This is a genomic window from Pseudomonas sp. B21-010, from assembly GCF_024749325.1.
Lineage (GTDB): Bacteria > Pseudomonadota > Gammaproteobacteria > Pseudomonadales > Pseudomonadaceae > Aquipseudomonas > Aquipseudomonas kilonensis.
Genome location: NZ_CP087198.1, coordinates 5,547,009 through 5,660,064 on the forward strand (window position 1 = coordinate 5,547,009; position 113,056 = coordinate 5,660,064).

A 113,056-nucleotide genomic window follows, 5' to 3' on the forward strand; every position below is an offset into this window, starting at 1 on the left:
AATCGCGCCCATCAACGCCGTGTTGCCACGTTTGTCCTGGGCACAGGCATCGGCACCCGCGGCCAGCAGCCGCTCCACCGCGGGGCCGTGGCCGTGATAAGCCGCCAAAATCAGCGCGGTGTAGCCCTTTTCATCCTGGGTATTGAGCGAATAACCGGCCTCGATAAAAGTCTCGAGCATCGGCACATCGCCGCGGCGAGCGGCGTCGAAGTAATAGTTTTGCAACTGCTCTTGTACGGCGGCCGGTTCAGTGGGTATTGGCTGATCGGCCAGTACGCTCATTGACCAGGTCGCAAGCATCGATAAAAGAAATCTGCGCATCATGACGTCTCCTCTGGCAGATGACTGTGGGGGCATGGTTGTGGGAGCAAGGCTTGCCCGCGATGCAGACAACTCGGTCTGGTTTCAGACCCCAGCACCTGTTTCGCGAGCAAGCTTTGCTCCCACAGGTCATGCACCTGCCTGGCTGTGGATCAGTCAGTCAGTTTTTCCGCCAGGGCCTTGACCCGGGCCAAGTCACCTTTGGCGACACGAGCCACGCCAGTGCCGTACTCAGGGTCAGCCTTGTAGAGGAACGACAGGATGATGTGCTTGCTCTCGTCATCGGTGGTCGCCAAAGAGCCGCCGAAGCTGTCGATCAGGTCATCACGCTCTTTCTTGCTGAACGAACGATACAAATCACCGGCCTGCTTGAAGTTCTGCTCACGCTGGATCTTCGCTTGCTGGGTGCTGCCGCTCAGCGCGGTCTGGCTGTAGCGTGCTGCTTGTGGTTCTTCACGCGGCGTCAGGCGGCTCGGCTGATAATTCACTCCGGTGCTGGTGCTGCCAGGGTTCATCGCGCCGTCCTGGTTACCGTTGTTCACCGCCACCTTGGGGGCGTTGATCGGCAGTTGCAGGGCATTGGCACCCAGGCGATACATCTGCGTGTCAGCGTAGGAAAATACTCGTCCCTGGAGCAAACGATCTTCGGAAGGTTCGATACCCGGTACAAGATTGGCCGGCGCCATGGCCACCTGCTCGGTTTCCTGGAAGACATTCGCCGGATTGCGGTTCAAGACCATTTGCCCGACTTTGCGCTCAGGCACACCCGGCCAGATCTTGGTCGCGTCCAGTGGGTCGAAGTCAAACTTGGCAAGGTCCTCTGGATTGAGCACCTGGACGTACAAGTCCCACTTCGGGAAGTCGCCCTTATTAATATGATTCACCAGATCATTTGTCATATGGCTGTAATCTTGACCCTGAACTTTCACAACTTCTTTCGGATCGAGATTTTTCAGGCCCTGCAAACTTTTCCAATGAAATTTCACGTAGTGAACTTCACCCTTGGTGTTAACCAGTTTGTAGGCATGTACACCGTTACCGTCCATCTCGCGGTAACTGGCCGGCGTCCCGGAGTTGGAATACAACTCGGTCAGGGTGCGGGTCGATTCTGGAACATGGGAGAAGAAATCGAAGCGGCGTGAGTCATCGTCCAGGTTGGTCCGAGGGTCGGGTTTGAAGGCGTGGACCATGTCCGGAAACTTGATGGCATCGCGGATGAAGAAGGTCGGGAAGTTGTTACCCACCAAGTCCCAATTACCGTCGGCAGTGTAGAACTTCGTGGCGAAACCACGGGGGTCGCGCAGGGTCTCCGGCGAATGATTGCCATGCACCACGGCAGAAAAGCGCACGAACACTGGCGTGACCTGGCCTGCGGCAAAAACCTTGGCCTTGGTCAGGTCGCTGAGATCGTCGGAAACCGTGAAGGTACCGTGGGCGCCGGTCCCTCGGGCATGCACCACGCGCTCAGGGATGCGCTCACGGTCAAAGCGCTGGAGCTTCTGGATCAACTGCACGTCTTGCAGCAAGGTCGGGCCGTTGGGGCCTGCCGTTTGCGAGTTCTGGTTGTCGCCGACAGCCGCACCGTTGTCCCGGGTCAGGGTGGCCGCGTTGACAGACAAGGACAAAAGGCTCGCGGTCAGCACAAAAAAAGCGCGGCGATGGGAATAAGCCCCGTGGCCAAGGGAAGTGTTCATAGGCGTGTTCCTCTGATGTTATAGAGCGCATCCATGTGCGCCATCCAGAGGCTAGTGCTCGATAAAGGAAAACCTAAATAGAAATGCCGTACCGCGTCGATAGAAAAAACGTTGTGGGGTGCCAGGCTGAAACCGCGTATCACGCGCGATTGATGGCACTTTGAAAACTTTTCACCCAGGACCAGGTCGATAATTGAAGCTTTGTAAGCAGGCGTTTCGAGCAAGACTCGTTGGGCTGACTTACACTGCCACTCATCTTTAATCTGTCACAAGGAATAACTCATGGGCGTGCTAAGCGAGTTCAAGGCCTTCGCGGTCAAAGGCAATGTCGTCGACATGGCCGTCGGGATCATCATCGGTGCCGCTTTCGGCAAAATCGTTTCGTCATTCGTTGGCGACGTGGTCATGCCTCCCATCGGCCTGCTGATTGGTGGAGTGGACTTCAGTGACCTGGCCATCACCCTCAAGGCCGCCCAGGGTGATGCGCCTGCCGTTATGCTGGCCTACGGTAAATTCATCCAAAGCACCATCGACTTCATCATCGTGGCGTTCGCCATTTTCATGGGCGTCCAGGCGATCAACCGCCTCAAGCGCGAAGAAGCCGTGGCCCCCAGCGCGCCTCCTGTTCCGACCAAGGAAGAACTGCTGCTCACCGAAATTCGCGACCTGCTCAAGGCCCAGAACGAGCGGCCCTGAACCTCCCTCCATCGATAGAACCTGTGGCGAGGGAGCAAGCTCGCGCTGGGTTTTGTAGGAGCTAGCGAAGCCTGCGATCTTTTGATCTTTCGCTTGAGACTCAAGTGTCTGGGGAAAGATCGCAGCCTCGTTGCACTCGACAGCTCCTACACAGCTCCTACATGCGTGGGTTTCCTACCAGTAGTTTTCCACCGCCACCTGCCCCGGCCGACGGGTCAGGCTCAACTGCAGCCCCCTGGTCTTGAGCAGTTTGCGCGTGTCATCGATCATTTGCGGGTTGCCGCACAGCATCACTCGCGAATGCTCCGGCGCCAGCGCTACGCCGGCCGCCCGCTCCAGTTCGCCATTTTCGATCAGCGTGGTGATCCGCCCATTGAGCGCCCCCGGATGCTGCTCACGGGTGACGGTCGCAATGAAACGAAACTTATGAGCGTACTCGGCCAGGTAGTCGCGCTGGGACAGTTCCTTGATCAACGCCTGATACGCCAGCTCCTGCGCCTCGCGCACGCTGTACACCAGGATGATTCGCTCGAATTTTTCCCAGACCTCAAAATCCTGGAGGATAGAAAGGAACGGCGCCACACCCGTCCCGGTAGACAGCAGCCACAAATCCCGACCATCGACAAAGCGATCCAGCGTCAAGTAGCCGAAAGCCTGGCGATCCACCAACAGTTCGTCACCCGGCTGCAGGCGGCTGAGCTCACTGGTGAACTCGCCATCGGGAACCACGATGGAAAAGAATTCGAGGAACTCGTCGAACGGCGACGACACCATGGAGTACGCCCGCCAGACAGTGGTCCCATCCGCCTTGACGACGCCCAGCCGGGCGAACTGTCCCGCCCGAAAGCGAAAGCCGCGATCCCGGGTCGTGCGCAACGTAAACAGATGAGGCGTCAACGGCTGGACATCGAGCAGGGTTTGGCGGGTGAACTTCTCTGCGCTGTCGGTCATGAGCCACTCCTATGGGACAAGACATACAGTGTCCCGCAAAGTGAACCTTTTCACCACCGACGGGCAAGTAATAGCATTTTAGTTGCACTCGCCCCATCTAAAACTTTTACCAAAACTGTACAAAGTTAGAACACTGCAAAAGAAATCAATCTGCAGAACTAATACATTACAATTCTGTAAGCTAGTTAAAAAAAATCTCACTACAAGTTAGGAAAAGTCCTACAATAAAAATTCGCATCAGGGATTGGATCCGCATGGACGAATCAAACCCAGGAGAAAGCGATGGACAGGTGGAAGGACTTGTTGCTGAGGAAGTTATCCTGTGAAAAAGACCTGCAGACGGCCTATCGTCTAGTAGTGAATTTCTTTAACAATCAAGGATTTGACTATTGTGCATTTTCAGCCTACTTAGGCAGCCCCAACAATCACACCAGTAAGGTGAACCTGAATAATTACCCTTATGGATGGGAGCGGCTTTATGAACAAAATGGTTATGCATCGAACGACCCAATAGTAGCACACTGCAATCAATCACCACTTCCGATCATGTGGAATGAGAATGTTTTCGTTCAGGCCCCTAAGTTATGGCGAGAACTTAATCGACAAGGACTCAAGTACGGCTGGACCCAGGCCGTTCATGACGAACAAGGGGCACAGTCCAGCCTGTTCAGCCTTGCACGAACCCATTGTCCCATTGATATCGAGGAGCATTATGGCAATCTCGGCTACGCCATCTTCGCCAGTCAAAAGCTGCATGCGCTTGCCAGCAAAAAACTGGCGGACGCCACCGCAGTCCAGCCAAAATGTCACTTGTCCCCCAGAGAGATCGAAGTATTGAGGTGGTCTGCCGAAGGCAAGACGGCCTCGGAAGTGGGCAGGATCCTTTGTCTTTCCGAACGGACCGTGAATTTCCATGTGTGCAGTTGCATGCGAAAACTGAACGTCAGCAATAAGATTTCAGCGGTGGCTAAAGCCGCCCAGATCCATGTGATCTGACCCGTGGCACGACACTGTCGAGCTGAAAAACCCACGAGTAATGTGCGACAAAAAAACGTACCATTTACGGTTCCACTTGGATGATGCCGCTTCTTGCACGCGACGCCGTTCATTCAGGAGGTCCCGCACAGACACCTATCTCCAGGCAGCGGGACACTCGTTGATCTCCAGAGTCCCCAGCCATGCCCCTGCTCGATAGCCCCTTCGCTCAACTCGACCTGATCCGCCAACCCGAACAGCAGAACGAACCGCTGCAAGCCTTCGATGCGGCCGACGAATACCTGCTCGCGCACCTGGCCGAACAACAGCCGAGCGCGCAGACTCGGGTCCTGGTGCTCAATGACGGCTTCGGCGCCCTGGCGGCCAGCCTGGCGGGCAACGTCCTGGTGACCAGCAGCGGTGACTCCTTCCTTGCTTTGCAGGCGCTGGAGAAAAACCTGGTGCGCAACGGCCGCCCCTTCGATGCGGTGCCAACGCTACCTGCCAGCGAGTCACTGACCGGCCCGTTCGATCGCGTCCTGATCAAAGTACCGAAAACCCTGGCCTTGCTGGAGGAACAGCTGATTCGCCTGCAAGGCCAACTCGCGCCAGGCGCCCAAGTGATTGCCGGGGCCATGATCAAGCACCTGCCCCGGGCCGCTGGCGATTTGCTGGAGCGGTATATCGGCCCGGTGCAGGCCTCCCTGGCGGTGAAAAAAGCACGGCTGTTGATCGCTACGCCACAACCCGGCTCTTCACAAGGCAGTGCGCCGATCATATCGCCCTACCCCACGCGTTACTGGCTGGACGAGCCGAAGATCGAGCTGCTCAACCACGCCAATGTGTTCTGCCGCGAAGGCCTGGACATCGGCACCCGCGCGTTCCTGCCACATCTGCCGAAAAACCTCGGGACGGCCCGGGTCGCGGACCTGGGGTGCGGCAACGGCGTGCTGGCCATCGCCAGCGCCCTGCAAAACCCCGAGGCCCACTACACCCTGGTGGACGAGTCGTATATGGCCGTGCAATCGGCCGCCGATAATTGGCGTGCAGCCCTGGGCGAACGCGAAGTGACCCTGCGGGCCGATGATGGCCTGGCCGGACAAGAGGCACAGTCACTGGACGTGGTGCTGTGCAATCCGCCCTTCCACCAGCAGCAAGTGGTGGGCGATTTCCTCGCCTGGCGGATGTTCCAGCAGGCTCGCGAAGCGCTGGTGGTGGGCGGCGCGCTGTACATCGTCGGCAACCGGCACCTGGGGTACCACAGCAAACTGGCGCGGTTGTTCCGCGGTGTCGAGCAAGTGGCCGCCACGCCGAAATTCGTGATCCTCAAAGCCCGCAAATAAATCGTCTGTGGGAGCAAAGCTGGCTCGCGATGCAAGCACCTCGGCTCCTGCGAGCCTGCATTGTCCTCATCGCGAGCAAGCTCGCTCCCACAGGGCGATCAGTGAGTCGTCAGCCCCGCGGCATTCATGAACATCCGCATCAGGCTGGCGACGATGAACAGCGCCAGCACACTACCGGTCCAGATCGTCACCAGCCAGCCGAGTCGCAGCCAGAGCGGCTTGCGTTCGGCGGCCTCGATGTCTTTCAAGTCAGGTTTGCCCATGCTCGACGCCCTCAATGGTAGCCGTCGTCGTGGGTCACCTTGCCGCGGAACACGTAGTAGCTCCAGAAGGTGTACACCAGGATCAACGGAATGATGAACAGCGTGCCTACCAGCATGAAACCCTGGCTCTGGGGCGGTGACGAGGCGTCCCAGATCGAGATGGACGGCGGCACAATGTTCGGCCACAGGCTGATGCCCAAGCCGCTGTAGCCGAGGAAGATCAGCACCAGGGTCAGGATGAAGGGCGTGTAATTGGCGTTGCGCGCCACGGCGCGGAACAATCCGTACATGGTCACCAGCACCAGGATCGGCACCGGCAGGAACCAGAACAGGTTCGGCAAGGTGAACCAGCGGGCCGCGATGTCCGCATGGGCCAGCGGGGTCCAGATGCTGACGATGCCGATCACCGCCAGCACCACGAACGCCAGCGGGCGGGCCAGGTCATGCATCTGCTCTTGCAACTTGCCCTCGGTCTTCATGATCAGCCAGGTGCAGCCGAGCAGCGCGTAGGCGGCGATCAACGCCAGGCCACAGAACATCGTGAATGGCGTGAACCAGTCCAGGGAGCCGCCGGCGAACTGGCGATTGACCACCTCGAAGCCGTCGATGAACGCCCCTAGCGCCACACCCTGGAAGAAGGTGGCCGTCAGCGAGCCACCGATGAATGCCTTGTCCCAGAGGTGACGCTTCTCAGCCTTGGCCTTGAAGCGGAATTCGAAGGCCACGCCGCGGAAGATCAGGCCGATGAGCATCAGGATCAACGGCAGGTACAGCGCCGAGAGCACCACCGAATAAGCCAGTGGAAACGCTCCGAACAGCCCGGCACCGCCCAGCACCAGCCAGGTTTCGTTACCGTCCCAGACCGGTGCCACGGTGTTCATCATCACGTCGCGGTCGCGCTCGCCCTTGACGAAGGGGAAGAGAATGCCGATCCCCAGGTCGAAGCCGTCCATGATCACGTACATCATGATGCCGAAGATGATGACCACGGCCCAGATCAGCGGAAGATCAATACCCATGACTCAATTCCCCTTGTTCGAGCGGTCGTTGTGGTCCACATCGTCGCCGTCATCGGCGGCCGACAATGGCCGCGCCGGCGTACGTTTCTGGCCCGGGCCACCGTCGCTCGGCTCGGTTTCGTGGGCCTCCGGCCCCTTGCGCACCAGGCGCATCATGTAGCTCAGGCCCGCACCGAACAGCGCGAAATACACCACGACGAACAGCACCAGGGTGATGCTCATCTGAGCGAAGCTGTGGCCGGACGAGGCATCGGCCGTGCGCATCAAGCCATAGACCACCCACGGCTGGCGGCCGATCTCCGTGGTAAACCAGCCGGCCAGGATCGCGACCAGTCCGGACGGCCCCATCCACAGCACCATGTAGAGGAACGGCCGGGATTGATAGATCCGATCGTTGCGGCGCAGCCACAGGCTGCAAAGCCCTGTGAAAATCATCAGCAAGCCGAGGCCGACCATGACCCGGAACGACCAGAACACGATGGTCGAGTTCGGTCGGTCCTCAGGCGGGAACTCCTTGAGGGCCGGCACCTGCTTGTCCAGGCTGTGGGTCAGGATCAGGCTGCCCAGGTAAGGAATTTCCACGGCGTATCTGGTCTTCTCTGCCTTCATGTCTGGCAGACCGAACAGGATCAGCGGGGTCGGTTCATTGCCGACATTTTCCCAGTGGCCTTCGATGGCGGCGATTTTCGCCGGTTGATGCTTGAGGGTGTTCAGGCCATGGAAGTCGCCGATGACCGCCTGTATCGGCGCCACCAGCAAGGCCATCCACATCGCCATCGACAGCATCCGGCGGATGGCCGGGTTATCGCGACCGCGCAGTAAATGCCAGGCCGCCGACGAGCCGACGAAGAACGCCGTGGCGACGAACGCAGCGGTGGACATGTGCAGCAATCGATAAGGGAACGAGGGGTTGAACACCACCGCCAGCCAGTCCACCGGGATCACCCGGCCGTCGATGATTTCGTAACCCTGGGGGGTTTGCATCCAGCTGTTGGAGGACAGGATCCAGAAGGTCGAGATCAGGGTGCCGATCGCCACCATGACCGTGGAAAAGAAATGCAGCCCGCGGCCGACGCGATTCCAGCCGAACAACATCACGCCCAGGAAACCCGCCTCGAGGAAAAACGCCGTGAGCACCTCGTAGGTCAGCAACGGCCCGGTCACCGCACCGGCGAAGTCCGAGAAACGACTCCAGTTGGTCCCGAACTGATAGGCCATGACCAACCCGGACACCACCCCCATGCCGAAGTTGACGGCAAAGATCTTCGACCAGAAGTGGTACAGGTCGCGGTAGGTGTCATCGCGAGTCTTGAGCCACAAGCCTTCGAGTACCGCCAGGTAACTCGCCAGGCCAATGGTGATGGCCGGGAACAGGATGTGGAACGAGATGGTGAACGCGAACTGGATTCGGGCGAGATCGAGCGCCTCCAAACCGAACATAAGTCTTCCTCTGTCAGGTAAAACCGGCTGCGGGCGGGGCCTGCATCACTATCCCCAGGGATATGGAGTGCGATGCTTTTCAAATCGTTCTTTTTTAAAACCGTCACAACGCAGGACTCTGGCCGGGTGGCCGCCAGCCCAACGCCCTGGAAGGTGTTGATCTGGATCAAGCAATGATCAAAGAGTAGCCGCATTCTCGTCGATGAACGGCGTGGTCGTTTGTCGCGTGACAGGTTGTCTCAGTGTCGCAATAGCGCTCTAAATGCACGCAATCCCCTGTGGCGAGGGAGCTTGCTCCCGCTGGGCTGCGCAGCGGCCCCCAAGATTTTGCGGTCGCTGCGCAACCGAGCGGGAGCAAGCTCCCTCGCCACAAAAGCCCGCGTCAGCTTGAAATCGATGTCTGGCTAACTATTTTTCCAGCCATCGCAACTTCCGGTTACAGCTCGGTGATAATCTCGAAGCCTTCATCACCGGACCCGTCATAGATGCCCAGCCAAGCGCCGCTGCTGCTCCGTCACCATCGTCCCTTCATCGCCTTCTGGCTGGCCCGGATATTCACCGCCAGCGGCTTCCAGATGCTCACCGTGGCCATCGGCTGGAACCTCTATCAACTGACCGGCAACGTCCTGGACCTTGGCCTGGTGGGGTTGGTGGAATTTGCCCCGCGCGTGCTGTTCATGCTCCACACCGGGCATGTGGCCGACCGCTATGACCGGCGCAAGGTGGCGGCCATCTGCCAGTCATTGCAGGCGATGATTGCCCTGGCACTGGTGATCGGCAGCGCCACTGACAACGTCACGCGGGAGATGATCTTCATCCTCGCTTTCCTGCTGGGCGCCGCCCGCTCCTTCGAAATGCCGACCACCCAGGCGCTGCTGCCGAGCATCGTGCCGGCTGCGCTGTTTCCCCGTGCCGTGGCCGCCGCGCAATCGGCCCAGCAGTCGGCCACCATCGTCGCCCCGGCGCTCGGCGGCTTGCTCTACGCCTTCGGCAGTGTCTGGGTCTACGGGCCGACGGTGCTGCTTTACCTCATCGCCTGCGGCCTGATGCTCAACCTGCCCGCCCGGCAGACGCCGCTGAACAAAGGCAAGGCGACGCTGGATTCGTTGCTGGCCGGGATTCGTTTCATCCGCAGTCGCCCGGACATTCTCGGGGCGATCTCCCTGGACCTGTTCGCGGTGTTGCTCGGCGGCGCGACGGCGTTGCTGCCGGTGTTTGCCAAGGACATCCTGCTCACCGGCCCCTGGGGCCTGGGCCTGTTGCGCTCGGCACCGGCGGTCGGGGCCTTGCTGATGTCGCTGTGGCTGGCGCGGTTTGCCGTGGAGCGCAAGGTCGGCCGGGTGATGTTCACGGCGGTGGGCGTGTTTGGCGTCGCCACCATTGCATTCGGCCTCTCCACCTCGTTCTGGTTTTCCCTGGCGGTGCTGGTGGTGCTGGGCGCGGCGGACATGATCAGCATGGTGATCCGCGCCTCCTTCGTACAGCTGGAAACACCGGATGAAATGCGCGGTCGGGTCAGCGCGGTGAACGGGCTGTTCATCGGCGCCTCGAACCAGTTGGGCGAGTTCGAGTCCGGCCTCACCGCCCACTGGTTCGGCACCGTGCCGGCGGTGGTCATGGGCGGCGTCGGCACGCTGCTGGTCACCGGAACCTGGATCAAACTGTTCCCGACCCTGGCCAACCGTGACCGGATGCACGAACCGGTGGATGAAGCAAAAGCCTAGAGCAGCTTGTCGAGGGTGATGGGAAAGTCCCGCACCCGCTTGCCGGTGGCATGGTAAATCGCATTGGCCACCGCCGCAGCCACTCCGACGATGCCAATTTCACCCACGCCCTTGGACCCGAGCGCATTGACGATCTCGTCATGTTCCTCGACGAAAATCACCTCAATGTCGCCAATGTCGGCGTTAACCGGCAGGTGATACTCGGCCAGGTTGTGATTCATGTGGCGACCCAGGGCGTGGTCCGTCAGGGTTTCTTCGTGCAAGGCCATGCCGACGCCCCACACCACGCCACCGAGAATCTGGCTGCGGGCGGTTTTCGGGTTGACGACCCGGCCGGCGGCGATGGCGCTGACCACTCGGTTGACCTTCACCGTCCCCAGGTCTTCATCCACTCGCACTTCGACGAACACCGCCGAGTGAGTGGCCGTGGCGTAGGCCTGGCGTTTTGCATCCGGCTCGGCAGTGACCTGGGCTTGCAACGGCGTCTCGCCGCTTTTGTGCGCCAGCTCCGCTAATGCAACACTCGCTTCGCCCAGCCGTAACTGCCCCTCCATGAACGTCACTTGCTCAAGGGTCGCGCCACTGAAGGCAGGACACGCCTGGCGAGCCACGGCCAGGAGTTTTTCCTTCAGCGCTTCACAGGCCTGCTGCACAGCGGTGCCCACCGACGATACGGTGAACGAGCCGCCCTGCAGCGGCGCGGTGGGCAACGACGAATCCCCCAGGACAAACGTGACGTCCTCAAGGGAAACGCCTGACGCCTCGGCGGCGATCTGGGTCATGACCGTGTAGGTCCCGGTGCCGATGTCAGTGGTGGCGCTGCTGACGGTCAGCTTGCCATTGGTATCCAATGACGCCTGGGCGCTGGCCTTCTGCTGCATGGCCTCCCACACACCACCGGCCATGCCCCAACCCACCAGTTGCCGGCCTTCACGCATGCTGCGCGGTTCCGGGTTGCGCTTGTCCCAGCCGAAACGACGGGCACCTTGGGCATAACACTCACGCAGTTCCTTGCTGGAATACGGCTTGCCTTCGTTCTCGTTGCGTTCGGCGTAGTTGATCAACCGCAATTGGACCGGATCGATCGCCAGGGCACAGGCCAGTTCATCCATGGCGCACTCCAGGCCGATCAAGCCGAGGGCGGCACCGGGTGCGCGCATGTCCAAAGGCGTGTAGACGTCCAGTGGTACCAGTTTGTAAGTCAACTCGACGTTGTCGCAGTGATAGAGCATGCCGCTCCACTCCACCACATGCTCGGTGAAATCCTCGAAGCGCGAGGTCTGGCCGACGGCGCTGTGCGCCACGGCCAGCAAGCGACCGTTGGCCGCCGCCCCCAGTTGCACGCGCTGGAGGGTTCGCGGCCGATAGCCAAAGGTAAACATCTGCTGGCGCGTCAGGCTGACCCGCACGGAACGCTTGAGGGCCAGTGCCGCCATCACGGCCAACGGCAATTGATATTGCGGGCGCAACCCGGAACCGAAGGCGCCGCCGACAAACGCGGCAAACACTCGCACTTGCTCTTTCTCGAGCCCGAAGACTTTTTGCACATAGGCCTGACCGTTTTGCGTACCTTGGGTCTTGTCGTGGATGTGCAGGCTGCCGTCAGGCTGATACAGCACGGTGGAGGCATGTGGCTCCATGGGGTTGTGGTGTTCAATCGGCGTGCTGTAGGACACATCCACACTGAGCGCGGAGCTGGCGTACTCGCCCTGAAAATTCCCACGGGGCTTGGGTAATTCAGCCGGTGCTGGGTGGGCGTCGTTTTGCAGGGTTATCAGATCGGTCTGATGCTCCTCGGCCGCGTATTCGATGTCTATCAGCGAACCGGCATACCGGGCCAACTCAAGATTTTCCGCCACCACCAGGGCCAGGGGCTGGCCGCTGTAGAGCACCTGGTCGTTGTACAGCGGCCGGAACGGCGAGCCGTCCGCCGCATCGGCATCCTGGTAGGGTTCGTCGTAGCTGGCGATCCTCGGCCGGTTGGTGTGGTCGATGACCGCGACCACGCCAGGCAGCGCCAGGGCGCGGGAAGCATCGATGCGCAGCACGCGACCACGGGCGACCGTACCGGACACGACGCTGCCGTGCAGCAAGCCGTCCTCGGGGTATTCGCCGGCATAACGGGCCTGGCCCGTCACCTTGAGCAGGCCATCGACCCTATCGAGTGGTTGCCCTACGGATTTGCTCGGAGCGTTCATCAGGCTTGTCCTCCCTGCGGTGCGCAACCCAACGCGGCATCGCTCAAGGCGCGGATAATTGCCCGGCGCGCCAATCGGATCTTGAAGCCGTTGTGCGCCAACGGCTCGGCGTCTTGCAGCAGTGAATCGGCGGCGACGGCGAAGGCTTCGCGACTGACGGTCTGTCCGACCAGCCAGCTCTCCACGGCCCGGTCGCGCCACGGTTTGTGCGCCACGCCACCGAGGGCCAGGCGCGCCTGGCGAATCACCGACCCATCCAGTTCCAGCGCCGCCGCCACCGAGACCAGCGCAAACGCGTAGGAGGCGCGGTCCCGGACCTTCAGGTAGTGGCTATGCTCGGCAAAACCGGCGGCAGGCAACTCGATGGCGGTGATCAGCTCATCGTCGGCCAGTTGGTTATCGCGCTCCGGGGCGTCGCCGGGCAGGCGGTGGAAGTCGGCGAACTCGATGGTCCGCGCCCCGCCCCGCCCCAGGACATGGACCACCGCCTCCAGAGCGGCCAAGGCCACGCACATATCGGAGGGATGGGTGGCGACACATTGATCGCTGGCACCGAAAATCGCGTGGATCCGGTTCAAACCGTTCCGGGCCGGGCAACCGCTGCCGGGCCGGCGTTTGTTGCACGGTACGCTCGCGTCATAGAAGTAATAGCAGCGGGTGCGTTGCAGCAGGTTGCCGCCGGTGCTGGCCATGTTGCGCAGTTGCGGCGAGGCGCCCGCCAGGATGGCCTGGGCCAGCAGCGGATAGCGGCGCTCGATCCACGGGTGCCAGGCCAGGTCGGCATTGCTCACCAAGGCCCCGATCATCACTCCGCCAGACGGCGTTTCACTGAGGTCCGCCAGGGGCAACCCGGTAATGTCGATCAGGTGCTCGGGGCGGGTCAGGTTCTCTTTCATCAGGTCCAGCAGGTTGGTGCCACCGGCGATGAAGCGGGAAACCGGGCTCGACAAATCGACGGCCGCCTGCACGGTGTCGGGCTTGCTGTACTGGAAGGGATTCATTGATCACCTCCCGGTTGCCGGCAAAGCGGCAATGCCTCTTCGATGGCATCACAAATGTGGGTGTAGGCCCCGCAGCGGCACAGGTTGCCACTCATCAGTTCACTGATTTGCGCGCGGGTCTGCGCCCTGCCCTCATTGGCCAGCCCCACCGCCGAACAAATCTGCCCCGGCGTGCAGTAACCGCACTGGAACGCGTCATGGGTGATGAAAGCCTGCTGCATGGGATGCAATGCGTCATCACCGGCCAGGCCTTCGATGGTGGTCAATTCGGCACCGTCGCACATCACCGCCAGGGTCAGGCAGGCATTGATCCGCTTGCCATCGCGCAGCACCGTACAGGCGCCGCATTGGCCGTGGTCGCAGCCTTTCTTGCTGCCCACCAGGTCCAGTTGCTCACGCAGCAGGTCCAGCAACGTGGTCCAGGCCAGCACTTGCAACTCACGCACCTGGCCATTGAGTGTCAGGCGGATCGGATGACGGACGAAGGACGCCGGCGTCGCTTCGGACAGGGTCGCGCTCATGGAACACCTCACGGTTGGTCATACTCGCGGCGTTTTGGGAAACCGCCGTCATAAGGGGTACGACTTCAGGGTGAGGCGAAGCGTTCAAGGCAAATGATTGACGTTGGAAGCCAGCGCCTTCAGTGGGTTCGCTCGCATTGAAGTTGAATGCGCTGACGCCATCGCGAGCAGGCTCGCTCCCACATTGGTTCTCGGGTGCTCATAAGTCCTGCATCCACCATAAATCCCTGTGGGAGCGAGCCTGCTCGCGATAGCGGTAGGTCAGATTGCATTGAAGTTAACGGGAACAAGCTCCCTCGCCACAGGCCGGTGCCCGCTGAAGAGTGTCAGGCCAGCAACTCCGCCGCCACCACGCTCCTCACACCCTTGCCGCTGAGTTGTTCCACCAGCGTCAAGGCAAACGCCAGGGCGGCGGCCGAGCCTTGGGCGGTGATGCAGTTGCCGTCTACTACCACGGGTTGATCGACGAAGCTGCAACCGGACAGTTGCTGGCTCACCGCTGGCAGGCAGGTCATGCGTCGCTGGCGCAGGACGCCAAAGGCCTGTAGCGCCAGGGCAGGGGCTTCGGCGATGGCGGCGAAGAAACGTCCGGTGGCGGCCTGGCCCTTGATCAGTTGTTGCAGCGGCTGATGGGCCGCCAGGTGTTGGGCGCCGATGATGCCGCCCGGCAGGACGATCAGGTCGAAATCCTGCACGAGTACGTCCACCAGCATGCCGTCGGCCGTCAGGCGCGTGCCGCGGGCGCAGGTGAGCATCCGTCGCCCTTCGATGCTCGCCACCACGGTTTCGATCTGCGCTCGACGCAGCACATCGATCAGGGTGACCGTCTGCAAGTCGTCGACACCCTCGGCGACAGCTATCAGGGCTCGGGGGATCTTGGTTCCAGGAATCATGGGCGCTCTCTCCACTGGGTGATGCCTGTAGTGTAGGAGCTGCCGAAGGCAGCGATCTTTTGATAGGCGCTTGAGATTCAAGCGTCAGGGGAAAGATCGCAGCCTCGCTGCGCTCGACAGCGCCTACACAGCGTTTATGCAATTCCCACGCAGGAGGCGAGCTACTTGATGTACAGCTGGGTCGACATCCGGTTGCCCGGTGCGTTGATCGAGATGTTGCTGAAGCTGAAGGTGCCCTCTTGCTTGCCCTTCAGGTCGAAGATGTACACATAGCCGACGACTTTGGTCCGCACGGAGCAGTCGTTAAGGTTGCCGTTACTGTACGCACACACGGGCGAGCGGGTGCCGTCGACTTCAAAGCCGTCCAGGGTGACATTGGGCTGGCGGCCATAACCGACCTCCAGCACGTAGACCTTGATATTCGGGCCGCTGTGATCGCAGCGCGTCTGTGCCTGCCCCGGGACGATGTCCTCGAAGCCACAGGCCGGCGACTCGACCTTGAGCACCTTGACCTCGCTCAAGGGCGGTGCCGACGCGGCATTGGCGGCCTGGCCGGACAACCACCAGCCCAGCATGCAACCCACCGCCGCCAGCAGCTTTTTATTCATGCAATACATAGAGATCTCCCGGAACCGCGCGCAGTATGGCCCACTTGGCGCGTTGGCAAAACATCGACGACGATCGCAGCCACAACGCTACGCTGCTGGTATGATGCGCGGCTTTTTCCGACCCATAGAAAATTCCCGGGCGCCGCTGGCGACCTGTGCTTTGCTGTTGAGGTCGATACATTCACGGCGCCGGGCGCGCCACGGGGAGCAGACATGCTGGAAAGGCTGTTTCAACTCAAGGCACATAACACCAACGTGCGGACCGAGATCCTGGCGGGCGTCACGACCTTCCTGGCCATGGCCTACATTCTGTTCGTCAACCCGAGCATCCTCGGCGAAACCGGCATGGACAAGGGCGCGGTGTTCGTCGCCACCTGCCTGGCAGCGGCCATTGGCTCCACGGTCATGGGCCTGATCGCCAACTACCCGATCGCCCTCGCACCGGGCATGGGCCTGAATGCCTTCTTTACCTACACCGTGGTCCTGCACATGGGCCACACCTGGCAAGTGGCGCTGGGCGCAGTGTTCATCTCCGCCGTGCTGTTCTTCATGTTGTCGATCTTTCGCATCCGCGAATGGATCATCAACAGCATCCCGCTGCCGCTGCGCTCGGCCATTGCCGCCGGCATCGGCCTGTTCCTGGCGCTGATCGCCCTGAACAACGCCGGCATCGTGGTGAAAAACCCGGCGACCATGGTCGGCCTCGGCGACTTGAAACAACCGGCGCCGATCCTCGCCACGCTGGGCTTTGTCCTGATCGTCGCCCTCGAAGCCTTGAAAGTACGCGGCGCGGTGCTGATCGGCATCCTGGCGGTCACCATCGTTTCGATCCTGATGGGCTTCACCCCGTTCAACGGCGTTATCTCCGCGCCGCCATCCCTGGCCCCGACCTTCCTGCAACTGGACATCAAGGGCGCCCTGGACATCGGCCTGGTGAGCGTGATCTTCGCCTTCCTGTTCGTCGACCTGTTCGACAACTCCGGCACCCTGATCGGCGTCGCCAAGCGCGCCGGGCTGATGGGCAAGGACGGCCACATGCCGAAGATGGGCCGTGCGCTGATCGCCGACAGCACCGCCGCCATGGCCGGTTCGCTGCTGGGCACCTCCACCACCACCAGCTACATCGAATCGGCGGCGGGCGTCAGTGCCGGCGGCCGCACCGGCCTGACCGCCGTCGTCGTGGCGATCCTGTTCCTGCTGGCGCTGTTCTTCTCGCCACTGGCCGCCAGCGTCCCGCCCTTCGCCACCGCTCCAGCCCTGTTGTTCGTCGCCGTACTGATGACCTCGGGCCTGGCGGAAATCGACTGGGACGACATCACCGTCGCCGCGCCAGTGGTGGTGACCGCCCTGGCAATGCCGTTCACCTATTCCATTGCCAACGGCATCGCTTTCGGTTTCATCGCCTGGACCGCCATCAAACTGGCGTCTGGCCGTGGTCGTGAGCTGAACCCGGCGCTGGTCATTCTGTCGATCCTGTTCGTGATCAAGTTGGGTTGGTACAACGCATGACTTTTGATTCCCAGGCCTACGCCGCTCAGCTCCAGGACAAAGTCACCCGCTTGCGTGACCTGTTGGCGCCGTTCGATGCACCAGAACCTGCGGTGTTCGATTCGCCCCTGAAGCACTTCCGCCTGCGCGCCGAATTCCGTCTCTGGCGCGAGGCCGGCGAACGGCATTACGCAATGTTCTCCCAGGACGACAAGCGCACACCGATCCTCATTGAAGAGTTTCCCATCGCCAGCCTGCGCATCAACCAGTTGATGCCGCAACTCAAGGCCGCCTGGCAAGCCAGCGCGCCCCTGAGCCACAAGCTGTTCCAGGTGGAGTTCCTGACCACCCTGGCGGGCGATGCGATGATCACCCTGTGTTATCACCGCCCGCTGGACGAGCACTGGCACGCTGCGGCCTCGAAGCTGGCGGCAGACCTGGGCGTGAGCATCATTGGCCGCTCCAAGGGCAAACGCGAAGTGATCGGCCATGACTACGTGGTGGAGAAGCTCGAAGTGGGCGCTCGCACCTTCAGCTATCGCCAACCCGAAGGCGCCTTCACCCAGCCCAACGGCACGGTGAACCAGAAGATGCTCAACTGGGCCTATGACGCGCTGGGCGATCGTAGCGACGATCTGCTGGAGTTGTACTGCGGCAACGGCAACTTCACCCTGCCCCTGGCCACCCGCGTGCGCAAAGTGCTGGCCACCGAAATCAGCAAGACCTCGGTGAACGCCGCGCTGAGCAACCTCAGCGAAAACGCGGTGGATAACGTCACGCTGGTGCGCCTGTCCGCTGAAGAGCTGACCGAAGCCCTGAACGAAGTCCGGCCGTTCCGTCGCTTGCATGGTATTGACCTGAAAAGCTACGAGTTCGGCAGCGTCTTCGTCGACCCGCCTCGCGCCGGCATGGACCCGGATACCTGCGAGCTGACCCGGCGCTTCGACAATATCCTGTACATCTCCTGCAACCCGGACACCCTCGCCGCGAATATCGCGCAACTGAACGACACCCACCGCATCACGCGCTGCGCGTTGTTCGATCAATTTCCCTGGACCCATCACATGGAGTCCGGGGTGTTGTTGACTCGGCGGTAGGAGCTGACGAGTGCAACGAGGCTGCGATCTTTCTCCAGACACTTGAGTCTCCAAAAGATCGCAGCCTTCGGCAGCTCCTACATGGGGATAATCCCCTCCCTCCTCTCTTGGCAAAGGTCATGTTCGATCATCGAACACTTATTGGCCGACGTCGGCTGCTTTATTTGACCAAATTAACCATCTAGTACAATTTATCTCCAGCGGCTGAAATCCCGCCGACACCAACAATAAAAATGTGGAGAAATTGCGATGCCTCCGATCGTTCTGGTGCTCAACGGCCCGAACCTGAACCTGCTCGGCACCCGCGAGCCGGCAACCTACGGCCATGAAACCCTGGCTGACATCTCCGCACTGTGCGGCCGCGCCGCTGAAGAGTTCGGCCTGGCGGTGGAGTTTCGCCAGACCAACCAGGAAGGCGAGCTGCTGGACTGGATTCACGGCGCCCGCGGCCGGTGTGCCGGTATCGTCATCAACCCGGCGGCCTGGACCCACACTTCCGTGGCGATCCGCGACGCCCTGGTCGCGAGCGAAGTGCCGGTGATCGAAGTCCACCTGTCCAACGTCCACGCCCGTGAAACCTTCCGTCATCACTCCTTCGTCTCATCCGTCGCCATTGGCGTGATGTGCGGGTTTGGCAGCCATGGTTATCGCCTGGCCCTTGAACATTTCAGTCAGCGGTTGAAGGGTTGATGAGCATGTCGAATATCACTGTGCTGGCCGGCCTCATCGGCGCGGGCATCCAGGCCTCTCGCACGCCAGCGCTGCATGAGCATGAGGGCGATGCCCAAGGCATGCGTTACCTCTATCGGCTGATCGACCTCGATGCGCTGAAACTCGACAGCGGCGCCCTGGCCGATCTACTGGCGGCCGCCGAACGCATGGACTTCACCGGCCTGAACATCACTTTCCCCTGCAAGCAGGCGATCATCCCGCTGCTCGATGAGTTGTCATCCGAGGCCCGTGGTATCGGCGCGGTCAATACCGTGGTGCTCAAGGACGGCAAGCGCATCGGCCACAACACCGACTGCCTGGGGTTCGCCGAAGGTTTTCGTCGCGGCCTGGGGGATGTGGCGCGCAAGCGTGTGGTCCAGATGGGCGCCGGTGGCGCCGGCGCGGCGGTAGCCCACGCGCTGTTGATGGAAGGCGTAGAAACCCTGAGCATTTTTGACGTCGAGGTCAGCCGTGCCGAGGCGCTGGCCAACAACTTGAATCAACACTTCGGCGCTGGCCGCGCCCGCGCCGGGCATGACCTGCCCACCGCCATGGCCGAGGCCGATGGCCTGGTGAACACCACGCCCATGGGCATGGCAAAACTACCGGGCATGCCGGTGCCGGTCGAGCTGTTGCGCGGCACTTTGTGGGTCGCGGAAATCGTCTACTTCCCACTGGAAACCGAACTGCTGCGCAACGCCCGCGCGGTCGGCTGCCGCACACTGGATGGCGGCAACATGGCCGTGTTCCAGGCGGTGAAGGCGTTCGAATTGTTCAGCGGCGTGGCACCCGATGCGCAGCGGATGCTGGCGCATTTCCAAAGTATGAACCACTAAAGCCGGTGATAAATCCCTTGTGGGGAATTACTTGTGGGAGCGAGCTTGCTCGCGATGGCGGTGTGTCAGTCGCAATCGATGTTGGCTGATCGACCGCTATCGCGAGCAAGCTCGCTCCCACAAGGTTTCAGGCTTGCAGATAGCGCAACACCGACTCGCAGACCATCTGCCGATGCCGCTGCTTGACCGCTTCATCCGACAGGTCGATCTGAAAGATCTCACCGAACGTCTGGCGATTGGATACGCGGTAAAAACAGAACGAACTGATCAGCAGATGCACATCCAGCGGCTCGAGGCCGGCACGGAACACACCCTCTTCAGCGCCGCGCCGCAGGATCACGCCCAGGGAATCGAGGATGGTATTGGTCATCGCCTTGATCGCGCCTGACTGCTTCACGTACTCGGCGTTGTGGATGTTCTCGATGCAGACGATGCGCACGAAATCCACATTGCGATCGTGGTGGTCGAAGGTGAACTCCACCAGGCGCCGGATCGCGTCGACCGGGGCCAGTTCCGCCAGGTGCAGGCGGCTCTCGGTGGTGCGGATATCGCCGTAGAGTTTTTCCAGCACCTCGACGTACAACTGCTCCTTGCTGCCGAAGTAGTAGTAGATCATGCGCTTGGAGGTGTGGATGCGCTCGGCGATGGCATCGACCCGGGCACCGGCCAGGCCTTGCTGGACGAACTCGACGATGGCTTCCTGAAGAATGTTTTCCCGGGTCTTCTCCGGGTTGTTCTTGCGACTCTTGCGCGGCGCGACGACGGGTTCGTCGAGCGCTGCGGAAAGCTCTGGATTCATAGTCATTGCGGGGCTCACGGCCATCACTGCACAGGCTGGCGATTATGGGCCGCACCGTGCACTGAAGGAAGTCACGACACGGCCCATTACCGCCACGTTTACGATTTCCCTACAACTTGGCGTGTCGCAAACCACCGCTGCGGGACTTGGCCATGGCCGCCAGGCGCACCGCGACATTGGCGGCGCCATAACCGACGTAACCGTTCTTGCGCTGGATGATCTCGAAGAAAAACCGCCCTTCGAACGGCTCGGTGTAGACATGGAACAGCTCGCCACCCTGGGCATCACGGTCGTACAGCACGTTGAAATACGCCAGCTCGCTGAGAAATTCATCGTCGAAATCGAAACGCGCCGCCAGGTCGTCGTAGTAATTGAGCGGGATGTCCAGCAACGGTACGCCCGCCTCTTTGGCACGACTGACCTGGGCGAAGATGTCGTCGCAGTCGAAGGCGATGTGATGCACGCCGGAGCCGCGATAACTCGACAGCGCGTGTGAGATCGCGGTGTTGCGGTTCTCGGAAATGTTCAGCGGCAAGCGGATCGAACTGCAACGGCTGCGCAGCGCACGGCTTTTTACCAGGCCATACGGGTCGGGCAGGACCACTTCGTCATCGGCCTCGAAATCCAGCAGGCTCTTGTAGAACAGCACCCAACTGTCGAGGCTGTCGGCCGGCAGCGCCATCGCCATGTGGTCGATGCGCTTGAGCCCGGCCCCAATGACCGCACCCGGCTGCAGGTTGAAATCGGTGCCATAGACGTCGGCCTGCTGGTCCACCAGGTAAATCAAGCTACCGTCCGGTGCGCGCACCGCCGCCAGCTCCAGTTCATTGGGGCCCACCAACCCCCGATAAGGCTGGCCTTTGTAGGCAACGGCCCGCTCCAGGGCGCTGGCACTGTTTTTCACGCGCACGGCGGTGGCGCACAACGAAGGTCCGTGGGCTTCGAAAAAACTGTGGGCGAACGAGTACGGTTCGCTGTTGAGGATCAAGTTGATATCGCCCTGGCGCAGCAGGCTGACATTCTTGGAACGATGCTGGCCGGCCTTGACGAACCCCAGCCGTTCCAGCCAATGGGAGAGCTTGGCGCCGAGGTTATCGTCCACGGCGAACTCGAGGAATTCGATGCCGTCGTATTCGCTGGCCGGCGGCGTGGCGAACAGGATGTCGGCATTGCCCATGGAGGGCGCTTCTTCAGCCAGGCGCTGACGGGTTTTTTCTTCCAGGTACAGCAGCGAGCGCAGCCCGTCGGCGGCATTGGCCCGTGGCGGTGCGGCGCGGAAACCGTCGTTGAAGATTTCCAGCGACAGCGGTCCGGTGTAGCCACTCTTGATGATCGGCGCCAGGAAACCCGGCAAGTCGAACTCGCCCTGCCCCGGGAAACAACGGAAATGCCGGCTCCATTCCAGGACATCCATGGCCAGGATCGGCGCGTCGGCCATTTGCACGAAGAAGATCTTGTCGCCGGGAATCTCGGCGATCGCGCTCGGATCGCCCTTGAGGGACAAGGTATGGAAGCTGTCGAGCAACACGCCGAGGCTGGGGTGATCGGCCTGGCGCACGATGTTCCAGACCTGTTGATAAGTATTCACGTGCCGGCCCCAGGCCAGCGCTTCGTAACCGATCCGCAAGCCCCGCGCACCGGCGCATTCGGCCAGCAGGCGCAGGTCATCGATGAGAATCTGTTCGTCGCCGACGCTGTCGGCCGAGGCGTTGCTGCACACCAGCACCAGGTCAGTGCCCAGTTCCTGCATCAGGTCGAACTTGCGCTCGGCCCGCTCCAGGTTGCGCGACAGGCGATCGCGGCGGCAGCCTTCAAAGTCACGAAACGGTTGGAATAAGGTGATGGCAATGCCCAGGTCGGCGCACATCTGCCTGATTTCCCGAGGGCTGCCATCGTAGTAGAGAAGGTCGTTCTCGAAGATTTCCACCCCATCAAAACCGGCGGCGGCAATGGCTTCGAGTTTTTCCGGCAAGGTACCGCTCAAGGACACGGTGGCAATGGAACGCTGCATGACTTCGGCTCCCGGGACAGGCATCGGCTACAGAAGCTGCGCCGCTTTTGAAAATGCTTTTAAAAGAGTGAGCCGATTATTGAGCTGCCGGTTTCTTTCAGCAATTTAATATGTACCATCCGGTTAGTTTTTTGGGCGATTATCGAACAAAATGGCCATTGCCGAATTGACGATTTTTTGCTCACTGCGCACCATCGTTCCCACATTGACGCCGGCCCGACCGACCTCGATGGACAGACCCAGACCAACCATAAGAATTTCAAAAACGGGTACACGCTATGATCCCTTCCCAAAGTTCCCGCCTGGCCCCCGGCCTGGGTGTCTCCTCCAGCGGCATCGGCGACAAGATCCGCGGCGCCATGGCCGTGGGCAAGACCCGTTGGGGCATGCTCGCCCTGGTGTTTTTTGCCACGACCCTGAACTACATCGACCGCGCCGCCCTGGGCGTGATGCAGCCGATCCTGGCCAAGGAAATGAGCTGGACGGCGATGGACTACGCCAACATCAACTTCTGGTTCCAGGTCGGTTACGCCGTCGGCTTCGTGTTGCAAGGACGGCTGATCGATCGGATCGGCGTCAAGCGCGTGTTCTTCTGCGCCGTGCTGCTCTGGAGCCTGGCGACCGGCGCCCACGGCCTGGCCACCTCGGCGGTGGGCTTCATGGTCTGCCGCTTTATCCTGGGCCTGACCGAAGCTGCCAACTACCCGGCCTGCGTGAAGACTACGCGGCTGTGGTTCCCGGCCGGTGAACGGGCCGTGGCGACTGGCATTTTCAACGCCGGGACCAACGTCGGCGCGATGTTCACCCCGATGCTGCTGCCACTGATCCTGCACGTGTGGGGCTGGCAGGCGGCGTTCCTGTGCATGTCGGCATTGGGCGGGATCTGGCTGCTGTTCTGGGGCCTGAAATACTTCAACCCCGAAGACCATCCCAGCGTCAAACAGTCGGAACTGGACTACATCCAGGCCCAGGACGAACCGGACCAGGTCCGCGTGCCGTTCTCACGCATCCTGCGCATGCGCGGCACCTGGGCGTTCGCCCTGGCCTACTCGATCACCGCCCCAGTGTTCTGGTTCTACCTCTATTGGCTGCCGCCGTTCCTGAACCAGCAGTACAACCTGGGCATCAACGTGACCCAGATGGGCATCCCGCTGATCATCATCTACCTCACCGCCGACTTCGGCAGCGTGGGCGGCGGCATCCTGTCTTCGTTCCTGATCGGCCGTGGTCTCAATCCGATCAAGGCGCGACTGGTGTCCATGCTGCTGTTCGCCTGCTGCATCATCGGCGTGATTATGGCCGCCGGCGCAAGCAACCTGTGGATGGCGGTGTTCGCCATTTCCCTGGCCATCGGCGCGCACCAGGCCTGGACCGCCAACATCTGGAGCCTGGTCATGGACTACACGCCCAAGCACATGATGAGTACGGTGTTTGGCTTCGGCGGCATGTGCGCGGCCATCGGCGGGATGTTCATGACTCAACTGGTGGGCCACATCCTCACGATCACCAACAACAACTACACAGTGCTGTTCACCCTGATCCCGGCGATGTACTTCATTGCCCTGACCTGGCTGTACTTCATGGCACCGCGCAAGGTGCCTACGCTGGAAAACTGACTGTCCACAAGCTGACGGACAGCGGCTCACCTGTGGCGAGGGAGCTTGCTCCCGCTCGATTGCGCAGCAATCGCTAAAGGGCGAGGGCTGCTTCGCAACCCAGCGGGAGCAAGCTCCCTCGCCACAAGCGTCCGCGTATAGCCAGTGATTACGCCCGCCGCTGTTGCCACGCCGCCGCCAACCCACTCAAGCAGATCAAGGTGATGCCCACCACGGTGGTCAGCGTCGGCGTGTGGTTGAACAACAACCAGCCCAGCAGCCCGGCAAACACGATCTGGCAATACCCGAACGGCGCGAGCAGCGCCGGGGCGGCAAAGCGGAAGGCCTGGGTCAGCATCAGGTGCGCCGTCATCCCGCAGGCGCCCAGCGCCAGCATCATCGCACCGTGCAACAGGCTCGGCACTTGCCAGAAGAACGGCACCAGCGCGCTCATCACCAAGGTGTTGCACAGGCCGGCGAAGAAGTTGCTGGTGGTCGGGCTGTCGATCTCGCTGAGCTTGCGCGTGAGCAGTTGGTAGAAACAGAAGAACAGTGCCGAACAGAACGGCAATATCACCGCTGGGGTGAACAGATCCCCGCCCGGATGGACGATGATCAACACTCCGATAAAGCCGAAGATCACCGCGATCCATTGCCCGCGCGTCACGTGTTCGCCCAGCAATGGCACCGACAACGCGGTGACCAGCACGGGCGCGAGAAAGTTGACCGCCGTCGCCTCGGCCAGCGGGATATACAACAGCGCCGTGGTGAAGAACAGGCTGGTGCCCAGCAGGCACAGCGCCCGGGCCAGTTGCCACAAAGGACGCTTGGTCCGCAGGACCCGCAGCCCCGAGCGCGGCAGGAAAATACCCGCCATCAACAACGTGTGCACCACGTAACGTGCCCAGACCACCATGATGATCGGGTAGAAACCCGAGAGGTATTTCGACAAGGCGTCATGACTGGAGAACAGAAACGTCGCCACCAGAATAAGCAGGATGCCCTTGAAAGCCTGATTGACGCCGGAAAGCGGAGTGCTGACGGTCATGTAGGAATCCTGCGTTGCGTGATGTAGGGAGCAAGGCTTGCCTGTGGCGGATGAGACCGCATTCAGCTGAACAACTCCGAGGCCTGACTGGCTTGCGATAACTCCTCGACAAACGCCAGCAAGGTCGGTGCCAGCTCATGCAACCGCGCCCGCGTCATCCGTGCGCTGGGGCCGGCAACACTCAACACGCCGATGACCCGGCCGTCCAATGGATGACGGACCACAGCGGCAATGGCCGACGTGCCGATCGCCGAGCTTTCCTCGACACAGGCATAGCCGTGTTCGCGGGCCTGGTGCAGGTACTGGAGCAGTTCAGCCGGGCCGCGTGGAGCGTTTGGTCCGGCGTCCGCCGGCACTTGCACGGCCTGGCGCGCCACCAGCGCCAACGCCTCGGCGTCACTCATGCAAGCCAGCCAGGCATGGCCCGACGCGGTATAGGACAACGGCGTTTCACGTCCCATGTCCGGGTCGTAGCGCAAGCCGGAACGGGCCCCCTGAGATTTGGCGATCCAGGTCTGGCACTCCCCTTCGATGACACCCAGGCGCACCAGTTCACCCGTTTCCTGCGCCAGGCGATCGAGCACTGGCTGGACGATGTCGGCACCGCTTCGCGACAGATAACGAAAGCCCATGGCGACCAGGCGGGTCGACAAGTGATAACGCAGGTTCTCGGGATTCTGGCGCACATAGCCCAGGCGCATCAGTTCGGCGAGCAAACGGTGGGTAGCACTCTTGGGAATCTGCAACTGTTCGGCCAAGCCTAGCAGCGGCCAGCCGCGAGGGTCGCTGGCGAGGCTTTCCAGCACATTGAAAACCCGTTCGATTTGACTGCCGGCCATGAGCGATCCAAAGGTAAGTTCGTCGATTCTAGAATATGCAAAGTGTAATGCAAATTCTGGAACTGGCGCGCCATTCGTTCATGCCCTGATGAACCAAACCCCGCGCCGGTTGCCTGAAAGCTCAGGTATCACGCGCATCCTGACGCCCCAAAAGCTAGACTCACCGCAACGGCAGTACAGTGACACCCCGGCCAATCAGAGGAACGCCTACATGTTATGGAAAAAAGGTCGCCGCAGTGACAACGTGGTGGACGCTCGCGGTGACGGTGGGGGCGGCGGCGGAATGCGTTTCGGCGGCGGCAAGGGATTGAGCCTGACGGCCGTCCTCCTGATCGTCGGCATCGGCTGGATCACCGGCCAGGACCCGATGCAGATTCTCGGGCAACTGGCCGGGCAGATGGACCAGTCCGCCCCCGCCACCTCACAAACCCGCCAGGCGCCACCGGCCAACGATGAACAGGCCGAGTTCGTGCGCTCGATCCTCGGCGACACCGAAGACACCTGGGGCCAGGTGTTCCAGCAGGCCGGACGCCAGTACCAGCAACCCAAACTGGTGTTGTTCAGCGGCCGGGTCAACTCGGCTTGCGGCCTTGCCTCGTCGGCGACCGGTCCGTTCTATTGCCCGGCAGATCGCCAGGTCTACCTGGACATGAGTTTCTTCAAGGAAATGTCCCAACGTTTCGCTGCCGCCGGCGACTTCGCCCAGGCCTACGTCATTGCCCACGAAGTCGGCCACCATGTGCAGACGCTGCTCGGCGTGTCGGCGAAAATCCAGGAAGCGCGCCAGCAAGGCCGGCAGATGGAGGGCGATGGCGGCTTGCTGGTACGCCAGGAGTTGCAGGCCGATTGCCTGGCGGGTGTGTGGGCCAACCATGCGCAAAAACGCCTGAACTGGCTGGAGCCGGGGGACATCGAAGAGGCCTTGAACGCCGCCAATGCCATCGGCGATGACCGCTTGCAGCAACAAGGCCAGGGTCGCGTGGTGCCGGACTCCTTCACCCACGGCACGTCGGCGCAGCGCGTGCGCTGGTTCAAGACCGGGTTCGCCCAGGGCCAGGTCAGCCAGTGCGACACGTTCGCGGCGAAAAACCTGTAGATGAAGTGGGGGGCGTTGATCGGGCTGGTGCTGTGCTGCGCCGTCGCCCAGGCCGAGGAACACGGCGTCAACGTGGTCGCCCAAGGGCGACTGCAGTTCAAGGGCGGCGCCATGGCCGTCGGTGTAAGCCCACCGCCGGCGTCCATCCAGCGCGTGTTGATCATCCTCCACGGTCGGCTGCGCAATGCCGACACCTACCTGCACAGCGCCGAAAAGGCTGCCGGGCAGGCCGGACAACTGGGCACCACCCTGATCATCGCCCCGCAGTTTCTCAACGAACAGGACGTGGCGCGCCATCAATTGCCCAATGACCTCCTGCGCTGGCAAGGCAACGACTGGATGGCCGGTGGCTTATCCACAGGGCCCAACCCGGTCAGTTCCTTCCAGGTACTCGACGACATCGTCGCGCGAGTCAGTGACCGGCAGCAGTTTCCCGAAGTGAAAGAGATCGTCATCGCCGGCCATTCCGGCGGCGCCCAGGTCGTGCAGCGCTATGCCCTGCTCGCCCACGGCCAATACCGGATCAGCCCACGCTTTGTCATCGCCAACCCGTCGTCCTATGCCTACTTCGATGCGCAACGGCCCATGGCTTTCGACCCTGCCAGTTGCCCTGGCTTCAATCGTTGGAAATACGGCCTGCAGAACTTGCCAGCCTACGCGGCGGGGCAAACACCTGCGCAACTGGAAGATCACTACGCCAAGCGCGACATCGTCTATTTGCTCGGGCAGCAAGACACCGACCCGGAACATCCGGCGCTGGATAAAGGCTGTGAAGCACAAACCCAGGGACCGTATCGGTTACTGCGCGGGCATTTCTTTTTCGACTACCTGACCCGGCGTCATCCCGAGGGGTTGAACCAGCGGCTGATCGAAGTGCCCGGGGTGGGGCATAACGGGGATGGGATGTTGACTTCGCCCGAGGGGTTGAGGGTTCTGTTTGGTCAGTAAGTTTTGTCGCGAATGACAGGGACCTATCGCGAGCAAGCTCGCTCCCACAGGGGGGCTCGGTCGATTACAAAACCTGTGCTCGACACAAATCCATTGTGGGAGCGAGCTTGCTCGCGATAGCGATCGATCAGTCAACCCAGCGCTCAGGCCGAAAGCATCCGCCGCAACGCCGAACAATCCCGCGCATGCCAATCCGTCAGTTCCGGCCATGGATTGTCCGGCAGGTTCACCAGCACCGTCCGCGCCCCCGCCGCACGCCCGCAGTCCAGGTCAAAGCGGTAATCGCCCACCATCACCATCGCCTCGGGCGCCACGTTCCAGGCCTCGGCCAGCTTCAACAGGCCACCGGGGTGAGGCTTGGGCGGTGCTTCGTCGCGGCCCAGCACATCTTCCACGGCAAAACAGTCCGCCAGGCCGATGGCTTCGAGGGTGACGTGGGCCAGCTCGCGGGCGTTACGGGTGAGGATACCCAGGCGATAACCGCGCCCGGCCAGTTCGCGCACCAGCTCAACCGCCCCCGGCGCGGGCCTGGAGCCCAGCGCCAGGTCCCGTTCATGCTCCAGCAGCCAGGCATGCTTGGCCGCCGCTTCCTCGGCGGGCAACCCTGCCAGATGGGTGAGGATGTCGTCTTCGGCCGGAATCGCCAGGGCCACGCGAATCGCCGCGAAGTCATGCACGGCGATCGTCAGCGTGCCATCCATGTCGAACACCCAGTGACGAACCTCGGCCAGGCTCATGCCCAGTCCTTGCGATGACGAATCAGGCCTTCCTGGGTCACCGAGGCCACCAGTTGTCCGGCGCGGTTGAACACGCTGCCACGGGAGAACCCGCGCGAGTTACCGGCCCAGGGGCTGTCCATGGCGTAGAGCAACCAGTCATCGGCGCGCAGGTCGGCATGGAACCACAAGGCGTGGTCGAGGCTGGCGACCTGCATATCTTTGTGCCACACCGATTTACCGTGGGGCAGCAGCGAAGTGGTCAACAGGCCGAAGTCCGACGCGTAGGCCAGCAGGTATTTGTGCAAGGCCGGCGAATCCGCCAGGGCGCCATCGGCACGGAACCACACGTATTTGACCGGGTCGGCCGGTTGCGGGTTGTAAGGGTCTTTTTCGGTGACCGGGCGTACTTCGATCGGCTTGGGGCACAGCAGTTTTTCGCGCATGTGCTCGGGCAGCAGGTGCGCGCGCTGCTGGGTCAGTTCCAGCTCGGACGGCAGGTTCTCCGGCCCGACGACTTGCGGCATGCTGCTCTGGTGCTCAAAGCCCTCTTCGTCGTACTGGAACGACGCGCTGCAGGTGAAAATCGGGTTGCCCTTCTGGATCGCCGTCACCCGGCGAGTGCTGAAGCTGCCACCGTCACGCACCCGGTCCACCTGGTAGACCACCGGCAACGCAGCGTCGCCCGGACGCAGGAAGTAACCGTGCATCGAATGCACATGGCGCGCCTCTTCCACGGTCTGGCTGGCCGCCGACAACGACTGGCCCAGTACCTGGCCACCGAACAACTGGCGAAACCCCAGGTCCTGGCTACGCCCGCGAAACAGGTTCTCTTCGATCGGTTCCAGGGTCAGCAGGTCGACCAGATCTTCCAACACGTGGCTCATTCAGACTTTCCTCACACAGCGCAAAAACCGCGCAGTCTATGATAGTGGCCCAGGCCATTCTGGCGGGCATTGTAAACGTCCGTGTCGGTTAACCGTGCAGGGTCTGCAACCACTGCTCACGATTGATGCGATAGAGCACATGGTGACGCAATGGATGACCGACGGCGAGTGTCGGGTGTTCGAAGTCGTCAGCCGGGTCGTGCAGCATGCCAATGGCCTGCATGACCTTTTGCGATGGCAGGTTGTCGACGGCGGTGAACGCCACTACTTCGTCCAGCGTCAACTGGTCGAAGGCACAACGCAGGGCCGTCCACGCCGCTTCGCTGGCATACCCCAGGCCCCAGTGCTCCCGGGCCAGGCGCCAACCGATCTCGATAGCCGGTGTGAAAGGCGCATCGAACCCGACCACACCCAGCCCGGTGAAGCCAATGAAGGCGCCAGTGTCCTTGCGTTCCAGGGCCCACAAACCAAAACCATGCTCGGCGAAATGCCCCCGCACGCGACCGATCAGGGCAGCGCTTTCCAAGCGGCTCAGGCGCGCCGGGAAATAACGCATCACCTGCGGGTCTGCGCACATGGCGGCAAATTCCGGCAAGTCATCATCGCGCCACTGCCGCAAGAGCAGCCGTGCGCTTTCCAGTTCCAGTATCGGCTCCATTTTCACTCCTCTTCCATGCCCCAGAGTCTACATCGCTGGTAGGATCCGTCACTCACTCACCGCTGAAAACACTATGCCTCTGCCGCTTATCTATCACGAAGACTACAGCCCCGACTTCCCGGCGGAACACCGTTTCCCCATGGACAAGTTTCGCCTGTTGCGCGATCACCTGGTGGACAGCGGCCTGACCCGCGACGCGGACCTGCTGCGCCCGTCGCTGTGTCCGCCGGACATTCTCGCCCTGGCCCACGACCGTGCGTATATCGAACGCTACATGGGCGGTGAGTTGTCCCGTGAAGACCAACGGCGACTTGGCCTGCCCTGGAGCGAAGCCCTGGCCCGCCGCACGGTGCGTGCCGTGGGCGGCTCGCTCCTGGCCGCCGAACAAGCCCTTGAGCACGGGCTGGCCTGCCACTTGGCCGGCGGCACCCATCACGCCCACTACGACCACCCGGCCGGGTTCTGCATCTTCAACGACCTGGCGGTAATCAGTCGCTATTTCCTGGCCAGCGGCCGGGTCTCACGGGTGCTTATTTTCGACTGCGACGTGCACCAGGGCGACGGCACCGCCCGAATACTCCATGACACCCCGGACGCCGTGACAGTTTCCTTGCACTGCGAAAAGAATTTTCCTGCACGCAAGGCGCAAAGCGACTGGGACATCCCCCTGCCGATGGGCATGGAAGACGCGGCTTATTTGAAGGTGGTGGACGATGCGCTCAACTACTTGCTGCCGCTCTATCAGCCGGACCTGGTGCTGTATGACGCCGGCGTCGACGTACACAAGGATGACGCCCTCGGTTACCTGAAGCTGACCGACGAAGGCCTCGCCGCCCGGGACGAGAGTGTCATGCGCCATTGCCTGGGACGCGACATCCCGGTGGTCGGCGTGATCGGTGGCGGCTACAGCAAGGACCGCAAGGCCCTGGCCCGCCGCCACGCAATCCTGCACCACAGCGCACAAAGGGTCTGGACGTCATCAGGTTGTCACTGAAACCTGGGCTTTACCCACAATGCCTGTGGAGCGGCCTGTGGATAACCTGAGCGAAACGGCCTACAGGCTATGCTGCCTGTAGCGTACAGAGGCTTGGCTGTTTTTTGATCACTTCCTGAAAAGCGCCACCCACCCCCTGTGGGAGCGAGCTTGCTCGCGATAGCGGTGTATCAGTGACATTCATGTAGCTGACCCTGCGCTATCGCGAGCAAGCTCGCTCCCACAAAGAGTTGTGCTGGTAGAATGCCCCGCCTACCCCAGCCCCCACAGTTCAAATCATGACCTCGACCGCCAAGCCTTCCGCCCCAAACGTCGCCATCATCGGCGGCGGCCCCGCCGGCCTGATGGCGGCCGAGGTGCTAAGCCAGGCGGGCCTTCAAGTCGACCTGTACGACGGCATGCCCTCGGTGGGCCGCAAATTCCTGCTGGCCGGCGTCGGCGGCATGAACATCACCCACTCCGAAGCCTTCCCGGCCTTCCTCTCCCGCTACGGCGAACGTGCGCCGAACATTGCCCCGCTGCTGCGGGCATTCGGCGCCGAGCAATTGTGCGAATGGATTCACGGGCTGGGCATCGATACCTTTGTCGGCAGCTCCGGACGGGTATTTCCTACCGACATGAAAGCCGCGCCGCTGCTGCGCGCCTGGCTCAAGCGCCTGCGCGATGCCGGCGTGGCGATCCACACGCGCCATCGCTGGCTCGGCTGGAACCCCGATGGCAGCTTGCGCATAGCGAGTCCGGAAGGTGAGAAAACGCTACGCCCCGACGCGACACTGCTGGCCCTGGGCGGCGGCAGTTGGTCACGCCTGGGCTCCGACGGCGCCTGGATGCTGCCGCTGGAACAACGCGGCGTGGCCCTGGCGCCGTTGCAACCAAGCAACTGCGGGTTCGAGGTAGAAGCCTGGAGCGACCTGATGATCAGCAAATTCGCTGGCGCCCCGCTCAAGAACATCGCCATCGGCCTGAACGACGATGTACCGCGCCTCGGCGAATGCGTGATCACCGCCACCGGCATCGAAGGCAGCCTGATCTACGCCCTGTCGGCGCCGGTTCGCGAAGCCATCAACCAACACGGCAGCGCGACCCTCCATCTAGACCTGCTGCCCGGACGGCCTGTGGATAAAATCCTCCAGGCCCTGAACAAGCCTCGTGGTTCCCGTTCGATGGCCAAGCACTTGCACAGTCAGTTGGGGATCGACGGCGTCAAGGCTGCGCTATTGCGTGAGCTCATGCCGGCCGAGTGTTTCACTGACCTGGCGCGGCTGGCCCGGGCGATCAAGGCCTTGCCAGTCACCCTGGTGAAGACCCGCCCCTTGGACGAAGCCATCAGCAGCGCCGGTGGCGTGACCTTCGAGGCCCTGGATGAACGCCTGATGCTCAAGCAATTGCCCGGCGTTTTCTGCGCAGGGGAAATGCTCGATTGGGAAGCACCGACCGGCGGTTACCTGCTCACGGCGTGTTTTGCCAGCGGCCGCGCGGCGGGGTTGGGAATCCTGGAATTCTTGAACGGTTGAACCCGTAGGAGCTGACGAGTGAAACGAGGCTGCGATCTTTCCCCAGACACTTGAATCTCAAGCGTAAGATCAAAAGATCGCAGCCTCGCTTCGCTCGACAGCTCCTACAGTTCCCATGTGGCCTTTGATATCAAGGCTTACGCTTACGCGGCCCAGTGTTGAACACCGGCACTTTGCGCACAGGCTTGACCGAAGGTTCAACAGGCGAGGCATCGCCGCTGTCCACCCACTTGCCCAGGTTGCGCTTGCCGCCGCCACCGGAGGTTTTCGGTTTCTTCGGCTTTTTCGGTTTCTTGATCACCTGGCCGCTGGCATCGGTGTCCGGTACCCGATGTTCAGGCTCGAAGTCCTGTTCCATCTGACGAGTCAGCGCCTGGCGCGTCAGCATCTCGATGGCCGACAGCAGGTTCACTTCGTCGGCGCAGACCAGGGAAATCGCTTCCCCGGTCGAGCCCGCCCGACCGGTACGGCCGATGCGGTGGATGTAGTCCTCGGCGACGATCGGCAGGTCGAAGTTCACCACCAACGGCAAGTCTTCGATATCCAAGCCACGGGCAGCGACGTCGGTCGCCACCAGGATCTGCACTTCGCTGGCCTTGAAGCGGTCCAGTGCGCGCTGGCGGGTGGCTTGGGGTTTGTCACCGTGGATGCCGTCGGCGTTGACGCCCAGGCCCTGGAGTTTTTCCACCAACGCATCAACGCCATTGCGAGTCTTGGCAAAGACCAGCACCTGCTTCCACTTGTTCTTGCGCATCAGGTGCACGAACAATTCCGGCTTGCGCTTCTTGTCCACCGTCACCACCCATTGCTTGACGGTGTTGGCGGCGACGTTGCGCGGGCTCACTTCAATGCTCAGCGGATCGTTGAGCATCTGCCCGGCCAGCAGGCGGATGGCGTCGGAGAAGGTCGCCGAGAACAGCAGCGTCTGGCGCTTCTTCGGCAGGGCCTTGTAGATATTCGCCAGTTCCTCGGAGAAGCCCAGGTCGAGCATGCGGTCGGCTTCGTCCAGCACCAGGGTCTGCAACTGGTTGAACTTCAGCGCGTTCTGGCGGAACAAATCGAGCAGACGCCCAGGCGTGGCGACCAACAGGTCGACGCCTTTGCGCAATTTCATCATCTGCGGGTTGATGCTGACGCCGCCGTACACGGCGTAGGTGCTCAGCGGCAGGTTTTGCGCGTACTGACGCACGCTTTCATGGACCTGCTCAGCCAGCTCACGGGTTGGCACCAGGATCAGCGCCCGCACCGAGTTGGCCGCGACCTTCGGCCCTTCGGTGGTCAGCAACTGCAACAGCGGCACGGCGAAACCGGCGGTCTTGCCGGTGCCGGTCTGGGCCGCGGCCATCAGGTCACGACCGGCCAGCACCGCCGGCATGGCTTGGGCCTGCACCGGGGTCGGGGTCTGGTAGCCGAGCGTCTCAAGGGCGCGCAGCAAGGGTTCGATCAGGCCAAGGGTGGCGAAAGTCATGGAAGTACCGTAGGAAAAATCAGCGCAAGATGTGCAATGCGCGGCAGTTTACCCTAAATCAGGAAGCGGCCGGCGCAGGCTTGGGTTTGCGCCACTGCGGCAAACCGATCAACACCACGGCACTGATGATCACCAACATCGCCACACTTTCTTCAGCGCCAATGGTTTCACCCGCGAACACGATCCCCAGCAACACTGCCACGGCTGGGTTGACGTAGGCATAACTGGTGGCCGCCGCCGGGCGCACATGCTTGAGCAGGTACATGTAGGCATTGAAGGCAACGATCGAGCCGAAGCAGGTCAGGTAAGCCAAGGCAAGCCAACCTTCCAGCGGCGGCACGCTGTCCAGGTGCTCGCCGCTGGCCACACTGCCGATCAACAGCACCACACCGCCCACCAGCATTTCCACGGCACTGGCCATCGCCCCGGTTGGCAACTGCACATGTTTGCTCAGCACCGAACCGAAGGCCCAGGACGCCGCCGCGAATACCAGCAAGGTCGCACCCAACGGGCTGGACTGCAGGTTGGAGCCCAGGTTGAGCATCGCGATACCAATCAACCCCAGCACAATCCCCGCCCATTCCAGACGAGTATTACGCGCACCCCAGAAATATCCGCAGAGCAAGGTAAACAAAGGCACCGTTGCCACCGCCAGGGCCGCCACCCCGGACGCCACGCCAGTGTGCTCGGCCACACTGACCGCGCCGTTACCAAAACTGAGCAACAGTACGCCGATGATGGCCCCGGCCTTCCATTGCGCCCAGGTCGGCGCCGGTGCCCCGCGCCAGCGCAGGAAGCCATACATCAGCGAACCGGCCAGCACAAAACGAATCCCGGCCAGCAACAGCGGCGGCCAATGCTCCACACCGATGCGAATCACCAGGTAGGTCGAACCCCAGATGACATACAAGGCAAAGAAGGCAGCGATCAATGGCAGGGGGAAGCGGCGTGTGCCAGGCATGGTCAGCTCGAAGTCAGGACAATGAGAGACGCTATTCTAGAAAGGCGAAGGGCGGAAATTAAGCTACAAAACCTGTTTATCCGGGCCATACACTTTTCAAAACACGGCGTTCGGCGCTATAAGTCGCGCTTTCGAAAGCCACGTCATTTGGAAGCCTACCTGTGGATAAATACGACCGCATGCTGCTCAGCGCCCTGTTGGAAAACGGTCGTGCGTCCTACGCCGAACTGGCCCGCAAAGTGAACCTGTCAGCCCCCGCCGTGGCCGAGCGGGTCAGCAAACTGGAAGCCAGCGGCGTCATCACCGGTTATCAAGCCAAAGTCGACATGGCGAAGATCGGCCTGCCGGTGCAGTGCGTCATCGAATTGCGGATGAACCAGCATGGCAACCAGAAGACCTACGACGAACTGTGCAAGATCCCACAACTGACCGAGTGCCACCGGGTCACCGGGGACCCGTGCGTGATCATGCAAGCGGCGGTGGGCTCGATGCCGGAACTGGAAGAGCTGATCAACCGCATCGCCAAGTTCGGCTTCAGCAAGACCTCGATCGTGCTGTCCAGCGCCATTGAAAAGCGCGTGCCGTTGGGGCAGTTGGAAGGCAACGGCAAATAATTGCTCAACACAGACCAACCCTGTGGGAGCGAGCTTGCTCGCGATAGCTTTGGATCAGCCAACATTAATGTCGACTGACAGACCGCAATCGCGAGCAAGCTCGCTCCCACATTGGATCTTCAGTGAGCACAGGGTCAGTGTGTTGCCGGGATATGGTGTGGGAGCGAGCTTGCTCGCGATTGCGGTCTGTCTGACACATCACTCCCACAGTTGCTTTGTGGTGTGTTTAGAACCCGCGATGCCGCTTGAGGTGCTCATTGATCTTCGCCGCCGGCACTTTCTGCAAACTGCACAGCAGATCATGGGACAACTCCCGCAGCCCATGCTTTTGCCGCAATTGCGAAGCCAGGTGCGCGGTGAGGTTGGCGGCCATTTCGGCGTCGGCCATGGCCCGGTGAGCCTGGCCGGTATGGGGCAGGCCGGCGAAAGCGTTGAGCGTGCCGAGCTTGTGGTTCGGCGCCGCCGGCATCAGGCGTCGGGCCAGCAACAGTGAGCAGGCAAAATTCTGCAGGCGGGTGCGCTTGATTCGCCCCAGTTCGAAGTCCCAGAACTTCTGGTCGAACGCGGCGTTGTGGGCCAGCAGCGGCGTGATGCCAACGAACTCGTTGACCTCGTTCATCACTTTTTCCGCCGACGGGGCGCTGCGCAGCATGGCGTTGCTGATGCCGGTCAATTGCTCGATAAACGCAGGGATACGCACACCGGCATTCATCAGGCTCTGGTAGCGGTCGACGATCCGGCCTTGTTCGAGCATCACCACCGCGATTTCAGTGGCCCGGCAACTGCTGCTCGGGGTGATCCCGGTGGTTTCAAAGTCGATGACTGCGATGCGTTCCAAACCTTTTGAACTCCGTGAAAATCAATTCTTGAGCAACAACGCGCCTTCGATGGGCACGTAGCGGCTGGCGGCGCGGATCAGCGAGTTGGCGGTCAACCCCGGCACGCCATAGGCCACCGCTTGTACACCATGCTTCTGGATGATGCGCTCGAGCAGCATGTCGAAATCGCCGTCGCCGGAGGCCAGCACCACTTCGTCGACGTGGTCGGCGGCGTCCATGATGTCCAGCGTGATGCCCACGTCCCAGTCGCCCTTGGCCGAGCCGTCGCTGCGCTGGATGTAGGGCTTGAGCTTCACGACAAAACCCAGGTTGCGCAGGATCTGCTGGAATTGCTGCTGCTTGCTGTCACCGCGATCGATCGCGTAGGCATACGCCTCGACGATCTGCCCCTGCTTGCTGACATCAGCCCACAGCGCGGCGTAGTTGAAATGGCAACCGTAGGCTTGGCGCACGGTGTAGTAGAGGTTCTGGACATCGGCGAACACTGCAATTTTTTTCACCGCGTTTCCTCTTGGATGCACACGCACACAGGCCACCAGGGCCGAAAAGTCGCCCAGTATGCCAGCCCGAAGGATTGTTCCGCGAATAATCGGCCCGAGGCACCAAGGCGCCCCGGACGAATGGCAGGTCAGACGAAGGAGTCGTCGTCGCCGAAGAAAGAAGAATCGTCGCTGTAGTCCGCGTCGCTGAAACCGCCCTGGTCGTTGCCGTAGGCGTCGTTATCGGCCACCCTCGGCTCATCGCCCCAGCCGTTGTCTGCGGTGTCGTTGACCGGTTGCGCCGGTTCCTCCTTGATGACCTCGACGATTTCCTGCGGTTGCTGGTTGCTGTGGAACAGGCTGCTGATACCTTGGGCCAGCATCACGCCGCCGGCCACGCCGGCCGCGGTTTTCAGGGCGCCGCCCAGGAAGCTGCCCGCTGCCGGGGCCTGCTGCTGCGGTGCGCCATAATTGCCGGGCGGCGCGCCGAAGCCCTGCTGGGGCTGGGGCTGGGCATTGAAGGACGGCTGTGCCGGTTCGCGCCAGCCTCCCCCACTGGACGTCGGTGCGCTTGCCGGGCGTGAATCCCGGGCACTGCCACCAAAAATGCTCGACAGAAAGCCTGCGCCACCGCTGGGTGCCGATGGCTGGGAACGGGCCCGTTGCAGCTCGGCCTGCAACTGCTCGACTTGCTGGGTGAGTTGCTTGTTCTGTTCATCGAGGCGCTTGATCGCGGCCTCCTGCACCAGAATCGCCTGGGCCATGAAATAGCCCGCCGCTGGCTGGCTGGCCAGGTGTTCCTTGATCCGCGCCTCGGCCTGGACGTCACGCGGGGCTGAATCCTTTTCGGCCTGTTGCAGCCGTGAAAACAGTCCATCGATCAGGGTTTGTTCTTCGCTGTTCATGGCGACCTCATTAGATTGCCGGGTAGAAACCATTCCGGTCCTGAAGACCGGTGCCCACCAGTAATGGGGCTCGTCGCAAAGGTTTCAATGGTCTTTACCTGATGTTTACGTTTGCTTGTGCGGGCGCCTGATCGGTTAAAGTGTCGGACCGCTTTTGAACTGCGATACCGACTCATGAATCCGTTTGACGTGCTGCGCGACTCTTTGTATTTCTTCAAGCGCCATCTGGGCCGGATCGCCCAGCTGTGCCTGCCGCTGGTCATACTCGAGGCTTTGCTGCAACAAGGCGTGGACAGCGCCGTCGGCCCCGAGGGTTTCCCCGGCTACAGCGTGATCGTCGGGTTATTGGTGTACCCCTTGTACACCGCCGCGTTGATCCTGTTTCTCGACGCCCGCAGCCGCGGCGAAGCACCACGCACCCGTGACCTGCTCGCGACGGCCCTCACCCTGTGGCCACGCTTTGCCTTGCTGACGGCCCTCAACACGCTGTTGATCCTGGTGGGGCTGTCGTTGTACTTCCTGCCGGGCCTGTGGCTGATGGTGACCCTGGCCTTCAGTGAATACCTGTTGGTCCTCAGGGGCCTGACACCCCTGGCGGCGATGAAGGAAAGCCTGAACATGTCCCGCGGTAACTTCTGGCGGGTCCTGCTGTGCATCCTCTGTGTGATGGGCCCGCTGTGGCTGCTCAAGGGCGTCAGCGTCTCGGTGTATCCACCGCCTCAGAACCCTGTGCTCAGCCTGCTGATCGAGAGCGTCCACAGCTTCTTGCAACTGTTCACCAGCGTGGTGCTGTTCCGCATGTTCATGTTGATCGAAGCCAAGCCTGACAACCGCTGATCGCACACTGCGAAGGCCCTGGGCTTGGGCTTGAGAACCGCTCTCGGTTATGCTCGGGATCACTTTCGCGTTTCGCCCATAAGCCGAGCCATGACCCGTCTACTGCGCTACACCTTGCTGGGCCTGCTGTCGATCGTCAGCCTGGCCGCCCTGTCGATCTACGGCCTGACCTGGCGGCCGCAGCCTCGGGAAACCCTACCGGTCAGTTGCACCGCCAACGCAGCACCGCTGGTGCCCGGCCAGGCCTTGAAGGTGATGACCTGGAACGTGCAGTTCCTCGCCGGCAAACGCTACGTGTTCTGGCACGACCTGGCCCAGGGCAACGATGAAAGCCCGACCCAGGAAGACATGGCCTTCAGCCTCGACGAAGTGGCACGGGTCATCCGCGATGAGCAACCGGACGTCGTGCTGCTCCAGGAACTGGACAAGGGCGCCAAGGCCAGCGATTACCAGGACCAGCTCAAGCTGTTGCAGGAGCGGCTGGCCGACCTCTATCCGTGCGGCACCAGCGCCTTCGACTGGAAGGCCGACTTCATCCCCGACCCGCACATCTTCGGCAGCGTCGGCCGGCAACTGGCGACCCTGAGTCGCTACCGCATCGACCATGCCGAACGGGTACAACTGCCGGTGGCAGACGCCAATATCATCAGCCGTCAGTTCCAGCCAAAAAACGCCTTGTTGGTGAGCTATCTGTCGCTGAGCGGCGGCGGCCAACTGGCGGTGCTCAACACCCACCTGGAACGGGCCAGCGAGCCGGACGAAACCCTGCCCAGACAAATCACCGCCGTGGCCAAGGCCTTGGATAAATTCGAATCCGCGGGCACACCCTGGCTGATCGGCGGCGACTTCAACCTGCTGCCCCTGGGCCAGTACCGGCGCCTGCCGTCCGAGCAACGCACGCCCTACTCCGCTGACAGCCCCTTGCACCTGTTGTGGGACAAATACCCGATGATCCCCACCAACAACGAGGCCAGCGGCATCGATCGCGCACACTGGCTGACCCACTACCCGAACGACCCCGGCCTCAACGGCCCCGACCGCACCGTCGACTACCTGTTCTACAGCCCGCGCCTCAAACGAGTCGAAGCCCAGGTAAGACAGGACGACACCTTGCGCATCTCCGATCATTTGCCGGTGATTGCGCGGTTTTTGTTGCCGCCTGCGCCTTAGTACGACTCGCCGCAGAATAACTGTGGGAGCGAGCTTGCTCGCGATAGCAGTGGATCAGCCACATGACTATTGGCTGACACACCGCCATCGCGAGCAAGCTCGCTCCCACAGTGGATCTATGTCGCAATTCCAGTGCCGGTTTGGGATAACGCCCGGCCGACACGAGCAGTACGCTCTGACTGTCCTGATGGTATTGCTCTGAGGCCTTCTCAGACTGAACACCCATTTCAAGGAGAGATCCATGAGCGACACCCAGATTCGCCTGGCCGAACACAACGACGTTGAAGCGGTTGGTGTGTTGTTTGATGCGTATCGGCAGTTCTACAGAATGGATGCCGACGTGCAGCGGGCGACCGCCTATGTCAGGGCGCGAATTGAACAGGGTGAGTCCCTGGTGTTCGTTGCAGAGAACGCCGCCAAGGAGATTGTGGGGTTCTGCCAGCTCTACCCAACCTTTTGCTCGGTTTTCACGGCGCGCATCTTCACTTTGTATGATCTTTTCGTTGATTCGAACGTGCGCCAACGGGGTATAGGCAAAAAGCTGCTTATGGCCGCCGAAGCATATGCCAGGCAACAAGGGGCAGTCCGTATGGACTTGCGCACGGCCAAGACCAATCAATCCGCCCAGGCGCTCTATGAGTCTGCAGGTTGGATACGCGACGAGATGTTTTTCAGCTACAGCAAGTTTCTTGAGAAAGACTGACTCTGTGTTGAATCTGGAATCAGCTCACTTACGCGGCTTGACCCGCGCCGTCGCCTCCGCCACCAGCGGGTCGTCCGGCCAGTAATGTTTGGGATAACGCCCCTTGAGGTCTTTCTTCACCTCGGCGTAGGTGCTGCGCCAGAAGTTCGCCAGGTCCTGGGTGACCTGCACCGGCCGGCGCGCCGGTGACAGCAGGTGCAACTTGACCACCTGCCGCCCGCCAGCAATGCGCGGGGTATCGGCCAGGCCGAAGAGCTCCTGCAGGCGCACCGCCAGGATCGGCGGATGCTCGCTGTAGTCCAGGCGGATCGACGACCCCGAGGGCACGCTCAAATGGTGCGGCGCCAGTTCATCCAAGCGTTGCGGCAGGGGCCAGGGCAACAGGTTGTGAACGATGCTAGACAAGTCCAGGTTGGCAAAATGGCTGAGGCGCGAGACGCGCCCCAGATACGGCATCAACCAATGTTCGAGGCTGCCCAGCAATGCGCTATCGCTGACATCCGGCCATTCACTCTCGCCCTTGGCGTCCAGGTCCAGGCGACGCAGCAGCGCCACCCGCGCCTGCCATTGCCGCAGTTCCGGGGTCCAGGGCAATAATTCCAGGCCCTTGCGCCGCACCAGGTTCACCAGGGCCTGGCTACGGGCCGACTCATCCAGGCCGGTCAGCGGTTCGCGGCTGAGCACCAGTTCGCCAACCTTGCGCTGGCGCTCGGCGCGCAGCACGCCTTCGCGCTCGTCCCAATCCAGTTGATCTACAACACGGACTTGTTCGGCCAGCACCGAATCGAACAGCGCCGGGTCGAAATCCGTCGCCAGGTAGATCCGTTCTTCGCGCTGGCCCTGACGGCTGCCCAGGTCGGCGATCACCAGCCACGCTTGTTTCATCAGGCTGTCCGCCTCGGCAAACAGCGCCGCACGGCCATTGGCCAAACGATATTCGGCGCCGCCGGGCCGGCGTTGCTGGGCGACGCGGTCCGGGTAGGCCAGCGCCAGCAACGCGCCGAGCCAGCGCGGATGATCGGGATCGGCCACGGCTTCTTCGGCCTTGCCCCGCAGGTAACCGCGATATTGCCGGGCCAGTTGTCGCGCCCGCGGCACCCCGCCCTGGGTGCCGCGCGCTGCTCGTTCTTCGCCGGACAGCAAGGCCAAGCGACTGTGCAGATCCGCGCCGGCGCCGCGCAGAATATCGCGCTCGCCCAACAGTGCGGCGACGTTGCAGGCCATGTCCGCCAGCCCCAACGCCTGGCCGCGCAACAGCAGATGAGCGATACGCGGGTGGGCCGGCAGTTCAGCCATGGCCTGCCCGTGGCGGGTCAGTTGCTCGCCCTCCAGCGCGCCCAGGCGTTGCAGCAGGTCCTGGGCCTGGGCATATGCGGCGGTGGGCGGAATGTCGAGCCAGACCAATTGCTGCGGCGTCACGCCCCAGCGTCCCAACTGCAGGGCCAATCCGGCCAGGTCCGCCGACAGAATCTCCGCGCTGCCATAGGCGGCCAATTGTTCATGCTGGTCTTCGGACCACAATCGATAGCAGACACCAGGCTCCAGACGCCCGGCCCGACCGGCCCGCTGGGTGGCGCTGGCTCGGGAAATGCGCTGGGTGTCGAGCCGGGTCATGCCGCTGCCCGGGTCGAAACGCGGCACCCGGGCCAGTCCGGCGTCGATCACCACCCGCACGCCATTGATGGTCAGGCTGGTTTCGGCGATGTTGGTGGCCAGCACCACTTTGCGCTGGCCGGGCGGCGCGGGATCGATGGCAGCGCGCTGGGCGGCGAGGTCCAGTTCACCGTGCAGCGGACAGAGCAACACATTGCCGCCCTCGCCCAAGGCCTCGGCCAATTGCTGATGGACCCGGCGGATCTCCGCCTGCCCGGGCAAGAACACCAGGACGCTGCCGGTTTCATCGTGCAGTGCGTCCAGCACGGTCTGCACCAGCCGCGGCTCGATGAACTCGCCGGGCTGGAACGGCCGGCCCCAGCGTACCGTCACCGGGAACATGCGGCCTTCGCTGCGCAGGATCGGCGCATTGTCCAGCAACCCGGCCAGGCGCTCGCCTTCCAGGGTCGCGGACATCAGCAGGATCTTCAATGGCTGGTCTTCGCGAAACAGCTCCCGACCGTTGAGGCTCAAGGCCAGGGCCAGGTCGGCGTCGAGACTGCGCTCATGGAATTCATCGAAAATCAGCAGCCCCACGCCTTCCAGCGCCGGATCGTCCTGCAAGCGCCGGGTGAGGATGCCTTCGGTGACCACTTCAATACGGGTCTTGGGGCCGACCTTGCTATCGAGGCGAATCCGGTAGCCGACGGTTTCACCGACCTTTTCCCCCAGCTCGCTGGCCAGTCGCTCGGCCGCCGCCCGTGCCGCCAGGCGCCGGGGTTCGAGCATCAGGATGGTCTGCCGGGCCAGCCAGGGCTCGTTCAGCAAGGCCAGGGGAACACGGGTGGTTTTACCGGCACCGGGCGGCGCTTCGAGCACGGCTTCGTGGCGCGATGCCAAGGCTTGACGCAGGGCGGGTAAAACTTCATCAATCGGCAAAGAAATCATGCTGGCTCCAAAACAGAGGGCCGAGTATAACGGCGAACTGTTTAGCGTGGTCTGGACTCCAACCAGCAACGCCTTTACCTGTTCAGGAGATTGCTATGCGTATTCCCTTTCGCGTGATCGGTGGCGTCCTGGTCGCCGCCCTGCTGACTCAAATCAGCGCCTGCGGCTCGATCTTCTACCCGGACCGTCGCGGCCAGATCGACGGCAAGATCGACCCGGCGATTGCCGCGCTCGATGCCGTCGGCCTGCTGTTCTACATCATCCCCGGCCTGATCGCGTTCGCCGTGGACTTCGCCACCGGCGCCATTTACTTCGAGCCGGGCAAGAGTGTCCAGATCGAGCCAGAGAAACTCAAGCCGGCCATCAACCCCGACGGCACCGTCAATAACCAAAAATTGCAGGCGATCCTGGAACGCGAACTGGGCCGCAGCTTCCCGCTGGACGATCCTCGGCTGATCCAGCACAAGGGCAGCGCGCAACAACTGGCCGCCCTCGGCCTCAAGCCCGCCGCATGACAAGCGCTATTGAAGGAACGACCGCGCCATGACCACCAGCACCGAACACGCCCGTCTGCTGCGCCTGGCCACCCGGGCGTCAGTGGCCGTGGCGCTTATCCTGGTCGTCGCCAAGGCCCTGGCCTGGTGGCTGAGCGGCTCGGTGAGCATGCTTGCCGGCCTGACCGACTCGGCACTGGACGGCGTCACCTCGCTGCTCAATCTGCTGGCGGTGCATTACGCGCTGCGCCCCGCCGACGATGATCATCGTTACGGTCATGGCAAGGCCGAATCCCTGGCCGGCATGGCCCAGGCGCTGTTTATCGGCGGCAGTGCGGTATTGATTGCCTTGCAGGCTTTCGAGCGGCTGAAAAACCCGGTGCCGGTGGATGCCCCTTGGCTGAGCGTCGGCGTGATCGTGTTTTCCCTCGGGCTGACCCTGGCGCTGCTGGCGTTGCAGCATCGGGTCATCCGCGCCACCGGCTCCAACGCCGTGCGCGCCGACTCGCTGCACTATCGCTCCGACTTGTTGCTCAACGGCAGCATCCTGGTGGCGCTGGTGTTGGCCGGGTTTGGCTGGTATCAACTGGACGCCTGGTTCGGCCTGGGGATCGCCATTTACATTCTGTGGAGCGCCGTCCAGATCGCCCGGGAAAGCTTCGCCGTGCTGATGGATCAGGAACTGCCGCCCGACGTCAGCCAGCACATGCTGGAACTGGCCTGCGCCGTGCCCGGCGTGCTCGGTGCCCATGACTTGCGTACGCGGATCTCCGGCAACCACTGGTTCGTGCAGCTGCACTTGGAGTTGCCGGGGGAACTGACCCTGTCAGTGGCCCACGGCATCAGCGACCAGGCCGCCGATGCGATCCATGATGTCTATCCGAAGGCCGAAGTGCTGGTGCATGCCGATCCGTCGGAAGTGGTGCAGCGCGCCAGCGCTTGATGTCCGAACCCGTGGCGAGGGAGCTTGTTCCCGCTCGGTTGCGCAGCGACCGTAAAAATCCTGGGCCTGCTGCGCAGTCCAGCGGGAGCAAGCTCCCTCGCCACAAGAGCGGCATCCTGTCTCCCGCCAGAACTCAGTACGTCACCTGATACCCACGGCTACTCAAGCAACTGCCCTGGGCCTGGCGATAGGTCTGCACCACTTCCGGCGCCGGTGGGTAGCTGTAGTTGCGCGGATCGAAACCGCTCTGCTGCACGGCCCAGCGATAGCAGTCATAGCCATCCTGATTGACCTGCTCGGGCGACTGGCCGTTGGCCGGGTAGGCCACCACGTCAAAGCTGTTGCCTTGCGGTTGAGGCTGCGGGTTGGCCACGGGCGGCTCGACCACGACGTAGTCCTGGGTGCTGGCTTCGTAGATGTAATAGGCGCCGGCAGCGAGAAAGAACAGCGAGCTGCCGATCCACACTTCCCTGGCGTAATCGGGCAGGTAACGGGTACGGATGCCCCGCGGTGGCTCGACCACGATGTAACGCGGCCCTTGAGGGCGATACCAGTAGCCGCCCGAGTAGAAATAATCCTGGCCGCGATAGGGCACGCGGTAGTTGCGATCCGGGAAACGGTCGATCACATACCCCGGGCGGTATTGCGGCCCCGAGCCCCAGCCGTTGCCATGGCCGTCCGGCCGACCGGGCCAATGCTGCTCGGGACGGTTGTCGTGGCTTGGGCGTGGCCCGCCGTTTGGATAACTGTCGTTGCGACGCGGGACATCGCGGTAATACCCCGGTTGCGGTTCGCGGGTCTGGGTCACGCTGTCGGGCCGGCCCTGGATCGGCAGGTTGTTGCCGGGCTGCGGCTGAGGCTGCGGACGCCCATGGCCGTTGGGGTCTTGGGGGCCACGATCGTAGCGCTGGCCGCTGGGGTCTTGAGGCCCACGATCATAGCGCTGGCCGCCCTGGTACTGCGGCTGTGGCTTGACCTCGAACTGACGACTGTTATCGCCCCGAATGATTTCGTTGCTCTGCGGCCGCGGCTGGACCGAGTGACCCTGGCCGTTGCCGCCGCGCCCGTCCTGCCCGCGACCGCCATCGGGGCCGCCACGGTTTTGCTGATCGTCGGCCATTCCCTGCGCACTGACACTTGCCCACAACAGACCAACACCTGCCAAACGCCAGATGCGCGACTTCATGAAATTCCTCACAACGGTTCAGGGCCTGATAGTAAGACTGGAAAAGCCCAGGCCGGTTCTGCGACAGGTTAACAGCCACGGGGTTTATTTCGCAGGCAGCTGAAAGTTTTCCTCTAAGATGCCTATCGATTTCGCCGGTTGACAGGGACTTCCATTCACCCGTAGCGACTACCGGCATCTGTCGCAATGAGCCAATCAAGGGAGTGAAGGCATGTCAATTCCATCCAGACAGGGTCAGGGGCACCTCGTGCGGTACCTCGTCACGAGGATCCGCCTTGTTGGCCTGATACTGCTGCCCGTGGCCCTGTGGGGCTGCGCGCCCGCGCCGCTGGTGCATGAAGATGATAAGCGGCTGAGCCGAATGCTGTGTGAAGTGGGGGAACAACGGGTGACCCTGAGCCCACGGTTCTCCTACGACCTGCCAGGGCCATTGCGGCACACGCCATGCGGCTCTATCCAAAGCGGCTTCGACTACGACAAGCGGCGCGATATACAGTCGGCGGGCACCTCCGGCACCTTTCGCTCCGGCGAGCTCGAAGTGCTGGCTTCATCGCTTTCCATCGTCGTCGAGGGTTTACTCGACGGCAAAGAGGAAGGAACGCTTTATCCCCCCGAACAATTCCTGCAATACCAACTCGCCTTGATGGACCTTACCCCAAGCAAAGCACGTCCAGAGTTGATCGACTGGGTAACCCGACAAGGCATGCAATGCCTGCGCTTTCATAACGTATGGCACAGCCCGACGGACTCCTGGGAAGAGGTCGTCAAATACTGGTGCTGGGAAAATCAGAGCGGCCTGAGACAACCGTTCTCGGTAAGCGCGAGCCAACGCTTGCCCGAAGGCACCAAAGGCTATGACCTTGAGCAGGCCTTTATCCTGCCGTTCTTCCAGAGTCTGAAAATCAATCGCCTCCCCGAGGCCGCCCTGGCCGAGGCGGACGCAAAAATCAAGGCCGCCTGCGCCCACGTCAAATCCCGTTATGACCAGCACCTGAATTGGGGCAGCGATTACCCCGACAAGCGCCTGACCCGCCAGCGCCTGCGCTCCTGCGGTTATGACGTGCCCTAGCCGAAGCAAATTCTTGCGCCCATAAAAAAGGGAGGCCCGTCGGCCTCCCCTTGAGAATTTCGTCCGTGCGCGACGCTTATGACGTCGGCTCACCTCACGCCGTCTTCTGGACAGTGTGCAGCTCGGGGGTCTGCCAGTACCGGTGGGTACTGCGACCGCAGCCGGCCTGATTGGGCGGGCTGCACTGGACTGTTTGTCCGAGCAGTGATCTTGGTAATAAGAGTAAACCTGAGGTGCCGACAGATGATTGCTAAGATTGCGGAAATAAACATCACTTGCGCAATTTTTAACCCCGGATAGATAATCTGCCGCAATTATCAAGATAAAGGCCCGACCGATGAGCAAACTCGACCGTTACGACCTGAGCATTCTGGCGGAATTGCAGCGCGACGCGCGCATCTCCAACCAGGAACTGGCCGAACGCATCGGCCTGTCGCCCTCCCCCTGCTCACGCCGGGTCAAGCAGTTGGAAGATGACGGCTACATCACCCGCCAGGTCGCCCTGCTCGACCGCAAGCTGCTGGGCCTGAGCCTGACGGCTTATGTGCTGATCGGCATGGACCGCCACACACCCGAGCGCTTCGAGAACTTCGAAGCCGCCATCCGCAACCTGCCGCAAGTGCTGGAGTGCAGCCTGGTCACCGGCATGGACGCGGACTACCAGCTCAAGGTGGTGGTACCGGACATGGACCATTACCAGAAACTGCTGCTGGGGCACCTGACCCGGATCGATGGCGTCACCAGCGTGCGTTCGAGCTTTGTACTGAACCAGGTGCTCAACAGCACCGAACTGCCGTTGACGCATCTGCGCAGCTGAAGACGCCATTGCGAGCAGGCTCGCTCCCACAGGGGCCCGGGGCGATCCAGATGTTGCGTTTGTCCGGATCCCATGTGGGAGCGAGCTTGCTCGCGATAGCGGCGGTTCAGCTTGCATTGACGTTGGATGTGCTACCGCCATCGCGAGCAAGCTCGCTCCCACATGGGTCGATGGCGTCAGCCCAGCCGATGAATAGCTGCGACACACCGCCGCAGGCCAATCCCGCGCCCGCGCCTCATGCCTTATACTCGCCGCGCCTTTTCAACCCCGCCCACGCCGGAGTGTCCTGATGGATCCTGCTGTTTTCGAAGAGTGGATGATGACCGGCCTGGTCAGCATCCTGATCATTTTCATGGGTTTCATCGTCTGGGATCTGGCGAAGAAGTCCAAGGCCGGGCGTTTCGGCTCGTTCATCCTGTTTTTCGTGCTGGGCCTCGGCGTGGCCGCGTTCGTCATCAAGAGCGTGGTGATCGGCCTGATCGAGTCCGGGGCGTTATAAGCGCGCCGGGACTTCCTTCCACTGGCCCTGATCGAGCCCTTCGATCGTCCAGTCGCCGATCCTGACCCGCACCAGGCGCAAGGTCGGCAAGCCCACGGCGGCGGTCATGCGTCGTACCTGGCGATTGCGCCCCTCGCGTATCACCAGCTCCACCCAGCTCGTGGGCACGCTTTTACGAAAACGTACCGGCGGGTTGCGCGGCCACAGTTGCGGCTCATCCAATGAGCGCGCCTCGGCCGGCAGGGTCATGCCGTCGTTCAACTCCACGCCGTCGCGCAAACGCTGCAACTGTTCAGCGCTCGGCTCGCCCTCCACCTGCACCCAATAGGTCTTGGCCAGCTTGTGCTTGGGGTCGGCAATACGCGCCTGCAACTGCCCATCGTTGGTCAGCAACAGCAAGCCTTCGCTGTCGCGATCCAGTCGTCCGGCCGGGTAGATGCCCGGTACGTCGATAAAATCCTTGAGCGTCGCCCGCCCTTCACCGTCACTGAATTGCGTCAGCACATCGAACGGTTTGTTGAACAGAATCAGCTTCGACTCGGCCGGCGGGGCCTTGGCCACACGGCGCGGGGCGGCGGCGGGAAGCTTCGCGCCAGGGCGACGGGAAGCAGGGCGTGGAGGACGGGGCATGGTGAATACAACATTTAACGTTCGGGCCAACCATGCTAGTGGCCCGACCGTTAAATAACCACCACCCCCTTCAACAGCGCATCAGCGGAACGGCGGCTCGTCGAAGCTGCGCAGCTTGCGCGAATGCAACGAGTTGAGTTCGGTGCGCAACAGGTCCAGCGCCTCGATGCCGATCTTCAGGTGCTGGTTGACCGCGCGCTCATAGAACGCGTTGGCCGAGCCCGGCAGCTTGATTTCGCTGTGCAACGGTTTGTCCGAGACGCAAAGCAACGTGCCATAGGGCACCCGCAGACGATAGCCCTGGGCGGCGATGGTGCCGCTTTCCATGTCCACCGCCACGGCGCGAGACAGGTTGATCAGCGGACGTTCCTGGGCCCAGCGCAGCTCCCAGTTGCGGTCGTCGTAAGTCAGCACGGTGCCGGTGCGCAGGCGTTTTTTCAGCTCGTCGCCCTTCTCGCCAGTGATGTTCGCCGCGGCCTGTTGAAGTGCCATCTGCACTTCGGCCAGGGCCGGAATCGGAATGTTCGGCGGCACCACCCGGTCGAGAATGCCATCGCGGCGCATGTAGGCGTGGGCCAGCACGTAGTCGCCAATGGTCTGGGACTGCCGCAACCCGCCGCAGTGACCGATCATCAGCCAGCAATGCGGGCGCAGCACGGCCAGGTGGTCGGTGATGTTCTTGGCGTTGGACGGGCCGACACCGATGTTCACCAGGGTCACGCCATGGCCATCATTGGTCTGCAAGTGATAGGCCGGCATCTGGTAGCGGTGCCAGACCACACCGGCGGCGATGGCCGACGCTTCGCTGTGCTCCATGTTCTTGTCGATGATCACGTTGCCCGGCAGGACCATGCGTACAAAGCGCGGGTCGCTGCGCAGTTGCTCCAGGCCATGGACGATGAACTGGTCGACATAGCGGTGGTAGTTGGTCAGCAGGATCCACGGCTGTACATGGCGCCAGTCGCTGCCGGTGTAGTGCACCAGCCGGCGCAGGGAAAAATCCACCCGCGCCGCGTCGAACAGCGCCAAGGGCAGCGGGTCGGTGTTTTCCCAGTCATAGAGACCGTCGGCAATGCCGTCGGTGGCGGCCGACAGGTCGGTGCTGGGGAAAACCCGCGCCAGCACGGCGGCGGTCACGCCAGAGCCGGCCAGTTCGTCGCCCTGCTCCACCACGTACGGGTACGGGATGTTCTGCTCGCTGACGCCCACTTCCACGGTGACGGTAAAGTCGTGCATCAGCGGGACCAGCTGTTCCAGCAGGTATTTACGGAAGGCGGCGGGGTGAGTGACGGTGACACTGTAGGTGCCGGGCAACTGGACCTTGGCATAGGCACGCGTGGTTTGCGGGACTTCGCCGTGGCAGTGATAGGTCAGGCGCAAGGCCGGATAGCGAAACAACGCACGTTGCTCGGCATCCGGCTCGACGCGGTCCTTGAGATAACGCATCAGCGCCTGGTTCAACGCGGTGGTCGCACGCTCGTGCAGGGCCGCCAGACGATCCACGGCTTGTTCGGCGGTTTGAACGACAATAAACGCTTCGGTCACGATCAGCTTCCTGTGTTCTGACTTGCAGGCCTTCATCTTGCCTGCATCGCCGCCCGACGGGAACAGTGGCGTAGTGGACTCGATCGATTCCCTGTGAGTGGTGTATCAGTCACCACAGGTGCTGGATGGGCCGACGCCATCGCGAGCAGGCTCGCTCCCACCCTTGATCGCCGGGGGCCGTGGAATCTTCATTCACCGCAGAACCCCTGTGGGAGCGAGCTTGCTCGCGATGGCGGTGTATCAGTCACCACAGGTGCTGGATGGGCCGACGCCATCGCGAGCAAGCTCGCTCCCACCCTTGATCGCCGGGGGCCGCGGAATCTTCATTCATCGCAGATCCCCTGTGGGAGCGAGCTTGCTCGCGATAGCGGTGTGTCAGTCGCCACAGAGGCTCGATGGCCCGAAGCCTTCGCGAGCAAGCTCGCTCCCACAATAGATCTTCAGGGACCCAGGACTGCCATTCACCACAGGATTCGATGGGGTGTTTCTAGAAGCCGTGTGGGGTGGAGCGCGTCACGATCGCTTCGACATTCAAGCCCCTAGGCAAGGCACCGTACACCCGGCCGGCCGAACCCAGGCGACTGGCGATGAAGGCATCGCTGACCTCACTGTTCCCCGCCTCGAGCAACAGCTTGGCTTGCAGGCCCAGGGCGATGTCTTCGGTCAATTGCCGGGCGCGGTACTGGATGTCGTCGGTGTCCTTGAACGCGGCGTGCAATTGCTGGATGTGGCCAGCCAGGCGCTTGTCGCCGTGGCCGTCGCCCAATTCGCTGAACAAGACCTCCAGCACGCCGGGCTCCTTGGACAAGGCGCGCAGCACATCCAGGCATTGCACGTTGCCGGAGCCTTCCCACGTCGAGTTGACCGGCGCTTCGCGGTACAGGCGCGGCAGGATGCTGTCTTCGACGTAGCCGGCACCGCCCATGCATTCGGCAGCTTCATTGATCATCGCGGGGGCGCGCTTGCAGATCCAGTACTTGCCCACCGCCGTCACCAGCCGGGCGAACTTGGCCTCATGCTCGTCATTCAAGTGGTCCAGTGCCCGGCCCATGCGCAGGCTCAAGGCCAATGCGGATTCGCTTTCCAGCGCCAGGTCAGCCAGGACGTTTTGCATCAGCGGCTGTTCACTCAACAACTTGCCACCGACCTTGCGGTGCGCGCAGTGGTGGCTGGCCTGGGTCAGCGCCTGGCGCATCAGCGCGCTGGAGCCGACCATGCAATCGAAACGGGTCATGGCGACCATCTCGATGATCGTCGGTACGCCCCGCCCTTCTTCACCGACCATCCAGGCCAGTGCGCCACGGAACTCGACTTCGCTGGAGGCGTTGGAACAGTTGCCCAGCTTGTTCTTCAGCCGCTGGATGTAGAACTGATTGCGGGTGTCGTCGGGGCGATGGCGCGGCAGCAGGAAACACGTCAGGCCCTTGTCGGTCTGGGCCAAAGTGAGGAAGGCATCGCACATCGGCGCCGAACAGAACCATTTGTGCCCAACCAGCTCATAGGCCTGGCCGGGGCCGCTGGCGCCCACTGGATAGGCCTTGGTGGTGTTGGCCCGCACATCGGTGCCACCCTGTTTTTCGGTCATCGCCATGCCCAGGGTCACGCCGGCCTTGTGAGCCATGCCGACGTTGCGCGGGTCGTACTCGGTGGCCAGCACCTTGGGTACCCAGTGCTCGGCCAGGTCCGGCTGCAAGCGCAGCGCCGGCACGCTGGCGAAGGTCATGGTCAGGGGGCAGCCGGTGCCGGCTTCGGCCTGGCTGTGCAAATAGGTCATCGACGCCCGGGCGACATGCGCGCCGGGTTGCGGATGCGCCCAGGGCAAACTGGGCAGGCCGTGCTCGACGGCGGTGCGCATCAACTGGTGATAAGCCGGATGGAACTCCACCAGGTCGATGCGATGGCCGTAACGGTCATGGCTGGAGAACACCGGTTTATTCTGGTTGGCCAGGAAGCCCGCTTCCATCAACGGCCCGCCGGCCAGCGCCCCATACGCATCGATCCGAGCCTGTGCCCAGCCCGCCCCAAAGCGCTGCGACCACTGCTGCAGCGGCAGGTCGATGCGGTACAGGTTGGCGCCATCCAGGGACGGCGGCTGGTTGGTGACGTCGTGGGTTTCAGCGAACTGGTGCAGGTTCATGACAGCGCTCCTCGATCGGCCAGGGATTCAGTTAAGCACCGCCTCCAGGCCGAACAAAGTGTCATATCCGCCTAAATGTCGGCGCTTTCACCCTGTCTCGGGCAAAGCACCCGGCGCTGGAGCATCGCCTGCAGTGCCTCGAATTTCACGGGTTTGTTCAGGTAATCGACCGGCGCGCCCGAAGGACAGCACTCGCGCCCCACGTTCGGGCTGACCACCAGCACCGGCAGTTCCTCGCAGCCGGACAAGGTGTGGATCTGGCAGCAGAGCGACACGCCGTCCAGCGGCGGCAACTGGCAATCGAGCAGCACCGCATCAAAGCGCTCGCCGTGCAGCAGATCCAGCGCGGCGCGGCCACTGTCGGCGGTGCGCACCCGATAACCGAGCTTGAGCAACATGCCGCGCATGACCAACTGATCGATGTTGTTGTCATCGGCCAGTAGCACCGTGCAATCCTGCGGCAGGCGCGAGCCTTGGCGGCCACCGAAGGAAAACGGCGTCGGGACCGCCGCTGGCGAGGCCACGTCAAACTCCACGTCCAACTGGAAACGGCTGCCACGACCGGGTTCGGAGGTGTGGGTCAGGCGTCCACCCAGCAGTTCCACCAGTTGCCGGCAGATCGCCAGGCCCACGCCGAGGCCGCCGTATTCACGGGTCATCGAGCCGTCGAGTTGGAAGAAGCGCTGGTACAAGGTCGCTTCCCCCAGGTCGGTAAAACCGATTCCGGTGTCGATGACGGCAAAGGACAGCACCAGCCGATCAAGCGCCGTGGGCCTGCCGCTGACTCGCAGGGCCAGGCCGCCAACCCGGGTGAACTTGATGGCGTTGTCCAGCAGGCATTCCAGGCTCTGGGCCAGTTTGCCGCTGTCGCCGAGCAACCGGTCCGCCAGGCCTGGGGATACGTCGACCTTGAAATCCAGGCCCTTGGCCGCCGCATTGGCGCCGAACTGCACCTGCAGCGCATCGACCACCCCACGCAGGCTGAACGGTGCCGGATAGACCTTGAGCTTGCCGGCCTGCAACTCGGTCAGGGTGAGGATGCCGTTGACCATGCGCATCATGTCCCGCGCCGAACCGGCGGCGGTCTGTTGATACTGGGTCAGTTCCTCGTCCATCTCGACGGTTTCCATCAGCTCAAGGGAACCGATCACGCCATTCATCGGCGTGCGCAGTTCATGGGTCAAGGTGGCGAGGAATTCATCCTTGAGCTTGTTGCCGTGGGCCAGTTGCTGGTTGAGCACTTCGAGTTTCTGCCCGGCGTCCAACAGGGTCTGGGCCTGCTGTTCGCGCATGGCATTGATGCGGTCGGCCAGGGCCAGGGACAGCAGCGCCACCTCGATGGCCGAGCCGATCTGGCTGGCGTACATGGTCAGGAAGACGTTCGGCAGGTAACCGAGCACCATCAACGTATTGACGATGCCCCCCAGCAGAAACGCCGACCAGGCAATGATGAAATAACGCGCCACCCGCAGGCCACGCCACCAGGCAAACAACCCGGCGGCGAAGATCGCCACCGTGAACAGCAGCGCCAACACCGTCGCCAGGCGCAGCGCCAGGGCATAACTGGTCATCAGCGACAGGCCGACCACCACGGCGCTGTAGGCGATCAGCGCCAGCAGCAAGCGGTCCAGCCAACGGCTGTGCTGGGCGGTTTGCAGGAAGCTGCGGGCGAACTGGCTGCCAAACAGGCCCGCACAGCCGATGAAGAACGGCGTCGCGGCATTGGCCCACCAAGGGTTATCCGGCCAGAAATACTCCACGGCGGCACCGTTGACCGACAACTGGTACAGGCCGAACGAGGCAATGTAGAAGATGTAATAGAGGTAGCTGGTATCGCGCACGCTCAGGTAGATGAACAGGTTGTAGACCAGCATCCCCAGCAGCACGCCATAGATGATCCCCAGTACATACAAACGCACGGGCTGTTGTTCGAGGTAAGCGGTGCTCGACCACAGCGTCAGCGGCGCCTGGATCGAACCCTGGCTTTGCAGGCGCAGGTAGAGGGTCTGCTGTTGTTCGGGCTTGAAAGCCAGGCTGAACAGGTAGTTGTTCTGGCGGATCTCGCGGCTGGCGAACGGCAACGCATCACCGGTCTGGCGAACCAGGCGATAGCCCCCCGCCGCATCGGGCAAATACAAGTCGAGGTGGTCCAGCGGCGGGTACGCCAGCTCCAGCAGCCAGGTGCGCTGGGCGTCCGGATTGGCAGGACGGTAGTGCAGGTCGATTTTCAACCAGAAGGCTGATCGCGAGTAACCGGCGTTCAGGGTGGCTTGGTCATGGGGCTTGAAAGCACCAGCGGCAGCCTGGGCCAGGACATCGTCAATGGAGGCCGTGCCGCCCGCATCTTCGAACACCTGCAGGGCATGACCCAAGGGCAGGTTTTGGGTGAATTCATCGAATTCGAGAGCACTTGCCAAAGGAGACAAGCACAGCAACAACATCAGCAAATAGCGCATTTAAGCCCCAGCGCGGCCTGTCCGGTTGAGTCAGGAAGCCCCCCATTCCCTGAGTAGACGTAAAACCGGCATTACCTGTTATGAGTTGGATCCATCTCTAGCATAGCCGCTGATGGCCAATTTGCACCATTGAAATCTTTCCTACAGAAGGCTCTAGAACGGGCGTTTCAGAGCAAAGCCTTGAGATAGAGCTGTTGCCTTGGTCAGGTCGGCAACTGGCGGATCAATGTGGCGAGGGAGCTTGCTCCCGCTGGACCGGGCTGGCGCTCCAGTGCGCAGCGCTCCCAAAAACCGGGGCCGCTTCGCCCGAAGCGTCGGACCGGCCCAGCGGGAGCAAGCTCCCTCGCCACAAAAGCAACCGCCAATGTTGCTCATGCACCCGAAACCCGCTGAACCCGAGCACCGACAAAAGAGGTTTGGTGGTAAGCTCGCGCACCATGAATATCTACAGTTCTCGCCCCGTTGTCCTCTGTCTCTCCGGCCACGATCCCAGTGGTGGCGCCGGTTTGCAGGCAGATATCGAAGCCCTGCTTGCCCAGGGTTGTCATGCCGCCCCTGCCGTTACCGCATTGACCGTGCAAGACACCGTCAACGTCAGCGATTTCCGCGTGCTCGACCGCGAGTGGGTGCTGGCACAAGCCAATGCCGTGCTCAACGACGCCCAGGTGGCAGCGGTCAAGCTGGGGATGCTTGGCTCACTGGAAATGGTCGACACGGTGGTCGAACTGCTCCAGGCGCACCCGCACCTGCCCATGGTCTGCGACCCGGTGCTGCGCGCCGGCGGTGGCGGGCGCCTGGGCAAGGATGAGGTCGGCTACGCCATGCGCGAACGCCTGCTGCCCCTGGCAATCATTGCCACCCCCAACCTGCCTGAAGCACGCATCCTCGCCGAACTGCCCGAGGGCAGCGCCGACGAGTGCGCGGAAAAACTGCTGCCCTTCGTCAAACACCTGTTGATCACCGGTGGTCACGGCGACGAACATGAAGTCCATAATCGCCTGTACAGCCGCGACGGCGGGCGCGAAACCTTTACCTGCCAGCGTCTGCCCGGCAGTTACCACGGTTCCGGCTGCACCCTGGCCAGCGCCCTGGCCGGTCGGCTGGCCCAGGGCGAACAGCTCGCCAGCGCCGTCAAGACGGCGCTGGATTACACCTGGCGCACCTTGCGCGATGCCGAACAACTGGGCAAAGGCCAGTTCGTACCGCGTCGCCTGCCGCTGGATTTCTGCTCGTAGCACCGGAGGCCTGTGGAATGAAATTACGTGGCCTTTACGCCATCACCGATAGCCAATTGCTGGCCGGCAAGTTCCTCGCTTATGTCGAAGCGGCGCTGGAAGGTGGCGTCACCCTGCTGCAATACCGCGACAAAAGCAGCGACGAGGCCCGCCGCCTGCGGGAAGCCGAAGCACTGCGCAACCTGTGCGAGCGCTACAAGACCCAGTTGATCATCAACGACGACGCCGAGTTGGCCGCACGCCTGGGCGTCGGTGTGCACCTGGGCCAGACCGATGGCCCGTTGGCGCCAGTGCGGGCACTGCTCGGGCACAAGGCGATCGTCGGTGCCACCTGCCACGCCAGCCTGGCACTGGCCGAACAGGCCGCCAGCGAAGGTGCCACTTATGTCGCGTTCGGGCGTTTCTTCAACTCCAACACCAAGCCCGGCGCCCCCAGCGCAAACCTTGAACTGCTCGAACAGGCGCACCTCAAACTGCATATCCCGGTGTGCGCCATCGGCGGCATCACCCTGGACAACGCCGCCCCGCTGGTGGCCCACGGGGTCGACCTGCTGGCGGTGGTCCACGGCCTGTTCGGCGCCGACAGCACCAATGAAGTGACACGCCGCGCCCGCGCCTTCAATGAGCTGCTGCAGATCAAATAGTCTATTTTCCGTTTTCGAGAGCCCAACCATGTCCCGTTCCGAAACCCTGTTTGCCGATGCCCAGAAACACATCCCCGGCGGCGTGAACTCGCCTGTTCGTGCGTTCAAGAGCGTCGGCGGCACCCCGCTGTTCTTCAAGCACGCCGAAGGCGCGTACGTCACCGACGAAGACGACAAGCGCTATGTGGATTACGTCGGCTCCTGGGGCCCGATGATCCTGGGCCACAGCCATCCGGACGTGCTGGATGCGGTGCGCAAGCAACTGGTACACGGCCTGTCCTACGGCGCCCCGACCGCGATGGAAACCGAGATGGCCGACCTGGTCTGCTCGATCGTGCCGTCGATGGAAATGGTGCGCATGGTCAGCTCCGGCACCGAAGCGACCATGAGCGCGATCCGCCTGGCGCGGGGTTTCACCGGCCGCGACAGCATCATCAAGTTCGAAGGCTGCTACCACGGCCACTCCGACAGCCTGCTGGTCAAGGCTGGTTCTGGCGCACTGACCCAGGGCGTGCCGAGCTCGGCCGGCGTACCGGCAGCGTTCGCCAAACACACCCTGACCTTGCCGTTCAACGACCTCGAAGCCGTCGAGAAGATGCTCGGCGAAGTCGGCCAGGAAGTGGCGTGCATCATCGTCGAGCCAGTGGCCGGCAACATGAACTGCGTACCACCGGCACCGGGTTTCCTCGAAGGCCTGCGCAGCCTGTGCGACCAGCATGGCGTGGTGTTGATTTTCGATGAAGTGATGACCGGTTTCCGCGTCGCCCTCGGCGGCGCCCAGGCCCATTACGGCGTCACGCCGGACCTGAGCACCTTCGGCAAGATCATCGGCGGCGGCATGCCGGTGGGCTGCTTCGGCGGCAAGCGCAAGATCATGGAATGCATCGCGCCGCTGGGCCCGGTCTACCAGGCCGGCACCTTGTCGGGCAACCCACTGGCCATGGCCGCCGGCCTGACCACGCTGCGCCTGATCAGCCGCCCGGGCTTTCACGCCGAACTGACCGACTACACCACCCGCCTGCTCGACGGCTTGCAGGTTCGCGCTGACGCGGCAGGCATTCCGTTCGTGACCACCCAGGCCGGCGGCATGTTCGGCCTGTATTTCAGTGGCGCCGATGACATCGTCACCTTCGAAGACGTGATGGCCAGCGACACCGACCGCTTCAAGCGCTTCTTCCACCTGATGCTCGATGGCGGCGTGTACCTGGCCCCGAGCGCATTCGAGGCCGGCTTCACTTCCATCGCCCATGGCGAGACCGAGCTGAAGATCACCCTCGATGCGGCCGAACGGGCCTTTGCTGCGCTGAAATAAGCCTGTGGATAACTGACGCCGGCTGAAGCTGGCGTCAGTGATTGCCGACAACCTCCCGCCTTTTTCCTACGTATTTATGCCCCAAGCAGCTATTAGCATTCCCTCGCAGCAGAAAAACGAGTAAAGACTTTGTAAGGATGGCCCTGCTTATTTCATAATGCGCGCTTATTGGATCCCCCGGAGGGTCCGCGCGCCCCTCAGAGGTAAGTCGATTCCCATGAACCGCACCGGCCGCACCCTTGCCTTGGGCTGCCTGTTGCTCCTTCAGCCCCTGCTCGCGAATGCACAGGCAGGCGGTAACTCGTTGTTGATCCCGGCGCTGGGCCGTTGCACGCTCAATACCCAGCCACAAGATCTCGCACCGGCACTCGACGCCTGTCAAAAAGCGGCGGACGCAGGTGATGCACAAGCGCAATACGAGTTGGGCGAGTTCTACTACGAAGGCAAGGCTGCACCGCGCGACCTCAAAAAAGCCCTCGACTACTTCGAAAAAGCCTCACTGCAAGGCCATGCCCAGGCGCAATTCAAGCTCGGCGGCATGTTCTTCCATGGCGAAGGCGTGCCAGCCAACAACGTCCAGGCCTATATCGTCCTGAAGATGGCCGCGGTCAACGGCGCCGAAGAAGCCCTGGACACCGCCGACGAAGTCGCCGAGCAAATGCCCCGCGACGAATTGGAAGTGGCAACCCAGGTGCTGGGGCAGATCTTTCGCAAATACCTGATGGAATTGCAGAACGCCGATGGGCGTACGCCGTTTTCGCCATTACCCTGAACCATAGCCTCGCACCTGTAGGAGCTGCCGAGTGCAACGAGGCTGCGATCTTTTCCCAGACACTTGAGTCTCAAGCGAAAGTCAAGATCAAGATCAAGATCAAGATCAAGATCAAAAGATCGCAGGCTTCGCCAGCTCCTACAGGGCCCGGCGCAGCAACAACAATATTTTCTACTTCTCAGGCATCGGCATCGGAAACGGCATCACATTGCCGACCGCACCGCGGGCTTCGCTGATTTTCGGGGTGCCCAGGCGTTCGACTTCGTCGATGCGCACGATCGAATGCATCGGCACGAAGCTGCGCACCACGCCTTCGAACTGCGCCTTGAGCTTTTCCTCGCTCGGATCGACGACCACTTGCGTGCGCTCGCCAAAGACGAATTCTTCCACTTCCAGGAAACCCCACAGATCACTTTGATAGATCTGCTTGGCGTACATTTCGAACACCTGGCCCTGGTTGAGGAAAATCACCTTGTAGATTGGAGCTTCACGTTTGGTCATGGCTGGCGAAACACATCGGCGGGTAAAAATGAGGGCGCGAACTATAGCATAGCCACTGCTCGCACAGCGGTGGGAACCCAGGGACTTGTTCTCTATAATGCGCGGTTCTTTGAATCACGTGATGATCCCGTCCATGGCCAAGAAGCTTTACATCGAAACCCACGGTTGCCAGATGAACGAGTACGACAGCTCGCGCATGGTCGATCTGCTGGGTGAACACCAGGCCCTGGAAGTCACCGCACGCGCTGAAGACGCGGACGTGATCCTGCTCAACACCTGCTCGATTCGCGAACGCGCCCAGGACAGGGTGTATTCCCAGCTCGGCCGCTGGCGCGAACTGAAGTTGGCCAACCCGGAAATGGTCATCGCCGTAGGCGGTTGCGTGGCCAGCCAGGAAGGCGCGGCCATTCGTGATCGCGCACCCTACGTGGACGTGGTCTTTGGCCCGCAGACCTTGCACCGCCTGCCGGAGATGATCGATGCCGCGCGCAGCACCAAGCTGCCGCAAGTGGACGTCTCGTTCCCGGAAATCGAAAAATTCGACCACCTGCCCGAACCGCGTATCGACGGCCCGAGTGCCTATGTGTCGGTGATGGAAGGTTGCAGCAAGTACTGCACGTTCTGCGTGGTGCCCTACACCCGCGGCGAAGAAGTCAGCCGACCATTCGACGACGTGATCGCCGAAATCATCCACCTGGCGGAACACGGCGTGCGCGAAGTGACCCTGCTGGGGCAGAACGTCAACGGCTATCGCGGCCTGACCCATGACGGGCGCCTGGCGGATCTCGCCGAACTGATCCGCGTCGTGGCGGCAGTCGATGGCATCGACCGCATCCGCTACACCACGTCTCATCCGCTGGAGTTCTCCGACAGCCTGATCCAGGCCCACGCCGAAGTCCCCGAACTGGTCAAGCACCTGCACCTGCCGGTGCAATCGGGCTCCGACCGGATCCTTGCGGCCATGAAACGCAATCACACGGCGCTGGAGTACAAATCCAAGCTGCGCAAGTTGCGCGCGGCAGTGCCGGGGATCTGCATCAGCTCGGACTTTATCGTCGGCTTCCCTGGCGAAACCGAGAAAGACTTCCAGCAGACCATGAAGCTGATCGAAGACGTGGGCTTCGACTTCTCCTATTCCTTCGTCTACAGCCAGCGCCCTGGCACTCCGGCGGCCGACCTGGCGGACGACACCCCCGAAGAACTGAAAAAGGAACGGCTCAACGCCTTGCAACATCGCCTCAACCAGCAAGGTTTCGAGATCAGCCGACAAATGGTCGGCTCCGTCCAGCGGATTCTGGTGACCGATTACTCGAAAAAGGACCCGGGCGAGTTGCAAGGGCGGACCGAAAACAACCGCATCGTCAACTTCCGCTGCGACACCCCGGCCCTGATCGGCCAGTTCGCCGACGTGCACATCGACGCCGCGCAACCGCACTCCCTGCGCGGTTCGCTGATCCAGTAACCGCGATTACCTGTGGGAGCGAGCTTGCTCGCGATGGCGGCATGACAGTCAATACTCATGTTGAATGTGAGGCCCCCATCGCGGGCAAGCCTTGCTCCCACATGGGTTGTGCCAAGCCCTGTGATCCGATTCGCCTGTTTAAGAGCTTTCGCACCCAGCCTACTGGCGTTATCCTTGATTTCACCTTAATTGCCCCCGGGCGGCTAAAAACGACCTTGAACGCACCCATCGAACCACATCGCTTTATTCTCGAGCCCTTTGAGGCTCGCCGCTTCGCCAATCTGTGCGGGCAATTCGACGAGCACCTGCGCTTGATCGAACAGCGCCTGGCCATCGAGATCCGCAACCGCGGAAACCAGTTCGAACTGATCGGCGAACCCAAGCACACCACCTCCGCGGAAAACCTGCTGCGCCGTCTCTACCGGGAAACCAAGGGGAGCGAGCTGTCGCCGGATACGGTCCACCTGTTCCTGCAGGAGTCGGCTGTCGAAGAACTCGACAACCACGCCCCGTCGGAACCTGCCGTGGCCCTGCGCACGAAAAAAGGCATGATTCGCCCACGCGGCTTGAATCAGCAGCGCTACGTGAAGGAAATCCTGGGCAACGACATCAACTTCGGCATCGGCCCGGCCGGTACCGGCAAGACCTACCTGGCCGTGGCCTGCGCCGTCGATGCACTGGAACGCGAACAGGTGCGGCGCATCCTGCTGGTGCGCCCGGCGGTCGAAGCGGGTGAAAAACTCGGCTTCCTGCCCGGCGACCTGGCCCAGAAGATCGACCCGTATCTGCGCCCGCTCTATGACGCGCTGTATGAAATGCTCGGCTTCGAATACGTCGCCAAGCTGATCGAGCGCCAGGTCATCGAGGTTGCGCCGCTGGCCTACATGCGCGGTCGTACCCTGAACAACAGCTTCATCATCCTCGACGAAAGCCAGAACACCACGGTCGAGCAGATGAAAATGTTCCTGACCCGGATCGGCTTCGGCTCCACCGCCGTCATTACCGGGGACATCACCCAGGTCGACCTGCCCAAGGGCACCAAGTCCGGGCTGAACCATGTGATCCAGGTCCTCAAGGACGTGCCGGGCATCAGCTTCACGCACTTCATGCCCAAGGACGTCGTGCGCCATCCGTTGGTGCAACGCATTGTCGAAGCCTACGAGCGCTTCGAGAATCGCGCCGATGAAGACTCGGCCGAAAGCAAAGGCAATCGTCACAATGCTTGAACTCGACCTGCAAGTGGCCTGCGAACACGCCGCCCCCAACGAAGCCCAGTTCCGCCAATGGTGCGAACTGGCCCTGCGCCAGCGCAGTGCCGACTCGGAGCTGACGATCCGCCTGGTGGACGAACCCGAAGGCCGTGAACTGAACCACACCTGGCGGCAGAAAGACTACGCCACCAACGTGCTGTCGTTCCCCGCCGACGTACCCGACGAACTGCTCGACATCCCACTGCTGGGCGACCTGGTGATCTGCGTCCCGGTGGTGGAGCGTGAAGCGGCGGAACAAGACAAGACCCCTGAGGCCCACTGGGCCCATCTGGTGATTCACGGCTGCTTGCATCTACTGGGTTACGACCATATAGAAGATGACGAAGCCGAAGAAATGGAAGCACTGGAACGAACGTTGCTTGCAGAGCTGGGTCATCCCGACCCCTACGCCGGCGACGAACACTGATACATCAACCTGTAACGACAAAGGATTCAGAGTAATCGCTATGAGCGAAGATCGATCGAGCAACGGGCAGAAGTCATGGCTGGGCAAGCTCACCCAGGCTTTTGCCCATGAGCCGAAGAACCGCCAGGAGCTGCTGGAGCTGCTGCGCGACGCACACCAGAACAAACTGCTGGACAGCGAAGCGCTGGCCATCGTCGAAGGCGCCATCCAGGTCGCTGACCTGCAAGTCCGGGACATCATGGTCCCGCGCTCGCAGATGGTCAGCATCAAGGCGACCCAGACCCCTCGCGAATTTTTGCCCGCCGTGGTCGACTCCGCTCACTCGCGCTATCCGGTCGTCGGCGAGAGCCATGACGACGTCATGGGCGTGCTGCTGGCCAAGGACCTGCTGCCGCTGATCCTTCAGGAAAACGGCGACAGCTTCAACATCAAGGACCTGTTGCGCCCGGCCACCTTCGTGCCCGAGTCCAAGCGCCTGAACGTGCTGCTGCGTGAATTCCGCGCCAACCACAACCACATGGCCATCGTCATCGACGAATACGGCGGCGTGGCCGGCCTGGTCACCATCGAAGACGTGCTCGAGCAGATCGTCGGCGACATCGAGGACGAGCACGACGTCGAGGAAGACAGCTACATCAAGCCCCTGCCCAGCGGCGACTTCCTGATCAAGGCCCTGACGCCGATCGAGAACTTCAACGAGTTCTTCGACAGCCAATTCTCCGACGATGAGTTCGACACCGTCGGCGGCCTGGTGATGAGTGCTTTCGGGCATCTGCCCAAGCGCAACGAAACCACGGAAATCGGCTCCTGGCGCTTCCGCATCCTGAATGCCGACAGCCGTCGGATTCACTTGCTGCGCCTGTCGCCCATTAGCCGATAACCCCTGCGAGACCCGCTAAGGACAAAAATGCGCTGGATAACCCGCCCCGGCTGGCCCGGTAACCTGCTGGCCATGGCGGCCGGTGCGATCACCACCCTGGCCCTGGCGCCGTTCGACCTCTGGCCGCTGGCATTGCTGGCGGTCGGCTTGTTCTACGCCGGGCTACGCGAACTCTCGCCACGCCAGGCCCTGGGCCGAGGCTGGTGTTTCGGTTTTGGCCTGTTTGGTGCCGGCACCAGTTGGATCTACGTCAGTATCCACAACTTCGGCGGCGCCTCGGTGCTGCTCGCCGGGTTGTTGATGCTGCTGTTCATCGCCGCCATCGCCTGGTTCTTCGCCCTGCCCGCCTGGCTGTGGGCACGCTGGTTGCGCCGCAACGAGGCGCCGCTGGCCGATGCCCTGGCGTTCGCCGCGCTGTGGTTGGGCCAGGAAGCTTTCCGCGGCTGGTTCCTCACCGGGTTCCCCTGGCTGTATTCCGGTTACAGCCAGCTCAACGGCCCGCTGGCCGGCCTCGCGCCGCTGGGCGGGATGTGGCTGATTTCCTTCACCCTGGCCTTGACCGCCGCGCTGCTGTACAACGCGCCGCGGTTGATCCGCACCGGGCGCAAGGGCTTTATCGCCGCGGGCGTGGTGCTGCTGATCGGCCCATGGGTGGCCGGCCTGGCCCTCAAGGGCCATGCCTGGACCAGCCCCTCGGGCGACCCGCTGAGCGTCGCGGCGATCCAGGGCAACATCGAACAAAGCATGAAGTGGGACCCCGAGCAGCTCAACGCGCAGTTGGCGCTGTACCGCGACATGAGCTTTGCGTCCAAGCGCGTCGACCTGTTGATCTGGCCGGAGACCGCAGTACCGGTGCTCAAGGAATCTGCGCAGGGTTACCTGGACATGATGGGCAGCTTCGCCGCCGAGCGGCATTCGGCGTTGATTACCGGCGTACCGATTCGCCAATTGGTGCGTCACGAGAAGCGTTACTACAACGGCATCACCGTGACCGGCGAAGGTGACGGTACTTACTTGAAGCAAAAACTCGTGCCGTTCGGCGAGTACGTACCGCTACAGGACATCCTGCGCGGCCTGATCGCCTTCTTCGACCTGCCCATGTCGGACTTCGCCCGGGGCCCGGCCGACCAGCCACTGCTGCAAGCCAAGGGTTACCAGATCGCGCCGTTCATCTGCTATGAAGTGGTCTACCCGGAATTTGCCGCCAGCCTGTCAGCGCGCAGCGACCTGCTGCTGACCATCAGCAACGACACCTGGTTCGGCACTTCGATCGGCCCGCTGCAACACCTGCAAATGGCCCAGATGCGTGCCCTGGAAGCCGGCCGCTGGATGATCCGCGCCACCAACAACGGCGTGACCGGGCTGATCAACCCCTTCGGCCAGATCACCGCACAGATCCCGCAATTCGAGCGCGGCATCCTCTACGGCGAAGTGGTGCCGATGCATGACCTGACGCCTTACCTGCAATGGCGCTCGTGGCCGCTGATCATCTTGTGCGTGTTGTTGCTGGGCTGGGCGTTGATGACGGGACGGATGGCCAGGACGGTTTAAGGTTTTCGATAATCCTCGCTCCTGCTGGACTCTGTAGGAGCTGCCGAAGGCTGCGATCTTTTGATCTTGATCTTTCACTCCCGACTCAATTGTCTGGGACAAGATCGCAGCCTCGCTCCGCTCGACAGCTCCTACAGGTGCGTTCCAGCGGGATAATTTCACTTGCCGTTACAGTGCTCAACGGTAGAACAACGCATACCCCACCAGCCCCGCCGCCTCATTCATCAACTGCCCGGATTGCCAGATCGACTTGAACTCCGGCATCCAGCCGCCCAACGGCCGGGCATTGTCCTGCCCCAGGAAACCCACCGGCGCCGGTACCACTTCAAACCCCGCGCGCTCGAAACTCCAGACCGACCGCGGCATGTGCCAGGCCTGGGTGATCACCACGACCCGCTTGATGCCTTCCGGCAACAGGATCCCGGCGCTCATCTGGGCGTTTTCCCAGGTGGTGCGGCTACGTCCTTCCTGCCAGCGTACGTTGACGCCGAAATCCTCCAGCATCGAGTCGGCCATCAACTTGGCCTCGCTGGGTGGGGTGCCGTAGTGCAAGCCGCCCGTGGTCAGTACGGGCAAGCCCGACGCCTTGGCCAGTCGCGCCGCATAACGCTGGCGCTCAAGGCCAACACCGGTGGGTTGGTCGGCGCCCCAGGCCAGGTCGCCGCGCTCGCGACCAGAACCCAGCACCACGATGGCGTCGGCACGCTGGGCCAGGGTCGCCCATTCACTGCGCAGCAGCGGCGGCTCACGCTCCAATGCCTTGGCAGTCCACTGCACCACCACCGGCAGGCTCATCAACCAGAACCCGCCCAGGCCCACGGCGAAACACAGCCGGGCCAGGCGCGGCCGAGATTGGCGCCACCACCAGGCCAGCGCCAACAGCAGCAAAAGAATGCCGGGCGGCAATAAAAGTTGTTTGATGAAATAGCGAAACGGCATCGGGCATCTCCATAGATGCCCGAAGCCTAAGTGGGTTGACGCAAAGCGACAACAGATTCGAAAAAGCCTTGAACCAAAAAAGCGACACGCGTGAATCCGGCTTTACTTAAACTGCAGCGACCGGATCTTTACAGCATCCTTATCAGGCGTCCGGTCCTTGAGCCACACAACCTTGGCCGAACGGGGCGTATCGAGACGCTTGAGTACCTGGGCCCCACTGGTGGAGGTTTGATGTCCGACCTGTTCGAGGTAAGCCTCGACCAGTTCGAACTCCGCGGGGCTCAAGCCTCGCAGTTCCAGCTCTACCGGGCGTTCATCACGCAAGCGACCGGCGGTTCTTGCAGCGTCCAGGGCCACCCCGAGACGATCGATCAGTTTTTCGTACAACTCAGGTGTAGCGACTTTTCGTTGTGATTCAACCATCCCTCACCTCATTGAAGATAAGACTCACTCCCCATTGAGAAGCTTAGCTTCGCTGGGCAAACCGGCAGGGCGCCGCGACCAACGGCCCTGAACACGGGTCATCGCCGATGATCGGCAATGGCTCGGCGGTGGTTCGGCAGCAATCAGGGTTTCCCTCGGCAGAGCGCGGTCATGTATGCTACGGCGCTTCCTGTAACTCCACTTCCAGCTTGGCTGGGCATCGAAAACGCCGCATTCGGCGTCGTCTGCGTCCAGCATGGCAACGAAGAGGATTGGGCCACCCCATTCAGTACAAAAGTAGCCATGCACGAACACTACCAGCCCCGTGAAATCGAAGCCGCCGCCCAGTCGTTCTGGGACGAGCAAAAGTCCTTTGAAGTCAGCGAACAGCCAGGCAAGGAGACTTTCTACTGCCTGTCGATGTTCCCTTACCCCAGCGGCAAGCTACACATGGGGCACGTGCGCAACTACACCATCGGCGACGTGATCTCCCGCTACCAGCGCATGCAAGGCAAGAACGTCCTGCAACCCATGGGTTGGGACGCCTTCGGCATGCCGGCGGAAAACGCCGCGATGAAGAACAACGTGGCCCCCGCCAAGTGGACCTACGAAAACATCGCCTACATGAAGACCCAGCTGCGCAGCCTGGGCCTGGCGGTGGATTGGTCCCGCGAGGTCACCACCTGCAAGCCCGACTACTACCGCTGGGAACAATGGCTGTTCACCCGCCTGTTCGAAAAAGGCGTGATCTACCGCAAGAACGGCACCGTGAACTGGGACCCGGTGGACCAGACCGTACTGGCCAACGAGCAAGTGATCGACGGTCGCGGCTGGCGCTCGGGCGCGCTGATCGAAAAGCGCGAAATCCCGATGTACTACTTCAAGATCACCGCCTACGCGGATGAGCTCCTGGAGAGCCTCGACGAACTGACCGGCTGGCCCGAGCAGGTCAAGACCATGCAGCGCAACTGGATCGGCAAGTCCCGGGGCATGGAAGTGCAGTTCCCCTACGACGTCGCCTCCATTGGCGAAGCCGGCACCCTGAAAGTCTTCACCACCCGCCCGGACACCCTGATGGGCGCCACGTATGTGGCCGTGGCCGCCGAGCATCCGCTGGCCACCCTGGCGGCACAGAACAACCCTGAGCTGCAGGCGTTCATCGCCGAATGCAAGGGCGGCAGCGTCGCCGAAGCCGACGTCGCCACCCAGGAGAAGAAAGGCCTGCCAACCTCGCTGTTCGTCGAGCACCCGCTCACCGGCGAGAAACTGCCGGTGTGGGTCGCCAACTACGTGCTGATGCACTACGGCGACGGCGCTGTCATGGCAGTGCCGGCCCACGACGAGCGCGATTTCGAATTCGCCCACAAGTACAACCTGCCGGTCAAAGCCGTGGTGCGCACCAGCGCCGGCGACCAGACCCCGGAACCTTGGCAGGACGCCTATGGCGAACATGGCGAGCTGATCAACTCCGGTGAGTTCAACGGCCTGGATTTCCCTGGCGCGTTCGATGCCATCGAAGTTGCCCTGATCAAGAAGAACCTCGGTGCCTCGCGCACCCAGTTCCGCCTGCGGGACTGGGGCATCAGCCGCCAACGCTACTGGGGCTGCCCGATCCCGATCGTGCATTGCGACACCTGCGGTGACGTACCGGTGCCGGAAGATCAACTGCCCGTGGTCCTGCCGGAAGACGTCGTACCCGACGGCGCCGGTTCGCCCCTGGCGCGCATGCCCGAGTTCTATGAGTGCAGCTGCCCGAAATGCGGCGCACCGGCCAAGCGTGAAACCGACACCATGGACACCTTCGTCGAGTCGTCCTGGTACTACGCGCGCTACGCCTCGCCGCACTATCAAGGCGGCCTGGTGGAAAAATCCGCGGCTGACCACTGGTTGCCAGTGGACCAGTACATCGGCGGCATCGAACACGCCATTCTCCACCTGCTCTACGCACGCTTCTTCCACAAGCTGATGCGTGACGAAGGCCTGGTGAGCTCCAACGAGCCATTCAAGAACCTGCTGACCCAAGGCATGGTGATCGCCGAGACTTACTATCGTCGCGAAGCCAACGGTGCCTACACCTGGTTCAACCCGAGCGACGTCGAGCTCGAACGCGACAGCAAGGCCAAGGTCATCAGCGCCAAGCTGATCGCCGACGGCCTGCCGGTGGAAATCGGCGGCACCGAGAAAATGGCCAAGTCGAAGAACAACGGCGTCGACCCACAGTCGATGATCGACCAGTTCGGCGCAGACACCTGCCGCCTGTTCATGATGTTCGCCTCGCCACCTGACATGAGCGCAGAGTGGTCTGATTCGGGCGTCGAGGGTTCGCACCGTTTCCTCAAGCGCGTCTGGCGCCTGGCGCAAGCCCACGTCACCCAGGGCCTGCCGGGCAAACTGGACGTCGCCAGCCTGAACGACGAGCAGAAAGCCATTCGCCGCTCGATCCACCTGGCCATCAAGCAGGCCAGCCATGACGTCGGCCAGAACCACAAATTCAACACCGCCATCGCCCAGGTGATGACGCTGATGAACGTGCTGGAAAAAGCCGCGCAAGGCACCGAGCAGGATCGCGCACTGGTTCAAGAAGGCCTGGAAGCCGTGACGTTGCTGCTCGCGCCGATCACCCCGCACATCAGCCACGAACTGTGGAATCAACTGGGTCACGCCGATCCGGTGATTGACGCACGCTGGCCGCTGGTGGACGAAACCGCGCTGGTGCAGGACAGCCTGACCCTGGTCATCCAGGTCAACGGCAAGCTGCGCGGCCAGATCGAAATGCCGGCCGCCGCCACTCGCGAAGAAGTCGAAGCCGCTGCACGGGCGAATGAAAACGTACTGCGCTTCGTCGATGGCCTGACGATTCGCAAAGTGATCGTCGTGCCCGGCAAGCTGGTCAACATCGTCGCAAGCTAATTGGATCGGGCGCGGGCTTGAGCCTGGCGCCGAATACAACCTGCGGGGTCGCATGATCGACCCCCATAGGGTTCAAGGGGAGCAACAAGATGATCAAACGTAATCTGCTGGTAGTGGGCCTGGCGGTCCTGTTGAGCGCCTGCGGCTTCCAACTGCGCGGCACCGGCACCACCGAGCTGGCGATCAAGGAACTGGACCTCAGCGCACGGGACGCCTATGGCGACACCGTGAAACTGCTGCGCGACACCCTGGAAAACAGTGGCGTGAAAGTCTACAGCGGGGCCCCGTACAAGCTGGTACTGACCCGTGAACAGCAGAGCCAGCGCAGCCTGAGCTATGCCGGTGCTGGTCGTTCCGCCGAGTACGAACTGAACAACGTACTGAGCTATGAGATCCGCGGCCAGAACAACCTGGTACTGCTGGACGACAAGCTGCAGGTGCAGAAGGTCTACCTGCACGATGGCAACAACATTACCGGCTCCGACCAGGAGTCGAGCGAAGTGAGCGGCGAAATGCGTCGTGACCTCGTACAGCGCATGATGCTGCGCCTGCAACAGTTGAGCCCGGCCCAACTGGACCAGTTGCAACAGACCGCCGACGCCAAGGCCAAAGCCGAAGCCGATGCGCTGGAAGCGGCACGCAAGGCTGAAGCGGAAACCCCGCAACAGTCGCCGATGCAGATCCCGGCTGAATAAGCCTTGCGGGGCGCTCCGGTGCCCCGCTCGCCTTCTCTTATGAAGCTCGCTCCCGCCCAACTCGGCAAACACCTGCAAGGCGCCCTCGCGCCGGTCTACATCATCAGTGGCGATGACCCGCTGCTGTGCCAGGAAGCCGCCGACGCCATCCGCGCCGCTGCACGCCAGCAAGGCTTCGACGAACGCCAGGTCTTCGCCGCCGACGCCAGTTTCGACTGGGGCACGCTGCTGCAGGCCGGGGCGAGCATGTCGTTGTTCGCCGAAAAACGCCTGCTGGAGCTGCGTTTGCCGTCTGGCAAACCCGGTGACAAAGGCGCCGCTGCGCTGATCGAATATTGCTCACGCCCGGCCGAGGACACCGTGCTGCTCATCAGCTTGCCGAAACTCGACGGCAGCGCGCAAAAGACCAAATGGGGCAAGGCCCTGGTCGAAGGCCAGCAGACCCAGTTCGTGCAAATCTGGCCGGTGGATGTCAGCCAGTTGCCCAGCTGGATCCGCCAGCGCCTGTCCCAAGCCGGTCTCTCGGCCAGCCAGGACGCAGTGGAGCTGATTGCCGCCCGGGTCGAAGGCAACCTGCTGGCCGCTGCCCAGGAAATCGAAAAGCTCAAGCTGATGGCCGAGAGCGGGCAGATCACCGTGGAAACGGTGCAGGCTGCCGTGGCCGACAGTGCGCGCTTCGATGTCTTCGGGCTGACCGATGCGATCCTCAACGGTGAGGCCGCCCATGCCCTGCGCATGCTCGAAGGCCTGCGGGGCGAAGGCGTCGAGCCGCCGGTGATCCTCTGGGCCCTGGCCCGGGAATTGCGTCTGCTGGCCAACCTGTCGCTGCAATACAGCCAGGGCGTACCGCTGGACAAGGCCTTCAGCCAGGCCCGCCCGCCCGTCTGGGACAAACGCAAACCGCTGATGAGCAAGGCCCTGCAACGCTATTCCGCGTCGCGTTGGGCGCAATTGCTGCTCGAAGCCCAGCGCATCGATGCGCAGATCAAGGGCCAGGCCGCTGGCTCACCGTGGATGAGCCTCAGTCGCTTGTCGCTGTTGATGGCTGGGCAGCGACTCCCTTTGCCCGCTGAATAACACAGTACCTGTGGCGAGGGAGCTTGCTCCCGCTGGACTGCGTGTAGGAGCTGCCGAAGGCTGCGATCTTTTGATCCTGATCTTTCGCTTGCGACTCAACTGCCTGGGACAAGATCGCAGCCTCGCTGCGCTCGACAGCTCCTACAGTCGCAGCCCAGCGGGAGCAAGCTCCCTCGCCACAAAAGCGCTTCATCTCAGATGAAATTTCCTACGCAATGCAGGGACTGGACAACCACCCAACTCTGTCCCATGATTTGCCCCGCAAAAACCACCCCACGAGAGTACCCATCATGAGCAAAAAGCCATCCAAGCATGGCCCCAACAAGGCCAAATCCATCGTCGCCCAGCCCCTGTTCCGCAGCCGCCAGGAACGACCCGCCAAGGGCAAAGGCAGCTACCGCCGCGAAGCCTTCCAGTCTGACAACTGGGAGGCTTCTTGCTTTCTGGCCGCTTGAAACAACCGGACAAGCCCTACGCCCCTTTCGCATGTTAAGGTCAGCACCTGATTTGTATTTCTGGACCCGTGCATGCCCTTCTGTCTTTCCCATCGTTGGCCACTGCGCCAAATGATTGTTGCCGCAAGCGTTGCCCTGCTTGTCGCCTGCGCCGAAAAACCTACAGCCGCCGACGCCCAACCGCTCCAGACAGCCCCCGCCGTGACCGTTCCGGCCATCGTGCCGCCCTTGGTGCCCACCGGTGATGACCTGGCCATTGCGCCTACCCAGACCTTCGCTGAATGGCAGGCCGGGTTTCGCAAGGAAGCCCTGGCCGCCGGGATCCGCGCCGATTTGTTCGACCGTGCGTTTGTCGGCGTCAGCCCGGACATGAGCGTGATCAAGGCCGATCGCAGCCAGCCGGAATTCACCCGTCCCGTGTGGGAATACCTCGATGGCGCGCTGTCACCACTGCGGGTCAACAAAGGCAAGAGCCTGATCCAGCAGAACGCCCAGATCCTGCAAAGCATCGAGCAGCGTTATGGCGTCGATCGCGAAGCGCTGGTAGCGGTGTGGGGCATGGAGAGCAACTTCGGCCAGTTCCAGGGCAGCAAGTCGGTGATCAACTCACTGGCGACCCTGGCCTACGAAGGACGGCGCCCGGGGTTTGCCCATGCGCAACTGATCGCCGCGCTGCAAATCCTGCAACAGGGCGATATCACACCGGAAAAAATGCTCGGCTCCTGGGCCGGCGCCATGGGCCAGACCCAGTTCATTCCCACCACGTACAACACCCATGCAGTGGATTTCGACGGCGACGGTCGCCGCGACATCTGGGGCAGCTCCACCGACGCCCTGGCCTCGACCGCCCACTACCTGCAAAGCTCCGGCTGGCAGCGTGGCCAGCCGTGGGGGTTCGAGGTCGATCTCCCAGAGGGCTTCGACTACACACTGGCCGATGGCACGATCCGCAAGCCTGTTGCTGAATGGGAGCGACTGGGGGTTTCAGAATATGGTGGCCTGCCAATAACCCCGGATGATAAACAGCTGTCGGCGTCCCTGCTCCTGCCGGCCGGCCATCGCGGCCCGGCGTTCCTGATCTTCGATAACTTCCGCGCCATCCTCAAGTACAACAACTCGTCGTCCTATGCCTTGGCGGTCGGGCTGTTGTCAAAACGCTTTACCGACGGCGGGCTGGTCTACAGCCAGTGGCCCAAGGAGGACCTGCCCCTGAGCCGCAGCGAACGCATCGAGCTGCAAACCCTGCTGGGCAAGCACAACTACGACGCGGGCAACCCCGACGGCATCATCGGCGCCAACACTCGCAAGGCCATCCGCAGCGCCCAGCAATTCTTCGGCTGGCCGGCGGATGGGTATCCGACGCACCAGTTGCTGGAGGCGTTGCGTAGCCGCTGAATTGGTTTCTGGCGGCTACCGCTATCGCGAGCAGGCTCGCTCCCACATTCGATCAACCTGTGGGAGCGAGCTTGCTCGCGATGACTGAGTGACAGACGCTACACGACTAGCGACCGACCACCACATCCTGCTCCAGCACCAACCTCTTCTCCCCCGCATCCAATCCCACCAACGCCCCCATGGGCAAGGTCAGGTTCGGATCGCAGTGCCCGCTGCGCCAGCCGGACAGCACCGGGATGCGCAATGGCTCGAAGGTCTGCTTGAGCAAGCGGTTCAACGCCTCGACGTCGACCCCGGCCACATCCCCCACCAAAACGCCGCGTAGCTGGTGCAACGTGCCGGCCAACCGCAGTTGCGTCAGCAGTCGGTCGATGCGGTACAGCGGCTCGTTGACGTCTTCGATGAACAGGATCACCCCTTCGGCGTCGATCTGATAAGGCGTGCCCATGGTCGCGGCAATCATCGACAAATTGCCGCCCAGCAGACGCCCGTGGGCGATGCCTGACTCGACGGTGGTCAATGGGTAGGCGGCGGGGTGGTTCAGCGTGCTGCCGGACTTCAACTGTCCATGCAGCAGGCTGAAAAACGAGGTGACGGTTGGGGGTTCCTTGTCGCCTAGCAGATCGGCGTTGAGCAACGGCCCGTGGAAGGTCACGAAGCCTGCGTAGCGGCTGATGGCCAGGTGCAGGGCGGTGATGTCGCTGTAGCCTACGAATGGTTTGGGGTTGCGTTTCAAGAGCTCGAAATCGATACGATCGAGTAGACGGGGGGTGCCGTAGCCGCCGCGTAGGCAGATGATGGCTTTGACTTCTGGGTCGGCGAAGGCGGTGTGCAGGTCGTTGAGCCTTGTCTCGTCGCTGCCGGCCAGGTAGTCGTTCTTTTCATAGACGCCTGGGTATATTCGCAGCTCATGGCCCCGGGCGCGCATCCATTGGATGGCTTTTTCCGTGTCCAGGGGGGCGGGACCGGCGGGGGCGATCACTGCGATCAGGCCTTCTTGAGGGAGGGCTGGGACGGGGTGGTGTGGGGTTAGGGCCATGGGGTTCCCGGTTTTCTTGATCGTGTGTATATCCGTTTTTTTTGTAACGGCGGCTGGCGGTTCCGCTCTTACAGCGGGTCACTTTTGGAAAGAGCGCCAAAAGTAACCAAAAACGCTCTGCCCCACCACTCGGTGCCTCGCCTAGGCTCGGCATGCCCTCACTCCGGCATTGCTCCGTGGGCCGCCGCGAAGGGCCATCCATGGCCCAGCGCGGCTATCCCGGCATCCATGCCGGGATGCCCACTGCGCAATGCCTGCGTTCGGCCAGCGTGGTTTAACGGGGCGCCTCAGATCAAGATCAAGATCAAGATCAAGATCAAGATCAAGATCAAGATCAGAAGCAAAAGCGGTCGGGGCTGGCATTTATGTGGCTGCACCACTGCTATCGCGAGCAAGCTCGCTCCCACACTGGACCTTCAGCAACCACAAAACTCATGTAAACCGCAGATCCCCTCTGTGGGAGCGAGCCTGCTCGCGATGAGGCCGGCACATCCAACAGCTTCATCGACTGTGACACCGCCATCGCGAGCAGGCTCGCTCCCACATTGGATTTTTCGGTAGCCACAAACGCATATACACCACAGAACCCTGTGGGAGCGAGCTTGCTCGCGATGAGGCAGGCACATCCAACATCACCGCAAACTGGGACATCGCCATCGCGAGCAAGCTCGCTCCCACAGGAGAAACGCGGTCTCACCAAGAACCAGGTCGGCTCTAAGGCCGCCTCGCGGTGGACGTTGATCTGGGGCGCCCCGTTAACCACGATGGCTGAACGCAGGCATTGGTTCGTGGGCAACCCGGCATGGATGCCGGGTTAGCCGCGCTGGGCCATGGATGGCCCTTCGCGGCGGCCCACGAACCAATGCCGGAGTGAAGGCATGCCGAGCCTAGGCGAGGCACCGAGTGGTGGGGCAGAAGCGCTTTGGTTACTTTCGCGCTTTTCGAAAGTGACCCGCCGTAAGGGCGGAACCATAAGCCGCCATTACACAAATAACGGATACACACCCCACCCAAAAACTCAGGAACCCAAAAGCTCAGCCTTGACCAACTTAGCCTGCTCATCCGCATGATACGAAGACCGCACCAACGGCCCCGAAGCCACGTTCTTGAAGCCCATCTTGTACCCTTCCTCGGCAAACCAGGCAAAGGTATCCGGATGCACAAAACGCTGCACCGGCAGGTGACTACGCGAAGGCTGCAGGTACTGGCCCAAGGTCAGCATGTCGATGTCATGCTCACGCATGCGCTTCATGACCTCGATGACTTCCTCGTCAGTTTCACCCAGGCCCAGCATCAAGCCAGACTTGGTCGGAATGTGCGGCATCATCTGCTTGAAGCGTTGCAGCAAGGTCAACGACCACTGGTAATCCGAACCCGGACGCGCGGCCTTGTACAGGCGCGGCACGGTTTCCAGGTTGTGGTTGAACACATCCGGTGGCTCGGCGGCGGTGATTTCCAGGGCGATGTCCATGCGGCCACGGTAATCGGGCACCAGGGTTTCCAGCTGGACGTTCGGCGACAGCTTGCGGATCTCGCGGATGCAGTCGGCAAAGTGCTGGGCACCGCCGTCACGCAGGTCGTCACGGTCCACCGAGGTGATGACCACGTACTTGAGCTTCAGGTCGGCGATAGCGATGGCCAGGCTTTCCGGCTCGTTGGTGTCCAATGGCTTCGGACGGCCGTGGCCAACGTCACAGAATGGGCAGCGACGGGTGCAGATGTCGCCCATGATCATGAACGTGGCAGTGCCGCCGGAGAAGCACTCGCCCAGGTTCGGGCAGGAGGCTTCTTCGCAGACGCTGTGCAGCTTGTGCTTGCGCAGCAGGGCCTTGATCCGGTCGACTTCCGGGGACACCGGGATGCGCACGCGGATCCAGTCAGGCTTCTTCGGCAATTCGGTGGTCGGGATGATCTTGACCGGGATGCGTGCAACCTTCTCGGCGCCGCGCAGCTTGACGCCGGCCTCTACCTTGGCACGTGGGGCCGGACGCTCGGTGACGTCCTGCGTCGGGATAATGGTTTGCACTGCATCAGTAGTCATATCAGTCGATTCCGCCCGTGAGGGTCGTCTGCTCAGCATAGTCGAGGTGTTTGACGAGCTGCGCGCGCAGCCGGGCACTTACCTCGGCAAATTCAATCGATCCTGCATGCTCGCTCAACTGGGTCATCGCCAGTCCCGCGTAGCCACAGGGATTAATCCGTCGAAATGGCGCAAGGTCCATGTCCACGTTCAGCGCCAGGCCATGAAACGAACAGCCGTGGCGGATTCGCAATCCCAAGGAGGCGATCTTCGCCCCGTCGACATAGACGCCCGGCGCATCCGGCTTGGCCGCCGCCGTCACACCGTAGCTGGCCAGCAGCTCGATCAGGCATGTCTCCATGCGGGTGACCAGCTCGCGCACGCCAAACCCCAGCTTGCGCACATCCAGCAACAGGTAGGCGACCAGTTGGCCAGGGCCATGGTAGGTCACCTGCCCGCCCCGGTCGACCTTCACCACCGGGATATCCCCCGGCAGCAACAGGTGCTCGGCCTTGCCGGCCTGGCCCTGGGTGAACACCGGTGGGTGTTCCACCAGCCAGACTTCATCGTCGGCGGTGGTGCCGCGTTCGTTCGTGAAGCGTTGCATGGCATGCCAGACCGGCTCGTAAGCCATCGTGCCCAGCTCGCGAAAGCCCAGCGTGCCCGGCATCACAACACCATGTGCACGAAACCGGTCGCACGCAGCTCGCTGTTGATGTCGTAGAGCTGTTCCTGGCCGGTGGCAATGATGTGCAACTGGATCGTCGTGTACTTGCCGTTGGTACTCTGGCGCTCGGCCAGGGTCTTGTGGTCAACGGTGGCATGTTTTTCAAGGATCGCAATGATCCGATCCTTGAAACCCACACCGGTGTCGCCGATGACCTTGATCGGATAATCCGCGCAGGGGAATTCGATCTTTGGCGCTTTTACTTCAGAGTCTGTCATGGGGTAACGGCCTCGTAAGCCGTGGTAACGCACATGGCCCCGCTCCGGATGGGAACGAGGCCATGCAGGTCAACACTTCAATCAGTTGAACAAGCCGTAGAAGAATAGACGGATGCTATCCCACATGCGGCGGAAGATACCACCTTCCTCGACCGCGTCCAGAGCGATCAGGTCGGCGCTGTGCACCACTTTGTCGTCCAGTTTGACTTCGACTTTACCGATCACGTCGCCCTTGGCGATGGGAGCGGTCAGTTGCGGGTTCATGGTCATGCTGGCAGCGAGCTTCTTGAGCTGGCCTTTAGGCAAGGTCATGGTCAGGTCTTGGGCCAGACCGGCCTTCACTTGATTGGTGGTGCCTTTCCAGACCTGGGCCTGGGCCAGTTCGGTGCCCTTCTGGTAGAAGGTCTGGGTTTCGAAGAAGCGGAAACCGTAGGTCAGCAGCTTCTGGGTTTCAGCGGCCCGGGCCACTTCGCTGCTGGTGCCGAAGACGACGGCGATCAGGCGCATGCCTTCACGGACAGCCGAGGACACCATGCAGTAGCCGGCCTCGTCGGTGTGGCCGGTCTTCAGGCCATCGACGGTCTTGTCGCGCCACAGCAGCAGGTTGCGGTTAGGCTGCTTGATGCCGTTCCAGAAGAATTCCTTCTGGGAGTAGATGGCATAGTGCGCCGGGTCTTCGTGAATGATCGCCCGTGCCAACAGCGCCATGTCGTGAGCCGACGAGTAGTGCTCAGGGTTCGGCAGACCGGTAGGGTTCATGAAGTGGCTGTTGGTCATGCCCAGGTCGGCCACGGTTTTGTTCATCATGTCGGCGAACGCATCTTCGCTGCCGGCGATGTGCTCGGACAGGGCGACGCTGGCGTCGTTGCCGGACTGGATGATGATGCCGTGCAGCAGGTCGCTGACGGTCACTTGCGAACCGACCTTGATGAACATCCGCGAACCGCCGGTACGCCAGGCGTTTTCGCTGACGGTCACCGGATCGTTTTCACCGATCTGGCCGCGACGAATTTCCAGGGTGGCGATGTAGGCGGTCATCAGCTTGGTCAGGCTGGCCGGTGGCAGGCGCTGGTCACCGTTGTTCTCTACCAGGACCTCGCCGCTGCTGGCATCCATGAGCACAAAGGATTTGGCGGCCAATTGAGGAGGCGCAGGCATCATCTCGACCGCGAACGCGGCTGGGGAGAGAAGCAGCGGGACTAGCAGGCAAAGGCGTTTGGCAAAGGTGGTGATGTTCATCCGTCTCTCGAAATCGCTAATGGGACTGCCCGAAGGCAAAACTAAAACAGGCAACCTTCTAACGGGTCGCCGCGTATTTAAGTTGCTCACTCACAACCCTTGCCGGGCTTTTATTATTCATGGAGCCAACAACCTGACCCGCTCCAACCGCAAGCGGGCCTCAATCAATTACTCGGCGGTGACCAGGCTCGGCGAACCGAGATTGGCCAGGCGCACACTGTTCTGCACTTGCTGGACTTCACCCGGAGAACCGATTGGCCCCAGGCGCACCCGATGCAGTGTCTGCTGGTTGCGCACGATCGAGCTGATGAACACCGGAGCGCTCACCATCGAGCTGAGCTTCGACCTCAGCAGCTCGGCAGCGTCCGGGTTGGCGAACGCGCCCACTTGCAGAAACTGGCCAGACGCTGTTGCAGAAGCGTTTTTTTTTGCGTCGAGCTGAACGGGCACTACGGCCGCCGCGTGCTGCTGCGGCGGTGGCGTCCACTGCTCGACCGTACCGGTGGACGCCGTTACGGTCGGCGCGGCATTTTGCGCCACTTTCGGCTCGTTGAGCATCAAAGGCGCCGGACGGCCGCGTTGGGCCCACCATTCCTGCGGGTCGATACCTTCAACCTTGACCCGCGCGGTGCCGATTTCAGCGTAACCAAGTTTTTTCGCCGCCGCATACGACAAGTCGATGATGCGGTCGGAATAGAACGGCCCACGGTCATTGACCCGCAGGATCACGCTCTTGTTGTTGTCCAGGTTGGTCACCCGCACATAGCTGGGCAGCGGCAAGGTCTTGTGGGCCGCGCTCATGCCATACAGGTCATACACTTCGCCGTTGGCGGTGTTCTGGCCGTGGAACTTGGTGCCATACCAGGACGCCGTGCCCGAGGCCACGTAGCGCTTGGAGTCGGACAGCGGGAAATAGGTCTTGCCCAGCACCGTGTACGGGTTGGCCTTGTAGGGGCCAGTGTGCAGGGTCGGCGTGGCGTCGGGAATGCGCGAGACATCCACGTCCCACCACGGCGCGCCGTCCTTGTGGGCCCGGTTGATGTCCAGGCCGGGCGTCGCGCGCACGGCGGTGGAGTTTTTCTGGGCCGGCGCGCGGCTGGTCGAACAACTGACGACCAACAGCGACAGCGCGGCCAACGCCACGAGCTTGAGGGGCTTGGCTTTCAGGGGTAGATAGGTAGGCAATGCCCGCATTATTTGACGCCCCGTGCTTTGACCAGCTCTTCAGACAGTTGATATACGGCCATGGCGTACATCACGCTGCGGTTATAACGCGTAATCGCGTAGAAATTCTTCAGGCCCATCCAATATTCGGGGCCTTGTTCGCCTTCCAGGCGTATCGCGGTGACCGGCATGTCGTCACGCAGCGCATCATGACTCGACCAGCCCAACGCCCGCAACTCCCCGACGGTTTTCGTCGGCTCGATGCCCTCGGTCAGGCCCTCGTCCACCTGCTCGCCACGCACGTCGGCCCGGCTGACCACCGGCTGGCCGGCTTCCCAGCCGTGGCGCTTGAAATAGCTGGCAACACTGCCGATGGCATCGGTCGGGTTGGTCCAGATATTGATGTGGCCGTCGTCGTCGAAGTCCACCGCGTAAGCGCGAAAACTGCTGGGCATGAATTGCGGCAAGCCCATGGCCCCGGCATAGGAACCCTTGAGGGTCAGCGGGTCGACCTGCTCTTCGCGGGCCAGCAGCAGGAACTCGCGCAGCTCCTTGCGGAAGAATTCGGCGCGCGGCGGGTAGTCGAAGCCCAGGGTCGACAGTGCGTCGATCACCCGGAAATTCCCGGTGTTACGGCCAAAGAAGGTCTCGACGCCAATGATCGCCACAATGAACTGGGCCGGTACGCCGTATTCCTGCTCGGCACGGGCCAGGGCCGCCTCGTGCTGGCGCCAGAAGTCCACGCCCCGGGCGATACGCGCCTCGGTGATGAACATCGGCCGGTACTCGCTCCACTGCTTGACCCGCTCGGCGGGCCGGGAGATGGCGTCAAGGATCGACTGCTTGCGCTCGGCCTCGCGAAACACCCCCATCAGTTGCTCACCGGCAAAACCGTAGTCGCGGGTCATCTCACCGACGAATTCGGCCACCTGCGGCGAGCCTTCGTATTCGCCGGCCTGGGCCTGGGACGCACCGCCCAGGAAGCCGACCAGGCCGATCCACGGCGCATATCGCGTCGACCAGCCACGCATTGCTTGCATTGAACTCTTCACCTTATTCAAACCTGCGCGATCCACTTGCGATGCGTATGAATCGACATCAAGACCCCAAACGCTGACAGTAGTGTCACCAGCGAAGTTCCTCCGTAGCTAATGAATGGCAACGGCACCCCCACGACCGGCAACAGGCCACTGACCATACCGATGTTGACGAAAACATAAACAAAAAACGTCATGGTCAGGCTGCCCGCCAGCAACTTGCCGAACAACGTCTGGGCCTGGGCGGTGATCACCAGCCCCCGGCCGATCAGCAGCAAATAGATCAACAGCAGCACGCAGATGCCCACCAGGCCGAACTCCTCGCCCATCACGGCGATGATGAAGTCGGTATGGCTTTCCGGCAGAAAGTCCAGGTGCGACTGGGTGCCCATCAGCCAACCCTTGCCGAACACCCCGCCGGAGCCGATGGCGGCCTTGGACTGGATGATGTTCCAGCCGGTGCCCAGCGGATCGCTCTCCGGGTCGAGGAAGGTCAGGATGCGTTGCTTCTGGTAGTCGTGCATCACGAAGTACCACATGGCCACCGACACCGGCACGGCGATGGCGACCACGCTGAGGATCCAGCGCCAGCGCAACCCGCCCATGAACAGCACGAAAGCGCCGCCGGCCAGGATCAGCAGCGAAGTGCCGAGGTCCGGCTGGCGCACGATCAGGATGAACGGGATGCCAATCAGCAACAGGCTGATGCACACGTGCTTGAGCTGCGGCGGCAGGGTGCGCTTGGACAGGTACCAGGCGATGGTCGCCGGCATGATGATCTTGAGGAACTCCGATGGCTGGAAGCGGATCACCCCGGGAATGTTGATCCAGCGAGTGGCGCCCATGGCGTTGTGGCCCATCACGTCCACCACCACCAGCAGGCTCACGCCCACCACATAGGCCAGCGGCACCCAGCGGGCCATGAAGCGCGGCTCGAGCTGGGCAATGACGATCATCGACACCAGGCCGATGCCGAACGAGGTGGCCTGCTTGCCCAGCAGGTCCCAGTTCTTGCCACTGGCCGAATACAGCACGAACAGGCTGCCTGCGGCCAGGGTCAGCAGCAGGATCAGCAACGGACCGTCGATGTGCATGCGCTGCAACAAGGTGGCACGGCGGCGCATCACATCTTCGCTGGAGAGGATCCGGTCGAAATTATTCTTCACGGGCCGTAGCCTCCGCAGTGGTGGGGCTTGCGTATTCAGGCTTGAGCTGGCCGTGCTCGTCCAGCAGCCAGGCGTCCATGATCTGGCGCACCACCGGCGCGGCGACGCCGGAACCCGACTCACCGTTCTCGACCATCACCGACACGACGATCTTCGGGTTGTCGGCCGGCGCGAAGCCGACGAACAAGGCGTGGTCGCGATGGCGTTCCTGGACCTTGGAGCGGTCGTACTTCTCGCCCTGCTTGATGGCGACGACCTGGGCCGTACCGCTCTTGCCGGCAATGCGATAGGGCGAGCCGATGGCCGCCTTGCGGGCGGTGCCCCGGGCGCCGTGCATCACTTGCTGCATGCCGTTGTTGACCTTCTGCCAGTCCGACGGATTGCGCAGGATGATGTCTGGCATCGGGTCCGGGTCCACCGGTTTCTGGCCTTCGATGGTCTTGGCCAGGTGCGGGCGATACCACTTGCCCTTGCTCGCCACCAGCGCCGTGGCCTGGGCCAGCTGCAAGGGCGTGGCCTGCATGTAGCCCTGGCCGATCCCCAGGATCAGGGTTTCGCCGGGGAACCAGGCCTGGCGCCGGGTCACGCGCTTCCATTCCCGGGACGGCATCAAGCCAGGCGACTCTTCGAACATGTCCAGGGAGACCTTCTGGCCGATGCCGAACTTGCCCAGGTAGGACGACAACCGATCGATCCCCAGCTTGTGGGCCAGGTCATAGAAGTAGGTGTCGTTGGAACGCATGATCGCCGTTTCCAGGTCCACATAACCGTCGCCGGTGCGGTTCCAGTTGCGGTACTTGTGGTCGTAGTTGGGCAGCATGTAATAGCCGGGGTCATAGACCCGGCTCGACGCGGTCACCACGCCGGAGTCCAGCCCGGCAATCGCCACGGCCGGCTTGATGGTCGACCCCGGCGGATAGAGGCCGCGCAGCACACGGTTGAACAGCGGCCGATCGATCGAATCGCGCAAATCGGCGTAGGCCCTGAAGCTGATACCGGTGACGAACAGGTTCGGGTCGAAACTCGGCTGGCTGACCATCGCCAGCACCTCGCCGGTGTTCGGGTCCAGCGCCACCACAGCACCACGCCGACCGCCCAGCGCCGCTTCGGCGGCCTCTTGCAGCTTGATGTCCAGGCTCAGGACGATGTCCTTGCCAGGAATCGGGTCGGTGCGCTTGAGCACCCGCAATACGCGGCCGCGGGCGTTGGTTTCGACTTCCTCGTAACCCACCTGTCCATGCAGCTCGGGCTCGTAGAAACGCTCGATGCCGGTCTTGCCGATATGGTGGGTGCCGCTGTAATTGACCGGATCGAGGGTCTTGAGCTCTTTCTCGTTGATCCGCCCCATGTAGCCGACCGAGTGGGCAAAGTGCGGCCCCTGGGGATAATGACGCACCAACTGCGCCACCACCTCGACGCCGGGCAGGCGGAACTGGTTCACGGCGATCAGGGCGATCTGCTCTTCGGTCAGCTCGAACAGGATCGGCACCGGCTCGAACGGACGGCGGCCCTGGCGCATGCGCTTCTCGAAGATCGCCCGGTCCTCGGGCGTCAGTTGCAGCACTTCGACGATCACGTCGAGCACGTGCTGCCAGTCGCCGGAGCGCTCGCGGGTCATGCTCAGGCTGAAACTGGGCCGGTTATCCGCCACCACCACGCCGTTGCGGTCGAAGATCAACCCGCGGGTCGGCGGAATCGGCTGCACATGCACCCGGTTGTTTTCCGACAGGGTCGAGTGGTACTCGTACTGGATCACCTGGAGGAAATACAAGCGCGCAATCAGCACGCAGATCAGCGTCACCACCGTAATAGCGCCGAACACGACGCGACCCCGCACCAGACGGGCGTCTTTTTCGTGGTCCTTGATGCGGATCGGCTGGGGCATGGGGCAGGATTACTTGTGGTAAGGGTGCCCGGACAGAACTGTCCAGGCACGATACAGCTGTTCGCCGATCAGGATCCGCACCAGCGGGTGTGGCAACGTCAACGGCGACAATGACCAGCGCTGATCGGCCCGGGCACAGACTTCCGGCGCCAGCCCTTCCGGGCCACCGACCATGAAATTGACCGTGCGCGAATCCAACCGCCAACGATCGAGCTCAACCGCCAGTTGCTCGGTGCTCCAGGGCTTGCCATGGACTTCGAGGGTGACAATGCGCTCGTTCGGCCCGACCTTGGCCAGCATGGCTTCGCCTTCCTGGCGGATGAAGCGCGCCACGTCGGCGTTCTTGCCACGGGTGTTGAGCGGAATTTCCACCAGTTCCAGGGCCAGCTCGGACGGAAGACGCTTGGCATATTCATGCCAGCCTTCTTCCACCCACTTGGGCATGCGAGAACCGACGGCGATCAGGCGCAGTCGCACAGCGGTCCCTTATTGCTGGTCTTTGTTGAGCTTGGTGAAGTGCTCATGGGGGTTTTCCGGGCTGTGGTGCGCGGCGCTGGCCGAACGGCTCTGCTCGGCACCGGCCCACAGGCGCTCCAGGTCATAGAACTGGCGCGCCGAGGCAGTCATCATGTGCACGATGACGTCGTCCATATCCAGCAGTACCCAGTCGCTGTCGCCCTTGCCTTCTTCACCCAGCGGCTTGACGCCCTGGGCCTTGACCGCTTCGCGGACCTTGTCCAGCATGGCGCCGATCTGACGGTTGGAGGTACCGGTGGCGATGATCATGTAGTCCGTGATGCTCTGCTTTTCACGAACGTCGATCACCTGGATGTCCTGGGCCTTGACGTCTTCCAGGGCCGCCACGGCCACCTTGACCAGTTCTTCACCGGCCAGTACGACGCCGGTGTGGGCCTCTACCGGCAGCGGGGCGCTTTTGAACGTGCCTTTGCGCTTTACTTTGCTTACGTCTTTGTCAGTCATATAAAACTCGTTTTGCTCGTATGTTCGGGCGCTTCGCTACACGCATTCACGTGCCTTGAAGCACACCTTTTTCAGTTCGACGCACGGTAAAGCCCGTGCGCATCGATGTAGGCCAGGACCGCGTCGGGCACCAGGAAACGTACCGACTTACCGCTGGCCAGCAGTTGACGGATCTGGGTGGCGGATACCGCGAGCGGCGTCTGCCAGACGAATGCAATCTGTCCGCTCGGCCCTTTCAGGGCCAGCGGGTCGCTCACCGAGCGGGCCGCCAGCAGGTTGCGCAAGGCATCCGGCGGCTCGCTGTCGGCATCCGGGCGTTGCAGCACCAGGATGTGGCAATGCTGGAGCAACTCTTCCCAGCGATGCCAAGTGGGCAGGCCGCAAAATGCGTCCCAGCCCAGAAGCAGAAAAACCTGGGCATCAGCGGCCAGTTCGGCGCGCATCAGCTCCAGGGTATCAATGGTGTAGGACGGTTTGTCCCGCTGCAATTCGCGGGCGTCCACCACCAACGGTGCCACACCGGCCACCGCGCACTCGACCATCGCCAGGCGATCCTGCGCCGACACCTGCGGCGTATCCCGGTGAGGCGGCCGGGCGCTGGGCGTCAGGCGGAGCTCATCGAGGGCCAGGGCGTCGGCGACTTCCAGCGCACCGCGCAAATGGCCGATGTGCACCGGGTCGAACGTGCCGCCCAGGATGCCAATGCGCTTTGGCGCGGTGGTCGCCGTCACAGCGGTCGTAGTCATAGAGGCCGGCGGGTCGAGATCGCCCAAGTCAGACCGACTCCTGTCCGCGCAACTGGCCGTCACCGACCACGATGTACTTCTCGCAGGTCAGGCCTTCGAGGCCTACCGGGCCACGGGCGTGCAGCTTATCAGTAGAAATGCCGATCTCGGCACCCAATCCGTATTCAAAGCCATCGGCGAAGCAGGTCGGGGTGTTGATCATCACCGACGCCGAGTCCACCTCGGCCACGAAGCGCCGGGTTTCCCCCAGGTTTTCACTGACAATGGAGTCGGTGTGGTGCGAGCCGTGGCGATTGATGTGCTCGATGGCTTCCTCCAGCCCGTCGACCACACGGATCGACAGGATCGGCGCCAGGTATTCGGTGTCCCAGTCTTCTTGCGTGGCCGCGACGGCCTCGATGATCGCCCGGGTGCGCTCGCAACCGCGCAGCTCGACGCCTTTTTCGCGGAACTGGGCAGCCATCGACGGCAGGAAGTCCTTGGCCACGGCCTGGTCCACCAGCAGGGTTTCCATCGCGCCGCAGATACCGTAGCGGTAGGTCTTGGCGTTGAAGGCGATGCGCTGGGCCTTCGGCAATTCGGCGTGGGCGCTGACGTAGACGTGGCAGATGCCGTCCAGGTGCTTGATCACCGGCACGCGGGCGTCACGGCTGACCCGTTCGATCAGGCCCTTGCCGCCACGCGGCACGATGACGTCGACGAACTCGGGCATGGTGATCAATGCGCCGACTGCGGCGCGGTCAGTGGTTTCCACCACTTGCACCACGGCCGCCGGCAGATCGGCCTCGGCCAGGCCGCGCTGGATGCAGGCGGCAATGGCACGGTTGGAATGGATCGCCTCGGAGCCGCCACGCAGGATGGTCGCGTTACCCGACTTCAGGCACAGGCTGGCGGCGTCGATGGTTACGTTCGGCCGCGACTCGTAGATGATCCCGACCACGCCCAGGGGCACGCGCATCTTGCCGACCTGGATGCCCGACGGCCGGTAGCTCATGTCGCGGATCGCGCCGACCGGGTCCGGCAGGGCCGCGACCTGGCGCAGACCGACGATCATGCCGTCGATGCGTGCCGGGGTCAGCGCCAGGCGCTCGAGCATGGCCGGCTCCAGACCATTGGCCCGGCCGGCGGCCAGGTCGAGTTCGTTGGCAGCGGACAACTCGGCACGCGCAGCGTCCAGCGCATTGGCGGCGGCCTGCAGGGCGCGGTTTTTCTGCGCGGTGCTGGCCCGGCCGATGATGCGCGACGCTGCACGAGCGGCGCGACCCAGGCGGGTCATGTAGTCAAGAACGGACTCAGTCATGGTCTGTGTGGTCTTGGCGATGAGGAAAGCGGCAGATTATAGCTGTCGTAACCCTCGACTAACAGCATGGACTCACAGTGGTGACCGGCGGAGGAGCAAAACAGGCGTAAACAGCCGGTTGAAGCGACTGTTCAGCGGTGATTAAGCTTTCCATTGCTATCATCGCGCTTCCTTTGGCCTCACTTCGTTTATCGCCATGACCGATTTGCCATCGCCCAACGCCCTGCCCCACGCCTTTTTCGATCGCGACGCCCAGGTGCTTGCCAAGGACCTGCTGGGCAAAGTCATCCGTCACAAGGTCGGTGACCTGTGGCTCAGCGCGCGGATCATCGAGACCGAGGCGTATTACTTCGCCGAAAAAGGCAGCCACGCCTCGCTGGGCTACACAGAAAAACGCAGGGCTCTGTTTCTGGATGGCGGCCACATCTATATGTACTACGCCCGGGGCGGCGATTCGCTGAACTTCAGCGCCCAAGGGCCTGGCAATGCGGTGCTGATCAAATCGGCGTACCCGTGGGTCGATGCCCTTTGCGGGCCGGCGAGCCTGGCGCAGATGCTGCTCAACAACCCCGACGCCCAAGGTCGGCCGCGCACACCGCAAAAACTCTGTGCCGGCCAGACCTTGCTGTGCAAAGCCCTGGGGCTGAAAGTGCCGGACTGGGACGCCAAACGCTTCGACCCCGAGCGCTTGCTGGTGGAAGATGTCGGCGTGCCGACGGTCAATGCGATCCAGACCACCCGCCTGGGTATCCCCCAGGGACGCGACGAGCACCTGCCCTACCGCTTCGTCGACGCCGCCTACGCCCCGTGGTGCACCCGCAACCCTTTGCGGCGCGGACAGGTCGAAGGACGTGATTACTTTTTACTTTCATGAACACAAACACCGCATCCCCCTGTGGGAGCGAGCTTGCTCGCGATGGCGTCGGGTCAGCAGAATGGGGGCCGACTGATACACCGCCATCGCGAGCAAGCTCGCTCCCACAGTTGATCTTCAGTGGCCGCAGGTTTTGTGTTCGCAGCAGAATCCCACAGGGGGGTTCGGTGCATGCCAATCACTATTCAATGGAGTTGTATTTATGGGCCCATGGCTCGATAGCATCACCGGCTGGTTGACCGTCAACCCGCAATGGCTGGCGGTGGCGGTGTTCATCGTCGCCTGCGTGGAGTGCCTGGCCATCGCCGGCCTGATCGTGCCGGGTACCGTGCTGTTGTTTGCGATTGCCGTGCTGGCCGGCAGCGGCGCGTTGTCCTTGGGCGAGACGCTACTGCTGGGCCTGCTTGGCGGGTTGCTCGGGGACCTGGTGTCGTATTTCCTGGGCCGGCATTTCCACCAGAACATCCGGCGCCTGCCGGGGCTGCGGCATCACCCGGAATGGATGAGCGCGGCGGAAAACTATTTCCAGCGCTACGGCATCGCCAGCCTGCTGGTGGGCCGCTTCATCGGCCCGCTACGGCCGATGTTGCCGATGGTGGCCGGGATGTGCGACATGCCATTCCCACGCTTCGCCGCCGTCAGCGTGTTGGCTGCGGCGGGCTGGACCGTGGCGTACCTGCTGCCGGGCTGGGCCACCGGGGCGGCGTTTCGCCTGCCGCTGCCCGAAGGTTTCTGGCCACAGGCCGGCGTGGTCATCGGCAGTATCGCGGTGATGATCGGGCTGAGCGTCAACAGCAGCATGCGCCGCCATCGCCATGCCACGGCACTGATCGCAGGCCTGGGCCTGGTGATCCTGATCGGCCTGTTCATCGGCTTTCGCTACCTGACGGCGTTCGACCAGGGCTTGATGGCCCTGGTCCAGGAGCACCGCAGCGCGACGCTGGATGAAATCGCCGTGACCTTTACGCTGATCGGCGAATTCCGCTACATGTTGATTGTCTGCAGCCTGGTGACCGGGTTGCTGCTGTTGGCACGGCAATGGCGCCAGGCAATCTTTGCCGGGGGCACGATGCTGGTCACCGCCCTGGCCAATGCCGGCTGCAAACACTTCTTTGCCCGCGTGCGCCCGGAAATCCTCACTGACCCGCTGACCAGCTACAGCATGCCCAGCGGCCACTCCTCCGGGGCCTTCGCGCTGTTCCTGACCCTCGCCGTCCTGGCCGGCCGCGGCCAACCACCACGCCTGCGCCTGACCTGGCTGTTGCTGGGCTGCCTGCCGGCGCTGGCCATCGCTCTGTCGCGGGTCTACCTGGGCGCGCATTGGCCGAGCGACATCGCCGCCGGGGCGATGCTCGCCGCCAGCATCTGTGCGGCCGCCCTGTGGTTGAGCCAGCGCCAGAGCCCGCTACCGGCCATGCCGCCAAAAGTCTGGTGGCTGCTCCTGCCGGCGCTGGTGGCGGTGTTCAGCTTCTTCGCCCTGCGGCACTTGCCGCATGCGATGTTGCGGTATGCCTATTGAATACACTATCTGTGGGCACTGCAGATCCCATGTGGGAGCGAGCTTGCTCGCGATGACGGCGGCACATTCAACATTGATGCAAGCTGACCCACCGCTATCGCGAGCAAGCTCGCTCCCACAGGGGGAGATGTGCTGGGTCAGGCGAAGAGTTCGCCCTGCAACTCATCGAGTAAGGCCTGGATCGCATCCAGCCGCTGCTGGGGATCATCGAGTTGCAGCAGGTCGATCTTGTCCAGCTCATTGAACGGCAGCAGGTAGGCCAGTTGATTGGCCAGCGATTGCTGGCCGGTCGCTTCGGTGCCCATGTTCAGCGCCTCGACCATCGGGTGCTCGGCCAGGGCCTTGAGCAGCGCCACCAGGTCAGCGTCTTCCTCTTGCAGCGGTTGCTCCGGCTCTTCTTCCAGCCACTCGACCTCGGCGACCGTCAGTTGATCCGCCTGGACGCTGCTGCCATGGACGATAAAGCGCCGCCCGCCCTGCACGCGAATGCCCAGCAGACCATTGTCCTGCTGGGAGAAATCGGTGATGCGCGCCTCACAACCGACCCGCGCGTAGCCTTCAGGCGCGATGCCGACTTCCTCGCCATCGAGGATGCACACCACGCCGAAGCCTTCGCCCTTTTTCATGCAGCGCCCGATCATGTCGAGGTAACGCGCCTCGAAAATCTGCAAGTCGAGGATGCAACCGGGGAACAGCACGGTGTTCAACGGGAAAAGCGGCAAGCTCATAACCAGTTCCTTAAACCGTCATCGACACCACCAACGGCAGCAACACCGCCGTGGCCACGCCCATCAGACTCATCGCCAGCGCCGCAAAGGCGCCGGTTTCCTCGCTTTCCTGCAACGCCACCGACGTGCCCACCGCATGGGCCGCCAGCCCCAGGGCCATGCCCCGGGCTTCAGGGCTATGGACACCCAGCCTGGTCAGGATGCTCGGGCCGAGGATCGCCCCGAGCACACCGGTGATCAACACGAACACCGCCGCCATCGCTGCCACACCGCCGATCTGCTCGGCCACCAGCATGGCGATCGGCGAGGTCACGGACTTGGGCGCCATGGTCATCAGGATCATGTGTTCGGCACCAAAAGCCCAGCCCAACACCACCGCAGAGCCCGTGGCAAACACCCCAGCTATCACCAGCGTAGTAAAAATCGGCCAGAACAACTGCCGGATCCGTCGCAAGTTCAAATACAACGGCACGGCCAGGGCGACCGTGGCCGGGCCCAGCAGGATGCTGAGGATCTCGGTGCTCTTGCGGTATTCGGCATAGTCGATGCCGCAACCGACCAGCACGACGATCAACAGCACCATCGACATCAGCACTGGTTGCAGGAACACCCAGCGAGTCTTTTCGAACGCCGCCAGCACCAGTTGATAGGCGCCCAGGGTAATGCCGATGCCAAACAACGGATGATGAATCACCGAGGCCCAGGCACCTTGCCAGTCGAGCATCATTGGCTGTCCTCCGGGGCGGCGACGTGACGCCGGGCCAGGCGCTGCATCAGCACCCCCGTCAACGCCACGGACAGCACCAGCGACAAGGTCAACGCACCGACGATGGCCCAGAAATCGGCGGCAATCGCCCGGGCATAGACCATCACCCCCACCGCGGGCGGCACCAGCAGCAATGGCAGATAACGCAGCAGGCTGCTGGCAGCCAGGTTCAGCGGCTCGCTGACTTCGCCGCGCATGACCAGATAACCCAGCAACAGCAGCAGGCCAATGATTGGGCCCGGCAGCACCGGCAGGAACAAATGATTGATCGCAGTACCCAGCAATTGAAACAGCACCAGCCAGGTCAGGCCCCGTAGCAACATCCGCTCTCTCCCCCACAAACACCCATGAACCCCGTCCCGTAGAAACCACCTGCAGAAGCTGCCTGTAGGAGCTGTCGAGTGCAACGAGGCTGCGATCTTTCCCCTGCCAATTGAGTCTGAAGCGAAAAATCAACAAATCAAAAGATCGCAGCCTTCGGCAGCTCCTACAGGGAGTAACCAGACGACACATTTAAACACGCCCGCGCTATGGTTCGGCATTCGTAAAAAGCATGGTCGATGACCTTCCCGGCGCGCCATGTTGATCTACAGTGGTTCTCCGGGGATGCCGATCCCCGTTCCAGAAAAAGTAAAACCGATGAACCCAAGGAGAGTCTCAATGCCCTACGTCCCCGTTGCAGCGCTCAAAGATTATGTCGGCAAGGAACTTGGACGTTCCGAATGGCTCACCATCGATCAGGACCGCATCAACCTGTTCGCCGAAGCCACTGGCGACTTTCAGTTCATCCACGTCGATCCGGTCAAGGCCGCGCAGACCCCGTTTGGCAGCACCATTGCCCACGGTTTCCTGTCGCTGTCGCTGATGCCCAAGCTGATGGAAGACATCCTGATCCTGCCCGAGGGCGTGAAGATGGTCGTCAACTACGGGCTGGACAGCGTGCGCTTCATCCAACCGGTGAAGGTCGATTCCAAGGTCCGGCTCAAGGTCGACCTGGTGGAAGTCACCGAGAAAAAACCTGGCCAATGGCTGCTCAAGGCCACCGCCACGCTGGAGATCGAAGGTTCGGAAAAACCGGCCTACATCGCCGAGCCGCTGTCGCTCTGCTTCGTGTAAACCTGCGCAAATGCGAAACCGTCCAGGCAGTTTCGCATCGCTTCTCTATGTTCAACGCGCATAGCTGCGGCATACTCGTGGCCTGATGACCTGGATCCCGTTATGCGCTTATTCGTCCCACTGACCCTGACCCTGCTGCTCACCGCCTGTGGCAACGGCGAATCGCCGCTGCCTCCCGACGCGCGCCTGCCCGACGGCGGCCGCTATCGCGGCGACCTGGTGGACGGGCTGCTGCAAGGCCAGGGGCGCATCGATTACCCCAATGGCAGCTGGTACGCCGGGCAGTTCGACAAAGGCCAGTGGCACGGCGCCGGGGAATGGCATGGCAGCAATGGCGAGGTCTATCGCGGCCAGTTCCAGCAGGGCCTGTTCCACGGCCAGGGCAGCCTGACCACACCGACCAGCAGCTACACCGGCGGCTTCAAGCTCGGGCGGCGGGACGGTGAAGGGACGCTCAAGGAAAACGGCATGACCTACCGGGGCGAGTTCAAGGCCGACCGCTATTCCGGCCTCGGACGCCTGGAGCTCGACGACGGCAGCCAGTACCAAGGCCCGTTCGCCAACGGCAAGCCCAACGGTGAAGGCCAGCGCTTCGACGCCAGCGGCAACCAGTTCACCGGGCACTTTGTCGACGGGCAACTGCAGGGCAAGGGCACCTTCAACAGTGCCGATGGCGATGTCTACATCGGCGGCTTCAAGAACAACCAGCTCAACGGTCGCGGGCGCTACGAAAATGCCGACGGCGATGTCTGGATCGGCCGATTCAAGGACGGCGCGCTGACCGGCAAGGGCGAACTGATCGGCGCTGACGGCAGCCACTACCTCGGACAATTCAATGATTGGCGCTTTACCGGCGATGGTCGCCTGAACCTGCCCGACGGCAGTTTTTACGTCGGCCAGTTCGAAAGCGACAGTTACCACGGACGCGGCACCCTTGTGCTGACCGACGGCACCGTGCAAAGCGGCACCTGGGCCAACGGCCAACGGGTGCGCGACGCGGACGGCAGGCTGCTGCCGGATGTGCTCGAACTCGGCTTGCTGGCCCAAGGCCGCCTGCTGGACGATGCCCTCGCCAACATCCCGGCCTCGACCCCGGCGGTGGAGCTGTACAGCCTGACCCTGGGCGGCGACGGCAAGCAAAGCGTGTTCCTGCGCGAGTCCGACTATGTCGCCAACATGCTCGCCAGCCGTTTCGGCGCGTTCGGGCAGATCCGCCTGGTCAACCACCGCGATCACCTCGGCGACCGGCCCATGGCCAGCCGCGAAAGCCTGCGCCGCGCCGCCGCCACCCTGGCCGAACGCAGTGGTCCGGAAGACCTTATCTTCATCTACCTGACCAGCCACGGCACCAGCGAACATGAACTGGTGCTCGACCAGCCGCGCATGGAACTGGCCGACCTGCCCGCCGATGAACTGGCCGTGGTGCTGGCACCGTTGAAGAACCGCGACAAGATCGTGGTGATTTCGGCCTGTTATTCCGGCGGTTTCATCCCGGCACTCAAGGATGAACGCACCCTGATCATGACCGCTTCACGGGCCGACCGGGTGTCCTTCGGCTGCTCCGAGGAAGCCAACTTCACCTATTTTGGCGATGCGCTGTTCGCCCAGGCATTGAACCAGACCGACGACCTGGAGCAGGCCTTCAAGCGAGCCAAGGCCACCGTGGCCGAGCGCGAACAGGCCGACAACTTCGAAGCGTCCGAACCACAGATGTGGGCGCCGAGGACGGTCCTTTCCCACTGGCAACTGCTGCGCAAACAGCAGGCACGTAAAGCATTGCAAAGTGCTGCATTGAACGACGGAGCCACAAAGAGCAACTAAGCTGAATCGTATCAAGGGGGAAACACTATGTACTTGACGCCTCAGCATGTTTTGCTCGCCGGTGCGACCGGGCTGACCGGAGAACATCTACTGGACCGGCTGCTCAACGAGCCGACCATCACTCGCGTATTGGCGCCTTCACGCCGGCCACTGGCTGAGCATCCACACCTGGAAAACCCGGTTGGGGAGCCGGCCCAGGTGCTGCCTCAACTCAGTGGCCAGGTGGACATCGCCTTCTGCTGCCTCGGCACGACCATCAAGAAAGCCGGCTCTGAAACAGCCTTTCGCGCGGTGGACCTGGACCTGGTGGTGACGTTTGCCAAGCGCGCCCGGGAACTGGGTGCACGGCATTTGGTGGTGATCAGCGCGCTGGGGGCCGACGCCAAGTCATCGATCTTCTACAACCGGGTCAAAGGTGAAATGGAGGCGGCACTCAAGGCCCAGGGCTGGCCGCAACTGACCATTTGCCGCCCTTCCCTGTTGCTGGGTGACCGGGTTGAACCGCGCCTGGCCGAGCAACTGGCCGGCCCTTTGTCGAAGCTGATCCCAGGCAAGTACCACGGCATCGAAGCCTGCCAACTGGCCCGCGCCATGTGGCGTCTGGCGCTGGAAGAGCAGGATGGGGTGCGGGTGGTGGAGTCGGATGAGTTGCGTAAGCTCGGCAAATGATTCTGCTGCGCCTGGACGGGCGCCCTGTAGGAGCTGCCGAAGGCTGCGATCTTTTGATCTTTTGATCTTTTGATCTTTTGATCTTTTGATCTTTTGATCTTTTGATCTTTCGCTTGGAACTCAAGTGGCTGGGGAAAGATCGCAGCCTCGTTCCACTCGACAGCTCCTACACAGCTCCTACACAGCGTCTACACAGCTTCCATGCGCAGCCCAGCGGGAGCAAGCTCCCTCGCCACAGGTTCTATGGTGTTCGCTACATCCCGCCCGTAGCTTGAAACCCTACACCAATCGCCGTGAACAACGACAACGGCAACAACAAGGTATCCAGCAACGCACTGCCCGGCAGATCCACACCCGGGTAGCTCGGCGCCTCGGCGCCAAAGCGGTCCTTGGCGCAGCAGCCACCGTTGAGGGCGTACAGATCCAGGCGCGTGCCCGCGTACACCACCGGCGCGCCGGGCTTGGCGGCGTCGAGGGTGCGCGCGGTGGCGCAGCCGGTCAGTTGCAGCGCCAGCAGCACGATCAGCAGCTTATTCATCACTGCTCAAATGATGCTCGCCCCAGCGCGGCAACATGTCCTGGGGGATGTTCAGCAGATTGAGGATCCGCGCGACCACGAAATCGATCAGGTCATCAATGGTCTGCGGCTGGTGATAGAACCCCGGCGAGGCCGGCAAAATGCTCACGCCCATGTTCGACAGCTTGAGCATATGTTCCAGATGAATGCTCGAATACGGTGTCTCTCGCGGCACCAGGATCAACTGGCGGCGCTCCTTCAGCGTCACGTCCGCCGCCCGTTCGATCAGGTTGTTGCAGGCCCCGGTGGCAATCGCCGACAGCGTGCCGGTGGAACACGGCACCACGACCATGGCAGCCGGTGCGCCGGAGCCCGAGGCCACCGGCGACATCCAGTCTTCCTTGCCATACACGCGAATCTGCCCCGCCGCCGCACCGGTGTATTCGGTGAGGAAGGCCTGCATCATCTGGGTCTTGGCCGGCAGGGTCACGTCGGTCTCGGTGGCCATCACCAACTGCGCGGCCTTGGAGATCAGGAAGTGCACCTCGCGGTCTTCGCGTACCAGGCAATCGAGCAGGCGCAAGCCGTACTGGGCGCCGGACGCACCGGTCATCGCCAGCGTGATGCGTTCCGGACCATTGCTCATTTCAGCGCCTCGGCCAGTTTGCCGTGCAGCCCGCCGAAGCCGCCGTTGCTCATGATCACCACGTGAGTGCCGGGCTGGGCCTGGCTCTTCACGCGCCCGATGATGCCTTCCAGGGAATCGCTGACAATCGACGGCACTGTGCACAGCGCGGCGGTGGCGCCGAGGTCCCAGCCCAGGTTGGCCGGTGCGTACCAGATCACCTGGTCGGCATCGACCACGCTTTCCGGCAGGCCGTCACGGTGCGCGCCGAGCTTCATGGAGTTGGAACGCGGCTCGATGATCGCAATCAGCGGCGAATCGCCGATGCGCTTGCGCAAACCGTCGAGGGTGGTGGCGATGGCGGTCGGGTGGTGGGCGAAGTCGTCATAGATGGTGATGCCACGCACTTCGGCGACCTTCTCCATCCGCCGCTTCACGCTTTTGAAGGCGCTCAACGCAGCAATGCCCATGGACGGCACCACGCCGACATGCCGGGCCGCCGCCAGGGTCGCCAGGGCGTTGGCGACGTTGTGCTGGCCGGTCATGTCCCACTCGACCACGCCTTGGGACACGCCTTCGAACATGACTTCGAACTGCGAACCGTCATCCTTGAGCAACTTCACCTGCCACTGGCCACCCGCACCGGTGGTTTGCACCGGGGTCCAGCAGCCCATCTCGATCACACGCTGCAAGGCCGGTTCGGTGGTCGGGTGAATCACCAGGCCCTCGCTGGGGATGATGCGCACCAAATGGTGGAACTGTCGCTCGATGGCCGGCAGATCGGGGAAGATGTCCGCATGATCGAACTCAAGGTTGTTGAGGATCGCGGTGCGGGGACGGTAGTGGACGAATTTCGAGCGCTTGTCGAAAAACGCGCTGTCGTATTCGTCGGCCTCGATCACGAAGAACGGCGTGCCGCCCAGGCGCGCCGACACCGAGAAATTCTGCGGCACGCCACCGATCAGGAAACCCGGGCTCATGCCGGCATGCTCCAGGACCCAGGCGAGCATGCTGCTGGTGGTGGTCTTGCCGTGGGTACCGGCCACGGCGAGGACCCAACGGCCCTGCAACACGTGATCGGCCAGCCACTGCGGCCCGGACACGTATGGCAGGCCTTTGTTGAGCACGTACTCCACCGCCGGGTTGCCACGGGACATGGCGTTGCCGATGACCACCAGGTCCGGCGCCGGGTCCAGTTGCGCCGGGTCATAGCCTTGGGTCAGTTCGATGCCCTGGGCTTCCAGCTGAGTGCTCATCGGCGGGTAGACGTTGGCGTCGGAGCCAGTCACGTGATGGCCCAGCTCCTTGGCCAGGACCGCCATCGAACCCATGAAAGTGCCGCAAATACCGAGAATATGGATGTGCATAGTCGACCTCGTAAAACATGGCCGCAGGTTAGCGTAGGGAGGGGGAAATCGCACCTTGTGTTTCGAACTTACCACCACCAGAACACCGCAACTCCCCTCTGTGGGAGCTTGCTCCCACAGTTGAATGTACAACCCGGCTTTTGTGGCGAGGGAGCTTGCTCCCGCTCGACTGCGCAGCAGTCGCCTTCGGTTTCAGGCTGGAAAGAAAGCTTGGGGCTGCTGCGCAGCCCAGCGGGAGCAAGCTCCCTCGCCACAACAGCAGTCAGCAGTCAGCAGTCAGCAGTCAGCAGTCAGCAGTCAGCAGTCAGCAGTCAGCAGTCAGCAGTCAGCAGTCAGCAGTCAGCAGTCAGCAGATTAATTATCAGTGGCTCAGCGGGCAATCGCGTGTTTGCGCAGCTTTCGGTAAAGGGTATTGCGGCTGATCCCCAGTTGTTCCGCCGTGTGGGTCATGTGCCAGCGCTGGCGCTCCAGCGCATCGAGCAATGCCAACCGCTCGGCATCCTCCAGCGGCCGCTCCGCCACCGCCTCAACCAGCGCAATCGACGGACGCTGGCGGATCATGGCTGGCAAGTCCTCCAACCCGATGCGCCCGTCGTCACACAGCGCGGCAAGGGTCCGCAGCACGTTGCGCAGTTGCCGCACATTGCCCGGCCAGTCGAACGCCAGCAACGCCTGGCGCGCCGGCTCTTCGATGGACACCGTCTCGGCCCCGCTCTCTTCAGCCAGCAGAAAATCCAGCAACTGCGACTTGTCGCTGCGTTCGCGCAACGCCGGCAGCGGGATTTCCAGGCCGTTGAGGCGGTAGTACAAATCCTCACGAAAACTGCCGTCCTGCACCCGATCCAGCAACTGCCGGTGGGTGGCGCTGATGATGCGCACGTTCACTGCCTCGGGCTCGCCACCGATGGGCACCACTTGGCGGTCTTCCAGCACCCGCAGCAAACGGGTCTGCAAGGCCAGGGGCATGTCGCCGATTTCATCGAGGAACAGCGTGCCGCCGTCGGCCTGTTGCAACTTGCCACGCATGCCTTCCTTGCGCGCGCCGGTGAAGCTGCCGCCGCGATAGCCGAACAGCTCGCTCTCGATCAGGCTTTCCGGGATGGCCGCGCAGTTGAGGGCGACGAAATGCTTGCCGGCGCGCTGGCTGGCGTGGTGCACGGCCTTGGCGAACGCCTCCTTGCCGGAGCCGGTTTCGCCCTGGATCAGCAGCGGCACATCGCGCTCGAACACCCGCAGCGCCTTGCGAAAATGCTCCTGCAACGCCGCATCCCCCAGGCAGATGCCTGGCAGGCGGGCGGGCTCGATGGCCTTGAGCAGCGGCGCGACCGGCACCGGCACACTGCGCGGCTGCCCACGCAACACGGCGAACAAATGCCGACCGTCACGGGTGCGCAACGGCCAACTGGCGCTGGCCTGGGCGCTGGCCCGGCCCAGCAACTCGTCCAGCGAGCAGTCGAAAAAATCCTCGACCCGCTGACCGAGCAAGCCGCCGCGAATATGCCCCAAGAGGTTCAGCGCACTCTGGTTGACGGCGCTGATCCGCCCTTCGCCGTCGAACGCCAGCAAGCCTTCGCTGAACAGTCCTACGGACTCGGCCTGCAAATGGAAGCGCAGCAGCCATTGATTGTCGAAGCAACGCAGGAAATAGCAGCTCTCGATCATCTTCGCCGAGAGATTGACCAGGGCCATGGTGTGGAACTGGCTCTGGCGCGACACGTCCGGCCGGGCCGAAGACACGTCGAGCACCGCCAGCAGTTCGCCCTGAGGGTCGAAGACCGGGCTGGCCGAGCAGGTCAGGCCGGTATGGCGGCCACGAAAATGTTCTTCCTGGTGGATGGTCAGGGCCTGGCGCTCCACCAGGCAGGTGCCGATGCCGTTGGTGCCTTCGCAGGCTTCGCTCCAATCGGCGCCGAGCCAGAGGCCGGCCCGTTCGAAAATCTTCCGCTCGCTGGGGGCGGTGACGCAGTTGAGGATCACGCCCCGGGCGTCGGTCAGCAACACCGCGTGGCCAGCGCCGGAGAGCTGCTGGTGCAGGCTGGTCATTTCATTGCCGGCGATGTGCAGCACCTGCTGCAAGCGCTCGCGGCTTTCCAGCACCCGGCCATGTTCGAGCACCGTCGGCGCCAGGTTCTGGGCCGGGTCGAGGTGATAGTCCTCGAGGCAGCGCAGCCAGGAACGGGCAATCGACGGATCGCTGCCAGGGCCCTGCAAATGGGCCTTGCCCTGGGTGACCGTCAGGACTTGCTGGGCATGGCGACTCAAATGGTTGCTGTGCATGTTCTTATTATTCTCCCCTGAAGGACCTTTTGGACCTGCCGACACATTACCCCGTGGTGAGGGAGCTTGCTCCCGCTGGGCTGCGCCGTAGGAGCTGACGAGTGCAACGAGGCTGCGATCTTTCCACTGACAATTGAGTCGAGAGCAAAAGATCAAAATCAAAAGATCGCAGGCTTCGCCAGCTCCTACAGAGCCCAGCGGGAGCAAACTCCCTCGCCACAAAAGCGGTCCGTCCATGGCCTCGCCGTCGAGGCCCAGCATCCTCCAGCCCAACCGCCTTTGCAATGCTGGCGCGACCTGTCAGTCACAGACTGTCTCGCATCTGGCACAAACTGTCACACCCGCTGTATCGCAAGCGTCACACAACCCATCCGTTTGTCCGACCAACTCCTCCTAAAGTCTTGATTTACGGGCCCTGCAAGGCAATGGCCCAACCTTTGCTCTAGGCTTAATTACCAGCGCTCAATTTTGCGCGGCCCTCCCGTATAAGCACAAAAGCCAAGGAGAACTCATCATGCGTTACGCTCACCCCGGTACTGAAGGCGCTATCGTTTCGTTCAAGAGCAAATACGGTAACTACATCGGCGGCGAGTTCGTCGCGCCTGTCAAAGGTCAGTACTTCACCAATACTTCCCCGGTCAATGGCGAGGTCATTGCCGAATTCCCGCGCTCCACAGCCGAAGACATCGAAAAGGCCCTGGACGCCGCCCACGCTGCCGCTGATGCCTGGGGTGCCACGTCGGCCCAGGCGCGTTCGCTGGTCCTGCTGAAAATCGCCGACCGCATCGAAGCCAACCTCGAAGTGCTGGCGATCACCGAATCCTGGGACAACGGCAAGGCCGTGCGCGAAACCCTCAACGCCGACATCCCCCTGGCCGCCGACCACTTCCGCTACTTCGCCGGTTGCCTGCGGGCCCAGGAAGGCAGCGCCGCCGAGATCGACGGCAACACCGTGGCCTACCACATCCATGAACCGCTGGGCGTGGTCGGGCAGATCATCCCGTGGAACTTCCCGCTGCTGATGGCCGCCTGGAAACTCGCCCCGGCCCTGGCCGCCGGTAACTGCGTGGTGCTCAAGCCGGCCGAGCAAACCCCACTGGGCATCAGCGTGCTCATGGAGCTGATCGGCGACCTGCTGCCGCCTGGCGTGCTGAACGTGGTGCAAGGTTTCGGCAAAGAAGCCGGCGAAGCCCTCGCCACCAGCAAGCGCATCGCCAAGATCGCCTTCACCGGCTCTACCCCGGTGGGCTCGCACATCATGAAATGTGCCGCCGAGAACATCATCCCGTCCACCGTGGAACTGGGCGGCAAGTCGCCGAACATCTTCTTCGAAGACATCATGCAGGCCGAGCCGGCCTTCATCGAAAAAGCCGCCGAAGGCCTGGTGCTGGCGTTCTTCAACCAGGGCGAAGTCTGCACCTGCCCATCCCGCGCGCTGGTGCAGGAGTCGATCTACGACGAATTCATGCAAGTGGTGATGAAGAAAGTCCTGCAGATCAAACGTGGCGACCCGCTGGACACCGAGACCATGGTCGGCGCCCAGGCGTCCGAGCAGCAATTCGACAAGATTCTTTCGTACCTGGAAATCGCCAAGGGCGAAGGCGCCGAGCTGCTGACCGGTGGCAAGGTGGAAAAACTCGAGGGCAACCTGGCGACCGGGTATTACATCCAGCCGACCCTGCTCAAGGGCACCAACAAAATGCGCGTGTTCCAGGAAGAAATCTTCGGCCCAGTGGTGAGCATCACCACCTTCAAGGACGAAGCCGAAGCCCTGGCGATCGCCAACGACACCGAGTTCGGCCTCGGTGCCGGCCTCTGGACCCGCGACATCAACCGCGCCTACCGCATGGGCCGGGCGATCAAGGCCGGTCGCGTCTGGACCAACTGCTACCACCTGTACCCGGCGCATGCCGCGTTCGGTGGCTACAAGAAGTCCGGCGTGGGTCGTGAGACGCACAAGATGATGCTCGACCATTACCAGCAGACCAAGAATTTGCTGGTGAGCTACGACATCAATCCGTTGGGGTTCTTCTAAGCCCTTGGGGCGAGGCAGGTCAGACTGCTTCGCCCTTTAGATAGCTATCGCGAGCAAGCTCGCTCCCACAGGGATCTGTGGATAACTCGTTTCCAGGGTTGGCAACAGATCCACTGTGGGAGCGAGCTTGCTCGCGAAGGCGCCCTCACTGACAACACCAAACTACCGTCCCACTGCTCTGGCATGAGCCTTGCGTGCCCGCTCCACAGCAATCCCGAAAGTCCAACAGATCAAACAATAAAAAAGAAAGAGAGGACTTATGACTTCTACCACTCAACTCAAACCCACACTCGGCACCCTGCATTTATGGGGCATTGCCGTCGGCCTGGTGATTTCCGGTGAATACTTCGGCTGGAGCTACGGCTGGGGCACCGCAGGGACCCTCGGGTTTCTCGTCACTGCCCTCATGGTGGCGTTGATGTACACCTGCTTCATCTTCAGTTTCACCGAACTGACTACCGCAATTCCTCACGCTGGCGGGCCTTTTGCCTACAGCCGACGGGCCTTCGGCGAGAAAGGCGGGTTGATCGCCGGGATCGCCACCCTGATCGAATTCGTCTTTGCGCCCCCGGCCATCGCCATGGCGATCGGCGCCTACCTCAACGTGCAATTTCCCGAGCTGGACCCCAAGCTGGCGGCGGTCGGCGCGTACATCGTGTTCATGACCCTGAACATCCTCGGCGTCAGCATCGCCGCGGCGTTCGAGCTGGTGGTCACCGTGCTGGCGGTCGCCGAGTTGCTGGTGTTCATGGGCGTGGTCGCGCCGGGCTTCAGCTTCAGTAACTTCGTGCTCAACGGCTGGTCGGGCTCCAATGAGTTCACCCTCGCCTCGATCCCGGGCATTTTCGCGGCGATCCCCTTCGCGATCTGGTTCTTCCTCGCCATCGAAGGCGCGGCCATGGCCGCCGAAGAAGCCAAGGACCCGAAACGCACGATTCCCCGCGCTTACGTCAGCGGCATCCTGACCCTGGTGTTCCTGGCCATCGGCGTGATGATCATGGCCGGCGGCGTGGGTGACTGGCGCACCCTGTCGAACATCAACGACCCGCTGCCCCAAGCCATGAAGGCTGTGGTCGGCAACAACTCAACGTGGATGCACATGCTGGTGTGGATCGGCCTGTTCGGCCTGGTGGCGAGTTTCCACGGGATCATCCTCGGATACTCGCGGCAGTTCTTCGCCCTGGCCCGGGCCGGCTACCTGCCCCGTGGCCTGGCGAAACTGTCGCGCTTCCAGACCCCGCACCGGGCGATCCTGGCCGGCGGCGTGATCGGCATCGCGGCGATCTACAGCGATGGCCTGGTCAACCTGCAAGGCATGACGCTGACGGCGGCGATGATCACCATGTCGGTGTTCGGCGCCATCGTCATGTACATCATCAGCATGCTCAGCCTGTTCAGGCTGCGTAAGACCGAACCAAACCTGGAACGCACCTTCCGCGCCCCGGGCTACCCGATCGTGCCGGGGATTGCGCTGTTCCTGGCGGTGGTGTGCCTGATTGCGATGGCCTGGTTCAACACCGTGATCGGGCTGGTGTTCCTTGGCTTCATGATTGTTGGCTACCTGTATTTCCAACTGACCGCCAAGCAACGCTCCGATGCACCGGCGGACGCTATGCTCACAGGTATCTGAAGTTGCACCGGCACCGGGCCGAGGGCCTGGTGCCTGCCATATAGAAGTGCACGCAGTTCCCTTCCTGTGTGGGAAAACTCTTGGGAAGGACTCTGTGGGAAGGACTCTGTGGGAGCAAAGCTTGCTCGCGATAGCGGTGTATCAGTAAAAAATATGTTTCTGACACTCCGCTATCGCGAGCAAGCTTTGCTCCCACAAGGCTCTCCCACTGGGCTCTCTCACTGGGTTCTTCCACAGGATTGGATCTACGGTGTATTTGAGTCATTTAGAGAACCAGGAGGACACCGCCCCATGGCCGCATTCGCCCATTCCGTCGGCGCCCAGACCTACCGCTTCGACAGCCTCAAAGACCTGATGGCCAAGGCCAGCCCGGCGCGTTCCGGGGATTTTTTGGCCGAGGTCGCGGCGCTCAACGATGGCGAGCGCGTGGCCGCGCAAATGGCCCTGGCCGACCTGCCCCTCAGCCATTTCCTGCAAGAAATGCTGATTCCTTACGAGGTCGACGAAGTCACCCGGCTGATCGTCGACACTCACGATAAACAAGCTTTCGCCACCGTCAGCCACCTCACCGTCGGTGGCTTTCGCGATTGGCTGCTCAGCGACGCCGCCGATGAACAGAGCCTGCGGGCGCTGGCCCCGGGCCTGACGCCGGAAATGGTCGCCGCCGTGTCGAAAATCATGCGCGTGCAGGACCTGGTGCTGGTGGCGCAGAAAATCCGCGTGGTCACCAAATTCCGCGGCACCCTCGGCCTGCGCGGGCGCCTGTCCACCCGCCTGCAACCCAACCACCCCACCGACGAACCCGCAGGCATCGCCGCGAGCATCCTCGACGGCCTGCTCTACGGCAACGGCGACGCCATGATCGGCATCAACCCGGCCACCGACAGCACCGCCTCGATCTGCGCGATGCTGGAAATGCTCGACGCCATCATCCAGCGCTACGACATCCCCACCCAGGGCTGCGTGCTGACCCACGTCACCACCTCCATCGAAGCGGCGAACCGCGGCGTGCCCCTGGACCTGGTGTTCCAGTCCATCGCCGGCACCGAAGCGGCCAACGCCAGTTTCGGCATCAGCCTGAGCGTCTTGAAAGAAGGCTACGACGCCGGGCTCAGCCTGAATCGCGGCACCTTGGGCAACAACCTGATGTATTTCGAAACCGGCCAGGGCAGCGCGCTGTCAGCCAACGCCCACCACGGTGTCGATCAACAGACCTGCGAGACCCGGGCCTACGCCGTGGCGCGACATTTCAACCCGTTCCTGGTGAACACGGTTGTAGGATTCATCGGCCCGGAATACCTGTACAACGGCAAACAAATCATCCGCGCCGGCCTCGAAGACCACTTCTGCGGCAAGCTTTTGGGCGTGCCGATGGGCTGCGACATCTGCTACACCAACCACGCCGAAGCCGACCAGGACGACATGGACACCCTGTTGACCCTGCTGGGCGTGGCCGGAATCAACTTCATCATGGGCATCCCCGGCTCCGACGACATCATGCTCAACTACCAGACCACCTCGTTCCACGACGCCCTCTACGCCCGCCAGACCCTGGGCCTGAAGCCGGCGCCGGAATTCGAAACGTGGCTGGCGAACATGGGCATCTTCACCCAGGCCGATGGCCGGGTGCGGTTCGGCGACAACCTGCCACCGGCGTTCCGTCACGCCCTCGCGCATTTGGGATGAGAAAACTGCCCATGGATAAAAAACCTGTCGAGCCACAAAACCCTTGGCTGAACCTGCGCACCCTCACACCAGCGCGCATCGCCCTGGGCCGCACCGGCACCAGCCTGCCGACCCAGGCGCAATTGGACTTTCAATACGCCCACGCCCAGGCCCGCGATGCCGTGCACCTGGCGTTCGATCACCAGGGCATTCGCGCCCAACTGAGCGAACGCGGCCGTGAGAGCCTGTTGCTCCACAGCGCGGCGACCGACCGACACAGTTATCTACAGCGTCCCGACCTGGGCCGACGGCTCGACGACGCCTCAGCGCAGGTCCTGCAGGATTACGCGGCGGCCCACCCTGGCGGCGTGGACCTGGCCATCGTCGTGGCTGACGGTCTGTCGGCGCTGGCGGTGCATCGCCATACCTTGCCGTTCCTGGCGCGGCTGGAAGAGCAGATCGCTGCTGACGGTTGGTCTGTGTCGCCAATAGTTTTAGTGGAGCAAGGCCGCGTTGCCGTGGCCGATGAAGTGGCACAGCGGCTCGGCGCGAAAATGTCAGTGATCCTGATCGGCGAACGCCCCGGCCTCAGCTCCCCCGACAGCCTGGGGCTGTATTTCACCTACGCCCCCAAGGTCGGCCTGACCGATGCCTATCGCAACTGCATCTCCAATGTCCGCCTCGAAGGTTTGAGCTACGGCATGGCGGCCCATCGCCTGATTTACCTGATGCGCGAAGCCTGTCGCCGCCAGCTCTCGGGGGTCAATCTGAAGGACGAAGCCCAGGTTCACACTCTGGATTCGGAAAACGCTGCCGATATGAAAGGTAACTTCCTACTGGCGCCGCCCCGAAACTGATCCGTTTATCCGATTGCGTTTTTGATCCGCTTTCAGGCAGCATCAAAAGCACGGCAGCGCGACATTGTTGTCTGAATATCTGTCGACCTTTGCAGACGAGACCTACCATGCGGATTATCCAAGCGACCCTGGAACACCTGGACCTGCTGACCCCATTGTTCGTCAAATACCGGGAATTCTACGGCTCCCTGCCCTACCCGGATTCGTCCCGAGCTTTCCTCGAAAAACGCCTGCGCCGCAAGGAGTCGGTGATCTACCTGGCCCTGGCCGATGACGATAACCACCGGTTGCTGGGCTTCTGCCAGCTCTACCCGAGCTACTCATCCCTGTCCCTCAAGCGCGTGTGGATCCTCAACGACATCTACGTCGCCGAAGACGCCCGCCGCCAACTGGTGGCCGACAACCTGATTCGCACCGCGAAAAAAATGGCCAAGGAAACCAACGCCGTACGCATGCGCGTCTCCACCAGCAGCAACAACGAAGTGGCGCAGAAGACCTACGAATCGATTGGGTTCAAGGAAGACACCGAGTTCAAGAACTACGTGTTGCCGATCAGCGACGGGATCTGAGTCGTTCAGAGCAATGATCGGGGACATATCCATTGCTGCGGTAACGGCGGCTTAGGGTTCCGCCCTGACGGCGGCTCACTTTTGAGAAGCGCAAAAGTAAGCAAAACGCTCCTGCCCCACCACTTGGTGCCTCGCTTAGGCTCGGCATGCCCTCACTCCGGCATTGCTCCGTGGGCCCGCCGCGAAGGGCCATCCATGGCCCAGCGCGGCTATCCCGGCATCCATGCCGGGATGCCCACTCCACAATGCCTGCGTTCGGCCAGCGTGGTTAACGGGGCGCCCGAGATCAACGTCCACCGCGAGGCGGCCTAACGGCCGACCTGGCTCTCCCAGTCGTACCCCCGTCAAATCTGTGGGAGCAAAGCTTGCTCGCGAGGCAGCCTGACAGCCGGCCTGGCTCTCCCAGTCGTACCCGATCCCATTGTGGGAGCGAGCTTGCTCGCGATAGCGATCCACCAGGCAACATCAATACTGACTGACCCGCCGCCATCGCGAGCAAGCTCGCTCCCACACTGGTTTTGAGGCATGCACAAAAAACTAATGCTCACCACAACCCCCTGTGGGAGCAAAGCTTGCTCGCGATAGCGATCCACCAGGCAACATCAATACTGACTGCCCCACCGCCATCGCAAGCAAGCCCCCCCCCACAAAGAGCTCCACCGCCCACAAATCCACCGAAATCCCCCGCTACAAACTCAACACGCGCTTCACAATCCTCGCCGTATAATGCCGCTCTTCCCGGCTTGTAAGAAAAAGCTACACACTCTGTAGCCATACTCAAAGCCAGACCCACAAGCCTGCCGAGTCGGGCCGCCACCACAGGTGCTTTGCATGGATTTCAATCCCCTCGACCTCATTCTGCATCTCGACGTCTACCTCGACATGCTGGTGACCAACTACGGGACGTGGGTCTACGCCATCCTGTTCCTGGTGATCTTCTGTGAAACCGGCCTGGTGGTCACACCCTTCCTGCCCGGCGATTCCCTGCTGTTCATCGCTGGCGCCGTAGCCGCCGGTGGTGCCATGGACCCACTGTTGCTGGCCGGCCTGCTGATGCTCGCGGCCATCCTCGGCGACAGCACCAACTACCTCATCGGCCGCACCGCTGGCGAAAAACTGTTCAGCAACCCCGACTCGAAAATCTTCCGCCGCGACTACCTGCAGCAAACCCACGATTTCTACGACAAACACGGCGGCAAAACCGTGACCCTGGCGCGCTTCCTGCCGATCATCCGCACCTTCGCGCCCTTCGTCGCCGGCGTCGGCAAGATGAATTACCTGCGCTTCTTCGGCTTCAGCGTCCTGGGCACCGTCCTCTGGGTCGGCGGCCTGGTGACCCTCGGCTACTTCTTCGGCAACGTACCGTTCATCAAGCAGAACCTGTCGCTGCTGGTCGTCGGCATCATCCTGGTGTCGCTGCTGCCGATGATCATCAGCCTGGTGCGCAGCAAACTGAGCCAGCGCGCTTCGAAAGCCCAACCGCGCTGATCGTTATGTGGTCCCTGAGCAACTGGCGCCGTCGACGCACCCTCGCCAAACACCCTGTGGCCGAGGACACCTGGCAGCGCGTGCGTCAACAATTGAGCTTCCTCGACGGCATCAGCGCCGCCGAGGACCAATGGCTGCGGGAAGCCTGCGTACTGTTCCTGCACGACAAACACCTCAGCGCCCTGCCCGGCGTCGAACTGCACCAGGAACAACGCCTGCTGCTCGCCGCCCAGGCCCAATTGCCGCTGATGCACCTGGGCGAACTGAACTGGTACCAGGGCTTCCACGAAATCGTCCTCTACCCCGACGACTTCCTCAGCCCCCAGCGCTACCGCGACGCCAGCGGCATCGAGCACGAATGGGACGGCGAACACAGCGGCGAAGCCTGGCCCCAAGGCCCGATCATCCTGGCCTGGGACGGCGTGATGGCCAGCGGCGGCTGGGACGGCTACAACCTGGTGATCCACGAACTGGCGCACAAACTCGACATGCTCAACGGCGACGCCAACGGCCTGCCACCGCTGCACGCCGACATGCGCGTCAGCGACTGGGCCGACGCCATGCAACAAGCCTTCGACGACCTCGACCGCCAACTCGACCACAACCCCGACGCAGAAACCCTCATCGACCCCTACGCCGCCGAGAACCCGGCGGAGTTCTTTGCCGTCACCAGCGAATACTTCTTCAGCGCCCCAGACCTGCTGCACCAGGCCTATCCAAAGGTCTACGAACAGCTCAAGGCGTTCTACCGCCAGGATCCATTGGCCCGGTTGCGGCAACTTCAGGCCGAAGATCCGGTCTATCAGGCGTCATACTAAGGTCTCTACGACCCTGGTAACGTGGCAACAGCGGCTGAATATGCCTATAATCGCCGCCACTTTTTGGTCAATCCGACCAGTCATTTGGTCAACTAACGGGGGCACCGCCCAATGAGCTACAGCAAGATTCCGGCTGGCAAAGACCTGCCGAACGACATCTACGTCGCGATCGAAATCCCGGCCAACCACGCCCCGATCAAATACGAAATCGACAAAGACAGCGACTGCCTGTTCGTTGACCGTTTCATGGCCACCCCCATGTTCTACCCGGCCAACTACGGTTACATCCCCAACACTCTGGCCGACGACGGCGACCCCCTCGACGTGCTGGTCGTGACCCCTTACCCAGTGGCCCCAGGCTCGGTCATCCGCGCCCGTCCAGTCGGCATCCTGAACATGACCGACGACGGCGGCGGCGATGCCAAAGTCATCGCAGTGCCACACGACAAACTGTCGCAACTGTACGTCGACGTGAAGGAATACACCGACCTGCCACCGCTGCTGATCCAGCAGATCGAGCACTTCTTCGCGAACTACAAAGATCTCGAAAAAGGCAAGTGGGTCAAGATCGAAGGCTGGGCCGGTGCAGACGCCGCCCGCGAAGCGATCATCAAGTCGGCTGCCGCCTACAAAGGCTGAAGCAAACTTTAAAAAGAACCCCGGTTTGCCCCGGGGTTTTTTTATGCCTCAATGCTTCCTAATACGAAACTGTATTAACACCGTTTAAGCACGTTTAGCCCGCACCTTTCAGATCCCGCAAACGGAAAGATCGTCTTATATATTTGAACGACTTGTTTATTGCCGAAAACACAGTCGCCTCTAAACTTTCCGTTTATGAAAATACTTTCCAGTGGCGACCGCTTCAGAGCCCTTCTAAGAGAAGCGAACATCCGATCCGCCGACTTCGCGAAGTTATACGGCGTGAAATCCCAACACGTGAACAACTGGTTCAACCGTGGCATCCCACCCGGGCGCATCCACAGCATCGCCAGCCTGCTGACCGTCAGCCCGCAATGGCTCGCCCACGGCGAAGGCCCGCAAACCCCATTGGGCCTGGGCCCCGGCACCACCTATGAGGCGGCCGAAAACGATGGCGTCTACAGCGTGGTGGAACCCACGGACATCGAACTGCCTTTCTACAAGGAAGTCCCCATCGCCCCCGGCGAAACCAAAACCCACATCACCGAAATCCCCGACCAATCCATCCGCCTGCCCCGCAGCCACCTCGAATCCCTGGAAATCGACCCCAGCGACGCCATCTGCATCACCATGGTCGGCGACAGCATGGCCGAACGCATCGCCGACGGCTCCACCCTCGCCATCGACCGCGGCCTGACCCAAATCGTCGACGGCCAAATCTACGCGCTTGAGCACGACGGGATGCTGCGCATCAAATACCTGCACCGCATCCCCGGCAACCGACTGCGCCTGCGCAGCCACAACAGCGCTGCGTATCCCGACGAGGTCTTCAGCGCCGAACAAATCGACGCGCAACACATCCACGTGATCGGCTGGGTGTTCTGGTGGTCAACCCTCAACAAACAGAGACCGCCGGTGTTCGACTAACCCACTCGAACGGGCAGACAGCCAAAGCTCCTTGCGCTGAGGAGCCTTTGTGACAGGAAGCTTTGTAGCAGAGAGCTTGTGGCAGAGAGCTTTTGTGGCGAGGGAGCTTGCTCCCGCTGGGCTGCGCAGCAGCCCCCTGCTTTTCTATCTGAATCACCGATAACCCAATGATTCCACACCACTTACCCCTGGGCTTCCGAAGCAAACCCGCGTATCCTCCGCCCCACATTTGCGAGCCCACGCCTCGCACTGACAAGGCAGATCACTTTCTGACCAAGTCCCACAGCCGGCCGCAAGAGCCGGATGTACGTTTTGAAGGCTGGTAAGGTTTGTCAAAAACGAGCTGAATCAGTCAACGAGAAGCCGGCCATAAGCCGGCTTTTTAATGTCTGAGCTTTTTCACCCCCCATCCAAAATCCCGCCTGATGACCAAACAACGTCGCTCGTAAGTATCCCGTGCTCGACAGCAAAGGTCATCGAACACCGTATGATTCCCAAACGCCACCAGAAGAGAATATTCTGACGACATATTGCGCTGCGTCCTACAGCGAAACGGGAACCCTACGGATAGCCCCCGCCATGTCCTCTTCACCTAACAGCAATCAATCCAACCCGCCCTGGAGCCGTGACGAACTCGTCCTAGCCCTGAACCTGTATCTTCTTCACCGCAATGGTTTACCCGGAGTGAATCATCCGGAAGTCCGAGCCCTATCACAGAGCCTCAATCTCATTGGCACCGCTACAGGTGTGAGCAAAAACCAGAGTTTTCGTAACACCAATGGTGTCTGCATGAAGCTCAACAATTTCCGTCGTTGGGATCCGAGCTATACCAACACTGGTCGCACAGGTCTTGCAAAAGGAAATAAGGACGAGGAATTGGTATGGCTGGAGTTTGCTAATAATCCCGAGCGTCTGGCCGAAGTCGTAGCAGCCATCAAGGCAAACGTCGGAACCACTTCTTCTACTACGCCGATGGATCTAAGTGCGGAGGAAGAACCGGGCTTCTTCGAAGCAGAGGAAGGAAAAGTGCTAACTCGCGTGCACCGTGTACGGGAAAGGGACAAAAAACTCGTAAAACGAAAGAAGGACGAAGCCCTAAAGAAGCATGGTGTTCTCCAGTGCGAAGCCTGTGATTTCAACTTCAGCAAAACATATGGCCCGGACATCGAAGGTGTTATCGATGTGCACCACACTAAGCCACTGCATACGCTCCAACCTGGCGATAAAACCAAGCTCGCGGACCTCGCACTGTTATGTGCCAATTGTCATCGTGTGGTGCATTCACGCCGTAAGTGGCTGAGTGTCGCCGAGGTCAAGGACCGCTACCAAGCAGCCAAAAACAAATCCTGAACTGGGCCGACTCACGGAGGTAAATCAGTGAAAAGCTTTTTTCATATTTAACGGTCAACAATTCCCCCCTACCTGCGGAACTAGGAATCGAGCAACGTCTATGAGATAAAGCCTTCCTTTTTTGGAAAAGGACTTTCAGATCAATGCTTCCGTACCTAGCTACCTATCTACTCATCGCGCTTATCCTTGCAGCAATCGACCGGTTTACCGACCAACCAATGTTCATTAGAACGCATTCAAAGCATTTCCCCTGGAAACTCAACTACAATATAAGATGGTGGGGCCCTCAAGAATATTGGGCGGCTATCACCCTGAGCTCGGTTGCCGCCCTCCACATGCTCGTATTCTGGCATATAGCAGGAGGTTCGATCAGAAAAGACGTCGCTCAAGTTCTTTTTATTGTTATCTGCTTTAGCTCATCGGTGCTTTCTATTAGGCACTTTAAGCTTGTAGAAAAATTCAAAATACATGCATGGTGGATGACCATCCTCACAGCTCTAGCTACAGTAGGATTGGGGCTTGTCGCTAGCGCATACGCCGACTCGTTCATTATTAACCTCACAAGGGTCGATGCAGCTCAGCTTCCAGTTGCGCAGAAGTCCTTGTCTATGCTTATTTTGGTTTCTCTTTGGGCATTAATTACGACATTTATTGTCAGCTTGACAGTCGTCATCACTTCCATTGCTATCGCCTTAACCACTCCAACTTTCATTGGTACGATCAAAAAAAATTATTTAACGGTACAGCAATGGAAACTCTACAGACCAGGACTCGGCCATCACCGTCGCACACGAATGCTTTTCGCGGTATTCGTTGGATCCGTCTATACGGTAGTTATTGCTTGGAATTCGTGGGAATACATTCTTAGGGACGCCGATGACTATCTACAAGAAGTCATCGTTTTTGCTTCATTTCACCTTCACCCCCGAGATTGCGCAATTCCAGGCAGACCAGAGGAGGCACGAGCTGCGCTAATCAGCGAAAATCGTGTAGTCGTGGCAACCCCTGAGAAAAGAGGCTACACCTTTGAAACGCTACCTTGTGAGATACAGTCGAAGAAGGCTTTAAAGGACGCCGCTCTGAAACGATTGAAGCAGGACAGCTACTTCTAAGGAAAACCAAGATAATGTGCTGAAAGCGGGACAGCCATCGACATTCCTTCGCAGAGTGCTGTGGCACTCAACAAAGACAATTGTGCAAGTACCTCTTGCACAAATTAGAGCTCATCGCTTCGAGGACTTCGAAGACACAAAAAAGGTCTTGCCAAGCAAGACCTTTTTACGTCAGAAGGGCAACCAATGGCCCGTCCTACCTCACCTCAATAATATCCAAAGCCCGATTCGCCAACAGTTCACTCACCTCAATCACCTGCAAAATCCCCATCGCAACGCGCCGCCGCGAACCCTCAAGGTCAAACGCCAGATCATTGATCATGGCATTGGCCGCAGCCAGGTTTTCACTGAGACTGGCAAGCAGGCATTCCGAATCAACATCAGGTGCGATACGGAAGATGCTGTTGGGGTTGTCAGACGTTTCTTTCTTCGGCGTAGGCTTCAGGTAGTAATCCAAAGCCCGGTTAGCGGCATCATCAAGCTTCTTGTTACGAGCAGACTGAGCGCGGGACACATGTTCATCTGTAGCTGGCGGATTCGGTGTGATTTTAGCCATGGTAAAGCTCCTAGAGTCTGTTGGAGCTACCACCATTCGCTGCGAAACGAAGTATTGGGTGGCAGCTGTACGCGGGTTCGCAGACCGGGACTCTAGGGACCGGCAGACCCAAGGGGTCTCCCACGCACAGCCACCTCTGACGAAATCACAGACATGGGTAATCTGCTTTCGAAGGTGACGTTGTGCGCCTATAGAGTCCGGGCTGCGAAACCCGATCACTGATGAGCAGTGACGGATTCAAACTACCGAGGGGACCCAAAGCGCACAAGCCGGCGGATTCTGGCGTAGTTGTAGGCAATGGCGCAAGGCAATGTCGGTCGTGGCTGCTCTCGTGGAGCCACGATAAACAGCGGGCCGGAATGTTGTTTATACACCGCCATCGCGAGCAGGCTCGCTCCCACAGAGGCGCTTGCGTCAGGCATTTCAAACATAGGAATGGCGGAGCGGATTTGCTCGTAAATGCGATGCGTCAGCGTCATTTAGCAAGGAGCGACGCTGCGGTTG

Annotated in this window: 106 protein-coding genes (1 of these 106 running past the window's edge); 53 read left to right on the top strand and 53 right to left on the bottom strand. The window is 61.8% G+C overall.

All coding sequences use genetic code 11. The features are described 5' to 3' along the window. Together LOY50_RS24735 and katB are read right to left on the bottom strand one after the other, a co-directional pair. On the bottom strand, positions 1-321 hold the 5' portion of the coding sequence (locus LOY50_RS24735; protein ID WP_214512907.1) for an ankyrin repeat domain-containing protein. Its footprint begins 228 nt before the window's first position; 321 of the gene's 549 nt are visible here — the first part of the coding sequence; its start codon is at positions 319-321; its stop codon lies off the left edge, out of view. A 152-nt stretch (positions 322-473) separates the two neighbouring features. Then, positions 474-2,015, bottom strand: coding sequence for a catalase KatB (katB, locus tag LOY50_RS24740; protein WP_253469544.1), 1,542 nt, complete (start codon positions 2,013-2,015; stop codon positions 474-476). Positions 2,016-2,297: 282 nt separating this feature from the next. Between katB and mscL the strand changes: the two genes are divergently transcribed. Continuing rightward, entirely contained in the window at positions 2,298-2,711 is a 414-nt protein-coding gene (mscL, locus tag LOY50_RS24745; protein ID WP_214512867.1) for a large-conductance mechanosensitive channel protein MscL, read from the top strand. 174 nt (positions 2,712-2,885) lie between these two features. Here the strand turns inward: mscL and LOY50_RS24750 are convergent, their stop codons facing one another. Further along, positions 2,886-3,662: a ferredoxin--NADP reductase gene (locus LOY50_RS24750; RefSeq protein WP_258689426.1), complete on the bottom strand. Its 777-nt coding sequence runs from the start codon at positions 3,660-3,662 to the stop codon at positions 2,886-2,888. A gap of 282 nt (positions 3,663-3,944) precedes the next feature. Here LOY50_RS24750 and LOY50_RS24755 point away from each other — a divergent pair, with 282 nt between their 5' ends. Further along, entirely contained in the window at positions 3,945-4,658 is a 714-nt protein-coding gene (locus tag LOY50_RS24755; protein ID WP_258689427.1) for an autoinducer binding domain-containing protein, read from the top strand. Positions 4,659-4,840: 182 nt separating this feature from the next. Then, positions 4,841-5,980 carry a methyltransferase gene (locus tag LOY50_RS24760; RefSeq protein ID WP_258689428.1) on the top strand — a complete coding sequence of 380 codons (1,140 nt, stop codon included), beginning with the start codon at positions 4,841-4,843 and terminating at the stop codon, positions 5,978-5,980. Positions 5,981-6,078: 98 nt separating this feature from the next. On the opposite strand, the gene LOY50_RS24765 is transcribed toward LOY50_RS24760, so the two are convergent. Genes LOY50_RS24765 through LOY50_RS24775 form a run of 3 tightly spaced genes read right to left on the bottom strand, consistent with a single transcriptional unit; the run spans position 6,079 to position 8,702 of the window. Further along, positions 6,079-6,243, bottom strand: a complete 165-nt coding sequence (locus LOY50_RS24765) for a DUF2474 domain-containing protein (protein ID WP_258689430.1) — start codon at positions 6,241-6,243, stop codon at positions 6,079-6,081. Positions 6,244-6,254: 11 nt separating this feature from the next. Continuing rightward, positions 6,255-7,262, bottom strand: coding sequence for a cytochrome d ubiquinol oxidase subunit II (cydB, locus tag LOY50_RS24770; protein ID WP_018606753.1), 1,008 nt, complete (start codon positions 7,260-7,262; stop codon positions 6,255-6,257). A gap of 3 nt (positions 7,263-7,265) precedes the next feature. Then, complete coding sequence (locus LOY50_RS24775) at positions 7,266-8,702, bottom strand: cytochrome ubiquinol oxidase subunit I (protein ID WP_214512872.1); 1,437 nt, start codon at positions 8,700-8,702, stop codon at positions 7,266-7,268. Positions 8,703-9,187: 485 nt separating this feature from the next. Between LOY50_RS24775 and LOY50_RS24780 the strand changes: the two genes are divergently transcribed. Beyond that, positions 9,188-10,426, top strand: coding sequence for an MFS transporter (locus LOY50_RS24780; RefSeq protein WP_014340310.1), 1,239 nt, complete (start codon positions 9,188-9,190; stop codon positions 10,424-10,426). On the opposite strand, the gene LOY50_RS24785 is transcribed toward LOY50_RS24780, so the two are convergent. The 5 genes from LOY50_RS24785 to LOY50_RS24805 all read right to left on the bottom strand — a co-directional run bounded on the left by LOY50_RS24785 (position 10,423) and on the right by LOY50_RS24805 (position 15,656). Further along, positions 10,423-12,624 (bottom strand): xanthine dehydrogenase family protein molybdopterin-binding subunit, encoded by a 2,202-nt coding sequence (locus LOY50_RS24785; RefSeq protein ID WP_258689432.1) that lies wholly within the window; start codon positions 12,622-12,624, stop codon positions 10,423-10,425. The genes LOY50_RS24780 and LOY50_RS24785 overlap by 4 nt on opposite strands. Beyond that, positions 12,624-13,625, bottom strand: a complete 1,002-nt coding sequence (locus tag LOY50_RS24790) for a xanthine dehydrogenase family protein subunit M (RefSeq protein WP_258689433.1) — start codon at positions 13,623-13,625, stop codon at positions 12,624-12,626. The genes LOY50_RS24785 and LOY50_RS24790 overlap by 1 nt, the downstream gene beginning before the upstream one ends. Continuing rightward, complete coding sequence (locus LOY50_RS24795) at positions 13,622-14,146, bottom strand: (2Fe-2S)-binding protein (protein WP_057451874.1); 525 nt, start codon at positions 14,144-14,146, stop codon at positions 13,622-13,624. The genes LOY50_RS24790 and LOY50_RS24795 overlap by 4 nt, the downstream gene beginning before the upstream one ends. Before the next feature lie 326 nt (positions 14,147-14,472). Then, positions 14,473-15,039, bottom strand: a complete 567-nt coding sequence (locus LOY50_RS24800) for a DJ-1 family glyoxalase III (protein ID WP_003205801.1) — start codon at positions 15,037-15,039, stop codon at positions 14,473-14,475. A gap of 161 nt (positions 15,040-15,200) precedes the next feature. After that, on the bottom strand, positions 15,201-15,656 hold the full coding sequence (locus tag LOY50_RS24805) for a YolA family protein (protein ID WP_258689434.1): 456 nt from the start codon (positions 15,654-15,656) through the stop codon (positions 15,201-15,203). 204 nt (positions 15,657-15,860) lie between these two features. On the opposite strand from LOY50_RS24805, the gene LOY50_RS24810 reads away from it, so the two are divergent. The 4 genes from LOY50_RS24810 to LOY50_RS24825 all read left to right on the top strand — a co-directional run bounded on the left by LOY50_RS24810 (position 15,861) and on the right by LOY50_RS24825 (position 19,779). Then, positions 15,861-17,156, top strand: coding sequence for an NCS2 family permease (locus tag LOY50_RS24810; protein WP_214512876.1), 1,296 nt, complete (start codon positions 15,861-15,863; stop codon positions 17,154-17,156). Then, complete coding sequence (trmA, locus tag LOY50_RS24815; RefSeq protein WP_014340319.1) at positions 17,153-18,232, top strand: tRNA (uridine(54)-C5)-methyltransferase TrmA; 1,080 nt, start codon at positions 17,153-17,155, stop codon at positions 18,230-18,232. Before LOY50_RS24810 ends, trmA begins: the two co-directional genes overlap by 4 nt. A 249-nt stretch (positions 18,233-18,481) precedes the next feature. Continuing rightward, positions 18,482-18,922 carry a type II 3-dehydroquinate dehydratase gene (gene aroQ / locus LOY50_RS24820; protein WP_003205806.1) on the top strand — a complete coding sequence of 147 codons (441 nt, stop codon included), beginning with the start codon at positions 18,482-18,484 and terminating at the stop codon, positions 18,920-18,922. A gap of 5 nt (positions 18,923-18,927) precedes the next feature. Further along, a complete protein-coding gene (locus LOY50_RS24825) occupies positions 18,928-19,779 on the top strand; it encodes a shikimate dehydrogenase (protein WP_408980822.1) in 852 nt (283 codons plus the stop codon). A 127-nt stretch (positions 19,780-19,906) separates the two neighbouring features. Here LOY50_RS24825 and LOY50_RS24830 read toward each other — a convergent pair whose 3' ends face one another. Continuing rightward, positions 19,907-20,584: a TetR/AcrR family transcriptional regulator gene (locus LOY50_RS24830; protein WP_053189895.1), complete on the bottom strand. Its 678-nt coding sequence runs from the start codon at positions 20,582-20,584 to the stop codon at positions 19,907-19,909. Between the two features lie 103 nt (positions 20,585-20,687). Next, the gene (quiC, locus tag LOY50_RS24835; RefSeq protein WP_258689438.1) at positions 20,688-22,589 is read right to left on the bottom strand and encodes a 3-dehydroshikimate dehydratase QuiC; all 1,902 of its coding nucleotides are present in this window, start codon (positions 22,587-22,589) and stop codon (positions 20,688-20,690) included. Between the two features lie 278 nt (positions 22,590-22,867). On the opposite strand from quiC, the gene LOY50_RS24840 reads away from it, so the two are divergent. Further along, on the top strand, positions 22,868-24,205 hold the full coding sequence (locus LOY50_RS24840) for an MFS transporter (RefSeq protein ID WP_258689439.1): 1,338 nt from the start codon (positions 22,868-22,870) through the stop codon (positions 24,203-24,205). A gap of 148 nt (positions 24,206-24,353) precedes the next feature. Here the strand turns inward: LOY50_RS24840 and LOY50_RS24845 are convergent, their stop codons facing one another. Then, on the bottom strand, positions 24,354-25,232 hold the full coding sequence (locus LOY50_RS24845; RefSeq protein ID WP_003205814.1) for a DMT family transporter: 879 nt from the start codon (positions 25,230-25,232) through the stop codon (positions 24,354-24,356). Between the two features lie 62 nt (positions 25,233-25,294). Further along, a complete protein-coding gene (locus LOY50_RS24850; RefSeq protein ID WP_253469580.1) occupies positions 25,295-26,071 on the bottom strand; it encodes an IclR family transcriptional regulator in 777 nt (258 codons plus the stop codon). Between the two features lie 211 nt (positions 26,072-26,282). Between LOY50_RS24850 and LOY50_RS24855 the strand changes: the two genes are divergently transcribed. Both LOY50_RS24855 and LOY50_RS24860 read left to right on the top strand, forming a co-directional pair. Continuing rightward, positions 26,283-27,167, top strand: coding sequence for a neutral zinc metallopeptidase (locus LOY50_RS24855; RefSeq protein ID WP_258689440.1), 885 nt, complete (start codon positions 26,283-26,285; stop codon positions 27,165-27,167). Beyond that, positions 27,168-28,115 (top strand): alpha/beta hydrolase, encoded by a 948-nt coding sequence (locus LOY50_RS24860; RefSeq protein ID WP_253469582.1) that lies wholly within the window; start codon positions 27,168-27,170, stop codon positions 28,113-28,115. It abuts the gene before it with no gap. A gap of 143 nt (positions 28,116-28,258) precedes the next feature. Here the strand turns inward: LOY50_RS24860 and LOY50_RS24865 are convergent, their stop codons facing one another. From LOY50_RS24865 to LOY50_RS24875, 3 genes are all read right to left on the bottom strand, one after another. After that, complete coding sequence (locus LOY50_RS24865; protein WP_253469585.1) at positions 28,259-28,852, bottom strand: HAD family hydrolase; 594 nt, start codon at positions 28,850-28,852, stop codon at positions 28,259-28,261. Next, positions 28,849-29,718 carry an acyl-CoA thioesterase II gene (gene tesB / locus LOY50_RS24870; RefSeq protein WP_003205823.1) on the bottom strand — a complete coding sequence of 290 codons (870 nt, stop codon included), beginning with the start codon at positions 29,716-29,718 and terminating at the stop codon, positions 28,849-28,851. Before tesB ends, LOY50_RS24865 begins: the two co-directional genes overlap by 4 nt. Before the next feature lie 88 nt (positions 29,719-29,806). Further along, complete coding sequence (locus LOY50_RS24875) at positions 29,807-30,376, bottom strand: GNAT family N-acetyltransferase (RefSeq protein WP_253469588.1); 570 nt, start codon at positions 30,374-30,376, stop codon at positions 29,807-29,809. A gap of 73 nt (positions 30,377-30,449) precedes the next feature. Here LOY50_RS24875 and LOY50_RS24880 point away from each other — a divergent pair, with 73 nt between their 5' ends. Together LOY50_RS24880 and LOY50_RS24885 are read left to right on the top strand one after the other, a co-directional pair. After that, complete coding sequence (locus LOY50_RS24880; protein WP_258689441.1) at positions 30,450-31,370, top strand: histone deacetylase; 921 nt, start codon at positions 30,450-30,452, stop codon at positions 31,368-31,370. 278 nt (positions 31,371-31,648) lie between these two features. Continuing rightward, positions 31,649-32,884, top strand: a complete 1,236-nt coding sequence (locus tag LOY50_RS24885) for a TIGR03862 family flavoprotein (protein ID WP_258689443.1) — start codon at positions 31,649-31,651, stop codon at positions 32,882-32,884. A gap of 130 nt (positions 32,885-33,014) precedes the next feature. Here the strand turns inward: LOY50_RS24885 and LOY50_RS24890 are convergent, their stop codons facing one another. Further along, entirely contained in the window at positions 33,015-34,352 is a 1,338-nt protein-coding gene (locus LOY50_RS24890) for a DEAD/DEAH box helicase (protein ID WP_253469597.1), read from the bottom strand. Between the two features lie 58 nt (positions 34,353-34,410). Continuing rightward, the gene (gene yedA, locus LOY50_RS24895) at positions 34,411-35,313 is read right to left on the bottom strand and encodes a drug/metabolite exporter YedA (protein WP_258689445.1); all 903 of its coding nucleotides are present in this window, start codon (positions 35,311-35,313) and stop codon (positions 34,411-34,413) included. A gap of 161 nt (positions 35,314-35,474) precedes the next feature. Here yedA and LOY50_RS24900 point away from each other — a divergent pair, with 161 nt between their 5' ends. Next, complete coding sequence (locus tag LOY50_RS24900) at positions 35,475-35,927, top strand: Lrp/AsnC family transcriptional regulator (RefSeq protein ID WP_003205835.1); 453 nt, start codon at positions 35,475-35,477, stop codon at positions 35,925-35,927. A gap of 226 nt (positions 35,928-36,153) precedes the next feature. Here the strand turns inward: LOY50_RS24900 and LOY50_RS24905 are convergent, their stop codons facing one another. From LOY50_RS24905 to LOY50_RS24915, 3 genes are all read right to left on the bottom strand, one after another. After that, the gene (locus tag LOY50_RS24905; RefSeq protein ID WP_092173958.1) at positions 36,154-36,765 is read right to left on the bottom strand and encodes a PolC-type DNA polymerase III; all 612 of its coding nucleotides are present in this window, start codon (positions 36,763-36,765) and stop codon (positions 36,154-36,156) included. Positions 36,766-36,786: 21 nt separating this feature from the next. Next, positions 36,787-37,266 (bottom strand): NYN domain-containing protein, encoded by a 480-nt coding sequence (locus tag LOY50_RS24910; RefSeq protein WP_053182045.1) that lies wholly within the window; start codon positions 37,264-37,266, stop codon positions 36,787-36,789. A 128-nt stretch (positions 37,267-37,394) separates the two neighbouring features. Further along, positions 37,395-38,150 carry a DUF2076 domain-containing protein gene (locus LOY50_RS24915; protein WP_258689446.1) on the bottom strand — a complete coding sequence of 252 codons (756 nt, stop codon included), beginning with the start codon at positions 38,148-38,150 and terminating at the stop codon, positions 37,395-37,397. 174 nt (positions 38,151-38,324) lie between these two features. On the opposite strand from LOY50_RS24915, the gene LOY50_RS24920 reads away from it, so the two are divergent. The 3 genes from LOY50_RS24920 (at position 38,325) to LOY50_RS24930 (ending at position 40,860) form a co-directional block, all read left to right on the top strand. Further along, positions 38,325-38,987: a YciC family protein gene (locus tag LOY50_RS24920; RefSeq protein WP_214512890.1), complete on the top strand. Its 663-nt coding sequence runs from the start codon at positions 38,325-38,327 to the stop codon at positions 38,985-38,987. A 90-nt stretch (positions 38,988-39,077) separates the two neighbouring features. Next, on the top strand, positions 39,078-40,157 hold the full coding sequence (locus LOY50_RS24925; RefSeq protein ID WP_258689447.1) for an endonuclease/exonuclease/phosphatase family protein: 1,080 nt from the start codon (positions 39,078-39,080) through the stop codon (positions 40,155-40,157). Between the two features lie 241 nt (positions 40,158-40,398). Next, positions 40,399-40,860, top strand: coding sequence for a GNAT family N-acetyltransferase (locus LOY50_RS24930; RefSeq protein ID WP_258689448.1), 462 nt, complete (start codon positions 40,399-40,401; stop codon positions 40,858-40,860). Positions 40,861-40,884: 24 nt separating this feature from the next. On the opposite strand, the gene hrpB is transcribed toward LOY50_RS24930, so the two are convergent. Continuing rightward, positions 40,885-43,401 (bottom strand): ATP-dependent helicase HrpB, encoded by a 2,517-nt coding sequence (hrpB, locus tag LOY50_RS24935; RefSeq protein WP_258689449.1) that lies wholly within the window; start codon positions 43,399-43,401, stop codon positions 40,885-40,887. 95 nt (positions 43,402-43,496) lie between these two features. On the opposite strand from hrpB, the gene LOY50_RS24940 reads away from it, so the two are divergent. Further along, complete coding sequence (locus LOY50_RS24940; RefSeq protein ID WP_053182066.1) at positions 43,497-43,916, top strand: hypothetical protein; 420 nt, start codon at positions 43,497-43,499, stop codon at positions 43,914-43,916. A 28-nt stretch (positions 43,917-43,944) separates the two neighbouring features. Further along, positions 43,945-44,838 (top strand): cation diffusion facilitator family transporter, encoded by an 894-nt coding sequence (locus LOY50_RS24945; RefSeq protein ID WP_214512894.1) that lies wholly within the window; start codon positions 43,945-43,947, stop codon positions 44,836-44,838. Positions 44,839-44,971: 133 nt separating this feature from the next. Here the strand turns inward: LOY50_RS24945 and LOY50_RS24950 are convergent, their stop codons facing one another. Further along, complete coding sequence (locus LOY50_RS24950) at positions 44,972-46,024, bottom strand: DUF6515 family protein (protein WP_258689450.1); 1,053 nt, start codon at positions 46,022-46,024, stop codon at positions 44,972-44,974. A gap of 247 nt (positions 46,025-46,271) precedes the next feature. Between LOY50_RS24950 and LOY50_RS24955 the strand changes: the two genes are divergently transcribed. From LOY50_RS24955 to LOY50_RS24965, 3 genes are all read left to right on the top strand, one after another. Further along, complete coding sequence (locus LOY50_RS24955; RefSeq protein WP_258689452.1) at positions 46,272-47,093, top strand: hypothetical protein; 822 nt, start codon at positions 46,272-46,274, stop codon at positions 47,091-47,093. Positions 47,094-47,430: 337 nt separating this feature from the next. Then, positions 47,431-47,910 carry an Lrp/AsnC family transcriptional regulator gene (locus tag LOY50_RS24960; RefSeq protein ID WP_003185723.1) on the top strand — a complete coding sequence of 160 codons (480 nt, stop codon included), beginning with the start codon at positions 47,431-47,433 and terminating at the stop codon, positions 47,908-47,910. Between the two features lie 289 nt (positions 47,911-48,199). After that, entirely contained in the window at positions 48,200-48,409 is a 210-nt protein-coding gene (locus LOY50_RS24965) for a DUF2788 domain-containing protein (protein ID WP_003185724.1), read from the top strand. On the opposite strand, the gene LOY50_RS24970 is transcribed toward LOY50_RS24965, so the two are convergent. From LOY50_RS24970 to LOY50_RS24985, 4 genes are all read right to left on the bottom strand, one after another. Further along, positions 48,404-48,970 carry a pseudouridine synthase gene (locus LOY50_RS24970; protein ID WP_018609898.1) on the bottom strand — a complete coding sequence of 189 codons (567 nt, stop codon included), beginning with the start codon at positions 48,968-48,970 and terminating at the stop codon, positions 48,404-48,406. The two genes, LOY50_RS24965 and LOY50_RS24970, sit on opposite strands and share 6 nt — an antisense overlap. Before the next feature lie 150 nt (positions 48,971-49,120). Next, on the bottom strand, positions 49,121-50,620 hold the full coding sequence (gene amn, locus LOY50_RS24975; RefSeq protein ID WP_161796662.1) for an AMP nucleosidase: 1,500 nt from the start codon (positions 50,618-50,620) through the stop codon (positions 49,121-49,123). Positions 50,621-51,071: 451 nt separating this feature from the next. Continuing rightward, complete coding sequence (locus LOY50_RS24980; protein ID WP_258689453.1) at positions 51,072-52,721, bottom strand: acyl-CoA dehydrogenase family protein; 1,650 nt, start codon at positions 52,719-52,721, stop codon at positions 51,072-51,074. Between the two features lie 71 nt (positions 52,722-52,792). Then, positions 52,793-55,177, bottom strand: a complete 2,385-nt coding sequence (locus LOY50_RS24985) for a hybrid sensor histidine kinase/response regulator (RefSeq protein WP_258689455.1) — start codon at positions 55,175-55,177, stop codon at positions 52,793-52,795. A 437-nt stretch (positions 55,178-55,614) separates the two neighbouring features. Between LOY50_RS24985 and LOY50_RS24990 the strand changes: the two genes are divergently transcribed. From LOY50_RS24990 to LOY50_RS25005, 4 genes are all read left to right on the top strand, one after another. Then, positions 55,615-56,412 (top strand): hydroxymethylpyrimidine/phosphomethylpyrimidine kinase, encoded by a 798-nt coding sequence (locus tag LOY50_RS24990; protein WP_003205858.1) that lies wholly within the window; start codon positions 55,615-55,617, stop codon positions 56,410-56,412. A gap of 17 nt (positions 56,413-56,429) precedes the next feature. Continuing rightward, complete coding sequence (gene thiE / locus LOY50_RS24995) at positions 56,430-57,056, top strand: thiamine phosphate synthase (protein WP_258689456.1); 627 nt, start codon at positions 56,430-56,432, stop codon at positions 57,054-57,056. A gap of 28 nt (positions 57,057-57,084) precedes the next feature. Further along, positions 57,085-58,368, top strand: a complete 1,284-nt coding sequence (hemL, locus tag LOY50_RS25000; protein ID WP_253469627.1) for a glutamate-1-semialdehyde 2,1-aminomutase — start codon at positions 57,085-57,087, stop codon at positions 58,366-58,368. 217 nt (positions 58,369-58,585) lie between these two features. Further along, complete coding sequence (locus tag LOY50_RS25005; protein ID WP_003205863.1) at positions 58,586-59,140, top strand: tetratricopeptide repeat protein; 555 nt, start codon at positions 58,586-58,588, stop codon at positions 59,138-59,140. A 171-nt stretch (positions 59,141-59,311) separates the two neighbouring features. Here the strand turns inward: LOY50_RS25005 and LOY50_RS25010 are convergent, their stop codons facing one another. After that, positions 59,312-59,641, bottom strand: a complete 330-nt coding sequence (locus tag LOY50_RS25010) for a DUF1820 family protein (protein ID WP_003185742.1) — start codon at positions 59,639-59,641, stop codon at positions 59,312-59,314. Between the two features lie 133 nt (positions 59,642-59,774). Between LOY50_RS25010 and miaB the strand changes: the two genes are divergently transcribed. From miaB to lnt, 5 genes are all read left to right on the top strand, one after another. Continuing rightward, the gene (miaB, locus tag LOY50_RS25015; protein WP_003205865.1) at positions 59,775-61,103 is read left to right on the top strand and encodes a tRNA (N6-isopentenyl adenosine(37)-C2)-methylthiotransferase MiaB; all 1,329 of its coding nucleotides are present in this window, start codon (positions 59,775-59,777) and stop codon (positions 61,101-61,103) included. 215 nt (positions 61,104-61,318) lie between these two features. Beyond that, positions 61,319-62,329, top strand: a complete 1,011-nt coding sequence (locus LOY50_RS25020; RefSeq protein ID WP_253469631.1) for a PhoH family protein — start codon at positions 61,319-61,321, stop codon at positions 62,327-62,329. Continuing rightward, complete coding sequence (gene ybeY, locus LOY50_RS25025) at positions 62,322-62,780, top strand: rRNA maturation RNase YbeY (RefSeq protein WP_258689457.1); 459 nt, start codon at positions 62,322-62,324, stop codon at positions 62,778-62,780. The genes LOY50_RS25020 and ybeY overlap by 8 nt, the downstream gene beginning before the upstream one ends. Positions 62,781-62,820: 40 nt before the next feature. Beyond that, positions 62,821-63,660, top strand: coding sequence for an HlyC/CorC family transporter (locus tag LOY50_RS25030; protein ID WP_253469634.1), 840 nt, complete (start codon positions 62,821-62,823; stop codon positions 63,658-63,660). 27 nt (positions 63,661-63,687) lie between these two features. Continuing rightward, complete coding sequence (lnt, locus tag LOY50_RS25035) at positions 63,688-65,211, top strand: apolipoprotein N-acyltransferase (protein WP_214512900.1); 1,524 nt, start codon at positions 63,688-63,690, stop codon at positions 65,209-65,211. 177 nt (positions 65,212-65,388) lie between these two features. Here the strand turns inward: lnt and LOY50_RS25040 are convergent, their stop codons facing one another. Both LOY50_RS25040 and LOY50_RS25045 read right to left on the bottom strand, forming a co-directional pair. Continuing rightward, positions 65,389-66,150 carry a YdcF family protein gene (locus LOY50_RS25040; RefSeq protein WP_258689458.1) on the bottom strand — a complete coding sequence of 254 codons (762 nt, stop codon included), beginning with the start codon at positions 66,148-66,150 and terminating at the stop codon, positions 65,389-65,391. A 102-nt stretch (positions 66,151-66,252) separates the two neighbouring features. Next, positions 66,253-66,573, bottom strand: coding sequence for a hypothetical protein (locus tag LOY50_RS25045; protein ID WP_253469640.1), 321 nt, complete (start codon positions 66,571-66,573; stop codon positions 66,253-66,255). 303 nt (positions 66,574-66,876) lie between these two features. On the opposite strand from LOY50_RS25045, the gene leuS reads away from it, so the two are divergent. The 5 genes from leuS (at position 66,877) to LOY50_RS25070 (ending at position 73,105) form a co-directional block, all read left to right on the top strand. Continuing rightward, the gene (gene leuS, locus LOY50_RS25050) at positions 66,877-69,483 is read left to right on the top strand and encodes a leucine--tRNA ligase (protein WP_253469643.1); all 2,607 of its coding nucleotides are present in this window, start codon (positions 66,877-66,879) and stop codon (positions 69,481-69,483) included. A gap of 89 nt (positions 69,484-69,572) precedes the next feature. Continuing rightward, a complete protein-coding gene (lptE, locus tag LOY50_RS25055) occupies positions 69,573-70,178 on the top strand; it encodes an LPS assembly lipoprotein LptE (RefSeq protein ID WP_253469655.1) in 606 nt (201 codons plus the stop codon). Between the two features lie 39 nt (positions 70,179-70,217). Continuing rightward, a complete protein-coding gene (gene holA / locus LOY50_RS25060; RefSeq protein WP_214512904.1) occupies positions 70,218-71,255 on the top strand; it encodes a DNA polymerase III subunit delta in 1,038 nt (345 codons plus the stop codon). A gap of 290 nt (positions 71,256-71,545) precedes the next feature. Beyond that, the gene (gene arfA / locus LOY50_RS25065; protein WP_003205882.1) at positions 71,546-71,710 is read left to right on the top strand and encodes an alternative ribosome rescue factor ArfA; all 165 of its coding nucleotides are present in this window, start codon (positions 71,546-71,548) and stop codon (positions 71,708-71,710) included. Positions 71,711-71,782: 72 nt separating this feature from the next. Further along, positions 71,783-73,105 carry a lytic murein transglycosylase gene (locus LOY50_RS25070; protein WP_258689459.1) on the top strand — a complete coding sequence of 441 codons (1,323 nt, stop codon included), beginning with the start codon at positions 71,783-71,785 and terminating at the stop codon, positions 73,103-73,105. Positions 73,106-73,211: 106 nt separating this feature from the next. Here LOY50_RS25070 and LOY50_RS25075 read toward each other — a convergent pair whose 3' ends face one another. From LOY50_RS25075 to LOY50_RS25135, 13 genes are all read right to left on the bottom strand, one after another. Further along, positions 73,212-74,144 carry an LD-carboxypeptidase gene (locus LOY50_RS25075; RefSeq protein WP_258689461.1) on the bottom strand — a complete coding sequence of 311 codons (933 nt, stop codon included), beginning with the start codon at positions 74,142-74,144 and terminating at the stop codon, positions 73,212-73,214. Positions 74,145-75,162: 1,018 nt separating this feature from the next. After that, the gene (gene lipA / locus LOY50_RS25080; protein WP_003205886.1) at positions 75,163-76,185 is read right to left on the bottom strand and encodes a lipoyl synthase; all 1,023 of its coding nucleotides are present in this window, start codon (positions 76,183-76,185) and stop codon (positions 75,163-75,165) included. Between the two features lies 1 nt (position 76,186). Then, positions 76,187-76,834, bottom strand: a complete 648-nt coding sequence (gene lipB / locus LOY50_RS25085) for a lipoyl(octanoyl) transferase LipB (protein WP_003205887.1) — start codon at positions 76,832-76,834, stop codon at positions 76,187-76,189. Continuing rightward, positions 76,834-77,109 carry a DUF493 domain-containing protein gene (locus LOY50_RS25090; protein WP_003185772.1) on the bottom strand — a complete coding sequence of 92 codons (276 nt, stop codon included), beginning with the start codon at positions 77,107-77,109 and terminating at the stop codon, positions 76,834-76,836. The genes lipB and LOY50_RS25090 overlap by 1 nt, the downstream gene beginning before the upstream one ends. A gap of 81 nt (positions 77,110-77,190) precedes the next feature. Beyond that, positions 77,191-78,348 (bottom strand): D-alanyl-D-alanine carboxypeptidase family protein, encoded by a 1,158-nt coding sequence (locus LOY50_RS25095; protein ID WP_214512948.1) that lies wholly within the window; start codon positions 78,346-78,348, stop codon positions 77,191-77,193. A 168-nt stretch (positions 78,349-78,516) separates the two neighbouring features. Further along, on the bottom strand, positions 78,517-79,542 hold the full coding sequence (locus LOY50_RS25100) for a septal ring lytic transglycosylase RlpA family protein (RefSeq protein ID WP_063324229.1): 1,026 nt from the start codon (positions 79,540-79,542) through the stop codon (positions 78,517-78,519). Next, on the bottom strand, positions 79,542-80,552 hold the full coding sequence (gene mltB / locus LOY50_RS25105; protein ID WP_253469666.1) for a lytic murein transglycosylase B: 1,011 nt from the start codon (positions 80,550-80,552) through the stop codon (positions 79,542-79,544). The genes LOY50_RS25100 and mltB overlap by 1 nt, the downstream gene beginning before the upstream one ends. A 17-nt stretch (positions 80,553-80,569) precedes the next feature. Then, a complete protein-coding gene (gene rodA / locus LOY50_RS25110) occupies positions 80,570-81,673 on the bottom strand; it encodes a rod shape-determining protein RodA (protein ID WP_214512977.1) in 1,104 nt (367 codons plus the stop codon). 31 nt (positions 81,674-81,704) lie between these two features. Continuing rightward, positions 81,705-83,600, bottom strand: a complete 1,896-nt coding sequence (mrdA, locus tag LOY50_RS25115) for a penicillin-binding protein 2 (protein WP_214512949.1) — start codon at positions 83,598-83,600, stop codon at positions 81,705-81,707. A 9-nt stretch (positions 83,601-83,609) separates the two neighbouring features. Then, on the bottom strand, positions 83,610-84,077 hold the full coding sequence (gene rlmH, locus LOY50_RS25120) for a 23S rRNA (pseudouridine(1915)-N(3))-methyltransferase RlmH (protein ID WP_003185785.1): 468 nt from the start codon (positions 84,075-84,077) through the stop codon (positions 83,610-83,612). Between the two features lie 9 nt (positions 84,078-84,086). Continuing rightward, complete coding sequence (gene rsfS / locus LOY50_RS25125) at positions 84,087-84,581, bottom strand: ribosome silencing factor (RefSeq protein ID WP_214512950.1); 495 nt, start codon at positions 84,579-84,581, stop codon at positions 84,087-84,089. A 71-nt stretch (positions 84,582-84,652) separates the two neighbouring features. Then, entirely contained in the window at positions 84,653-85,327 is a 675-nt protein-coding gene (gene nadD, locus LOY50_RS25130; RefSeq protein WP_092150587.1) for a nicotinate-nucleotide adenylyltransferase, read from the bottom strand. A gap of 28 nt (positions 85,328-85,355) precedes the next feature. Continuing rightward, entirely contained in the window at positions 85,356-86,627 is a 1,272-nt protein-coding gene (locus tag LOY50_RS25135) for a glutamate-5-semialdehyde dehydrogenase (RefSeq protein ID WP_053189916.1), read from the bottom strand. A 196-nt stretch (positions 86,628-86,823) separates the two neighbouring features. On the opposite strand from LOY50_RS25135, the gene LOY50_RS25140 reads away from it, so the two are divergent. Next, on the top strand, positions 86,824-87,501 hold the full coding sequence (locus tag LOY50_RS25140; protein ID WP_214512952.1) for a DNA-3-methyladenine glycosylase: 678 nt from the start codon (positions 86,824-86,826) through the stop codon (positions 87,499-87,501). A gap of 202 nt (positions 87,502-87,703) precedes the next feature. Then, positions 87,704-89,020, top strand: coding sequence for a bifunctional DedA family/phosphatase PAP2 family protein (locus tag LOY50_RS25145; RefSeq protein ID WP_253469669.1), 1,317 nt, complete (start codon positions 87,704-87,706; stop codon positions 89,018-89,020). Between the two features lie 137 nt (positions 89,021-89,157). Here LOY50_RS25145 and LOY50_RS25150 read toward each other — a convergent pair whose 3' ends face one another. The 3 genes from LOY50_RS25150 to LOY50_RS25160 are packed head-to-tail and all read right to left on the bottom strand — an operon-like array spanning position 89,158 to position 90,837. Next, positions 89,158-89,748, bottom strand: coding sequence for an LON peptidase substrate-binding domain-containing protein (locus tag LOY50_RS25150; protein WP_014340384.1), 591 nt, complete (start codon positions 89,746-89,748; stop codon positions 89,158-89,160). Between the two features lie 10 nt (positions 89,749-89,758). Then, on the bottom strand, positions 89,759-90,475 hold the full coding sequence (locus LOY50_RS25155; RefSeq protein ID WP_253469675.1) for an LrgB family protein: 717 nt from the start codon (positions 90,473-90,475) through the stop codon (positions 89,759-89,761). Next, a complete protein-coding gene (locus LOY50_RS25160; RefSeq protein ID WP_253469678.1) occupies positions 90,472-90,837 on the bottom strand; it encodes a CidA/LrgA family protein in 366 nt (121 codons plus the stop codon). The genes LOY50_RS25155 and LOY50_RS25160 overlap by 4 nt, the downstream gene beginning before the upstream one ends. A 337-nt stretch (positions 90,838-91,174) precedes the next feature. Between LOY50_RS25160 and LOY50_RS25165 the strand changes: the two genes are divergently transcribed. The 3 genes from LOY50_RS25165 (at position 91,175) to LOY50_RS25175 (ending at position 94,120) form a co-directional block, all read left to right on the top strand. Then, positions 91,175-91,630: a MaoC family dehydratase gene (locus tag LOY50_RS25165; protein WP_003185804.1), complete on the top strand. Its 456-nt coding sequence runs from the start codon at positions 91,175-91,177 to the stop codon at positions 91,628-91,630. Between the two features lie 102 nt (positions 91,631-91,732). Then, positions 91,733-93,451 (top strand): C13 family peptidase, encoded by a 1,719-nt coding sequence (locus tag LOY50_RS25170; protein WP_253469681.1) that lies wholly within the window; start codon positions 91,733-91,735, stop codon positions 93,449-93,451. A 27-nt stretch (positions 93,452-93,478) separates the two neighbouring features. Continuing rightward, positions 93,479-94,120 carry an oxidoreductase gene (locus tag LOY50_RS25175; RefSeq protein ID WP_253469684.1) on the top strand — a complete coding sequence of 214 codons (642 nt, stop codon included), beginning with the start codon at positions 93,479-93,481 and terminating at the stop codon, positions 94,118-94,120. A gap of 253 nt (positions 94,121-94,373) precedes the next feature. On the opposite strand, the gene LOY50_RS25180 is transcribed toward LOY50_RS25175, so the two are convergent. The 4 genes from LOY50_RS25180 to LOY50_RS25195 form a co-directional block, all read right to left on the bottom strand. Beyond that, positions 94,374-94,658, bottom strand: coding sequence for a YceK/YidQ family lipoprotein (locus LOY50_RS25180; protein ID WP_053125688.1), 285 nt, complete (start codon positions 94,656-94,658; stop codon positions 94,374-94,376). Next, entirely contained in the window at positions 94,651-95,283 is a 633-nt protein-coding gene (gene ubiX, locus LOY50_RS25185; protein WP_024619363.1) for a flavin prenyltransferase UbiX, read from the bottom strand. The genes LOY50_RS25180 and ubiX overlap by 8 nt, the downstream gene beginning before the upstream one ends. Further along, a complete protein-coding gene (mpl, locus tag LOY50_RS25190) occupies positions 95,280-96,629 on the bottom strand; it encodes a UDP-N-acetylmuramate:L-alanyl-gamma-D-glutamyl-meso-diaminopimelate ligase (RefSeq protein WP_258689463.1) in 1,350 nt (449 codons plus the stop codon). The genes ubiX and mpl overlap by 4 nt, the downstream gene beginning before the upstream one ends. A 369-nt stretch (positions 96,630-96,998) precedes the next feature. Then, complete coding sequence (locus LOY50_RS25195) at positions 96,999-98,906, bottom strand: sigma-54-dependent Fis family transcriptional regulator (RefSeq protein WP_258689464.1); 1,908 nt, start codon at positions 98,904-98,906, stop codon at positions 96,999-97,001. Between the two features lie 514 nt (positions 98,907-99,420). On the opposite strand from LOY50_RS25195, the gene LOY50_RS25200 reads away from it, so the two are divergent. From LOY50_RS25200 to LOY50_RS25255, 12 genes are all read left to right on the top strand, one after another. Further along, a complete protein-coding gene (locus LOY50_RS25200) occupies positions 99,421-100,941 on the top strand; it encodes an aldehyde dehydrogenase family protein (RefSeq protein WP_258689465.1) in 1,521 nt (506 codons plus the stop codon). A gap of 259 nt (positions 100,942-101,200) precedes the next feature. Next, on the top strand, positions 101,201-102,571 hold the full coding sequence (eat, locus tag LOY50_RS25205) for an ethanolamine permease (protein WP_253469690.1): 1,371 nt from the start codon (positions 101,201-101,203) through the stop codon (positions 102,569-102,571). Positions 102,572-102,862: 291 nt separating this feature from the next. Further along, on the top strand, positions 102,863-104,257 hold the full coding sequence (locus tag LOY50_RS25210) for an ethanolamine ammonia-lyase subunit EutB (protein ID WP_003205921.1): 1,395 nt from the start codon (positions 102,863-102,865) through the stop codon (positions 104,255-104,257). Between the two features lie 11 nt (positions 104,258-104,268). Then, positions 104,269-105,093 (top strand): ethanolamine ammonia-lyase subunit EutC, encoded by an 825-nt coding sequence (gene eutC / locus LOY50_RS25215; protein WP_258689466.1) that lies wholly within the window; start codon positions 104,269-104,271, stop codon positions 105,091-105,093. Positions 105,094-105,200: 107 nt separating this feature from the next. Then, positions 105,201-105,662: an N-acetyltransferase gene (locus LOY50_RS25220; RefSeq protein ID WP_253469696.1), complete on the top strand. Its 462-nt coding sequence runs from the start codon at positions 105,201-105,203 to the stop codon at positions 105,660-105,662. 123 nt (positions 105,663-105,785) lie between these two features. Continuing rightward, entirely contained in the window at positions 105,786-105,974 is a 189-nt protein-coding gene (locus LOY50_RS25225) for a nucleoid-structuring protein H-NS (RefSeq protein WP_258691290.1), read from the top strand. Positions 105,975-106,493: 519 nt separating this feature from the next. Beyond that, positions 106,494-107,150, top strand: a complete 657-nt coding sequence (locus LOY50_RS25230; protein ID WP_253469699.1) for a DedA family protein — start codon at positions 106,494-106,496, stop codon at positions 107,148-107,150. Between the two features lie 5 nt (positions 107,151-107,155). Continuing rightward, entirely contained in the window at positions 107,156-107,968 is an 813-nt protein-coding gene (locus tag LOY50_RS25235) for a zinc-dependent peptidase (RefSeq protein ID WP_024619870.1), read from the top strand. 111 nt (positions 107,969-108,079) lie between these two features. Then, a complete protein-coding gene (gene ppa / locus LOY50_RS25240) occupies positions 108,080-108,607 on the top strand; it encodes an inorganic diphosphatase (protein ID WP_018611265.1) in 528 nt (175 codons plus the stop codon). 195 nt (positions 108,608-108,802) lie between these two features. Next, positions 108,803-109,534, top strand: a complete 732-nt coding sequence (locus LOY50_RS25245) for a helix-turn-helix transcriptional regulator (RefSeq protein ID WP_258689468.1) — start codon at positions 108,803-108,805, stop codon at positions 109,532-109,534. Positions 109,535-110,113: 579 nt separating this feature from the next. Then, a complete protein-coding gene (locus tag LOY50_RS25250; RefSeq protein WP_258689469.1) occupies positions 110,114-110,884 on the top strand; it encodes an HNH endonuclease in 771 nt (256 codons plus the stop codon). A gap of 143 nt (positions 110,885-111,027) precedes the next feature. Next, complete coding sequence (locus tag LOY50_RS25255; protein WP_258689470.1) at positions 111,028-111,996, top strand: hypothetical protein; 969 nt, start codon at positions 111,028-111,030, stop codon at positions 111,994-111,996. Positions 111,997-112,192: 196 nt separating this feature from the next. Here LOY50_RS25255 and LOY50_RS25260 read toward each other — a convergent pair whose 3' ends face one another. Continuing rightward, positions 112,193-112,552 carry a DUF6124 family protein gene (locus LOY50_RS25260; RefSeq protein WP_223472012.1) on the bottom strand — a complete coding sequence of 120 codons (360 nt, stop codon included), beginning with the start codon at positions 112,550-112,552 and terminating at the stop codon, positions 112,193-112,195. Between the last annotated feature and the right edge of the window lie 504 nt (positions 112,553-113,056).

What these genes read in the sequence shown, in the direction of transcription:
- katB (WP_253469544.1), bottom strand. Translation starts at nt 2,015, where the DNA reads ATGAACACTTCCCTTGGCCACGGGGCTTATTCCCATCGCCGCGCTTTT.
- mscL (WP_214512867.1), top strand. Translation starts at nt 2,298, where the DNA reads ATGGGCGTGCTAAGCGAGTTCAAGGCCTTCGCGGTCAAAGGCAATGTC.
- LOY50_RS24750 (WP_258689426.1), bottom strand. Translation starts at nt 3,662, where the DNA reads ATGACCGACAGCGCAGAGAAGTTCACCCGCCAAACCCTGCTCGATGTC.
- LOY50_RS24755 (WP_258689427.1), top strand. Translation starts at nt 3,945, where the DNA reads ATGGACAGGTGGAAGGACTTGTTGCTGAGGAAGTTATCCTGTGAAAAA.
- LOY50_RS24760 (WP_258689428.1), top strand. Translation starts at nt 4,841, where the DNA reads ATGCCCCTGCTCGATAGCCCCTTCGCTCAACTCGACCTGATCCGCCAA.
- LOY50_RS24765 (WP_258689430.1), bottom strand. Translation starts at nt 6,243, where the DNA reads ATGGGCAAACCTGACTTGAAAGACATCGAGGCCGCCGAACGCAAGCCG.
- cydB (WP_018606753.1), bottom strand. Translation starts at nt 7,262, where the DNA reads ATGGGTATTGATCTTCCGCTGATCTGGGCCGTGGTCATCATCTTCGGC.
- LOY50_RS24775 (WP_214512872.1), bottom strand. Translation starts at nt 8,702, where the DNA reads ATGTTCGGTTTGGAGGCGCTCGATCTCGCCCGAATCCAGTTCGCGTTC.
- LOY50_RS24780 (WP_014340310.1), top strand. Translation starts at nt 9,188, where the DNA reads ATGCCCAGCCAAGCGCCGCTGCTGCTCCGTCACCATCGTCCCTTCATC.
- LOY50_RS24785 (WP_258689432.1), bottom strand. Translation starts at nt 12,624, where the DNA reads ATGAACGCTCCGAGCAAATCCGTAGGGCAACCACTCGATAGGGTCGAT.
- LOY50_RS24790 (WP_258689433.1), bottom strand. Translation starts at nt 13,625, where the DNA reads ATGAATCCCTTCCAGTACAGCAAGCCCGACACCGTGCAGGCGGCCGTC.
- LOY50_RS24795 (WP_057451874.1), bottom strand. Translation starts at nt 14,146, where the DNA reads ATGAGCGCGACCCTGTCCGAAGCGACGCCGGCGTCCTTCGTCCGTCAT.
- LOY50_RS24800 (WP_003205801.1), bottom strand. Translation starts at nt 15,039, where the DNA reads ATGATTCCTGGAACCAAGATCCCCCGAGCCCTGATAGCTGTCGCCGAG.
- LOY50_RS24805 (WP_258689434.1), bottom strand. Translation starts at nt 15,656, where the DNA reads ATGTATTGCATGAATAAAAAGCTGCTGGCGGCGGTGGGTTGCATGCTG.
- LOY50_RS24810 (WP_214512876.1), top strand. Translation starts at nt 15,861, where the DNA reads ATGCTGGAAAGGCTGTTTCAACTCAAGGCACATAACACCAACGTGCGG.
- trmA (WP_014340319.1), top strand. Translation starts at nt 17,153, where the DNA reads ATGACTTTTGATTCCCAGGCCTACGCCGCTCAGCTCCAGGACAAAGTC.
- aroQ (WP_003205806.1), top strand. Translation starts at nt 18,482, where the DNA reads ATGCCTCCGATCGTTCTGGTGCTCAACGGCCCGAACCTGAACCTGCTC.
- LOY50_RS24825 (WP_408980822.1), top strand. Translation starts at nt 18,928, where the DNA reads ATGTCGAATATCACTGTGCTGGCCGGCCTCATCGGCGCGGGCATCCAG.
- LOY50_RS24830 (WP_053189895.1), bottom strand. Translation starts at nt 20,584, where the DNA reads ATGACTATGAATCCAGAGCTTTCCGCAGCGCTCGACGAACCCGTCGTC.
- quiC (WP_258689438.1), bottom strand. Translation starts at nt 22,589, where the DNA reads ATGCAGCGTTCCATTGCCACCGTGTCCTTGAGCGGTACCTTGCCGGAA.
- LOY50_RS24840 (WP_258689439.1), top strand. Translation starts at nt 22,868, where the DNA reads ATGATCCCTTCCCAAAGTTCCCGCCTGGCCCCCGGCCTGGGTGTCTCC.
- LOY50_RS24845 (WP_003205814.1), bottom strand. Translation starts at nt 25,232, where the DNA reads ATGACCGTCAGCACTCCGCTTTCCGGCGTCAATCAGGCTTTCAAGGGC.
- LOY50_RS24850 (WP_253469580.1), bottom strand. Translation starts at nt 26,071, where the DNA reads ATGGCCGGCAGTCAAATCGAACGGGTTTTCAATGTGCTGGAAAGCCTC.
- LOY50_RS24855 (WP_258689440.1), top strand. Translation starts at nt 26,283, where the DNA reads ATGTTATGGAAAAAAGGTCGCCGCAGTGACAACGTGGTGGACGCTCGC.
- LOY50_RS24860 (WP_253469582.1), top strand. Translation starts at nt 27,168, where the DNA reads ATGAAGTGGGGGGCGTTGATCGGGCTGGTGCTGTGCTGCGCCGTCGCC.
- LOY50_RS24865 (WP_253469585.1), bottom strand. Translation starts at nt 28,852, where the DNA reads ATGAGCCTGGCCGAGGTTCGTCACTGGGTGTTCGACATGGATGGCACG.
- tesB (WP_003205823.1), bottom strand. Translation starts at nt 29,718, where the DNA reads ATGAGCCACGTGTTGGAAGATCTGGTCGACCTGCTGACCCTGGAACCG.
- LOY50_RS24875 (WP_253469588.1), bottom strand. Translation starts at nt 30,376, where the DNA reads ATGGAGCCGATACTGGAACTGGAAAGCGCACGGCTGCTCTTGCGGCAG.
- LOY50_RS24880 (WP_258689441.1), top strand. Translation starts at nt 30,450, where the DNA reads ATGCCTCTGCCGCTTATCTATCACGAAGACTACAGCCCCGACTTCCCG.
- LOY50_RS24885 (WP_258689443.1), top strand. Translation starts at nt 31,649, where the DNA reads ATGACCTCGACCGCCAAGCCTTCCGCCCCAAACGTCGCCATCATCGGC.
- LOY50_RS24890 (WP_253469597.1), bottom strand. Translation starts at nt 34,352, where the DNA reads ATGACTTTCGCCACCCTTGGCCTGATCGAACCCTTGCTGCGCGCCCTT.
- yedA (WP_258689445.1), bottom strand. Translation starts at nt 35,313, where the DNA reads ATGCCTGGCACACGCCGCTTCCCCCTGCCATTGATCGCTGCCTTCTTT.
- LOY50_RS24915 (WP_258689446.1), bottom strand. Translation starts at nt 38,150, where the DNA reads ATGAACAGCGAAGAACAAACCCTGATCGATGGACTGTTTTCACGGCTG.
- LOY50_RS24920 (WP_214512890.1), top strand. Translation starts at nt 38,325, where the DNA reads ATGAATCCGTTTGACGTGCTGCGCGACTCTTTGTATTTCTTCAAGCGC.
- LOY50_RS24925 (WP_258689447.1), top strand. Translation starts at nt 39,078, where the DNA reads ATGACCCGTCTACTGCGCTACACCTTGCTGGGCCTGCTGTCGATCGTC.
- LOY50_RS24930 (WP_258689448.1), top strand. Translation starts at nt 40,399, where the DNA reads ATGAGCGACACCCAGATTCGCCTGGCCGAACACAACGACGTTGAAGCG.
- hrpB (WP_258689449.1), bottom strand. Translation starts at nt 43,401, where the DNA reads ATGATTTCTTTGCCGATTGATGAAGTTTTACCCGCCCTGCGTCAAGCC.
- LOY50_RS24940 (WP_053182066.1), top strand. Translation starts at nt 43,497, where the DNA reads ATGCGTATTCCCTTTCGCGTGATCGGTGGCGTCCTGGTCGCCGCCCTG.
- LOY50_RS24945 (WP_214512894.1), top strand. Translation starts at nt 43,945, where the DNA reads ATGACCACCAGCACCGAACACGCCCGTCTGCTGCGCCTGGCCACCCGG.
- LOY50_RS24950 (WP_258689450.1), bottom strand. Translation starts at nt 46,024, where the DNA reads ATGAAGTCGCGCATCTGGCGTTTGGCAGGTGTTGGTCTGTTGTGGGCA.
- LOY50_RS24960 (WP_003185723.1), top strand. Translation starts at nt 47,431, where the DNA reads ATGAGCAAACTCGACCGTTACGACCTGAGCATTCTGGCGGAATTGCAG.
- LOY50_RS24965 (WP_003185724.1), top strand. Translation starts at nt 48,200, where the DNA reads ATGGATCCTGCTGTTTTCGAAGAGTGGATGATGACCGGCCTGGTCAGC.
- amn (WP_161796662.1), bottom strand. Translation starts at nt 50,620, where the DNA reads ATGAAGGCCTGCAAGTCAGAACACAGGAAGCTGATCGTGACCGAAGCG.
- LOY50_RS24980 (WP_258689453.1), bottom strand. Translation starts at nt 52,721, where the DNA reads ATGAACCTGCACCAGTTCGCTGAAACCCACGACGTCACCAACCAGCCG.
- LOY50_RS24985 (WP_258689455.1), bottom strand. Translation starts at nt 55,177, where the DNA reads ATGCGCTATTTGCTGATGTTGTTGCTGTGCTTGTCTCCTTTGGCAAGT.
- LOY50_RS24990 (WP_003205858.1), top strand. Translation starts at nt 55,615, where the DNA reads ATGAATATCTACAGTTCTCGCCCCGTTGTCCTCTGTCTCTCCGGCCAC.
- thiE (WP_258689456.1), top strand. Translation starts at nt 56,430, where the DNA reads ATGAAATTACGTGGCCTTTACGCCATCACCGATAGCCAATTGCTGGCC.
- hemL (WP_253469627.1), top strand. Translation starts at nt 57,085, where the DNA reads ATGTCCCGTTCCGAAACCCTGTTTGCCGATGCCCAGAAACACATCCCC.
- LOY50_RS25005 (WP_003205863.1), top strand. Translation starts at nt 58,586, where the DNA reads ATGAACCGCACCGGCCGCACCCTTGCCTTGGGCTGCCTGTTGCTCCTT.
- LOY50_RS25010 (WP_003185742.1), bottom strand. Translation starts at nt 59,641, where the DNA reads ATGACCAAACGTGAAGCTCCAATCTACAAGGTGATTTTCCTCAACCAG.
- miaB (WP_003205865.1), top strand. Translation starts at nt 59,775, where the DNA reads ATGGCCAAGAAGCTTTACATCGAAACCCACGGTTGCCAGATGAACGAG.
- ybeY (WP_258689457.1), top strand. Translation starts at nt 62,322, where the DNA reads ATGCTTGAACTCGACCTGCAAGTGGCCTGCGAACACGCCGCCCCCAAC.
- LOY50_RS25030 (WP_253469634.1), top strand. Translation starts at nt 62,821, where the DNA reads ATGAGCGAAGATCGATCGAGCAACGGGCAGAAGTCATGGCTGGGCAAG.
- lnt (WP_214512900.1), top strand. Translation starts at nt 63,688, where the DNA reads ATGCGCTGGATAACCCGCCCCGGCTGGCCCGGTAACCTGCTGGCCATG.
- LOY50_RS25040 (WP_258689458.1), bottom strand. Translation starts at nt 66,150, where the DNA reads ATGCCGTTTCGCTATTTCATCAAACAACTTTTATTGCCGCCCGGCATT.
- LOY50_RS25045 (WP_253469640.1), bottom strand. Translation starts at nt 66,573, where the DNA reads ATGGTTGAATCACAACGAAAAGTCGCTACACCTGAGTTGTACGAAAAA.
- leuS (WP_253469643.1), top strand. Translation starts at nt 66,877, where the DNA reads ATGCACGAACACTACCAGCCCCGTGAAATCGAAGCCGCCGCCCAGTCG.
- lptE (WP_253469655.1), top strand. Translation starts at nt 69,573, where the DNA reads ATGATCAAACGTAATCTGCTGGTAGTGGGCCTGGCGGTCCTGTTGAGC.
- holA (WP_214512904.1), top strand. Translation starts at nt 70,218, where the DNA reads ATGAAGCTCGCTCCCGCCCAACTCGGCAAACACCTGCAAGGCGCCCTC.
- arfA (WP_003205882.1), top strand. Translation starts at nt 71,546, where the DNA reads ATGAGCAAAAAGCCATCCAAGCATGGCCCCAACAAGGCCAAATCCATC.
- LOY50_RS25070 (WP_258689459.1), top strand. Translation starts at nt 71,783, where the DNA reads ATGCCCTTCTGTCTTTCCCATCGTTGGCCACTGCGCCAAATGATTGTT.
- LOY50_RS25075 (WP_258689461.1), bottom strand. Translation starts at nt 74,144, where the DNA reads ATGGCCCTAACCCCACACCACCCCGTCCCAGCCCTCCCTCAAGAAGGC.
- lipA (WP_003205886.1), bottom strand. Translation starts at nt 76,185, where the DNA reads ATGACTACTGATGCAGTGCAAACCATTATCCCGACGCAGGACGTCACC.
- lipB (WP_003205887.1), bottom strand. Translation starts at nt 76,834, where the DNA reads ATGCCGGGCACGCTGGGCTTTCGCGAGCTGGGCACGATGGCTTACGAG.
- LOY50_RS25090 (WP_003185772.1), bottom strand. Translation starts at nt 77,109, where the DNA reads ATGACAGACTCTGAAGTAAAAGCGCCAAAGATCGAATTCCCCTGCGCG.
- LOY50_RS25095 (WP_214512948.1), bottom strand. Translation starts at nt 78,348, where the DNA reads ATGAACATCACCACCTTTGCCAAACGCCTTTGCCTGCTAGTCCCGCTG.
- LOY50_RS25100 (WP_063324229.1), bottom strand. Translation starts at nt 79,542, where the DNA reads ATGCGGGCATTGCCTACCTATCTACCCCTGAAAGCCAAGCCCCTCAAG.
- mltB (WP_253469666.1), bottom strand. Translation starts at nt 80,552, where the DNA reads ATGCAAGCAATGCGTGGCTGGTCGACGCGATATGCGCCGTGGATCGGC.
- rodA (WP_214512977.1), bottom strand. Translation starts at nt 81,673, where the DNA reads ATGCGCCGCCGTGCCACCTTGTTGCAGCGCATGCACATCGACGGTCCG.
- mrdA (WP_214512949.1), bottom strand. Translation starts at nt 83,600, where the DNA reads ATGCCCCAGCCGATCCGCATCAAGGACCACGAAAAAGACGCCCGTCTG.
- rsfS (WP_214512950.1), bottom strand. Translation starts at nt 84,581, where the DNA reads ATGACTGACAAAGACGTAAGCAAAGTAAAGCGCAAAGGCACGTTCAAA.
- nadD (WP_092150587.1), bottom strand. Translation starts at nt 85,327, where the DNA reads ATGACTACGACCGCTGTGACGGCGACCACCGCGCCAAAGCGCATTGGC.
- LOY50_RS25135 (WP_053189916.1), bottom strand. Translation starts at nt 86,627, where the DNA reads ATGACTGAGTCCGTTCTTGACTACATGACCCGCCTGGGTCGCGCCGCT.
- LOY50_RS25140 (WP_214512952.1), top strand. Translation starts at nt 86,824, where the DNA reads ATGACCGATTTGCCATCGCCCAACGCCCTGCCCCACGCCTTTTTCGAT.
- LOY50_RS25145 (WP_253469669.1), top strand. Translation starts at nt 87,704, where the DNA reads ATGGGCCCATGGCTCGATAGCATCACCGGCTGGTTGACCGTCAACCCG.
- LOY50_RS25150 (WP_014340384.1), bottom strand. Translation starts at nt 89,748, where the DNA reads ATGAGCTTGCCGCTTTTCCCGTTGAACACCGTGCTGTTCCCCGGTTGC.
- LOY50_RS25155 (WP_253469675.1), bottom strand. Translation starts at nt 90,475, where the DNA reads ATGATGCTCGACTGGCAAGGTGCCTGGGCCTCGGTGATTCATCATCCG.
- LOY50_RS25160 (WP_253469678.1), bottom strand. Translation starts at nt 90,837, where the DNA reads ATGTTGCTACGGGGCCTGACCTGGCTGGTGCTGTTTCAATTGCTGGGT.
- LOY50_RS25165 (WP_003185804.1), top strand. Translation starts at nt 91,175, where the DNA reads ATGCCCTACGTCCCCGTTGCAGCGCTCAAAGATTATGTCGGCAAGGAA.
- LOY50_RS25170 (WP_253469681.1), top strand. Translation starts at nt 91,733, where the DNA reads ATGCGCTTATTCGTCCCACTGACCCTGACCCTGCTGCTCACCGCCTGT.
- LOY50_RS25175 (WP_253469684.1), top strand. Translation starts at nt 93,479, where the DNA reads ATGTACTTGACGCCTCAGCATGTTTTGCTCGCCGGTGCGACCGGGCTG.
- LOY50_RS25180 (WP_053125688.1), bottom strand. Translation starts at nt 94,658, where the DNA reads ATGAATAAGCTGCTGATCGTGCTGCTGGCGCTGCAACTGACCGGCTGC.
- ubiX (WP_024619363.1), bottom strand. Translation starts at nt 95,283, where the DNA reads ATGAGCAATGGTCCGGAACGCATCACGCTGGCGATGACCGGTGCGTCC.
- mpl (WP_258689463.1), bottom strand. Translation starts at nt 96,629, where the DNA reads ATGCACATCCATATTCTCGGTATTTGCGGCACTTTCATGGGTTCGATG.
- LOY50_RS25195 (WP_258689464.1), bottom strand. Translation starts at nt 98,906, where the DNA reads ATGCACAGCAACCATTTGAGTCGCCATGCCCAGCAAGTCCTGACGGTC.
- LOY50_RS25200 (WP_258689465.1), top strand. Translation starts at nt 99,421, where the DNA reads ATGCGTTACGCTCACCCCGGTACTGAAGGCGCTATCGTTTCGTTCAAG.
- eat (WP_253469690.1), top strand. Translation starts at nt 101,201, where the DNA reads ATGACTTCTACCACTCAACTCAAACCCACACTCGGCACCCTGCATTTA.
- LOY50_RS25210 (WP_003205921.1), top strand. Translation starts at nt 102,863, where the DNA reads ATGGCCGCATTCGCCCATTCCGTCGGCGCCCAGACCTACCGCTTCGAC.
- eutC (WP_258689466.1), top strand. Translation starts at nt 104,269, where the DNA reads ATGGATAAAAAACCTGTCGAGCCACAAAACCCTTGGCTGAACCTGCGC.
- LOY50_RS25220 (WP_253469696.1), top strand. Translation starts at nt 105,201, where the DNA reads ATGCGGATTATCCAAGCGACCCTGGAACACCTGGACCTGCTGACCCCA.
- LOY50_RS25230 (WP_253469699.1), top strand. Translation starts at nt 106,494, where the DNA reads ATGGATTTCAATCCCCTCGACCTCATTCTGCATCTCGACGTCTACCTC.
- LOY50_RS25235 (WP_024619870.1), top strand. Translation starts at nt 107,156, where the DNA reads ATGTGGTCCCTGAGCAACTGGCGCCGTCGACGCACCCTCGCCAAACAC.
- ppa (WP_018611265.1), top strand. Translation starts at nt 108,080, where the DNA reads ATGAGCTACAGCAAGATTCCGGCTGGCAAAGACCTGCCGAACGACATC.
- LOY50_RS25245 (WP_258689468.1), top strand. Translation starts at nt 108,803, where the DNA reads ATGAAAATACTTTCCAGTGGCGACCGCTTCAGAGCCCTTCTAAGAGAA.
- LOY50_RS25250 (WP_258689469.1), top strand. Translation starts at nt 110,114, where the DNA reads ATGTCCTCTTCACCTAACAGCAATCAATCCAACCCGCCCTGGAGCCGT.
- LOY50_RS25255 (WP_258689470.1), top strand. Translation starts at nt 111,028, where the DNA reads ATGCTTCCGTACCTAGCTACCTATCTACTCATCGCGCTTATCCTTGCA.
- LOY50_RS25260 (WP_223472012.1), bottom strand. Translation starts at nt 112,552, where the DNA reads ATGGCTAAAATCACACCGAATCCGCCAGCTACAGATGAACATGTGTCC.